The organism is Rahnella sp. RcJ3 (genome assembly GCF_009498575.1).
Taxonomy (GTDB): Bacteria; Pseudomonadota; Gammaproteobacteria; order Enterobacterales; family Enterobacteriaceae; genus Rahnella; species Rahnella aceris.
Genome location: NZ_QSNX01000001.1, coordinates 172,763 through 288,105, shown reverse-complemented (window position 1 = coordinate 288,105; position 115,343 = coordinate 172,763). Strand labels below are relative to the sequence as shown.

General features: G+C 52.5%; 103 protein-coding genes, 7 tRNA genes, 1 pseudogene and 1 riboswitch (2 of these 112 running past the window's edge). Of the genes and pseudogenes, 69 read left to right on the top strand and 42 right to left on the bottom strand.

The window, feature by feature from the left end:
* From nagB to DXU84_RS01295, 11 genes are all read left to right on the top strand, one after another.
* Positions 1-562 carry the 3' portion of a glucosamine-6-phosphate deaminase gene (gene nagB, locus DXU84_RS01345; protein WP_013576474.1) on the top strand. Its footprint begins 239 nt before the window's first position, so 562 of the gene's 801 nt are visible here — the last part of the coding sequence; the start codon falls outside the window, past its left edge; its stop codon occupies positions 560-562.
* Positions 563-711: 149 nt separating this feature from the next.
* A complete protein-coding gene (gene nagA / locus DXU84_RS01340) occupies positions 712-1,851 on the top strand; it encodes an N-acetylglucosamine-6-phosphate deacetylase (protein WP_013576475.1) in 1,140 nt (379 codons plus the stop codon).
* Positions 1,852-1,871: 20 nt separating this feature from the next.
* Positions 1,872-3,095 carry an N-acetylglucosamine repressor gene (locus DXU84_RS01335; RefSeq protein WP_013576476.1) on the top strand — a complete coding sequence of 408 codons (1,224 nt, stop codon included), beginning with the start codon at positions 1,872-1,874 and terminating at the stop codon, positions 3,093-3,095.
* Between the two features lie 57 nt (positions 3,096-3,152).
* Positions 3,153-3,905 (top strand): HAD-IIA family hydrolase, encoded by a 753-nt coding sequence (locus DXU84_RS01330; RefSeq protein ID WP_015690266.1) that lies wholly within the window; start codon positions 3,153-3,155, stop codon positions 3,903-3,905.
* Between the two features lie 360 nt (positions 3,906-4,265).
* The gene (gene asnB / locus DXU84_RS01325; protein WP_013576478.1) at positions 4,266-5,930 is read left to right on the top strand and encodes an asparagine synthase B; all 1,665 of its coding nucleotides are present in this window, start codon (positions 4,266-4,268) and stop codon (positions 5,928-5,930) included.
* A gap of 228 nt (positions 5,931-6,158) precedes the next feature.
* Positions 6,159-6,235 (top strand) — tRNA-Met (locus tag DXU84_RS01320).
* A 7-nt stretch (positions 6,236-6,242) separates the two neighbouring features.
* A tRNA-Leu gene (locus tag DXU84_RS01315) sits at positions 6,243-6,327 on the top strand.
* Positions 6,328-6,350: 23 nt separating this feature from the next.
* Positions 6,351-6,425 (top strand) — tRNA-Gln (locus DXU84_RS01310).
* Between the two features lie 70 nt (positions 6,426-6,495).
* Positions 6,496-6,570 (top strand) — tRNA-Gln (locus tag DXU84_RS01305).
* Between the two features lie 92 nt (positions 6,571-6,662).
* A tRNA-Met gene (locus tag DXU84_RS01300) sits at positions 6,663-6,739 on the top strand.
* A gap of 44 nt (positions 6,740-6,783) precedes the next feature.
* A tRNA-Gln gene (locus tag DXU84_RS01295) sits at positions 6,784-6,858 on the top strand.
* A gap of 107 nt (positions 6,859-6,965) precedes the next feature.
* On the opposite strand, the gene ubiF is transcribed toward DXU84_RS01295, so the two are convergent.
* Positions 6,966-8,150, bottom strand: coding sequence for a 3-demethoxyubiquinol 3-hydroxylase (ubiF, locus tag DXU84_RS01290; protein ID WP_153374617.1), 1,185 nt, complete (start codon positions 8,148-8,150; stop codon positions 6,966-6,968).
* A gap of 187 nt (positions 8,151-8,337) precedes the next feature.
* Here ubiF and miaB point away from each other — a divergent pair, with 187 nt between their 5' ends.
* The 9 genes from miaB to DXU84_RS01245 all read left to right on the top strand — a co-directional run bounded on the left by miaB (position 8,338) and on the right by DXU84_RS01245 (position 17,735).
* Positions 8,338-9,762: a tRNA (N6-isopentenyl adenosine(37)-C2)-methylthiotransferase MiaB gene (gene miaB, locus DXU84_RS01285; protein WP_013576480.1), complete on the top strand. Its 1,425-nt coding sequence runs from the start codon at positions 8,338-8,340 to the stop codon at positions 9,760-9,762.
* Between the two features lie 245 nt (positions 9,763-10,007).
* Positions 10,008-11,084: a PhoH family protein gene (locus tag DXU84_RS01280; protein WP_112151683.1), complete on the top strand. Its 1,077-nt coding sequence runs from the start codon at positions 10,008-10,010 to the stop codon at positions 11,082-11,084.
* Entirely contained in the window at positions 11,081-11,554 is a 474-nt protein-coding gene (gene ybeY, locus DXU84_RS01275) for an rRNA maturation RNase YbeY (protein WP_013576482.1), read from the top strand. Before DXU84_RS01280 ends, ybeY begins: the two co-directional genes overlap by 4 nt.
* A gap of 99 nt (positions 11,555-11,653) precedes the next feature.
* Complete coding sequence (gene corC, locus DXU84_RS01270) at positions 11,654-12,532, top strand: CNNM family magnesium/cobalt transport protein CorC (protein ID WP_013576483.1); 879 nt, start codon at positions 11,654-11,656, stop codon at positions 12,530-12,532.
* Positions 12,533-12,539: 7 nt separating this feature from the next.
* Entirely contained in the window at positions 12,540-14,069 is a 1,530-nt protein-coding gene (gene lnt, locus DXU84_RS01265; protein WP_112151684.1) for an apolipoprotein N-acyltransferase, read from the top strand.
* A 437-nt stretch (positions 14,070-14,506) separates the two neighbouring features.
* Complete coding sequence (locus tag DXU84_RS01260; RefSeq protein WP_013576485.1) at positions 14,507-15,403, top strand: amino acid ABC transporter substrate-binding protein; 897 nt, start codon at positions 14,507-14,509, stop codon at positions 15,401-15,403.
* Positions 15,404-15,592: 189 nt separating this feature from the next.
* Complete coding sequence (locus DXU84_RS01255; protein WP_013576486.1) at positions 15,593-16,333, top strand: amino acid ABC transporter permease; 741 nt, start codon at positions 15,593-15,595, stop codon at positions 16,331-16,333.
* 2 nt (positions 16,334-16,335) lie between these two features.
* Positions 16,336-17,013, top strand: coding sequence for a glutamate/aspartate ABC transporter permease GltK (gene gltK, locus DXU84_RS01250; RefSeq protein WP_013576487.1), 678 nt, complete (start codon positions 16,336-16,338; stop codon positions 17,011-17,013).
* Positions 17,010-17,735 (top strand): amino acid ABC transporter ATP-binding protein, encoded by a 726-nt coding sequence (locus tag DXU84_RS01245; protein WP_013576488.1) that lies wholly within the window; start codon positions 17,010-17,012, stop codon positions 17,733-17,735. The genes gltK and DXU84_RS01245 overlap by 4 nt, the downstream gene beginning before the upstream one ends.
* Before the next feature lie 59 nt (positions 17,736-17,794).
* On the opposite strand, the gene DXU84_RS01240 is transcribed toward DXU84_RS01245, so the two are convergent.
* On the bottom strand, positions 17,795-18,295 hold the full coding sequence (locus DXU84_RS01240; protein ID WP_013576489.1) for a zinc ribbon-containing protein: 501 nt from the start codon (positions 18,293-18,295) through the stop codon (positions 17,795-17,797).
* Positions 18,296-18,562: 267 nt separating this feature from the next.
* Here DXU84_RS01240 and leuS point away from each other — a divergent pair, with 267 nt between their 5' ends.
* The 13 genes from leuS to lipA all read left to right on the top strand — a co-directional run bounded on the left by leuS (position 18,563) and on the right by lipA (position 32,589).
* Positions 18,563-21,145: a leucine--tRNA ligase gene (gene leuS, locus DXU84_RS01235; RefSeq protein ID WP_153374615.1), complete on the top strand. Its 2,583-nt coding sequence runs from the start codon at positions 18,563-18,565 to the stop codon at positions 21,143-21,145.
* A 14-nt stretch (positions 21,146-21,159) separates the two neighbouring features.
* Positions 21,160-21,792 carry an LPS assembly lipoprotein LptE gene (gene lptE / locus DXU84_RS01230; protein WP_200227049.1) on the top strand — a complete coding sequence of 211 codons (633 nt, stop codon included), beginning with the start codon at positions 21,160-21,162 and terminating at the stop codon, positions 21,790-21,792.
* A complete protein-coding gene (gene holA, locus DXU84_RS01225; RefSeq protein WP_013576492.1) occupies positions 21,789-22,829 on the top strand; it encodes a DNA polymerase III subunit delta in 1,041 nt (346 codons plus the stop codon). Before lptE ends, holA begins: the two co-directional genes overlap by 4 nt.
* A gap of 14 nt (positions 22,830-22,843) precedes the next feature.
* The gene (nadD, locus tag DXU84_RS01220; protein ID WP_013576493.1) at positions 22,844-23,521 is read left to right on the top strand and encodes a nicotinate-nucleotide adenylyltransferase; all 678 of its coding nucleotides are present in this window, start codon (positions 22,844-22,846) and stop codon (positions 23,519-23,521) included.
* A gap of 206 nt (positions 23,522-23,727) precedes the next feature.
* A complete protein-coding gene (rsfS, locus tag DXU84_RS01215) occupies positions 23,728-24,045 on the top strand; it encodes a ribosome silencing factor (RefSeq protein WP_153374613.1) in 318 nt (105 codons plus the stop codon).
* Positions 24,046-24,048: 3 nt separating this feature from the next.
* The gene (gene rlmH, locus DXU84_RS01210) at positions 24,049-24,519 is read left to right on the top strand and encodes a 23S rRNA (pseudouridine(1915)-N(3))-methyltransferase RlmH (protein WP_013576495.1); all 471 of its coding nucleotides are present in this window, start codon (positions 24,049-24,051) and stop codon (positions 24,517-24,519) included.
* Positions 24,520-24,557: 38 nt separating this feature from the next.
* Positions 24,558-26,462 carry a peptidoglycan DD-transpeptidase MrdA gene (gene mrdA, locus DXU84_RS01205; RefSeq protein ID WP_013576496.1) on the top strand — a complete coding sequence of 635 codons (1,905 nt, stop codon included), beginning with the start codon at positions 24,558-24,560 and terminating at the stop codon, positions 26,460-26,462.
* A gap of 6 nt (positions 26,463-26,468) precedes the next feature.
* Positions 26,469-27,581 (top strand): peptidoglycan glycosyltransferase MrdB, encoded by a 1,113-nt coding sequence (mrdB, locus tag DXU84_RS01200; protein ID WP_013576497.1) that lies wholly within the window; start codon positions 26,469-26,471, stop codon positions 27,579-27,581.
* Positions 27,582-27,590: 9 nt separating this feature from the next.
* On the top strand, positions 27,591-28,742 hold the full coding sequence (gene rlpA / locus DXU84_RS01195; protein ID WP_013576498.1) for an endolytic peptidoglycan transglycosylase RlpA: 1,152 nt from the start codon (positions 27,591-27,593) through the stop codon (positions 28,740-28,742).
* Between the two features lie 156 nt (positions 28,743-28,898).
* A complete protein-coding gene (gene dacA / locus DXU84_RS01190; protein WP_013576499.1) occupies positions 28,899-30,107 on the top strand; it encodes a D-alanyl-D-alanine carboxypeptidase DacA in 1,209 nt (402 codons plus the stop codon).
* Positions 30,108-30,232: 125 nt separating this feature from the next.
* Positions 30,233-30,496, top strand: coding sequence for a DUF493 family protein YbeD (gene ybeD / locus DXU84_RS01185; RefSeq protein ID WP_013576500.1), 264 nt, complete (start codon positions 30,233-30,235; stop codon positions 30,494-30,496).
* 57 nt (positions 30,497-30,553) lie between these two features.
* Positions 30,554-31,252: a lipoyl(octanoyl) transferase LipB gene (lipB, locus tag DXU84_RS01180; RefSeq protein ID WP_037037026.1), complete on the top strand. Its 699-nt coding sequence runs from the start codon at positions 30,554-30,556 to the stop codon at positions 31,250-31,252.
* Positions 31,253-31,623: 371 nt separating this feature from the next.
* Positions 31,624-32,589: a lipoyl synthase gene (gene lipA / locus DXU84_RS01175; RefSeq protein ID WP_119261859.1), complete on the top strand. Its 966-nt coding sequence runs from the start codon at positions 31,624-31,626 to the stop codon at positions 32,587-32,589.
* A gap of 97 nt (positions 32,590-32,686) precedes the next feature.
* Here lipA and tatE read toward each other — a convergent pair whose 3' ends face one another.
* The 6 genes from tatE to DXU84_RS01145 form a co-directional block, all read right to left on the bottom strand.
* The gene (gene tatE / locus DXU84_RS01170) at positions 32,687-32,893 is read right to left on the bottom strand and encodes a twin-arginine translocase subunit TatE (protein WP_013576504.1); all 207 of its coding nucleotides are present in this window, start codon (positions 32,891-32,893) and stop codon (positions 32,687-32,689) included.
* Between the two features lie 215 nt (positions 32,894-33,108).
* Entirely contained in the window at positions 33,109-33,906 is a 798-nt protein-coding gene (locus tag DXU84_RS01165) for an amino acid ABC transporter ATP-binding protein (protein ID WP_013576505.1), read from the bottom strand.
* Positions 33,903-34,886 carry an amino acid ABC transporter permease gene (locus DXU84_RS01160; RefSeq protein ID WP_013576506.1) on the bottom strand — a complete coding sequence of 328 codons (984 nt, stop codon included), beginning with the start codon at positions 34,884-34,886 and terminating at the stop codon, positions 33,903-33,905. Before DXU84_RS01160 ends, DXU84_RS01165 begins: the two co-directional genes overlap by 4 nt.
* A complete protein-coding gene (locus DXU84_RS01155) occupies positions 34,883-35,791 on the bottom strand; it encodes an ABC transporter substrate-binding protein (RefSeq protein WP_013576507.1) in 909 nt (302 codons plus the stop codon). The genes DXU84_RS01160 and DXU84_RS01155 overlap by 4 nt, the downstream gene beginning before the upstream one ends.
* A 199-nt stretch (positions 35,792-35,990) precedes the next feature.
* On the bottom strand, positions 35,991-36,785 hold the full coding sequence (locus DXU84_RS01150; RefSeq protein ID WP_013576508.1) for a deaminated glutathione amidase: 795 nt from the start codon (positions 36,783-36,785) through the stop codon (positions 35,991-35,993).
* A 46-nt stretch (positions 36,786-36,831) separates the two neighbouring features.
* Positions 36,832-37,788, bottom strand: coding sequence for a nitrate ABC transporter substrate-binding protein (locus DXU84_RS01145; RefSeq protein ID WP_041673235.1), 957 nt, complete (start codon positions 37,786-37,788; stop codon positions 36,832-36,834).
* A 210-nt stretch (positions 37,789-37,998) separates the two neighbouring features.
* Between DXU84_RS01145 and DXU84_RS01140 the strand changes: the two genes are divergently transcribed.
* Positions 37,999-39,345: an aminotransferase class I/II-fold pyridoxal phosphate-dependent enzyme gene (locus DXU84_RS01140; protein WP_013576510.1), complete on the top strand. Its 1,347-nt coding sequence runs from the start codon at positions 37,999-38,001 to the stop codon at positions 39,343-39,345.
* 4 nt (positions 39,346-39,349) lie between these two features.
* Here DXU84_RS01140 and DXU84_RS01135 read toward each other — a convergent pair whose 3' ends face one another.
* Positions 39,350-39,772, bottom strand: a complete 423-nt coding sequence (locus DXU84_RS01135) for a GNAT family N-acetyltransferase (protein WP_037037019.1) — start codon at positions 39,770-39,772, stop codon at positions 39,350-39,352.
* 83 nt (positions 39,773-39,855) lie between these two features.
* A riboswitch (Fluoride riboswitch) is annotated at positions 39,856-39,918 on the top strand.
* 66 nt (positions 39,919-39,984) lie between these two features.
* Here DXU84_RS01135 and crcB point away from each other — a divergent pair.
* The 3 genes from crcB to DXU84_RS01120 all read left to right on the top strand — a co-directional run bounded on the left by crcB (position 39,985) and on the right by DXU84_RS01120 (position 42,681).
* Positions 39,985-40,368: a fluoride efflux transporter CrcB gene (crcB, locus tag DXU84_RS01130; RefSeq protein WP_037037017.1), complete on the top strand. Its 384-nt coding sequence runs from the start codon at positions 39,985-39,987 to the stop codon at positions 40,366-40,368.
* Between the two features lie 459 nt (positions 40,369-40,827).
* Positions 40,828-41,484, top strand: coding sequence for a TetR family transcriptional regulator (locus DXU84_RS01125; protein WP_013576513.1), 657 nt, complete (start codon positions 40,828-40,830; stop codon positions 41,482-41,484).
* Positions 41,485-41,493: 9 nt separating this feature from the next.
* Positions 41,494-42,681, top strand: coding sequence for a multidrug effflux MFS transporter (locus tag DXU84_RS01120; RefSeq protein WP_153374609.1), 1,188 nt, complete (start codon positions 41,494-41,496; stop codon positions 42,679-42,681).
* A 65-nt stretch (positions 42,682-42,746) separates the two neighbouring features.
* Here the strand turns inward: DXU84_RS01120 and cspE are convergent, their stop codons facing one another.
* The 5 genes from cspE to DXU84_RS01095 all read right to left on the bottom strand — a co-directional run bounded on the left by cspE (position 42,747) and on the right by DXU84_RS01095 (position 48,600).
* Positions 42,747-42,956: a transcription antiterminator/RNA stability regulator CspE gene (gene cspE / locus DXU84_RS01115; protein ID WP_009636912.1), complete on the bottom strand. Its 210-nt coding sequence runs from the start codon at positions 42,954-42,956 to the stop codon at positions 42,747-42,749.
* Positions 42,957-43,133: 177 nt separating this feature from the next.
* Positions 43,134-43,877 (bottom strand): DUF2076 domain-containing protein, encoded by a 744-nt coding sequence (locus DXU84_RS01110; protein WP_013576515.1) that lies wholly within the window; start codon positions 43,875-43,877, stop codon positions 43,134-43,136.
* A gap of 196 nt (positions 43,878-44,073) precedes the next feature.
* A complete protein-coding gene (locus DXU84_RS01105; RefSeq protein WP_037037011.1) occupies positions 44,074-45,204 on the bottom strand; it encodes an ABC transporter substrate-binding protein in 1,131 nt (376 codons plus the stop codon).
* A 191-nt stretch (positions 45,205-45,395) separates the two neighbouring features.
* A complete protein-coding gene (locus tag DXU84_RS01100; RefSeq protein WP_153374607.1) occupies positions 45,396-47,495 on the bottom strand; it encodes a prolyl oligopeptidase family protein in 2,100 nt (699 codons plus the stop codon).
* A 91-nt stretch (positions 47,496-47,586) separates the two neighbouring features.
* Positions 47,587-48,600: a Ppx/GppA phosphatase family protein gene (locus DXU84_RS01095; protein ID WP_153374605.1), complete on the bottom strand. Its 1,014-nt coding sequence runs from the start codon at positions 48,598-48,600 to the stop codon at positions 47,587-47,589.
* A 311-nt stretch (positions 48,601-48,911) separates the two neighbouring features.
* On the opposite strand from DXU84_RS01095, the gene DXU84_RS01090 reads away from it, so the two are divergent.
* On the top strand, positions 48,912-49,157 hold the full coding sequence (locus DXU84_RS01090) for a hypothetical protein (RefSeq protein WP_013576519.1): 246 nt from the start codon (positions 48,912-48,914) through the stop codon (positions 49,155-49,157).
* Positions 49,158-49,196: 39 nt separating this feature from the next.
* On the opposite strand, the gene DXU84_RS01085 is transcribed toward DXU84_RS01090, so the two are convergent.
* The 6 genes from DXU84_RS01085 to DXU84_RS01060 all read right to left on the bottom strand — a co-directional run bounded on the left by DXU84_RS01085 (position 49,197) and on the right by DXU84_RS01060 (position 54,278).
* Positions 49,197-49,718, bottom strand: a complete 522-nt coding sequence (locus DXU84_RS01085; protein WP_013576520.1) for a cupin domain-containing protein — start codon at positions 49,716-49,718, stop codon at positions 49,197-49,199.
* A gap of 33 nt (positions 49,719-49,751) precedes the next feature.
* Positions 49,752-50,105 carry a hypothetical protein gene (locus tag DXU84_RS01080; RefSeq protein WP_013576521.1) on the bottom strand — a complete coding sequence of 118 codons (354 nt, stop codon included), beginning with the start codon at positions 50,103-50,105 and terminating at the stop codon, positions 49,752-49,754.
* Positions 50,106-50,133: 28 nt separating this feature from the next.
* A complete protein-coding gene (locus DXU84_RS01075) occupies positions 50,134-51,138 on the bottom strand; it encodes a diguanylate cyclase (protein ID WP_223509239.1) in 1,005 nt (334 codons plus the stop codon).
* A 346-nt stretch (positions 51,139-51,484) separates the two neighbouring features.
* Complete coding sequence (locus DXU84_RS01070; RefSeq protein WP_015690278.1) at positions 51,485-51,880, bottom strand: cupin domain-containing protein; 396 nt, start codon at positions 51,878-51,880, stop codon at positions 51,485-51,487.
* 352 nt (positions 51,881-52,232) lie between these two features.
* Complete coding sequence (locus DXU84_RS01065; protein WP_037037002.1) at positions 52,233-52,787, bottom strand: sugar O-acetyltransferase; 555 nt, start codon at positions 52,785-52,787, stop codon at positions 52,233-52,235.
* Positions 52,788-52,835: 48 nt separating this feature from the next.
* A complete protein-coding gene (locus DXU84_RS01060) occupies positions 52,836-54,278 on the bottom strand; it encodes a sugar porter family MFS transporter (protein WP_255425171.1) in 1,443 nt (480 codons plus the stop codon).
* Between the two features lie 496 nt (positions 54,279-54,774).
* Between DXU84_RS01060 and DXU84_RS01055 the strand changes: the two genes are divergently transcribed.
* On the top strand, positions 54,775-55,104 hold the full coding sequence (locus DXU84_RS01055) for a hypothetical protein (protein ID WP_112198617.1): 330 nt from the start codon (positions 54,775-54,777) through the stop codon (positions 55,102-55,104).
* 172 nt (positions 55,105-55,276) lie between these two features.
* Positions 55,277-55,990: a DUF2461 domain-containing protein gene (locus tag DXU84_RS01050; RefSeq protein WP_013576527.1), complete on the top strand. Its 714-nt coding sequence runs from the start codon at positions 55,277-55,279 to the stop codon at positions 55,988-55,990.
* Between the two features lie 717 nt (positions 55,991-56,707).
* Here the strand turns inward: DXU84_RS01050 and DXU84_RS01040 are convergent.
* Entirely contained in the window at positions 56,708-57,487 is a 780-nt protein-coding gene (locus DXU84_RS01040) for a 2OG-Fe(II) oxygenase (protein ID WP_015690279.1), read from the bottom strand.
* 343 nt (positions 57,488-57,830) lie between these two features.
* Between DXU84_RS01040 and DXU84_RS01035 the strand changes: the two genes are divergently transcribed.
* The 3 genes from DXU84_RS01035 (at position 57,831) to DXU84_RS01025 (ending at position 65,234) form a co-directional block, all read left to right on the top strand.
* A complete protein-coding gene (locus tag DXU84_RS01035) occupies positions 57,831-62,387 on the top strand; it encodes a filamentous hemagglutinin N-terminal domain-containing protein (RefSeq protein WP_153374603.1) in 4,557 nt (1,518 codons plus the stop codon).
* 3 nt (positions 62,388-62,390) lie between these two features.
* Positions 62,391-64,049 carry a ShlB/FhaC/HecB family hemolysin secretion/activation protein gene (locus DXU84_RS01030; RefSeq protein WP_112151691.1) on the top strand — a complete coding sequence of 553 codons (1,659 nt, stop codon included), beginning with the start codon at positions 62,391-62,393 and terminating at the stop codon, positions 64,047-64,049.
* A 537-nt stretch (positions 64,050-64,586) separates the two neighbouring features.
* Positions 64,587-65,234 carry a phosphatase PAP2 family protein gene (locus DXU84_RS01025; protein ID WP_037036989.1) on the top strand — a complete coding sequence of 216 codons (648 nt, stop codon included), beginning with the start codon at positions 64,587-64,589 and terminating at the stop codon, positions 65,232-65,234.
* A gap of 137 nt (positions 65,235-65,371) precedes the next feature.
* On the opposite strand, the gene DXU84_RS01020 is transcribed toward DXU84_RS01025, so the two are convergent.
* Together DXU84_RS01020 and DXU84_RS01015 are read right to left on the bottom strand one after the other, a co-directional pair.
* Positions 65,372-65,448 (bottom strand) — tRNA-Arg (locus tag DXU84_RS01020).
* 146 nt (positions 65,449-65,594) lie between these two features.
* Complete coding sequence (locus DXU84_RS01015; protein ID WP_112151693.1) at positions 65,595-66,506, bottom strand: L-lactate dehydrogenase; 912 nt, start codon at positions 66,504-66,506, stop codon at positions 65,595-65,597.
* 185 nt (positions 66,507-66,691) lie between these two features.
* Here DXU84_RS01015 and folD point away from each other — a divergent pair, with 185 nt between their 5' ends.
* On the top strand, positions 66,692-67,564 hold the full coding sequence (folD, locus tag DXU84_RS01010; protein ID WP_013576534.1) for a bifunctional methylenetetrahydrofolate dehydrogenase/methenyltetrahydrofolate cyclohydrolase FolD: 873 nt from the start codon (positions 66,692-66,694) through the stop codon (positions 67,562-67,564).
* Positions 67,565-67,596: 32 nt separating this feature from the next.
* On the top strand, positions 67,597-67,815 hold the full coding sequence (gene ybcJ / locus DXU84_RS01005) for a ribosome-associated protein YbcJ (RefSeq protein WP_013576535.1): 219 nt from the start codon (positions 67,597-67,599) through the stop codon (positions 67,813-67,815).
* A gap of 99 nt (positions 67,816-67,914) precedes the next feature.
* Here the strand turns inward: ybcJ and DXU84_RS01000 are convergent, their stop codons facing one another.
* Positions 67,915-68,982, bottom strand: coding sequence for a DUF1176 domain-containing protein (locus DXU84_RS01000; protein WP_037036947.1), 1,068 nt, complete (start codon positions 68,980-68,982; stop codon positions 67,915-67,917).
* 255 nt (positions 68,983-69,237) lie between these two features.
* Between DXU84_RS01000 and DXU84_RS00995 the strand changes: the two genes are divergently transcribed.
* A complete protein-coding gene (locus tag DXU84_RS00995) occupies positions 69,238-70,413 on the top strand; it encodes a hypothetical protein (RefSeq protein WP_153374601.1) in 1,176 nt (391 codons plus the stop codon).
* A 56-nt stretch (positions 70,414-70,469) separates the two neighbouring features.
* Here DXU84_RS00995 and nudK read toward each other — a convergent pair whose 3' ends face one another.
* Positions 70,470-71,060: a GDP-mannose pyrophosphatase NudK gene (gene nudK / locus DXU84_RS00990; RefSeq protein WP_013576538.1), complete on the bottom strand. Its 591-nt coding sequence runs from the start codon at positions 71,058-71,060 to the stop codon at positions 70,470-70,472.
* Between the two features lie 70 nt (positions 71,061-71,130).
* Positions 71,131-71,415: a helix-turn-helix domain-containing protein gene (locus DXU84_RS00985; protein ID WP_370461711.1), complete on the bottom strand. Its 285-nt coding sequence runs from the start codon at positions 71,413-71,415 to the stop codon at positions 71,131-71,133.
* A 349-nt stretch (positions 71,416-71,764) separates the two neighbouring features.
* On the opposite strand from DXU84_RS00985, the gene acrD reads away from it, so the two are divergent.
* The 7 genes from acrD (at position 71,765) to DXU84_RS00950 (ending at position 80,260) form a co-directional block, all read left to right on the top strand.
* Positions 71,765-74,887 carry a multidrug efflux RND transporter permease AcrD gene (gene acrD, locus DXU84_RS00980; RefSeq protein ID WP_153374599.1) on the top strand — a complete coding sequence of 1,041 codons (3,123 nt, stop codon included), beginning with the start codon at positions 71,765-71,767 and terminating at the stop codon, positions 74,885-74,887.
* A gap of 481 nt (positions 74,888-75,368) precedes the next feature.
* Positions 75,369-75,752: an ArsC family reductase gene (locus tag DXU84_RS00975; protein WP_015690283.1), complete on the top strand. Its 384-nt coding sequence runs from the start codon at positions 75,369-75,371 to the stop codon at positions 75,750-75,752.
* Between the two features lies 1 nt (position 75,753).
* Positions 75,754-76,881, top strand: a complete 1,128-nt coding sequence (gene dapE, locus DXU84_RS00970; RefSeq protein ID WP_013576542.1) for a succinyl-diaminopimelate desuccinylase — start codon at positions 75,754-75,756, stop codon at positions 76,879-76,881.
* Entirely contained in the window at positions 76,878-77,552 is a 675-nt protein-coding gene (locus DXU84_RS00965; RefSeq protein ID WP_015690284.1) for a M15 family metallopeptidase, read from the top strand. Before dapE ends, DXU84_RS00965 begins: the two co-directional genes overlap by 4 nt.
* Positions 77,553-77,562: 10 nt before the next feature.
* Positions 77,563-77,748 carry a YpfN family protein gene (locus DXU84_RS00960; protein WP_013576544.1) on the top strand — a complete coding sequence of 62 codons (186 nt, stop codon included), beginning with the start codon at positions 77,563-77,565 and terminating at the stop codon, positions 77,746-77,748.
* Positions 77,749-77,876: 128 nt separating this feature from the next.
* Complete coding sequence (locus DXU84_RS00955; RefSeq protein WP_153374597.1) at positions 77,877-79,157, top strand: RimK family alpha-L-glutamate ligase; 1,281 nt, start codon at positions 77,877-77,879, stop codon at positions 79,155-79,157.
* Between the two features lie 2 nt (positions 79,158-79,159).
* Positions 79,160-80,260, top strand: a complete 1,101-nt coding sequence (locus DXU84_RS00950; RefSeq protein ID WP_153374596.1) for a phosphoserine transaminase — start codon at positions 79,160-79,162, stop codon at positions 80,258-80,260.
* Positions 80,261-80,339: 79 nt separating this feature from the next.
* On the opposite strand, the gene ypfH is transcribed toward DXU84_RS00950, so the two are convergent.
* The 7 genes from ypfH to dapA all read right to left on the bottom strand — a co-directional run bounded on the left by ypfH (position 80,340) and on the right by dapA (position 87,483).
* Positions 80,340-80,990 carry an esterase gene (gene ypfH, locus DXU84_RS00945; RefSeq protein WP_153374594.1) on the bottom strand — a complete coding sequence of 217 codons (651 nt, stop codon included), beginning with the start codon at positions 80,988-80,990 and terminating at the stop codon, positions 80,340-80,342.
* A 108-nt stretch (positions 80,991-81,098) separates the two neighbouring features.
* On the bottom strand, positions 81,099-83,075 hold the full coding sequence (locus tag DXU84_RS00940) for a tRNA(Met) cytidine acetyltransferase TmcA (protein WP_153374591.1): 1,977 nt from the start codon (positions 83,073-83,075) through the stop codon (positions 81,099-81,101).
* Between the two features lies 1 nt (position 83,076).
* Positions 83,077-83,529, bottom strand: a complete 453-nt coding sequence (locus DXU84_RS00935; RefSeq protein WP_013576549.1) for a DUF441 domain-containing protein — start codon at positions 83,527-83,529, stop codon at positions 83,077-83,079.
* Positions 83,530-83,643: 114 nt separating this feature from the next.
* Complete coding sequence (locus DXU84_RS00930) at positions 83,644-84,516, bottom strand: neutral zinc metallopeptidase (RefSeq protein ID WP_126125072.1); 873 nt, start codon at positions 84,514-84,516, stop codon at positions 83,644-83,646.
* 219 nt (positions 84,517-84,735) lie between these two features.
* Complete coding sequence (gene purC, locus DXU84_RS00925) at positions 84,736-85,449, bottom strand: phosphoribosylaminoimidazolesuccinocarboxamide synthase (protein WP_013576551.1); 714 nt, start codon at positions 85,447-85,449, stop codon at positions 84,736-84,738.
* Positions 85,450-85,505: 56 nt separating this feature from the next.
* The gene (gene bamC / locus DXU84_RS00920; RefSeq protein ID WP_013576552.1) at positions 85,506-86,585 is read right to left on the bottom strand and encodes an outer membrane protein assembly factor BamC; all 1,080 of its coding nucleotides are present in this window, start codon (positions 86,583-86,585) and stop codon (positions 85,506-85,508) included.
* 16 nt (positions 86,586-86,601) lie between these two features.
* The gene (dapA, locus tag DXU84_RS00915; RefSeq protein ID WP_013576553.1) at positions 86,602-87,483 is read right to left on the bottom strand and encodes a 4-hydroxy-tetrahydrodipicolinate synthase; all 882 of its coding nucleotides are present in this window, start codon (positions 87,481-87,483) and stop codon (positions 86,602-86,604) included.
* A 145-nt stretch (positions 87,484-87,628) separates the two neighbouring features.
* Here dapA and DXU84_RS00910 point away from each other — a divergent pair, with 145 nt between their 5' ends.
* Both DXU84_RS00910 and bcp read left to right on the top strand, forming a co-directional pair.
* Positions 87,629-88,195, top strand: coding sequence for a glycine cleavage system transcriptional repressor (locus DXU84_RS00910; RefSeq protein ID WP_013576554.1), 567 nt, complete (start codon positions 87,629-87,631; stop codon positions 88,193-88,195).
* Positions 88,196-88,220: 25 nt separating this feature from the next.
* The gene (bcp, locus tag DXU84_RS00905) at positions 88,221-88,688 is read left to right on the top strand and encodes a thioredoxin-dependent thiol peroxidase (protein ID WP_013576555.1); all 468 of its coding nucleotides are present in this window, start codon (positions 88,221-88,223) and stop codon (positions 88,686-88,688) included.
* A gap of 74 nt (positions 88,689-88,762) precedes the next feature.
* Here the strand turns inward: bcp and DXU84_RS00900 are convergent, their stop codons facing one another.
* Entirely contained in the window at positions 88,763-89,827 is a 1,065-nt protein-coding gene (locus tag DXU84_RS00900; RefSeq protein ID WP_013576556.1) for an AI-2E family transporter, read from the bottom strand.
* A 416-nt stretch (positions 89,828-90,243) separates the two neighbouring features.
* Here DXU84_RS00900 and DXU84_RS00895 point away from each other — a divergent pair.
* Both DXU84_RS00895 and arsC read left to right on the top strand, forming a co-directional pair.
* A pseudogene (locus DXU84_RS00895) lies at positions 90,244-91,620 on the top strand (M48 family metalloprotease); the annotation flags it as partial.
* A 27-nt stretch (positions 91,621-91,647) separates the two neighbouring features.
* Positions 91,648-92,004, top strand: a complete 357-nt coding sequence (arsC, locus tag DXU84_RS00890) for an arsenate reductase (glutaredoxin) (RefSeq protein WP_112151698.1) — start codon at positions 91,648-91,650, stop codon at positions 92,002-92,004.
* Positions 92,005-92,057: 53 nt separating this feature from the next.
* On the opposite strand, the gene hda is transcribed toward arsC, so the two are convergent.
* The 3 genes from hda to upp form a co-directional block, all read right to left on the bottom strand.
* A complete protein-coding gene (gene hda, locus DXU84_RS00885; RefSeq protein WP_013576559.1) occupies positions 92,058-92,765 on the bottom strand; it encodes a DnaA inactivator Hda in 708 nt (235 codons plus the stop codon).
* A 176-nt stretch (positions 92,766-92,941) separates the two neighbouring features.
* Complete coding sequence (uraA, locus tag DXU84_RS00880) at positions 92,942-94,234, bottom strand: uracil permease (RefSeq protein ID WP_013576560.1); 1,293 nt, start codon at positions 94,232-94,234, stop codon at positions 92,942-92,944.
* 79 nt (positions 94,235-94,313) lie between these two features.
* The gene (upp, locus tag DXU84_RS00875; protein WP_013576561.1) at positions 94,314-94,940 is read right to left on the bottom strand and encodes a uracil phosphoribosyltransferase; all 627 of its coding nucleotides are present in this window, start codon (positions 94,938-94,940) and stop codon (positions 94,314-94,316) included.
* Between the two features lie 232 nt (positions 94,941-95,172).
* On the opposite strand from upp, the gene purM reads away from it, so the two are divergent.
* The 5 genes from purM (at position 95,173) to ppx (ending at position 101,627) form a co-directional block, all read left to right on the top strand.
* Positions 95,173-96,210, top strand: a complete 1,038-nt coding sequence (gene purM / locus DXU84_RS00870; protein ID WP_015690292.1) for a phosphoribosylformylglycinamidine cyclo-ligase — start codon at positions 95,173-95,175, stop codon at positions 96,208-96,210.
* A 36-nt stretch (positions 96,211-96,246) separates the two neighbouring features.
* On the top strand, positions 96,247-96,885 hold the full coding sequence (gene purN, locus DXU84_RS00865; RefSeq protein ID WP_013576563.1) for a phosphoribosylglycinamide formyltransferase: 639 nt from the start codon (positions 96,247-96,249) through the stop codon (positions 96,883-96,885).
* A 220-nt stretch (positions 96,886-97,105) separates the two neighbouring features.
* A complete protein-coding gene (gene speG, locus DXU84_RS00860) occupies positions 97,106-97,681 on the top strand; it encodes a spermidine N1-acetyltransferase (protein WP_013576564.1) in 576 nt (191 codons plus the stop codon).
* A gap of 309 nt (positions 97,682-97,990) precedes the next feature.
* Positions 97,991-100,060 (top strand): polyphosphate kinase 1, encoded by a 2,070-nt coding sequence (gene ppk1 / locus DXU84_RS00855; RefSeq protein WP_013576566.1) that lies wholly within the window; start codon positions 97,991-97,993, stop codon positions 100,058-100,060.
* A gap of 22 nt (positions 100,061-100,082) precedes the next feature.
* Positions 100,083-101,627, top strand: a complete 1,545-nt coding sequence (gene ppx, locus DXU84_RS00850; protein ID WP_013576567.1) for an exopolyphosphatase — start codon at positions 100,083-100,085, stop codon at positions 101,625-101,627.
* A gap of 75 nt (positions 101,628-101,702) precedes the next feature.
* Here the strand turns inward: ppx and DXU84_RS00845 are convergent, their stop codons facing one another.
* On the bottom strand, positions 101,703-103,934 hold the full coding sequence (locus DXU84_RS00845) for an EAL domain-containing protein (protein ID WP_223509225.1): 2,232 nt from the start codon (positions 103,932-103,934) through the stop codon (positions 101,703-101,705).
* A 513-nt stretch (positions 103,935-104,447) separates the two neighbouring features.
* Between DXU84_RS00845 and DXU84_RS00840 the strand changes: the two genes are divergently transcribed.
* The 3 genes from DXU84_RS00840 to DXU84_RS00830 all read left to right on the top strand — a co-directional run bounded on the left by DXU84_RS00840 (position 104,448) and on the right by DXU84_RS00830 (position 108,602).
* Positions 104,448-104,666, top strand: a complete 219-nt coding sequence (locus tag DXU84_RS00840) for a YfgG family protein (protein ID WP_013576570.1) — start codon at positions 104,448-104,450, stop codon at positions 104,664-104,666.
* Positions 104,667-104,675: 9 nt separating this feature from the next.
* A complete protein-coding gene (gene mgtE / locus DXU84_RS00835) occupies positions 104,676-106,115 on the top strand; it encodes a magnesium transporter (RefSeq protein WP_015690293.1) in 1,440 nt (479 codons plus the stop codon).
* Between the two features lie 204 nt (positions 106,116-106,319).
* Complete coding sequence (locus tag DXU84_RS00830) at positions 106,320-108,602, top strand: diguanylate cyclase domain-containing protein (RefSeq protein WP_370461705.1); 2,283 nt, start codon at positions 106,320-106,322, stop codon at positions 108,600-108,602.
* Positions 108,603-108,609: 7 nt separating this feature from the next.
* Here the strand turns inward: DXU84_RS00830 and alkA are convergent, their stop codons facing one another.
* Positions 108,610-109,482: a DNA-3-methyladenine glycosylase 2 gene (alkA, locus tag DXU84_RS00825; protein WP_370461704.1), complete on the bottom strand. Its 873-nt coding sequence runs from the start codon at positions 109,480-109,482 to the stop codon at positions 108,610-108,612.
* 68 nt (positions 109,483-109,550) lie between these two features.
* The gene (gene cysS / locus DXU84_RS00820) at positions 109,551-110,942 is read right to left on the bottom strand and encodes a cysteine--tRNA ligase (protein WP_013576574.1); all 1,392 of its coding nucleotides are present in this window, start codon (positions 110,940-110,942) and stop codon (positions 109,551-109,553) included.
* Between the two features lie 227 nt (positions 110,943-111,169).
* Here cysS and ppiB point away from each other — a divergent pair, with 227 nt between their 5' ends.
* Together ppiB and lpxH are read left to right on the top strand one after the other, a co-directional pair.
* Positions 111,170-111,664 (top strand): peptidylprolyl isomerase B, encoded by a 495-nt coding sequence (gene ppiB / locus DXU84_RS00815; RefSeq protein WP_013576575.1) that lies wholly within the window; start codon positions 111,170-111,172, stop codon positions 111,662-111,664.
* An 11-nt stretch (positions 111,665-111,675) separates the two neighbouring features.
* Positions 111,676-112,398, top strand: coding sequence for a UDP-2,3-diacylglucosamine diphosphatase (gene lpxH / locus DXU84_RS00810; RefSeq protein ID WP_013576576.1), 723 nt, complete (start codon positions 111,676-111,678; stop codon positions 112,396-112,398).
* A 111-nt stretch (positions 112,399-112,509) separates the two neighbouring features.
* Here lpxH and DXU84_RS00805 read toward each other — a convergent pair whose 3' ends face one another.
* Positions 112,510-113,142, bottom strand: a complete 633-nt coding sequence (locus DXU84_RS00805; protein ID WP_119261875.1) for a tRNA-(ms[2]io[6]A)-hydroxylase — start codon at positions 113,140-113,142, stop codon at positions 112,510-112,512.
* Between the two features lie 180 nt (positions 113,143-113,322).
* Between DXU84_RS00805 and purE the strand changes: the two genes are divergently transcribed.
* Both purE and purK read left to right on the top strand, forming a co-directional pair.
* Positions 113,323-113,832: a 5-(carboxyamino)imidazole ribonucleotide mutase gene (gene purE / locus DXU84_RS00800; RefSeq protein ID WP_013576579.1), complete on the top strand. Its 510-nt coding sequence runs from the start codon at positions 113,323-113,325 to the stop codon at positions 113,830-113,832.
* Entirely contained in the window at positions 113,829-114,893 is a 1,065-nt protein-coding gene (purK, locus tag DXU84_RS00795) for a 5-(carboxyamino)imidazole ribonucleotide synthase (protein WP_153374587.1), read from the top strand. The genes purE and purK overlap by 4 nt, the downstream gene beginning before the upstream one ends.
* 145 nt (positions 114,894-115,038) lie before the next feature.
* Here the strand turns inward: purK and ybbP are convergent, their stop codons facing one another.
* Positions 115,039-115,343 carry the end of a putative ABC transporter permease subunit YbbP gene (gene ybbP / locus DXU84_RS00790; protein WP_015690298.1) on the bottom strand. The gene runs 2,128 nt beyond the window's last position, so the window shows 305 of its 2,433 coding nt (coding positions 2,129-2,433); its start codon lies beyond the right edge, outside the window — the gene reads right to left on this strand; the stop codon is at positions 115,039-115,041.

Here is a 115,343-nt window from a genome sequence, read left to right as displayed (position 1 = left end):
ACACCCTGAGAGCTACCATACGTTTATGTACAAAAACTTCTTTGACCACGTTGATATTCCACGCGAAAACATCAATCTGCTGAATGGTAATGCACCAGACGTCAACGAAGAATGCCGCCAGTACGAAGCGAAAATTAAGTCTTACGGCAAAATTCACCTGTTTATGGGCGGCGTGGGTAATGACGGTCATATCGCATTCAACGAACCAGCCTCTTCTCTGGCTTCCCGTACGCGTATCAAAACCCTGACCCATGAAACCCGTATCGCGAACTCACGTTTCTTCGACAACGATGTCTCTCAGGTGCCAAAATACGCCCTGACCGTTGGCGTGGGCACGTTGCTGGACGCAGAAGAAGTGATGATTCTGGTGACCGGCCATGCGAAAGCGCAGGCGCTGGAAGCGGCAGTTGAAGGTAATATCAACCATATGTGGACCATCAGTTGCCTGCAATTGCACGCGAAAGCCGTTATGGTATGTGACGAACCGTCCACCATGGAACTGAAAGTCAAAACTGTTAAATATTTCCGCGAGTTAGAAGCGGAAAATATGAAAAATCTCTGATCCAAAATTATGCCCAAAGCCAGTCGGGTTGCGGCAAGGCGGCAACGAGCGAATCTCCGGGAGCTTACTGAAGTAAGTGACCGGAGTGAGTGAGGCCGCCAACGCAGCAGCAGCGTGACTGGAGAAGGGCAAACGTACTAGGGGGCATGATGTACGCTTTAGTGAACGGCCGGGTCTATACCGGTCATGACGTTCTGGATAACCACGCGGTGGTCATTGCCGATGGCAAAATTGAACGTGTCTGCCCGGTAAGTGAATTGCCGGCGAATGTGGAAACCCGCAGTCTGGATGGCGCCATTCTTGCCCCCGGATTTATCGATCTGCAACTTAATGGTTGTGGCGGCGTGCAATTCAACGATTCACTGGAAGCGATTTCAGTAGAAACGTTAGAAATCATGCAGAAAGCCAATGAAAAATCCGGCTGTACCAGTTTCTTACCGACGCTGATTACCTGTAGCGACGACTACATGAAACACGGTATCAGCGTGATGCGCACCTATCTGGAAAAGTATCCGAACCAGGCACTGGGTCTGCACCTTGAAGGACCCTACCTCAGCCCGCTGAAAAAAGGCACGCACAACCCGGCCTTTATCCGCCTGCCAGACAGCGCGATGATTGATTTTCTGTGTGCAAACGCGGACGTGATCACCCAACTGACGCTCGCACCCGAACAGGTTGATGCAAAATATATCCGCCAGATGCGTGATGCAGGAATAGTGATTTCCGCAGGCCATTCAAATTCCACCTATGCTGAAGCCCGTGCCGGTTTTGCCGCAGGTATCAGCTTTGCTACGCACCTTTATAATGCAATGCCAGCCATCACGGGCCGTCAGCCTGGTCTTATTGGTGCAATCTTCGATACGCCAGAAGTCTATACCGGCGTGATTGCTGATGGTCTTCACGTTGACTGGGCGAATATTCGCAATGCGAAAAAGCTCAAAGGCGAGAAGCTGGTGCTGGTCACTGACGCAACGGCTCCGGCTGGCGCGAATATTGATGAGTTCATTTTTGCCGGTAAAACAATATACTACCGTGACGGACTCTGTGTGGACGAAAACGGAACACTGAGCGGCTCTGCGCTGACGATGATCGAAGCGGTACAAAATAGCGTCGAACATGTTGGCATCGCACTGGACGAAACGCTGCGTATGGCAACGCTTTATCCGGCACGCGCCATTGGTGTTGAAGACCAACTGGGCAGCATCGAAGCAGGTAAAGTCGCCAACCTCACCGCGTTCACTCATGATTTTAAAATCACAAAAACTATCGTTAATGGTGACGAAGTTTAATTGAGCGGATAACAGCATTGATGACAACTGGCGGACAGCAGGCACAAATCGGCAACGTTGATCTGGTTAAGCAGTTAAACGGCGCGGCGGTTTACCGCCTGATTGACCAACAAGGTCCCATCTCGCGCATTCAGATTGCTGACATGAGTCAGTTAGCGCCCGCCAGTGTGACCAAAATTACCCGACAATTGCTTGAGCGCGGGCTGATTAAAGAAGTTGATCAGCAGGCTTCCACCGGAGGGCGCCGCGCTATTTCTATCATCACCGAAACCCGCCCTTTCCATACCATCGCAGTACGTCTTGGTCGCCATGATGCGACGATTACGCTTTATGATCTCAGCGCAAAATCGCTGGCCGAACAACATTACGCCCTGCCCGAACGCACCCAGGAAACCCTGGAGAACGCGCTGTTCGAGGCTATCCAGCAATTCATTGAACTGAATCAGCGCAAAATCCGCGAACTGATTGCCATTTCCGTCATCCTTCCGGGGCTGGTCGATCCGAATAAAGGCATCGTGCGCTATATGCCGCATATCAGCGTGGGCGCGTGGAAATTAGTCGATGCGCTGGAAGCCCGGTTTAAAGTCACCAGTTTTGTCGGCCACGATATCCGCAGTCTGGCGCTTGCCGAACACTACTTCGGTGCAACCCGCGACTGTCAGGACTCCATTTTGGTTCGTTTACACCGCGGTACCGGTGCCGGAATCATCGTTAACGGCCAGATTTTTCTCGGCAGTAACGGCAACGTCGGTGAAATCGGCCATATTCAGATCGACCCGCTGGGCGAACGCTGCCATTGCGGTAATTTCGGCTGTCTGGAAACCGTTGCGGCTAACGCTGCCATCGAAAATCGGGTGCGCCATTTACTGACGCAAGGCTACGCCAGCAAGCTGAGTCTGAATGACTGTTCAATTTCGGCGATCTGCAAAGCGGCCAACCGCCACGATCCGCTGGCAACCGAAGTCATCGAACACGTTGGCCGCCAGCTGGGTAAAGGTGTGTCGATCGCGATAAATCTGTTCAACCCGCAAAAAGTCGTGATTGCCGGCGAAATCACCGAAGCCGATAAGGTTCTGCTTCCGGCAATTCAGAACTGCATTAATGCGCAGGTTCTGAAAGATTTCCGCCGTAATTTACCGGTAGTGACCTCTGCCCTGAATCATCAGTCAGCGATTGGTGCGTTTGCCCTGGTTAAACGGGCGATGCTGAATGGCGTTCTGTTACAGCGTCTGATGGAAAATTAAGACGTGCTATAGTATCTGGCTGCCAGGAATGGGACTGAAAATGTGGGTTTGGAAATTATGACGATAAAGAACGTAATTTGTGACATTGATGGCGTGCTGTTGCACGACAATACCGCAGTACCTGGCGCCGATCGTTTTCTGGCGCGGATTCAGGAACAGGGAATGCCTCTGGTTATTCTCACTAACTACCCTTCCCAGACAGCACAGGATCTGGCAAACCGCTTCGGCGCTGCCGGTCTCGACGTGCCTGAAAGTGCATTTTTCACCTCTGCGATGGCCACAGCCGATTTCCTCAAACGTCAGGAAGGCAAAAAAGCCTATGTCGTCGGCGAAGGTGCGCTGATTCATGAACTCTATAAAGCCGGTTTTACCATTACCGATATCAATCCTGATTTCGTGATTGTCGGAGAAACCCGTTCTTATAACTGGGACATGATCCATAAAGCCGCCTATTTCGTGGCAAACGGCGCGCGCTTTATCGCGACAAATCCTGATAACCACGGACACGGTTTTGTTCCTGCCTGCGGCGCATTGTGTGCACCGATCGAAAAAATTACCGGACGCCAGCCATTTTATGTCGGCAAACCGAGTCCGTGGATTATCCGTTCGGCGTTAAATAAAATGCAGGCGCATTCCGAAGATACCGTCATTGTGGGGGATAATCTGCGTACTGACATTCTGGCGGGCTTCCAGGCAGGTCTGGAAACCGTTCTGGTGCTGACTGGCGTTTCCACGCTCAACGATATTGAGGGAATGCCTTTCCGTCCGACCTGGATTTACCCTTCAGTTGCCGATATCGACGTGATTTAAGCGTTTCCGGCCACTGCCTGAAAACGAGTCTGGATCTTTATTCAGGCTCTTTTTTTTGTCTTGCCGTCTGATTTTTATCCACTTTTCTCTTTTTTTGAATCCTCCTCAATTTTTGGCGATTAAATTAATAATCCGCTAATAGAATCGCTATAAAACTGGTGATTCATCAAAGATCACCCACCATCAACCAACTATTTATCAGAAGAGCGTTAAACCACTTGCACAACATAGGGGTTTTGACGCATTTTCATAGTCAGCAACGCAACAACGCCGGGCTAAAACTGAAAGAACGGCAACGTTGATCCTCATTCGTAATCATAAAAATAACAGCCAGAGAAAGGTCGTTAGGGAGAAAGTCATATGTGTTCAATTTTCGGTGTGCTCGATATCAAAACTGACGCTGTCGAGCTGCGCAAAAAAGCGCTGGAACTGTCGCGCCTGATGCGTCACCGCGGACCCGACTGGTCCGGTGTGTTTGCCAGCGATAAAGCCATTCTGTCGCATGAGCGTCTGTCCATTGTCGACGTGAACAACGGCGCACAACCTTTGTACAACGCAGCACACACCCACGTTCTGGCTGTGAACGGCGAAATTTACAACCATCAGGCTTTGCGCGCAGAACTGGGCGACAAGTATGAATTCCAGACCGCATCTGACTGTGAAGTCATTCTGGCGCTGTATCAGGAAAAAGGCCCTGCCTTCCTCGATGAACTGCAAGGTATGTTCGCCTTTATTCTGTATGACACAGAAAAAGACGCGTACCTGATTGGCCGCGACCATCTGGGCATTATCCCGCTGTACATGGGCTACGACGAACACGGCAACATGTACGTCGCTTCAGAAATGAAAGCGCTGGTGCCGGTTTGTCGCACCATCAAAGAATTCCCGGCAGGCAGCTATCTGTGGAGCCAGGACGGTGAAATTCGCGAATACTACCAGCGTGACTGGTTTGACTTCGAAAACGTCAAAGACAATGTGACCGACGCTGCAGCGCTGAAAGATGCGCTGGAAGAAGCGGTAAAAAGTCACCTGATGTCTGACGTGCCTTACGGCGTGCTGCTGTCCGGTGGTCTGGATTCCTCCGTGATTTCCGCCATCACCAAGAAATTTGCCGGCCGCCGTATTGAAGATAAAGATCAGAGCGAAGCCTGGTGGCCGCAACTGCACTCCTTTGCCGTCGGTCTGCAAGGTTCACCGGACCTGCGCGCTGCTCAGGAAGTCGCCAACCATTTAGGCACCGTGCACCACGAAATTCACTTCACCGTGCAGGAAGGTCTGGATGCTATCCGCGATGTTATCTATCACATTGAAACGTATGACGTCACGACTATCCGTGCATCAACGCCAATGTATCTGATGTCGCGTAAAATCAAAGCGATGGGCATCAAAATGGTGTTGTCTGGCGAAGGCGCAGACGAAGTGTTGGGCGGCTACCTGTATTTCCATAAAGCGCCAAACGCCAAAGAATTTCATGAAGAAACCGTGCGTAAATTGCTGGCCCTGCATATGTATGACTGTGCGCGTGCCAACAAAGCCATGTCAGCCTGGGGTGTGGAAGCCCGCGTCCCGTTCCTGGACAAAAAATTCCTCGACGTCGCGATGCGTATCAACCCGAAAGACAAGATGTGCGGCAACGGCAAGATGGAGAAACATATCCTGCGTGAATGTTTCGAGTCTTATTTGCCACACAGCGTGGCCTGGCGCCAGAAAGAACAGTTCTCTGATGGCGTAGGTTACAGCTGGATCGATACCTTAAAAGAAGTGGCCTCTCAGCAGATCACCGATCAACAGCTTGAAACTGCACATTTCCGTTTCCCGTACAACACGCCGACCTCGAAAGAAGGCTACCTGTACCGTACGATTTTTGAAGAGTTATTCCCGGTGCCAAGCGCGGCTGAATGTGTGCCTGGCGGGCCGTCAGTGGCCTGTTCTTCAGCGAAAGCTATTGAATGGGACGAAGCGTTCAAAAACATGGACGATCCTTCTGGCCGTGCCGTTGGCGTGCATCAGTCCGCTTATAAATAACCGATTTACCGGTAAATATCCTTGTAGCAAACGGGCCTCTTCAGGCCCGTTTTTTAATGGGTAAAGTCAGTAAAAATAATGTCTTTTGTCCAATTAATCACCAGAGTGGTTATAAGCCAGACAAATGGACGCCGTCAGGCCTTTTTCTCCAAAAAAGGTGTTGACGCAAAACGGTCATATACGCATAATGCGCCCCGCAACGCCGATGAAGGTAGCGCGAAAAAAGATGGCTACGTAGCTCAGTTGGTTAGAGCACATCACTCATAATGATGGGGTCACAGGTTCGAATCCCGTCGTAGCCACCATCTTTTTGCGGGAGTGGCGAAATTGGTAGACGCACTAGATTTAGGTTCTAGCGCCGCAAGGTGTGCGAGTTCAAGTCTCGCCTCCCGCACCATTTCCAGACATCGGCAGCACAGTTGGGGTATCGCCAAGCGGTAAGGCACTGGTTTTTGATACCAGCATTCCCAGGTTCGAATCCTGGTACCCCAGCCATTTTCTTACCTTTCACATTGTTGTACTGATGTGGTTGTGAGGAAAATCCAATTTGAAGAAGTTGTACTGTTGGGGTATCGCCAAGCGGTAAGGCACTGGTTTTTGATACCAGCATACCCTGGTTCGAATCCAGGTACCCCAGCCATACTTCTTTCTGTATAATTGGTAAGCACTTGAAATTTATTATTAAGTTAGTTAAATTAGTGCTTGAAGTTTTGAAGTAAGTCAGTAGAATTTGGCTACGTAGCTCAGCTGGTTAGAGCACATCACTCATAATGATGGGGTCACAGGTTCAAATCCCGTCGTAGCCACCATTTTATTTGCAGTACACTACTCAAAAGGTAGTGAGAAACAAAATTGGGGTGTCGCCAAGCGGTAAGGCTCTGGTTTCTGATACCAGCATACCCAGGTTCGAATCCTGGCACCCCAGCCACATTAGAAAGGCCTGCTTTTTAGCAGGCCTTTTGCTTTTCTGTATTTTAAATATTTATCTAAAAATAGAGGTCTGGTGGAGATGTTTTCCCACCAGCCTTGACGTCATTAAATCCCCAATGCGTATTTAAGTGCTTTGGTTTTCAGTGCACCCGTACGTTGTGCGGTCATCAGCGCCAGATTACGCAACGCTTTCACCGGTGCCAGATCGTTACTGAAGGCGGTATAGAATAAATCCATCCCACTTTGCATCAGCAGATTATCCAGACGACGCTGACGCTGATAGCGCAGTAAGACTTTCTCGCTGCTCCACGCTTCATCATGGTCACGCGCCTTTTCCAGCACCGATAACAACGCTTCCACATCACGGTATCCCAGATTGACGCCCTGCCCTGCCAGAGGATTGATGGTGTGCGCTGCGTCACCCACCAGCGCCAGCCCCGGTAAGACATAACGCTGAGCGTGACGGCGAACCAGTGGGAATGCACCTGCGGATATTGCTTTCACTGTGCCCAGCCGTGCCGGGAAAGCCTGCATCACTTCTGTCGTAAGTTGCTGCATATTCAGCGTTTTCAGATAACGGATACGCTGCGGACTGTCATACCAGACCAGCGAGGCCTGATTATCAAACAGCGGCAGGAACGCCCGCGGGCCGGAAGGGAAAAATTGCTGCCATGTCACGTCCTGATTCGGCGTTGCGGTTTCGACATGAATCAGCATACAGTGCTGGCGGTATTCCCAGCCATCCACACCAATCCCCGCTAACTGCCGCACCAGGGAATTCGCACCATCGGCAGCGACCACAAGTGGCGTGCGCAGTAATTCACCCGTAGTCAGTTGCAAAGACCAGGTTTTATCATCGTGCTGCAAAAGGTGACGCAATTTTGCCGGGCACAAACGGGTCAGACTGGTGAGGGCATCAAACTGTTGCCACAGCGCCAGCTGAAGTACCCGGTTTTCGACCATGAAGCCCAGTTCCGGCAATCCGAGAGACTGCGCATCAAATTTCACTTCAGAACCGTCAACTTCCCAGGTTTCCAGGCGGCGGTATGGGACTGAGCGCATTTTCTCAACCGCACCCCACGCACCCAGTTTCTGTAAAAAGCGCACAGACGCACAACCAATCGCGGAGATACGCAAATCAGCCGGCGCTGACGGATCAAACCCGGCAGGTTCTTCATTCTCTATCAGAGCAACCTGCAATCCCTGCTGCGCCAGCCCCAGGGCTGTGGCAGCGCCCACCATGCCGCCACCCACAATGACTGCATCAAATGTCTTCTCAGAATTATTCATTTTATTCCGGCTTTCTGTTCAGTTCATTATGCGAAGTGTACCGGATTTTTGTGTTGGCATCAGGGCCTAAGCTGCTTTCCTGCACTGGTCAGCACTGGAGTGAGGGTTTACAATAGCGCCCCTGAACTATGCTATGCACTGCGGCACTGCCGATCTAACGTTTCCCGTATTGAGTACTGACACGCTGATGACTAAAAAACTGCACATAAAAACCTGGGGCTGCCAGATGAATGAATATGATTCATCCAAAATGGCTGACCTTCTCGACAGCACCCATGGTTACCAGCTGACGGATAACGCTGAAGAAGCAGACATTCTGCTGCTGAATACCTGCTCAATAAGGGAAAAAGCGCAGGAGAAAGTGTTCAGCCTGCTCGGACACTGGAAATTACTGAAAAAGAAAAACCCGAATATTATCATTGGGGTGGGTGGCTGCGTCGCATCACAGGAAGGCGAAATGCTGCGTAAACGTGCGCCTTGTGTCGACATCGTCTTCGGTCCGCAAACCTTGCATCGTTTACCGGAAATGGTGAACCACGTACGTGGCACCAAAAGCCCGGTCGTGGATATCAGCTTTCCTGAAATCGAAAAATTTGACCGCCTGCCGGAACCGCGCGCAGACGGCCCGACCGCTTTCGTTTCCATCATGGAAGGCTGCAACAAATATTGCAGCTTCTGTGTAGTGCCTTATACGCGCGGTGAAGAAGTCAGCCGCCCGTGCGATGACGTATTGTTTGAAGTGGCACAACTGGCCGCGCAAGGCGTGCGTGAAGTTAACCTGCTGGGCCAGAACGTTAATGCGTATCGTGGCGATGCGTTTGAGGGTGGCGTGTGCACCTTCGCTGAGCTGCTGCGTCTGGTGGCAGCGATTGACGGTATCGACCGTATCCGTTTCACCACCAGTCATCCGGTGGAATTTACTGATGATATTATAGAAGTCTATAAAGATACGCCTGAAGTGGTGAGCTTCCTGCATCTGCCGATCCAAAGTGGTTCCGATCGCATTCTGACGATGATGAAGCGTCCTCATACAGTGCTGGAATATAAATCGACTATCCGCAAGTTACGCGCCGCGCGTCCTGATATTCATTTCAGTTCAGATTTTATCATCGGTTTCCCTGGCGAAACGAACGAAGATTTTGAACGCACGATGGATTTGATTGCGCAGGTGAATTACGACGTCAGCTTCAGCTTCATCTATTCTCCGCGTCCGGGCACACCGGCGGCAGATATGGTTGATGATGTGAGCATGGATGAGAAGAAACAGCGTCTGGCGCTGTTACAGGACAGAATCACACAGCAAGTCATGCGCTTTAGCCGCGCCACGCTGGGTACTGTTCAGCGTATTCTGGTGGAAGGCACGTCCCGCAAGGACATTATGGAGCTGACCGGCCGTACCGAATGCAACCGCGTGGTCAACTTCGAAGGCACACCGGACATGATTGGTAAGTTCGTTGATGTCGAAATTGTCGACGTGTATGCCAACTCACTGCGCGGTGTGGTTGTCCGTACGGAAGAACAGATGGCGCTTCGCCTGCATGAATCACCACAATCAGTTATCGAACGCACCCGCAAAGAAAATGAATTGGGCGTTGGACTATATCAACCCTGAACCACCAGAATAATGCACAGCCTGAAATCAACAGGGCGCTCCGGCGTCCTGTTTCTTTTGAGATTTTCGGTAATAACCTCATCATAAGGGTTTAATTTTCCAGCAAAGGCCGCATATCCGGATGACGGTGCCTGCAACTGCTGCCACGGCGCAGCATATTTTGCCAAGGGCATGTATTATTAAGTCAGGTATGGTTGGCGGCTGAAAGCAGTGACTCAGCCGGGTGAAATGACAACTGGTCCGAAGTGACCCAGAGGATTCGTTTGAACGTTGTAACACAAGAGATTTTACTGGAGCCCGAAGACAACCAGCGTTTGCTGAGCCTGTGCGGGCCGTTTGATGACAATATCAAACAACTGGAGCGCCGGTTGGGCGTTGAAATCAACCGTCGTGATAACGCGTTTAAATTGGTCGGAAAGAGCCTGCCGGTTGCGGCAGCCGCCGACATCCTGCGTGATTTATACGTTGACACTGCGCCGCTGCGCGGTGAGATCCAGGATATCGATCCTGAAAAAATTCATCTGGCGATCAAAGAAAGCCGGGTGCTGGAACAAACAGCAGAAAGTGTGCCCGACTTCGGCAAAGCGGTCATCATCAAAACCAAGCGTGGCATGGTGAAGCCGCGCACGCCCAATCAGGCGCAGTATATCGCCAACATTCTCGACCACGACATCACCTTCGGGATCGGTCCTGCAGGTACCGGTAAAACATATCTGGCCGTGGCTGCTGCGGTGGATGCGCTGGAGCGTCAGGAGGTGCGCCGCATTCTTCTGACCCGCCCTGCCGTTGAAGCCGGTGAAAAACTGGGCTTCCTGCCGGGGGATCTCAGTCAGAAAGTTGACCCATATCTGCGCCCGCTGTATGACGCATTGTTCGAAATGCTCGGTTTTGAGAAAGTTGAAAAACTGATTGAGCGCAACGTTATTGAAGTCGCCCCGCTGGCTTACATGCGTGGACGTACATTGAACGACGCTTTTATTATCCTTGATGAAAGCCAGAACACGTCTATCGAACAAATGAAGATGTTCCTGACCCGTATTGGCTTTAACTCCAAAGCGGTGATCACCGGTGACGTGACGCAAATCGACTTGCCGCGTCATCAGAAATCAGGGCTTCGTCATGCGATTGAAGTGCTGTCGTCAGTCGAAGAACTCAGCTTTAACTTCTTCCACAGTGAAGACGTGGTACGTCACCCGGTCGTTGCGCGCATTGTTGTTGCGTACGAAGCCTGGGAAGAAGAAGATCAAAAACGCCGCGATGCGATTGCCGCAGAGCGTAAACATGAACATCAGAACAGCTCAACACAACAGGCCAGTCAATGAACACGGTAATCCTCGATTTACAAATTGCCTGCGAAGATGCAGCAGGTTTACCGTCAGAAAATGATTTTCAGACCTGGCTTGAAGCGGTTCTTCCTCAGTTTCAGGAAGAATCAGAAGTCACAATCCGTCTGGTCGATATCCCTGAAAGTCATGAACTTAATATGACTTATCGTGGGATGGATAAACCGACCAACGTGTTATCCTTTCCGTTCGAAGCACCTCCTGGTATGGAGATGCCGCTTCTTGGCGACCTGATTATTTGTCGCCAGGTTGTGGAGAAAGAAGCAAAAGAGCAGGACAAAGAACTTCTGGCTCACTGGGCGCATATGGTCATTCACGGCAGTTTGCATTTGCTGGGCTATGACCATATCGTTGACGAAGAAGCCGAAGAAATGGAATCGATTGAAACTGAAATCATGCAGGGTCTGGGGTATCCGGATCCGTATATTTCAGAGAAAGAAGATAACTAAGCTTCACAGTAAACTCGCGTAATGCCTGCCTGATAACGTGTTCATCCGCAGGCGTTTCGCATAATTTTCACTAACTACGAGTAAAAAAAACCAAACGCCATGAGCGATGACCATTCACAAAATAGTGACAGCCCCAGTCCCAAGAAGGGCTTCTTTTCCCTTATCCTTAGCCAGCTTTTTCACGGTGAACCAAAAAACCGTGGCGATTTGGTTGAGCTGATCCGTGATTCAGAACAAAACGATCTGATCGACCCCGATACCCGTGACATGCTGGAAGGCGTGATGGATATCGCCGAGCAGCGCGTCCGGGACATCATGATCCCACGTTCACAAATGATCACGCTAAAACGCAACCAGCCGCTGGAAGAGTGCCTCGATGTCATTATTGAATCTGCACACTCACGCTTCCCGGTGATCAGCGAAGATAAGGATCACATTGAAGGCATCCTGATGGCCAAAGACCTGCTGCCGTTTATGCGCACAGAGTCTGAGCCATTCAGCATAGATAAAGTGCTGAGAACCGCGGTCGTTGTCCCTGAAAGCAAACGCGTAGACCGCATGCTGAAGGAATTCCGCTCACAGCGTTACCACATGGCGATTGTCGTTGATGAATTCGGCGGCGTTTCAGGTCTGGTAACCATCGAAGATATTCTCGAACTGATCGTCGGCGAAATCGATGATGAGTACGATGAAGCAGAAGATCTGGATATCCGCCAGCTCAGCCGCCATACCTACACCGTCCGCGCACTGGCACCGATCGAAGATTTTAATGAAGTGTTCCGGACCCATTACAGTGACGACGAAGTCGATACGATTGGTGGTCTGGTCATGCAGTCATTCGGCCATTTACCGGCGCGTGGTGAAAGCATTGAAATTGACGGTTACCTGTTCAAGGTTGCGATGGCTGACAGCCGTCGTATCATTCAGGTTCATGTAAAAATACCGGACGACGCGCCGCAACCGATACTGGAAGAATAATTACTTCATGGCAATTGCCTCTTTATATCAACGCCAGCGGGTTCGCGCCCTGCTGGCGCTCTTTTTCGGTGCCTGTGGCACGCTGTCATTTTCCCCTTATGACTTCTGGCCTGCGGCGATCATTTCGCTGTGCGGTCTGCTGGCATTAACGCTCGATCGTCGTCCGGCTCAGGCCGCGCTCATCGGTTTTTTCTGGGGAATGGGTCTTTTTGGCAGCGGCGTAAACTGGGTGTATGTCAGCATCGCCACGTTTGGCGGCATGCCGGAAGCGATCAACCTTTTCCTGGTGGTCTTGCTGGCAGCGTATTTATCGCTGTACACGATGTTGTTTGCCGGCTTGTTCAGCAAACTGTGGCCGAAAACCACCTGGTGGAAACTGGCACTTGGCGCGCCCGCCTTGTGGCAAGTTACTGAATTCCTGCGCGGCTGGGTGCTGACCGGTTTCCCGTGGTTACAGTTCGGCTACAGCCAGATCGACGGTCCGCTGAAAGGCCTCGCGCCGATTACCGGCGTCGACGGCATCACGATTTTACTCACCTCGCTGAGCGGACTGATTGTGTACGCGGTACATCAGCGTCGCGTCACACCGGGAATTATCGCTGTTGCCATGCTGTTACTGCCGTGGCCGCTGCGTTATATCCACTGGTATCAGGAACAGCCAGATAAAACGGTCGATGTGGCGCTGGTTCAGGGCAATATTCCACAGTCCATGAAATGGGATCCGAAAGCGCTGGAAAGTGCGCTGCAGACCTATCTCGATCTCAGCCGCCCGTACGTGGGTAAATCCAGCATGATCATCTGGCCGGAATCAGCAATTTCAGACATTGAATCCGATCAGCAGGGCTTCCTGAGCATGGTGGATAATATCTACCGCTCACACGGCACCCAGTTAATCACCGGCATTATCGATGCCCGTCGCAATGAAGAAGGCATGAAAGTGTATAACAGCGCCATCGTGCTCGGCGGTGAAAAGCCCTATCACTATCCTGACGGAAACCGCTTCAACAAACATCATCTGGTGCCTTTTGGAGAGTTCGTACCGCTGGAAGCCATTCTTCGCCCGCTGGCACCTTTCTTCGATTTGCCGATGTCCGGGCTGACCAGTGGTGATTACGTGCAGAAACCGTTGTTTGTCAGTGGCCTGAATCTGACCACGGCGATTTGTTACGAAGTCGTCTTCGGCGAACAGGTGCGCGACAATCTGCAACCGGATACTAATTTCCTGCTGACAATTTCAAACGATGCCTGGTTTGGTCATTCGATTGGCCCATGGCAACACTTCCAGATGGCACGTATGCGTTCGCTGGAACTGGGTCGCCCGTTGCTGCGCAGTACCAATAATGGCATTACCGCCGTCGTTGATGCTCAGGGCGATGTGACCCACGAAATTCCGCAGTTTACCCGTCAGGTGCTGAACGTGAAGGTCACACCGACAACGGGTATGACACCTTATGCCCGGGCTGGCTGGTGGCCGGTGTGGTTTGCTACGGCAGTCATGGCGGCAGTTGCGCTGTGGTTGGGTCGCCGTAAATCCTGAGTACAAGCGTTTTGTTTCTAAAACAGGCACCTCCGGGTGTCTGTTCTTTTTTGTAGCACCCCTTTTTAATCTCAATACCCCTCCCCTTTTACCTGCTGCCGATTGTTTCGACTGCGGCATTAAGCGCTGCCGATTTGCCCGCTTATGAAGTTAAATCAGGCCATTTGGCACGACTCTTGCTACATCTGATTGAAAGATATCTGATTAGTTACTTTTTATGACAGGATGCATCATTTTGGTACAAACAGGCTGCTCCTCATGCACTTTCCGGGTGCATAGCCGTTTGATTGCTTTGATTTGGTGCGTGTCTCGTCTCAAAAAAGAAACAATGTGGTTTCATAATATTCACATTCAGCTATTTTCTAGCTTCATATGACGAGGCATTAGTACTTTCTGATCCCTGAGTTTGGATCCCTAATGACAGCAAGGAGTTGGACATGCAATTGCGCAAATTGGCGTTATCAGTACTGTTGGCAAGCGTTACCGTGAGCAGCTTTGCTCACGCAGAAGAACTGACCGGCACCCTGAAAAAAATTAAAGACAATGGCGTTATCGTGGTGGGTCACCGTGAATCCTCAGTGCCATTCTCTTACTACAACAACGAACAAAAAGTTGTGGGTTATTCACAGGACTATTCTGACGCTATCGTTGACGCAGTGAAGAAAAAACTGAACCTGCCTGACCTGCAGGTCAAAATGATGCCAATCACTTCGCAGAACCGTATCCCGCTGCTGCAAAACGGCACCTACGATTTCGAATGTGGTTCAACCACCAACAACCTGGAACGTCAGCAACAAGCGGCCTTCTCTGACACCATCTTTGTGATCGGTACACGTCTGCTGGTGAAAAAAGGTTCGGAGATTAAAGATTTCACTGACCTTAAAGGCAAAACTGTTGTTGTAACCTCCGGTACGACTTCCGAAGTTCTGCTGAACAAGCTGAACGAAGAGAAAAAACTGGATCTGCGCATCATCAGTGCCAAAGACCACGGTGACTCCTTCCGTACGCTGGAAACTGGCCGCGCAGTGGCCTTCATGATGGATGACGCCTTGCTGGCCGGTGAACGTGCGAAAGCCAAGAAACCAGACAACTGGGAAATTGTCGGCACGCCGCAATCCAAAGAAGCTTATGGCTGCATGATGCGTAAAGACGATGCTGAGTTTAAAAAACTGGTTGATGACACCATCGTGCAGGCACAAACCTCCGGTGAAGCAGGCAAATGGTTTGAAACCTGGTTCAAAAAACCAATTCCTCCGAAAAACCTGAATATGAACTTTGAGCTGTCCGATGACATGAAAGCTCTGTTCAAAGCGCCAAACGATAAGGCGCTGTAAGTCATACCAAATGGACGGGTATAACCAAGAGAAGAGTGAAAAGTGACTAAAATACAAGGTTGGACCACCAACCTGTGATGATACAGATGCGGGGTGGTCGTTCCCCACCCCGCATTCTTTCCCATTCACTTTAGGCGGATTGCGTCATCACTCAGATGGGTAAGCCTTTACCCGCTTTACGGAGTTTTTATGTCAATAGATTGGAACTGGGGCATTTTTCTGCAACAAGCCCCCTTCGGTAACACAACTTATCTGGGCTGGATTTGGAATGGATTTCAGGTCACTGTCGCACTGTCAATTTGCGCATGGATAATCGCCTTCCTCATCGGTTCTCTGTTCGGTATTTTGCGTACCGTCCCCAACCGCATCCTTTCGGGTATTGGTACCTGTTACGTCGAATTATTCCGTAACGTGCCATTAATCGTGCAATTCTTCATTTGGTATCTGGTGGTCCCTGAACTGCTGCCTGAAAATATCGGCATGTGGTTTAAATCCGAACTGGCGCCTGACGTACAGTTCTTCACTTCCTCGGTAATTTGCCTCGGGTTGTTCACCGCCGCCCGTGTATGCGAACAGGTGCGTGCAGCCATCCAGTCCCTGCCAAGCGGACAACGCAATGCCGGACTGGCGATGGGCCTTACGCTGCCGCAAACTTACCGCTATGTGCTGTTGCCCAATGCTTACCGCGTGATCGTGCCGCCAATGACCTCTGAGATGGTTAATCTGGTGAAAAACTCCGCCATTGCCTCGACCATTGGTCTGGTTGATATGGCCGCACAAGCCGGTAAGCTGCTGGATTACTCCGCGCATGCGTATGAATCATTCACTGCAATCACCGTTGCTTATGTCCTTATCAATGCCGTCATCATGCTGCTGATGCATTTCGTAGAACGTAAAGTCCGCCTGCCGGGCAACATGGGAGGGAAATAAGCATGCATGAATTCGACTGGAGTTCTATTGGTCCCGGCCTGCCCTATCTGTGGCAAGGCATGGTCATTACGCTGAAGATAACGTCGCTGGCGATTGTAGTCGGTATTTTGTGGGGCACCCTGCTGGCGGTCATGCGCCTGTCAACGTTCAAGCCGATCAGCTGGTTTGCCTCGGCTTACGTCAACCTTTTCCGCGCGGTTCCGCTGGTCATGGTGCTGTTGTGGTTCTATCTGATTGTGCCGGGCTTTCTGCAAAAAGTGCTCGGACTGTCACCTAAAACCGATATCCGCCTGATTTCTGCGATGGTCGCGTTTGCGTTATTTGAAGCGGCGTATTACTCGGAGATTATCCGCGCAGGGATTATCAGCATCGCACGCGGTCAGTCTTCTGCAGCGCTGGCGCTGGGTATGACACAGTGGCAGTCGATGAAGCTGGTTATCCTGCCGCAGGCTTTCCGCGCGATGGTGCCGTTACTGCTGACGCAGGCTATCGTTTTGTTCCAGGATACTTCGCTGGTGTATGTTCTGGGCCTCGCAGACTTCTTCCGCAGCGCATCTAATATTGGTGACCGTGACGGTACGCTGGTTGAGATGGTGCTGTTTGCAGGACTTATTTACTTTGTTATCAGCCTTTGTGCTTCCTTGCTGGTGCGTTATTTGAAGAAAAGGACCGTTTCATGATTTCACTGAAGAATGTTTCTAAATGGTACGGGCACTTTCAGGTGCTTACCGATTGCAGCACCGAAGTTAAAAAAGGTGAAGTTGTGGTGGTTTGCGGGCCTTCAGGCTCAGGGAAATCGACGCTGATCAAAACCGTTAACGGACTCGAACCAGTTCAGAAAGGTGAGATCCTGGTCAACGGGACGCCGGTCAATGACAAGAAGACCAATCTGGCGCAACTGCGTGCAAAAGTGGGCATGGTTTTCCAGCATTTCGAACTGTTCCCGCACCTTTCCATCATCGATAACCTGACACTGGCGCAAGTCAAAGTTTTAAAACGTGATAAAGCGGCAGCGAAAGACAAAGGCCTGAAATTACTGGATCGTGTCGGTTTGTCCGCGCACGCCAATAAATTCCCCGGCCAGCTTTCCGGTGGTCAGCAACAGCGTGTGGCGATTGCCCGTGCATTGTGTATGGATCCGATCGCGATGTTGTTTGACGAACCGACGTCCGCTCTTGATCCGGAAATGATCAACGAAGTGCTCGACGTTATGGTTGAGCTGGCAAACGAAGGTATGACAATGATGGTGGTGACACACGAAATGGGCTTCGCCCGTAAAGTGGCCAACCGCGTGATTTTCATGGATGAAGGCAAGATTGTAGAAGATCGCAATAAAGACGATTTCTTCAATAATCCGGAATCCGATCGCGCCCGGGATTTCCTGGCGAAGATCCTGCACTGACCGGCACTGAAAAAAAGAAAGCACACCTGCCCCATCTCTCCGGGGCAGGTGTCTGACGCTTAAGGTTCAAACGGACGACGCGTAAACTCAGTGTTACCACATTTCGGGCATTTACTCAGAATTTCCGGCGTATACACCGCTAAGTGAAAATGACAGTTTTCACACACCAGATTGCCCAGACCGACGACTTCTCCGCTGTGATAAATCCCGTGATGGCTGACATCTTTAAAAACCTCTTTCCATTCCAGCTGGGTTTTATCGGTCATATCGGCCAGCTCTTTCCACAAGCTTTCTTTAATGACCCGCATGAACACACTGTCCGTGCCGTCATCTTCTTCTGCCACGGCTTGCTGGTTTTCTTCATAGTTGCGGGCAAATTCGTGCAAATCGCGGCGTACCGCCGACGTTAACTGTTCAATCTGGATTTCCGTCAGCTTGCCCTCTTCCTGCAGTCTGACGCGGGCATCCTGTACCAGCGCGCTGATATCACGTTCACCGTGTTTTAACCGCTCGGTCAGTGATGTCACCAACTGACGGTAAGATTGCGTAATATTGCTCATATTTCCTCTCCTTGAACTGTCATAACCATTTTCACGGCGGGAACGCACTGCCTTTATTTTAGTCGTAAATCCCTGATCCGTTGCGCAGATTATCTCGCGCTGACTCGCAGATTATGAATATTGCGCCAGAAGCGGACAGAAATTCCCTTTAGCCTTCGCTGGGTGTTGTTGCTCCAACCGCTTATCAGCTATGCTATGCGGATCTTTTGATTAAAACTTTTTGAGCTACAGGCGTAGCTGTTTTCACTCACAGGACCACCGGCCGCCATGCAAGAGCAATACCGTCCAGAAGACATCGAGTCACACGTTCAGCTTCACTGGCAAGAGAAGCAAACCTTCAAAGTTACCGAACAGCCTGGCAAGGAGAAATATTATTGCCTCTCCATGTTGCCTTATCCATCAGGCCGTCTCCACATGGGACACGTGCGCAACTACACCATCGGTGACGTGATTTCCCGTTACCAGCGCATGCTCGGTAAAAACGTTCTGCAGCCGATTGGCTGGGATGCGTTTGGCCTGCCAGCGGAAGGAGCAGCGGTTAAAAACAACACCGCACCTGCGCCGTGGACTTACGAAAACATCGAATACATGAAGAACCAGCTTAAATTGCTGGGCTTCGGCTATGACTGGGATCGTGAAATCGCGACCTGTAAGCCTGATTATTATCGCTGGGAACAATGGTTCTTCACCAAGCTGTACGAAAAAGGTCTGGTTTATAAGAAGACCTCCGCAGTGAACTGGTGTCCGCATGACCTGACCGTTCTGGCGAATGAACAGGTTATCGACGGCTGCTGCTGGCGTTGCGATACCAAAGTAGAACGTAAAGAAATTCCTCAGTGGTTTATCAAAATCACCGATTACGCCGATCAGCTGCTTAACGATCTGGACACGCTGGAAAGCTGGCCAGAGCAGGTGAAAACCATGCAGCGCAACTGGATCGGGCGTTCAGAAGGCGTGGAAATCACCTTTGATGTGGCTGACAGCGATGAAAAAGTCACGGTGTACACCACCCGTCCTGATACGTTTATGGGCGCGACCTACGTCGCTGTGGCTGCCGGTCATCCTCTGGCACAGTTGGGCGCACAGAATAATCCTGCGCTGAACGATTTCATCGACGAATGCCGTAACACCAAAGTTGCCGAAGCAGAAATGGCGACGATGGAAAAGAAAGGCATGGCAACCGGTCTGTTTGCCATTCACCCGCTGTCCGGTGAAAAGCTGCCAGTCTGGGTCGCTAACTTCGTTCTGATGGAATACGGCACCGGTGCGGTAATGGCCGTTCCAGCTCACGACCAGCGTGACTGGGAATTCGCCACCAAATATAACCTGCAGATCAAACCGGTTATCTTCAACGTTGATGGCAGCCATCCTGATGTCTGCGCTGAAGCCATGACTGAGAAAGGTACACTGTTCAATTCTGGCGAATTTGATGGTCTGAACCACGAAGACGGTTTCAATGCCATTGCCGATAAACTGGTTGCTCAGGGTGTCGGTCAGCGCAAAGTGAACTATCGCCTGCGCGACTGGGGGGTTTCCCGTCAACGTTACTGGGGCGCACCAATTCCGATGATCACGCTGGAAGACGGCACCGTTATTCCTGCGCCTGAAGATCAACTGCCGGTTATTCTGCCCGAAGACGTCGTAATGGATGGCATCACCAGCCCGATTAAAGCGGATCCTGAGTGGGCGAAAACTACCGTCAACGGTATGCCGGGTCTGCGTGAAACCGACACCTTTGACACCTTCATGGAATCTTCCTGGTATTACGCGCGTTACACCTGCCCGCAATATGACGAAGGTATGCTGGATCCTGCGGCCGCCAACTACTGGTTGCCAGTCGATCAGTATGTCGGTGGTATTGAACACGCCATCATGCACCTGATGTATTTCCGCTTCTTCCACAAACTGATGCGTGATGCAGGTTTGGTGGAGTCTGACGAACCGGCCAAGCGCCTGTTGTGTCAGGGTATGGTTCTGGCTGACGCGTTCTACTACACCGGTAACAGCGGCGAACGTATCTGGGTTTCCCCGGCGGATGCCATTGTTGAACGTGATGAAAAAGGTCGCATCACCAAAGCCACTGACCCGCAAGGCCACGAACTGGTTTACGCGGGCATGAGCAAGATGTCCAAGTCTAAAAACAACGGCATCGACCCGCAGGTGATGGTCGATAAATACGGTGCAGATACCGTGCGTCTGTTTATGATGTTCGCTTCTCCGGCAGAAATGACGCTGGAATGGCAAGAGTCCGGCGTTGAAGGGGCAAACCGCTTCCTGAAACGTGTCTGGAAACTGGCCTTCGAGCACACAGAAAAAGGTCCTGTTGCCGCTCTGGATGTGGCTTCTCTCAATGAAGCACAGAAAGATCTGCGTCGTGACTTGCATAAAACCATCGCCAAAGTGACCGATGATATCGGTCGTCGTCAGACCTTCAACACCGCTATCGCGGCAATCATGGAACTGATGAACAAGCTGGGTCGTGCACCTCAGGATAGCGAACAGGACCGTGCGCTGCTGCAGGAATCCTTGCTGGCGGTTGTCCGTATGCTTTATCCATTCACTCCGCACGTCTGCTTCAGCCTCTGGCAGTCGCTGCAAGGAGAAGGCGACGTGGATACCGCGCCATGGCCACAAGCTGATGAGCAGGCAATGGTTGAAGATTCCAAGCTGGTCGTTGTACAGGTGAACGGTAAAGTGCGTGCTAAAATCACCGTAGCCGCTGATGCTACCGAGCAACAAGTGCGCGATCGTGCGGCAGAAGAACATTTGGTCGCAAAATATCTGGATGGGGTTACGGTTCGCAAAGTAATCTACGTCCCGGGCAAACTGCTTAACCTGGTTGTAGGTTGAGTCAAGGAGGATCTGTGCGACATCCCATAATGACATTGCTGCTCACCGCAGCAGTGCTGGTTACAGCAGGTTGTGGATTCCATTTACGTGGGAAAACCAATGTTCCTGACGAACTGAAAACAATCGTTTTGGACAGTGGGGATCCATATGGTCCGTTGACTCGTAATATCAGGGCTCAGCTGCGTCTAAGTAATGTGACCATTGTTGATGATCCGACCAAAGAACAGCGTAAGGATATCCCGTCGCTGCGCATTGGGGCTGAGTCAGTGGGTCAGACTACCGCATCAATCTTCCAGGACGGTAAGACTGCGGAATATCAGATGGAAATGAACATTAATGCGACGGTTCTGATGCCTGGCAAGGATTTGTATCCTATCCATGTAAAAGTGTTCCGTTCCTTCTTTGACAACCCGTTAACGGCGCTGGCCAAAGATAACGAACAGGACATCATTATCGAGGAAATGCGCCAGCAGGCTGCGCAGCAACTGATCCGTAAGTTGCTGACCGTCCATGCTTCAGAATTGCAGAAAGCAGAGGATGTCGGCGGGCGTCAGGTAGAAGTCATTTCTACCGGTTCATCAGCCACGACGTCGTCTGATGCCTCTGCGGCATCTTCCACGGCACCGGCCACCCCTTCCGCACAATGATCCGAGTTTATCCGGAACAACTTGCCGCGCAGCTCCGTGAGGGGCTGCGCGCTTGTTATGTGTTATGTGGAAACGACCCTTTGCTTTTGCAGGAAAGCCAGGACAGCATACGTCACGCTGCCCAGCAGGCTGACTTCCAGGAGCACTACACCTACATTCTTGACGCCCATACCGAATGGGAGTCCATCTTCAGCATCTGTCAGGCCCTGAGCCTGTTTGCCAGCCGGCAGACCCTGATGCTTATTCTGCCCGAAAATGGCCCGACGGCGCCGATGGCAGAACAATTACTCAAACTGACCACCCTGCTCCACGACGATATTCTGCTGCTGTTGCGCGGTACAAAACTGACTAAAGCGCAGGAAAACAGCGCCTGGTTTAAAGCGTTAAGTGACAAAGGTGTTTTCGTCAGTTGTCAGACGCCCGAACAGGCACAACTTCCCCGCTGGGTGACCCGTCGCGCCAAAGAACTTTCACTTGAACTCGATGAACCGGCTAATCAGCTTTTGTGCTACTGCTATGAAGGAAATTTGCTGGCGCTGGCGCAGTCGCTGGAGCGTCTTTCCCTGCTCTATCCGGATGGCAAACTCACGCTACCGCGCGTCGAAGAGGCCGTCAACGATGCGGCACATTTCACACCTTATCACTGGCTGGATGCGTTACTGGCCGGGAAAAGTAAGCGAGCCTGGCATATTTTGCGTCAGTTGCAACAGGAAGACAGCGAGCCGGTTATTTTACTGCGAACCGTACAGCGTGAGCTGCTGATGCTGCTCAATCTGAAACGGAAAATGGACACGACGCCGATCAGGACCCTGTTTGATCAGCAAAAAGTCTGGCAAAACCGCCGGGCGCTGGTGACTCAGGCACTGCAACGCCTGTCTCTTGCCCAGCTGTCTCAGGCCGTTCGCTTACTGACCCAGATGGAAATCACACTAAAACAGGATTACGGTCAGTCAGTCTGGGCCGAGCTTGAAAGCCTGTCTATGCTACTCTGTGGGAAATCCTTACCCACCGGATTGACGGAGTTGGGTTCGTATTGAAGCAGGACACCGTTATGCCGCGCCGCGCCGCACATTCTTCTGCAACCGCTGAAAAGCTGCTGGCTTTTTTTGGCGGTACGTTTGACCCGATCCATTATGGTCATCTGAAACCCGTTGCAGCGCTGGCAGCGCAGGCCGGGTTTGATCAGGTGATCCTGCTGCCCAACAACGTTCCTCCCCACCGGCCACAACCCGAAGCCACGCCGCAGCAACGTCTGCATATGGCGAAGCTGGCTGTGGCGGATAACGCGCTGTTTTCAGTCGACCCCCGCGAGCTGGCTGTTGATACGCCCTCCTACACGATTGAGACACTTGCAACGTTACGTAAAGAACATGGCGACAAATGCCCGCTGGCGTTTATCATTGGCCAGGATTCGTTACTGACGCTGCATAAGTGGCACCGCTGGGAATCGTTACTGGATTTCTGTCATATCGTGGTGATGGCGCGTCCGGGTTATCAGGAACAACTTGATACACCGGAACTGCAGAAATGGTATGACGCCCATCGGGTGAATGATGCCAATGCGCTTAAGCAAAAACCGGCCGGATTCATTTATCAGGCCAATACCCCATTGCTGGATATTTCAGCGACTGAAATCCGTGAACGCCGTCATGCGGGTCTTGATTGCTCAGATTTACTGCCTTCCGCCGTTGAGCGTTATATAGAATCACAGGGCTTGTACCGCGAGTAGCTAACGCGTGCTATACTGCGCCGCTTAATTTCGGCTCTCGATAACGCTGCGTAATCAACCAATACAATGTATTGATTGTTAAACGTTTTAAGCTGTTTTCCAGACAACCGCTATGTTTATCCTTCATGAGATTGATCATTGCTTCGGTGCCACACCGGCGGACATCTCGTGAGGTCAATTGTTTCAAACATCCCCAGGGGGAACCTTTGCAAGGTAAAGCGCTCCAAGATTTTGTTGTCGATAAAGTCGATGACCTGAAAGCACAAGACATCATCGCCATTGATGTTAAAGGTAAATCCAGTATTACTGACTGCATGATTATCTGTACCGGCACGTCAAGCCGCCATGTCATGTCCATCGCCGGGCATCTGGTTGAAGAAATTAAAGCCGTTGGCCTTGATGCCATGGGTGTGAAAGGCATTAATGAAGCTGACTGGGTGGTTGTCGATCTGGGCGAAGTGATCGTGCACGTTATGCAGGAAGAAAGCCGTCAGTTGTATGAGCTTGATAAACTCTGGGGCTGATGCGTGAAGCTGCAACTTGTCGCCGTCGGCACAAAAATGCCTGACTGGGTGCAAACCGGTTTTAACGATTATCTGCACCGTTTCCCTAAAGATATGCCGTTTGAACTGACAGAGGTTCCGGCCGGGAAACGTGGGAAGAACGCAGACATCAAGCGCATTCTTGAAAAAGAAGGCGAGCAGATGCTGGCCGCTGTCGGTAAAGGGAATCGCATCGTGACGCTGGATATTCCAGGGACACCATGGGAAACCCCGCAACTGGCACAACAACTGGAACGCTGGAAGCAGGACGGACGCAATGTCAGCCTGTTGATCGGCGGTCCGGAAGGGCTGGCACCGGCCTGTAAAGCCGCAGCGGAACAGAGCTGGTCGCTCTCTCCGTTGACGCTTCCTCACCCGCTGGTGCGGGTTCTGGTGGCGGAAAGTCTTTATCGCGCCTGGAGTATTACCACTAATCATCCATATCACCGCGAATAACGGGTGGTGAATGTCAGCAACATGAATTAAGTAGTGGGATGAAAATAGATCGTAACCCTTTTCGCGACTATACGGCTGAATCAGCCCTCTTTGTGCGCCGTGCACTGGTGGCGTTTATCGGCATTCTGCTACTTAGCGGCGTTTTAGCTTTTAATCTTTATAATCTGCAAATTGTCCGTTTTCAGGATTACCAAACCCGTTCTAACGATAACCGTATCAAGCTGGTGCCGATCGCGCCCAGCCGCGGCATTATCTATGACCGCAACGGTACGCCGCTGGCGCTGAACCGCACGATCTATCAGCTTGAACTGGTGCCGGAAAAAGTGGACGATTTGCAGGCCACGCTTGAAGGCCTCAAACCGATAGTTGACCTCACGCAGGAAGATATCGATAACTTCAAAAAAGAGCGCCAGCGTTCGCGACGCTTTACGTCTATTGCCGTCAAAACGGCCCTGACTGAAGTTCAGGTTGCGCGTTTCTCCGTCAACCAGTTCCACTTCCCCGGCGTTGAAGTCAAAGGCTATCAGCGTCGCTACTATCCGTATGGTTCAGCGCTGACGCACGTTATCGGCTATGTATCGAAAATCAATGACCGTGACGTTGAACGCCTCGATAAAGATGGCATTCTGGCCAACTATGCCGCCACGCACGACATTGGTAAGCTCGGCATTGAGCGCTATTACGAAGATACGCTGCACGGTAAAACCGGCTATGAAGAAGTTGAAGTGAACAACCGTGGCCGCGTTATCCGCCAGCTACACGAAGAACCGCCGCAGGCGGGCAAAGATATTTACCTGACGATCGACTTGCCATTACAGCAATATATTGAAGTCTTGCTGACCGGCAGCCGCGCCGCTGTGGTGGTTACCGATCCCCGCGATGGCGCCATCCGTGCGCTGGTGTCTAACCCGAGTTATGACCCGAACCTGTTTGTGGATGGCATCTCCAGTAAAGATTACAACACGCTGCTTAACGACCCCAATAAGCCGCTGATCAACCGGACAACGCAGGGGGTTTATCCGCCAGCGTCTACTGTGAAACCGTATATTTCAGTTTCTGCGCTGACAACGGGTGTTATCAATAAAAACACCTCCCTGTTTGATCCAGGCTGGTGGCAGTTACCGGGTTCAGACAAGCGTTACCGCGACTGGAAACACTGGGGGCATGGTCGCCTGAATGTGACGAAAGCCCTTGAGGAATCGGCTGATACCTTCTTCTATCAGGTTGCTTATGATATGGGGATTGACCGTCTTTCCGAGTGGATGGGCAAATTTGGTTACGGCCAGTACAGCGGTATCGATTTATCAGAAGAACGTAGCGGGAATATGCCAAACCGCGACTGGAAATTTAAACGCTTCAAAAAACCCTGGTATCAGGGCGACACCATTCCGGTGGGTATCGGTCAGGGCTACTGGACCGCAACTCCAATCCAAATCATGAAAGCCATGACCACGCTGATTAATGACGGCAATGTCAAAACGCCACATTTGTTGCTGAGCACCAAAGTTGACGGCCAGCAGGTGCCGTACAAACAACAGGAAACGACCCAGATTGGCGATATTCATTCCGGCTATTGGGAAATTGCCAAAGACGGTATGTATGGCGTAGCAAACCGTCCGAACGGTACGGCCCGCAAGTACTTTGCTGACGCGCCTTATAAAGCCGCCGCAAAATCCGGGACAGCACAAGTTTACGGTTTGAAAGCCAATGAAATCTATAATGCGCATAAAATCGCTGAGCATCTGCGTGACCACAAGCTGATGACCTCTTTTGCACCCTATGACAAACCGACCGTGGCCGTTGCCGTAGTTCTGGAGAATGGCGGTGCGGGTCCGGCAGTGGGGACAATTTCACGCCAGATACTCGACCACATTTTACTGGGCGACAACACGACACAATTACCGGCTGACGCGCCAGCGCCACCGGGAACCGAAGGTGATTAACCGTCAATGACTGAGAACCAACAAAAAAGATCATTGTGGTCGAAAATGCATATCGACCTGACGATGTTGCTGATCGTGCTCGCGCTGCTGACCTACAGTGCGTTCGTGATGTGGAGCGCCAGTGGTCAGGACATGGGCATGATGGAACGTAAAATCGGCCAGATCCTGATGGGTCTGGTGATTATGCTGGTCATGGCACAAATCCCGCCGCGCGTTTACGAAAGCTGGGCACCTTATCTCTACATCTTCTGCGTTTTCCTGCTGGTGCTGGTGGATGCCTTCGGCAGTATCAGTAAAGGTGCACAGCGCTGGCTGGATCTGGGGATCATTAAATTCCAGCCGTCAGAACTGGCGAAAATCGCCGTGCCTCTGATGGTCGCGCGCTTTATCAACCGCGACGTTTGCCCGCCTTCACTCAAAAATACCGCGATTGCCCTGGCATTAATCTTCATCCCTACCCTGCTGGTCGCGGCACAGCCCGATCTGGGCACCTCGATCCTGATTGCCGCATCCGGTTTATTCGTGCTGTTCCTTTCGGGCATGAGCTGGAAACTGATTGCTGTCGCCGCCCTGCTGGTTGCCGCATTTATCCCGATCCTGTGGTTCTTCCTGATGCACGACTATCAGCGCGACCGCGTCATGATGTTGCTTGATCCTGAAAGCGATCCGCTGGGTGCGGGCTATCATATTATTCAGTCTAAAATTGCCATCGGCTCTGGCGGTTTTTCCGGCAAAGGCTGGTTGCATGGCACGCAGTCTCAGCTGGAATTCCTGCCCGAGCGACATACCGACTTTATCTTCGCTGTACTCGCCGAAGAATTGGGGTTGATTGGTGTTCTGGTGCTGCTTGGGCTGTACTTATGCCTGATCATGCGCGGTCTGGTGATCGCCGCCCATGCACAGACTACTTTTGGCCGCGTGATGTCCGGCGGACTGATGCTGATTCTGTTCGTTTATGTGTTTGTTAACATCGGCATGGTCAGTGGTATTGTCCCGGTAGTTGGGGTACCTTTGCCTCTGGTCAGCTATGGCGGGTCAGCACTCATCGTGCTAATGGCAGGGTTTGGTATCGTTATGTCGATACATACTCATCGAAAAATGTTGTCGAAAAACTTATAGAGGTGAGCAATGCGTAAGGAGTGGCTTGGAGCTGTCATTATCGGTTTGCTGTTAAGTGGTTGTGCCACTGAAGATACACAGCAACAACAACCGGCACCGCAGCAAGCCTACAATGGCCCTGTGGTAGAAATCGGCGGGGCTGATCCGCGTTACGAACCTTATAATCAGGGCACGATGCAGGATTATACCGTTAACGGTAAAACCTATAAGATCATCAAAGACCCGTCCAACTTTTCGCAGGTAGGGCAAGCGGCCTGGTACAGTCAGGAGAATGGAGGCAACACTACCGCGCTCGGTGAAGAATTCGACCCGACAGCCATGACCGCTGCGCATCCGACATTGCCGATCCCAAGCTATGTCCGCGTCACCAACATGGCGACAGGACGCATGCTGGTCGTGCGTGTTAACGATCGTGGCCCTTATGTGCCGGGCAAAATTATCGATTTGTCTCAGGCTGCGGCAGACCGTCTGAACCTGACCAACAGTACCAAAGTACGCATTGATTTTATCAACGTTGCGCCTGACGGTACGCTTTCCGGCCCGGGGACTATTGGTACGACCGTCGCCAAACAATCTTATGCATTACCGTCTCGTCCAAGTTTAGGCGCCAGCAATATGGGTACGCCTACGCTGACAGCAGAGCCGGCGAATACGTCAGATGTACGCCCGATCAGTAACAGCACCCTGAGTAATCCTAATGCTGCGCCATTAACGAATGACGAAGATAACAACGGCACCGTAGCCTCTGCGCCAGCAGCGACCACGATGTCCGGTAACAGCGGTGGCGGCGGGTTTCTGAGCGCGCCAACACCTCTGCGTCAGGGTGTGTTAGAAGGCAGCGAACCGGTAACAGCACCGGTTGCTGTCGCCAGTGCCGCACCGGTAGCAGCAGCTGCGGCCTCCGCAGCGCCTGCGCATACCACTGCCATTCCTTCCTCGGGATTTATGGTACAGGTTGGCGCACTGAGTAATCCTCAGAACGCGCAACTGTGGCAAAAAAGCCTCAGCCAGCGCTTCTCTGTACCCGGTAAAGTACAGGCCAATGGCAGCACCTATCGCGTGCAGCTTGGTCCGTTCAGCACCCGCCAGCAGGCCGAACAGCTGAAACAGCGACTGGCCAGCGAAGCTCAGCAGCAGTCTTTCGTCACTGCTGGCATGTAATCTCAAAATACGGGGCATCGGCCCCGTTCTTATAAGTCCCCTGTCTTATAAGTAAAAGTCAGTAAGCGCCGGTAATCGAAGATGTCTGACTTATGACTCTTCTGCTATAGTGGCGCACGTTTATCACTTACTCCCACGGATGTTGTTGTCCCGATCATGAAACTTGTAAATACTTCACGTTTAGTCAAAAGCCTCGCATTTGGCACCGTAATCACTCTGAGTGCAGCGTCCGCCTATGCCGACGATGTTAATTTAAAAACAATGATCCCTGGCGTTCCGCAGATTGATGCTGAAGCCTATATCCTGATCGACTACAACTCCGGCAAAGTTCTGGCAGAAATGAATGCCGATGCGCGCCGCGACCCAGCCAGCCTGACTAAAATGATGACCAGTTATGTTATCGGTCAGTCCATCAAAGCCGGCAAAATCTCTCCGACCGACATCGTTACCGTGGGTCCGGACGCCTGGGCAACCGGCAATCCGGTGTTCAAGGGCTCTTCCCTGATGTTCCTCAAACCCGGCGACCGTGTACCGGTTTCTGAGCTCAACCGCGGGATCATTCTGCAATCCGGTAACGACGCCTGTGTGGCAATGGCCGACCATGTGGCCGGAAGTCAGGATGCTTTCGTTGCCATCATGAACAATTACGTGAACTCTCTGGGTCTGAAAAATACCCATTTCGGCACCGTTCATGGTCTTGATGCCGCTGGCCAGTACAGCTCAGCCCGCGATATGGCGCTGATTGGTCAGGCGCTGATCCGTGATGTACCGGAAGAATATGCCACCTACAAAGAGAAAGAATTCACCTTCAACAATATCCGCCAGATGAACCGTAACGGTTTGTTGTGGGATAACAGCCTGAATGTTGACGGCATTAAAACCGGTCATACTGATTCAGCGGGCTATAACCTGGTAGCTTCTGCGACAGAAGGCCAGATGCGTCTGATCTCCGCAGTGATGGGCGGTCATACGTATAAAGGCCGTGAAGTTGAAAGTAAAAAGTTACTGACCTGGGGCTTCCGTTTCTTCGAAACCGTTTCTCCGCTGAAAGCCGGTAAAGAGTTCGCGTCAGAACCTGTCTGGTTCGGTGATACCGACCGCGTCGCACTGGGCGTTGAGAAAGATGCTTACCTGACGATCCCACGTGGTCGTATGAAAGATCTGAAAGCCAGCTACGTGCTGAACACACCGGAACTGCATGCGCCCTTGCAGAAAAATCAGGTGGTTGGGTCGATCAACTTCCAGCTTGATGGCAAAACCATTGATGAGCGCCCTCTGGTGGTCATGAACGAAGTGAAAGAAGGCGGCTTCTTCGGTCGCATCGTGGATTACATCAAACTGATGTTCCACCACTGGTTTGGCTAAGTTGCCCGCTTGAAAAAGTTTGCAACAATCCCCATATAACCGGTATAGATTATAGCTCCCGCTACGGCGGGAGTTATACTTTCAGAGACAACACTTAATACGCTGTACAACACGCTGGAGTGCACATGAAAACCAAACTGAACGAACTGCTCGAATTCCCTTGTCCCTTTACCTACAAAGTAATGGGCCTGGCACAACCCGAGCTGGTAGACCAGGTTGTGGAAGTCGTGCAACGCCATGCGCCTGGCGATTACAATCCTCAGGTAAAACCGAGCAGTAAAGGGAATTACCACTCCGTTTCGATTACGATCACTGCGACTCACATCGACCAGGTCGAAACCCTGTACGATGAACTGGGCAATATCGAAATTGTCCGCATGGTGCTGTAAGCCCTTTCTGACCGATCCGCGCGGGAGTCACACTGTCGCGCGTTTTCCCCCTCTTCAATGACGATAACTGCCGTGCAATCACAAAATCCGCAAGAACGTATCGTACTGCGCCAGCTTGGTCTTCAGCCCTATGAACCGGTTTCTCTGGCCATGCACCATTTTACTGAGCACCGAAATGCCGACTCGCTTGATGAAATCTGGCTGGTTCAGCATCACCGTGTCTTTACGCAGGGTCAGGCAGGCAAAGCTGAACATGTTCTGATGCCCGGTGATATTCCGGTTATCCAGAGCGATCGCGGCGGTCAGGTGACGTATCACGGTCCCGGTCAGCAGGTAATGTACGTGATGGTGGATTTAAAACGAAAAAAACTCGGTGTCCGTCAACTGGTGACGGCAATTGAGCAAACGGTGGTGGATACGCTGGCACACTTCTCTATCGACGCTTATCCGCGTGCGGACGCGCCGGGCGTGTATGTCGATGGCAAGAAGATTTGTTCGCTTGGTTTGCGCATCCGCAAAGGTTGTTCGTTACACGGCCTGGCATTAAATATTGATATGGATCTGGAGCCTTTCCACCGCATCAACCCCTGTGGTTATGCTGGCCTTGAAATGACGCAGGCTAGCCTCGAAAAACCGGGGCTGACGGTCGATCAGGTGATGCCGGTTCTGGTGAAATCCTTCAACCATCGCCTTGATTATCAGCAGGTTGATTATCTGCCCTGGCAGATAGAACATTACGCCCCTTCTCCGCCGTGATTTTTGGGCAGAGTTGATACGGCTGTATTGATCTTTTCTCGCGTACCTCGTGTTTTTGTCATTTATCGGGAGCGCGAGAAAATATTTACACACCATTAACACCCCATCAGCCCCCTCAGCGAACCGCTAAAATAATCAGTATTTTCAAAATATTACATTCAATTAATGACTCCTTTTTTGATAACCCTTCCTGTTTAAGGTTAAAAAATTGCAGCATTTAGCACTTCCGGTCATGACGAAGGGCTGAACGAAGGGATGCTTCAATGATATAATTTCCGCATTATTTCTACTTTTTTTGATGAATCAGCCAGTTCATTGAATGTCCTGAGAAAACTCGGGTAACGAGTGACAAACCTGGAAGCTGCAAGATTATGAGTAAACCGATTCAGATGGAACGCGGCGTCAAATACCGCGATGCAGATAAGATGGCGTTAATTCCGGTGAAAACCGTGGTCAGTGACCGGCAGGAAATGTTACGTAAGCCGGCATGGATGAAAATCAAACTGCCTGCCGACTCAACAAAAATTCAGGGCATTAAATCAGCACTGCGCAAGAATGGCCTGCATTCCGTTTGTGAAGAGGCGGCCTGCCCTAACCTTTCCGAGTGCTTCAACCACGGTACCGCAACGTTCATGATCCTCGGTGCCATTTGTACCCGTCGCTGCCCGTTCTGCGATGTGGCACATGGTCGTCCAACCGCACCTGATATCAACGAGCCGGAAAAACTGGCACAGACTATTTCTGATATGGGTCTGCGTTATGTCGTGATCACCTCGGTTGACCGGGATGACTTGCGCGACGGCGGGGCTCAGCATTTTGCGGATTGTATTACGGCTATCCGTGCAAAAAACCCGACCATCAAAATCGAAACGCTGGTACCAGATTTCCGTGGACGTATGGATCGTGCGCTGGAAATTCTTAACGCCAGCCCGCCGGACGTGTTTAACCACAATCTGGAAAACGTGCCGCGTGTTTACCGCCAGGTTCGTCCGGGTGCTAACTACGAGTGGTCCCTGACGCTGCTGCAACGTTTTAAAGAAGCGCATCCGGAAATTCCAACCAAATCAGGTCTGATGGTGGGTCTGGGCGAAACAAACGAAGAAATTATCGAAGTGATGCGCGATCTGCGTCGTCATGGCGTAACGATGCTGACACTCGGCCAGTACTTACAGCCAAGCCGTCACCATCTTCCGGTGCAGCGTTATGTGAGCCCTGAAGAGTTTGATCAGATGAAAGAAGCAGCGATGGAAATGGGCTTCACCCATGCAGCCTGCGGTCCGTTCGTGCGTTCTTCTTATCACGCCGACCTGCAAGCCAAGGGGTTAGAAGTTAAGTAATATCTCGTTACTTTTTCGCTTCAGAAAGACAAAAAGGTTGTTCGCAAGAACAACCTTTTTCGTTTGCTAAGAGGCCGGAGACTGACGTTCTGAAAACTCAGTCTTTGTGCTCAACACGTTGAGCTGGCTTTTCTTCTGCGGTTTTTTCAGCAGAAGCGGGAGCCGGATCATCGTTCATGGCTTTCTTAAAGCCACGCAGTGCCGCGCCCAGGTCACCGCCCAGAGAACGCAGTTTGCTGGTACCGAACAACAGAACGATCAGCACGCCGACCACCAACAATTTAGTAATACTTAAACCTTCCATACATACCTTCTTTACACTGAGTGCTGGAAAACAGCAGTGACAATTTGCCGTTATTAACGGCCATTCGCGACGTTAATACAACCCGAAAATGTAACAGAACGGATCCGCAACTGTGCGCATTGTGACCAGAGTGAGTTATTATGAGCGTGAACAGCACGCCCATAAAGGACTTCTGTCTTTATTTACAGCAAACCACCTGCAAACTTGATTTCGGATCAGATAAAGCGGCTCAGGAAAGCCTGTGTCCGCTGATGTTTCGGATTGACCAGAACATCATCCGCTGCCCCCTGCTCAACGACAACGCCGCGATCCATAAACACCACGCGATCTGCAGCCTCTTTTGCAAAACCGATTTCATGCGTCACCACAATCATCGTCAGCCCCTGCTTTGCCAGATCCCGCATGGTAGCCAGCACTTCGCCCACCAGTTCAGGGTCGAGTGCGGACGTTGGCTCATCGAACAACATCAGTTTAGGTTTCACCGCCAGCGCACGGGCGATAGCAACGCGCTGTTGCTGACCACCGGAAAGATGACGCGGGTAGGCATTCGCTTTATCACTCAGGCCGACTTTTTGCAGCAATTCACGCGCATATTTCTCCGCTTCATGACGGCTTTCTTTATGCACACCAACCGGCGCTTCAATGATGTTTTGCAATACGGTCATGTGCGGATAAAGATTGAATTGCTGGAATACCATGCCGATATCCCGGCGTTGCCGCGCAATCGCCCGTTCGGGCAGTTTATGCAGACGGTCTCCGCGCAGTTCATAACCGATTTGCTCGCCACCGACCATAATGGAACCGCGATCAATATCTTCCAGATGATTTATACAGCGCAAGAATGTCGATTTACCTGAACCCGACGGCCCGAGGATCACCACCACTTCGCTGGGTTTCACATCCAGATCAATCCCCTTCAGCACTTCGTTATCACCATAACTTTTATGCACATTACGGGCGACCACCAGTGATGCTTGTCCGGATGACTGTACGTCAGCGGGCAATTGACTCATAAGTCCTCCTTTTGGGCCATGCCCGGTGAATTGATGATCGGCGCGGTTTTTTCTTCCGCATTGCTCTGACGCCGTTTGGCATTTGGCAACGTCCGGCGTGTACCGCGGGAATAATAGCGTTCAATCGCAGACTGTCCGAGATTGAGCAATGACGTGATAAACAGATACCAGATCACCGCTACCATCAGCATAGGCACCACTTCAAAGGTCCGGTTGTAGACAGTTTGCACGGAATACAGCAAATCGCCCATCGCGATAACGCTGACCAGCGACGTCGCTTTAATCATGCTGATCAGCTGGTTACCGGTCGGCGGAATAATCGAACGCATGGCCTGCGGAATGATGATCCGGCGCAGCGCACGGCCACGACTCATGCCAAATGCCTGCGCGGTTTCCGCCTGACCGTTATCGACTGACAGCAAGCCTGCCCGAATGATTTCTGCCATATATGCCGCTTCATTCAGCGCCAGACCGGCAATGGCAGCGGTCAGCGGCGTGATCAGATCATTGGTATTCCAGCTCATGTACTCCGGGCCAAACGGGACGCCGAGTACCACGCGCGGGAACAGCGTCGACATGTTGTACCAGAACAATAACTGTACCAGCAGCGGCGTGCCGCGGAAGAACCAGATATACAGCCCTGCTAATCTTCTCAGCAACAGGCTGTCAGACAAACGGGCAATCGCCAGCATCAGCCCGATGAACACACCGAGCAGCATCGACACCACGGTAAGGCCGAGCGTGACGCCCAGACCTTTGATCACCGACCCTTCCGTGAACCACTGCGCCACCACATGCCATTCGAAGTTCGGGTTGTGCGAAACGGCCCAAACCACATCAGCGGCAATCAGCAACACCACTATCCAGGCAATCCAGCGGCCGTAGTTACGCGGTGCGTGGGAAAACTCAACGTTACGTCGCGGATCCTGCGTATAGTCGTCCTTGACTGCCGGCGTTGAACTATACGATTTATCCGTCATTTAGACTGCGCCTTTGCCAGGTTAATGCCCGGTGCTGAAATCATATTGCCTTCCAGCCCCCATTTTTTCATGATGATGGCGTACGTGCCGTTGTCGAACAGTTTCTGATAACCGGCGAGGATCGCGTCACGAACCGGTGAGTCTTTGGCGACGACCGTCCCCTGGAAGATATCGCCAAAGCCGTTGGATTTGCCGGTGCCGGTCAGTTCAAGCTGACCGTTGGCTTTTTCCACAAAATAGGTCAGCGGTGCCTGAGAAGAGAAGAACGCGTCGGAACGGTTAGAACGAACCGCCAGAATCGACGTAGGCTGATCGGCAAATGACTGTACAGTCACGGCCGGTTTGCCGTCTTTGACACACACATCAGACTGCTTACGGATAACCTGTTCAGCCGATCCCCCCGCCATCACGGCAATGCGTTTACCGCAGGTATCATCAAGGGAATTGATATTTTCCGGGTTACCTTTGCGCACCCCGAAGACGACATATTCTTTGACGAAATCGATGAAATCATTTTTCGCCTGACGATCAGGATAATCGCCGATCGGGCCGATGCCCATCTGGTAGCGTCCTGCGGCCATGCCGCTGAGGATGCCGGATAAGCCGCTCACGGAAGCATGCTCTATTTTTACCCCCATGACTTGTGCCAGCGCATGCGCCAGATCCGCACTCGCGCCATCCAGACCGTTGGCGCTGGTCACGATTTCATACGGAGGGAAAGAGCCGTTATTCACAGAGGTCATCACACCTGACTTCTGAATATCCGCAGGTAATTTTGCGTGGATCGCCGGATCCATCGTCTGAGTCGGGATTGTCACGTTTTCAGCAGCAAAGGCATTTATGGAAGATACGGAAAGTAATGCAGCGGTCAGTACAGCAATCTGACGAAGTTGTTTTGCCATCATTCTCTTGTTTCCTCTGTGTAAAAAGTCGGTCTGTGAGTTTATGAATGTTGTGGTTTTATAGTGATTACCTTCCGTGGCAACTTTCCGGGTTTTTCTTTTTATGGCTGTTTATCTATAGAAAAAACAAACGCATCCCCTGGTGAGGGCGCGGTACTGCATGAGCGCTGAGGCAGCCGTTGAGGACCGGCCGCGCACAGACTCAGTCGTTACGCAGTTGCGGTAAACCAAAACGACGGTTTGCCAGCACCGGTAACACTTTTCTGGCATGCGCCAGACGATCTTTATCCAGCTCGGCAAACACCAGTGCCGGGGCCTCGGCTGCGCGGGCAATAGCCACACCCAACGGATCGACCACCATACTGTTGCCGATATTGCGCTCGCCACATTCACCCACGGCCACCATATAGGTGGTGTTTTCCAGTGCGCGTGCCGTGACCAGCACTTCCCAATGCATTTCTTTCAGCGGACCTTTCACCCACGCGGCAGGCAGCACCAGTACATCGGCACCGTCGAGCACCAAACGCCGCGCCAGCTCCGGGAACCGCACGTCATAACAGGTCATCAGGCCGACGTTAAACCCGGCGACATTCACCAGCGGCGGTATTTCGTCACCCGCCGTGACATTTTTTGATTCCTGAGAGGAGAACGCATCATAAAGATGCAACTTTTGATATTCAGAAATAATCTCGCCATTACGGATTGAAATCAGCACGTTATATGCACGGCCATCCGGTGCAGGCGTATGCACGCTCATCATGGTGGTCATCTGATTGCCACGACTGGCCGCCAGCAACTGACTGACAAACGGGCCATCCAGAGGTTGTGCTGCTTTTAAAACCAAATCCGGATCGGTAATGTCACGCGCCAGAATGCCTTCCGGCAGCACCAGCAAATCCACGCCCGCTTCGACAGATTTCGCCATCAGCGAAAGACAGGTTTCGACGTTGGCTTCCCATTCACGGGAAACCGCAAACTGACCTAATGCAACTTTCATTTTTGACTCCCCCCGTCGCTTACTTGTGAAAGCGATCGGTTAAGTGTTACTGAGCAAAGTTCGGGAACAAATCTCCCGGCGTCAGGCGCCTGGCAGTCAGCCCCTGGGCATGTAATTCCTGCGCAAAATCGTCGATCATCTTTTCATTGGCGGCGTAACCGTTTGCATTCCAGTCCGCAGGTAAATCGACCACAGTGCGACGTAAATCATCCAGCAACCATGGCGTGGTATCGGCATATTTCGCGCGCTTATCCATCCAGACTTCATAAGAGCGATCGATGATTTCGCTCAGCGCCTGCGGTAACCACGGATGCTCTTCGGCCAGCGCAGGTTTGATTGCCAGCAGGTGAATACCGGGGATGTACCCGACGCGGTTGAAATAGGCCAGTTCGGCGGCACGAAAATCCGGCTGGAACTGACGGAAACCGGAATCAGGTTTGAAGAATCCCTCAGGCATAAACGGTGTAAATACCGCATCCAGCCAGCCTTCCTGTAACAACTCCATCATAGGACGTTCTTCCGGCACGGCTTCGATGCGCCCTTCGCGGCCAAAACCGGCCAGACGGTCAACAATCGGGTGCGCTTCGGTCAGGCGGCCGACATACCAGTTCGCATCTTCAATGCCCACACCTTCAAGTGCCAGCAACGTGCGGGTCCAGGTATTGCCGGAATCCTGCCAGCCGGTCAGGCCAATACGTTTACCGGCCAGTTGATAAAGTTCGGTCAGCGGGCTGTCTTCACGGGTGATGATGCAGCGCTGACGGAAGCCGCGCATCAGAAAATGCGGTATCGCCAGTAAATCAGATTCGCCCCGCGCACGCCCTTGTGCATAACGGCTGAAAGACACTTCACCCGCATCGTATTTATCGCTGGTCCCCAGGTTATCAACCAAAGTGCCCACGCGGTCTATCTCGAGATTAAACCCTTCCGGTTTAAGATCGCCTAATGCCAGCGGCGTAAAATAATCCCAGTCACGAACCGCCAGCCTGATGGTAATCGTCACATCTTTCCCCTTAAGTGTCAGCATGGTTGATATGCAGAAAAACAACTGTGCGTTTACAAACCTGCCCGAAAACACACCAAATTCTTTTACTAAGGCCATCATCTTCACGGCAAGATGATTATTTTATCGCCTGTGTTGGCTAAGTTTGATACTAATGGCATAAATTAATATGTACAATAGAATCTTTGTTACTGAACAAAAGGCAAAAAAATGACAGAAAACTCTCTCGAAAAAACGCTGGATGCAGAATGGTTAGCGACGCAATTACAGGATCGTTCCATGCGGGGCATTGCGATTGAAACCGCAGCGATGATCCGATCCGGTGTGATCGAGATTGGTACGCATCTTCCCGCCGTGCGTGAACTCGCGCAGGCGCTGGGCGTCAGTCCGGCCACGGTTTCAGCCGCCTGGGGTCAGTTGCGACGTCAGAAAGTGATCGCCGGGCGGGGGCGAAACGGCGTCTGGGTGTGCGGCGACATGCTGTCTCCACGACCGGCACGCTTCGAGAAAATCGGCAATTTTGGTGAGCATATTATTGCGGATCTGGCGCTGTCATCGCCGGATCCGGCACTGTTGCCTGACTTGCACGAAGCCATGCAGCGCGGTGTTGGCGCAGACAATCTGAACAGTTATCAGCGTGAGGCTATCGCGCCGTCGCTGCTTGAGGCCGCACGCCAGGACTGGCCTTATGACGCCCCCGCTTTTATGGCGGCGGATGGCGGATTTGACGGCATGAACCTGACGCTGCAAACCCTGCTGATGCAGGGTTCGGTGGTGGCAATTGAAGACCCGACTGCCACACGCCTGCTGGATATGCTGGACAATCTCGGTGCGCAGGTCATTCCGGTGAAGTGCGACGAATTCGGCCCCACGCCGGAATCACTCAGTCAGGCACTGCTGAAAAATCCTTCAGCCTTTATTTTTCAGCCACGTACCCATTCGCATTGTGGCCATGCGATTAACGCAGAACGTTATGCTGCGCTGGCCAACATTCTCAGCCAAAGTAACACACTGATTATTGAAGATGACGGGATCGGACAGTTGTCACGTTACGCGCCGCTGAGTATGGGCAGCAAACTGCCGGACCGCACGGTGCATGTCCGTTCTTATTCCAAAGCGTACGGCCCGGATTTGCGGCTGGCGGTGATTTCGGGATCGGTGGATTTAATCAAACAAATCAAATCATTCCGTAACTTTGGTGCCGGCTGGTCGAGCCGTATTTTGCAGGAAGCACTGGCGTGGCTGATTAACGATCCGAAAACGCAGGAGGGGATTACGCAGGCTAAAAAAGTGTATGCGGAGCGACGCAAAGCCATGTCCGATGCGTTGCGCATTCGCGGCGTGAATATCCCCGACCGCGACGGACTGGCAATGTGGATCCCGGTGCCATCGGAACAGTTTGCGCTGGTAACGATGGCCGCGCGTGGTATTGCGGTTCTGCCCGGCGAACGCAGCCGCATCGGGCCGGGGCAATTTATCCGTATCAGCACCAGTCAGATGAAACCGGAGCAGGTTGATCTGATCGCCGACGCTATCGTGCTGGCGCTGGATGTCTGATCATTCAGAGTTTTTTCAGCAGATACTTTGGCGATTCCTCGTACTGCGCCCGCGCATAAAAAGTGTGGGCGCGTACACGGCGGGTATGGCTGTGAACTTCCATCCGGTCACACCCCCGGTCCGCTGCCAGACGTTCGGCCTCATCCAGCAATTTCTGGCCAATACCGCTGCCACGCGCGTGATCGCTGACGCACAAATAACTGATACGGCAAAATTCGCCAGCCAGCGCAATTTGCGGAATGAAATGCAACGAAATAAACCCGACAGCCTGACCTTCTGTTTCGGCCACTAACAGGCGGCTGTCCGGGTTCACGGCCATTTTTGCCACACGTTCTGCTATCGCTTCAGACCTGTTGGGATAATCCAAATCCCCCAGCAATTGCGCCAGAACTGGCGCATCCTGCACGGTACCTTCTCTGATTAACATCGCCTTTTCCTTTTCACAAACTGTTTCCGAAACGCGTCTACACAAGCGCCATCACACAATGTAAACTGAGCGCCTGCATTACTTTGCACTGTGGAGATGACATTCCTCCCAAACCGCCTTTACCGGCTGATGATGTCTGCGCAATCTCGCGAGAGGTTCGTAGCGTCATGCCCGGGCCTTTCTGAATTTCATCTATTTTTTAAGGTATCACTATGTTTAGCACCTTACTTGCAGTCTTTATTGGCGGTGGTATTGGCAGCGTTGTGCGCTGGTATGTCAGTCTCAAAATGAACGGAATGAGTCCGCTACTGCCCGCCGGCACCCTGACCGTGAATCTGGTCGGCGCCTTTATCATTGGTCTGGGCATCGCGATTTTCACCCGCCTGACCCATATCGACCCGGTATGGAAGCTGCTGATCACCACCGGCTTCTGCGGTGGCCTGACAACCTTCTCCACCTTCTCTCTGGAGGTGGTTTACATGCTACAGGATGGTCGCTTTGGCGCCGCCCTGCTGAACATGGCACTGAATCTGGCCGGCTCACTGGCCATGACATTACTGGCGTTTATGCTGGTCAGCTGGTTCAGCGCACACTGATCCTATCCTCCGGCGATGCCTTTTTAATGACAAAAGGCATCGCTGTGATAAATCTGTGACGCGGGTTCACCTCCTCCCGCCGTATCTTAATGTTTCCTTCATCTTATCTGCAGATAATAGCGTCAGTTCACTCTGGTTTATCTTTGAGGTATGACATGTTTTCTGTTCCAAAAACGTCTTCTGAGTTCCTGGTTGTTGCCCTCTGTGTTCTGACAGTTGTGGCTTTTTTACAGGCATACTTTGCTTAACAGCCCCGCCTGACCCGCAGCCCCCCTTTCCCGTAAACGGCGCATTCCTCTGGATTGCGCCGTTTGCCTTTGTGCGTCACGCTTAAATGCGCGGAAACGAAACGCCACTTTTTATTTCATTCATAATACAAATATTTACCTGTTCCTCCTTATTGCCTATACTTGAGAATGATCGTTCGCAACCTACATCAGTCACATTACCGGGTATCTCATGCTTCACCCACAACAATGCACTAAAGATGCGCGCATCAGCGCCCGACGCGACCAGATTATTGCCGCCGCCCGCCTGTGTTTTCGCAAGCATGGTTTCCACGGTGCCGGTATGGCTGAAATCGCTAAAACTTCACAGCTCAGTGTGGGGCAGATATACCGCTACTTCGCCAATAAAGATGCGATCATCGAAGATATCGTGCGGCGAATAGTGATGAAAAAAATCAGGCTGATGACCGGCAACGCGCATAATTTGCAGCAGGTGGCTCATAACCTGGCGCACCGTCGGATTGGCAATTTAAGCGCGCCGTATAAAGAAGATCAGTGCATCGAACAAAAAGAGCAGGCCGAAATTGACCACGCGCTGATGCTGGAAGTCGCCGCAGAAGCGACCCGCAATCCGATCGTGGAAAAAATCTGGCGTGACTCCGAAAAACAGCTTTTTAACGAAGCAAAAACGCTCCTCAGTGCCACCTTCCCGCAATTTTCCGATGCTGAAATGACCGCAAAAGTCGAATCATTAGCGGTCATTTGCGAAGGCACGGCTTTTCGTCGCCTGACGACTGTTCACGCCGACGCTGAGATTCTGGAAGCCTTATACCATCGCTACTTCCGGAGCCTCTTCGAAACGGATTTAACCACCAGCAAACTGGAATAAACTTTTACCATGAGCGCTCACCTGCACGAAAAACGCCTCGGTTACGCCCTTGTTCTCGGCTCGCTTGCCGCACTCGGGCCGTTATGTACGGATTTATATTTACCGGCATTGCCGGAGATGGCTGGCGACCTGAATACGTCCACCGCCAGCGCGCAGTTAAGCCTGACCGCCGGTTTACTCGGCCTCGGTTTCGGCCAGTTACTGTTCGGCCCGCTAAGCGACCGCTATGGCCGTATGCGCCCGCTGTTATGGTCACTGGCGTTATTGCTGGCTGCCTCGGTCTGGTGTGCGGTGGCACAGGACATCAGTCAGCTGATTGTCGCTCGTCTGTTGCAAGGGATCGCCGGTGCCGGTGGCGCGGTATTGTCACGCGCGGTGGCAAGGGATTTGTATAACGGGCACGAACTGACACGGTTTTTTGCGTTGCTGATGCTGGTGAACGGGCTGGCACCGATCATCGCCCCGGTAATGGGCGGCGCAATGTTGCACTGGGTTAACTGGCGGGGAATATTCGGCGTACTGGCGTTTATTGCCATCTTACTGTTCAGCTTCTCCTCGCTAAAATTGCATGAAACCTTAACGCCCGAACGCCGTTCAGGGGGCGGTATTTTCAGCATGCTGGGCTCGGTATTCAGCCTGCTGAAACATCGTCCATTTATGGGGCTGTGCCTGACACAGGGCTTTATTATGGCCGGGATGTTCGCGTATATCGGCGCGTCACCTTTTGTGCTGCAACAGATTTACCATCTCAGCCCGCAGATGTTCAGCCTGTGCTTTGCGATTAACGGCATCGGCCTGGTGATTTCCGCACAGGTGTCTACCCGTCTGAGCCGCCGCTTCGGCGAAATGGCGCTGGTCAAGGCCGGTTTGTGCATCGCCGCAGTGGCCTCGGTGGCGCTGGTGATTGCCGCCAGCCTGAATGCGCCACTCGTGATGTTACTGGTGCCGCTGTTCTTCTCGGTGATGGTGATCGGGATTATCAGCCCGAATGCAGGCTCGCTGGCGATGCAAAGTCAGGGGAAAAATGCAGGCAGCGCGTCTGCCCTGCTGGGCGTGTGTATGTTTGCGCTCGGGGCGGTTGCCGTACCGGTAACGGGTTTCGGCAGCCATCCGGCGTTGTCGATGGGGCTGACCATTCTCGGCTGCTACGCGATTGCCATCCTGATGTTCGTGACGCTGGTGCGTAAACCGGCATAAGGTTCTGGCGAACGGCAGGCAAAAAAAAACCCGCTTCGGCGGGTTTTTCAATAAATCGGCTAAAGTCAGATAGCGATAACGTTAGCAGCCGACGGGCCTTTGGCACCATTGGTGATTTCGAACTCTACGCGTTGGCCTTCAGCAAGGGTTTTGAAACCGTTGCTGGAAATAGCAGAGAAATGAACGAAAACATCTTTGCTGCCATCTTCAGGGGTAATGAAACCAAAACCTTTAGATTCATTGAACCACTTAACGCTACCTTTAATCTTAGACATCAAACTTACCTTTACGTGAATGTTGGACACAAAATGTGTGTCAAACACAGTACAGCAACAGATTTGGCTTTTGTCCAGAATTCTGATGGCAATAAGCGATAAACCTCTCACTCTTCACCTTCTGCTGCTTTTTTCTGCTGCCAAAAAGCCCCTTAATAGCCTTATGACATCAACCGGTTAGAAGAATGAGTCATCATCATTGTTGAAATCATCAGTGTTGAAGTCATCATTTCCAAACCCCAAATCCGAATTGTCATTACGCAGCGACGCATCTTCCCATGACGGCTGATTGCTGTCGAAACCCTGACTGTTATCGAGGAAGCTGCTGTCGGCAGGATTGAGATCCTGCACTGGCGGTTCTTCGATGATATTGACGATTTCCTGCGGCTGGCTGTGATGGAACATGCCGGTCAGCATATCCGCCAGCACCACCCCACCCGCGACGCCCGCCGCCGTGCGCAATGCACTGCCCAGAAAACCCGGCTGCTGGGGTGCAGCTTGTGCCGGTGCCTGCTGTTGCGGCTGTTGGGCATATTGCTGTTGCTGAGGCTGACTTCCCCAGCCTTGTGTACCGGGAATGGGCTGGCTGCCCTGCGACGCCTGGCGTTGCGGTTCAGGCTGAGACGTGCCACCGCCAAACAAGCCAGCCAGAAAACCGGTGCTTTGCGGTTTGGCCGTCTGCGCCTGTTGTTGCAACTGCTGAACCTGCTGTTGCAATTCTTGTACCTGCGCATTCAGTTTGGTCAGCGCCGCTTCCTGAATAATCATTGCCTGCGCCATGTAATACGGGGCAGATGGCTGCTGACGAATATGGGCCTGAATCACACGTTCAGCTTCCGCATCACGCGGTGCCGTGTTGGACTCAGCCTGTTGTAAGCGACTAAAAAGCCCGTCAATTAAACGCTGTTCTTCAGATTGCATAAATTCACCTTGTTGATATGTCGTACTGCGTCAGGAGCGACGCCGGTCGGCGTTATTCAGATACAGTAATACAGTTAGTTTTTTGTATAAATTAACGGAGTGTCAACAAATGTGACGGAGGTAAAGTTAGTGCAGAAAGCGCGCAGAGGAATTGAAAAACCGCCTGCGGGGCCACAGGCGGGGGAATTATCAGCACTTACTTTTTCGGTGTCCAGCCAAGGATGAAATCCTGATCCGGCAGGTTGGTATAGTTACGTACGATGTCGTGGTAAGTCTTCGCCGGGTCCAGATCTTTAAACTGTTGCGGATAAATAAACTTCGCCAGATATTCCATCCCGACAATGTTATACGGATGGTTGTAGAACTGGTGATAAATACCGTAAACGTGGCCCGCATTCACCGCAGGGATTTGCGCCACGCCGGTGCGTGAAAGCAACACTTTGGCTTCTTTATCCACATCCGCTTCATCGGCACCGTAGCCAAACGGCAGAATATGCGTCACAGAGCCACTTTTCGGACGTGCCGAACCGGTCATGATGTAAACGTCCGGCTTCATGCTGATCACCTGTTCCAGAGAAACGGTGCCGGATGCGCCCGGCAGAAGGCTGGAACCGATGTTATTGGCATCTACCGCCTGGATCAGTTTTCCCCATCCCGCATTACCGTGTGTGAAACAGCAGGAGTCGTCGCGACCGGCAATTGGCTCGATAAACACATTCGGCCTGGTTTTAATCGCCTCTGCGGCTTTCTGAATAGCCTGGAAATGCTGGTTATAGAACGTGGTGTAGGCGCGGGCGTTATCCTCCTGATTCATCACTTTGCCGAGCAGATCAATACTTGGCGCGGTGTTTTTTGCCGGATCCAGCTCGTAATCGACAAACAGTACAGGGATGTGCAGCGCGGCGAGTTTATCCAGCACCCCGGCCTGCGCCAGTGAATCTTTCGCCCTCATCTGCGCAATCATCAGATCTGGTTTTTTAGCGATCACCGTTTCCAGATCCACCTGCCCTTTGTCGCTGAATCCCATATCGAGGATTTTCGCCGATTCAGGCCATTTGCTTTTCAGCATCTCCCAGGTGCCGCTGTCAGTTTTCTTCAGCAGGTTATTCCAGGCCACCACATGCTGAAAAGGATTGGCTTTATCCAGCACCGCCAGCGCCAGAAGGTCGCGCCCGTCCTGCAAAATGACCCGTTGCGGCGCTTTATCGATAGTGACTTTCTGACCGGCTATGTCCGTGACCGTCAGCGGATACGTGGTAGCAAAACTGGCAAAGGAGGCCGCCATCAGACCGGCAACAGACAGCACGCGAGCAGTATTCTTTAACATGCGATTACCCGAAAATGAGAATGAATGAAAAATGATTTTGATAATTGTTATCAACACAAGCCGAAATAATAAACAAGGAAAGGTGAAGGGGGCAACGTTTTTAAAGCGGACAGAGGGAGTTAAAACATGTCGAAATATTAACGGGATACCACAGAGGCATCCCGTTTTTCATCAGACTCTCGCGGGCAATATCAACCGCTGGCTTTGTCACGGCCAATAAAGTGCAGCAGAAATTCGCTCACCATCACCCGTTTAAACGCGGACTGTTTTTTGTCAGCCGCGGCGCTGTGGCCGCCGTCAGTATTCTCGTAAAAATAGACCTGCGGGATACCCAGCGCCTGCATTTTCGCTGCCATTTTACGTGCATGGTCAGGCCCGACGCGGTCATCGCTGGTCGCCGTTGAGAACAATACCGGCGGATATTTTTTTGCCGGATCGATATTGTGATACGGCGAAAATTCGCGGATAAACGCCCATTCTTCCGGTTTCTGCGGGTCGCCGTATTCAGCCATCCACGAAGCGCCAGCCGAGATTTGCGTGTACCGGTACATATCCAGCAGCGCCACTTCACACACGATGGCCCCGAATAATTCCGGGTAGCGTGTCAGCATATTGCCGACCAGTAAACCGCCGTTGCTGCCGCCTTGCGCCGCCAGATGGGCCGGTGAGGTGATCTTGCTGGCAATCAGCGCCTTCGCCACGGACGCGAAATCTTCGTAAGCGCGCAGACGTTTTCCTTTCAGCGCCGCTTTATGCCATTCCGGCCCGTATTCACCACCGCCACGGATATTTGCCACCACAAACACGCCGCCGCGATCCAGCCACGACACACCGCTGACCCCGAGATAATACGGCTCAAGGGAGACTTCGAAACCACCGTAGCCATAAAGCAGCGTCGGGTTCCTGCCGTCATACGCCACATCTTTGCGCGAGATGACAAAATACGGCACGCGGGTACCGTCGTCGGACACTGCGAAATGCTGGCTGACCTGATAACGGGTGGCATCAAAATGCGACGGATCTTGTTTCAGCAGTTCGGCTTCCACGTCCGCGCCACTATCCAGATTTCCGAGCGACAAACTGGCCGGTTGCAGGAAACCGCTGACACTCATGAAATATTCATTGGTCTCATCATCCACGCCCCACGCATTGATTTTGCTCAGCTCCGGCACTTTACCGAACGGCTCACGCTGCCAGTCGCCGTCTTTTGGCGTCAGCACTTCAAGCCGGTTGACGACATCACGCGTGATACTGAGGATGATATGATCACGGGTGTAGGAATAGCCGTTGAGCTGGTCACGGGTTGCCGTCACGCCGCTGAGAGAAGAATGCGCACCCGGCATAAACAGGGGTTTCAGCGTGCGATCGCCTGCCATAAAAGCGTCAAAATTCATGGTCAGCAACGAACCGGACGGCCAGCTTTCGCCGTTCACCTGCCATTCACTAGAAGGCTGGATCAGGATCCACTCGCGCCAGCTACTGAATTTGGCATCCGCCGGCAGATCGATTTTGATTAAGTTTTTGTCGTCATCAAGCAGGAACACTTCACGATGATAGAAGTCGGTGACACGCACCACATAATTGCGCTCAAACCCTTTGGTGGCATCGCTATAACCCGCCGCCATCATGTCTGTCTTTTCTGCGCTGAACACCGTGACCGCTTCGCACAGCGGTGTACCACGCTGCCAGATTTTGACGATGCGCGGATAACCGGAACCGGTCATTGAGCCTTCACCAAAATCAGTGGCGACAAACAAATGGTCGCGGTCAATCCAGCTGATGCGGCTTTTCGCGACCGGCAAATAAAAACCGTCCGGCACAAAATCCTGAGTGATTAAATCAAACTCACGCACTTCAGAGGCATCACCGCCGTCTGGCGACAGCACTAACAACGCACGCCCGAAATCCGGTTTTAAATTCCAGAAACCGTGAAACACCCACTCCTTCCCTTCGGCTTTACCCAGCGCATCGATATCCAGTACGGTGTGCCATTGAGGTTCGGCTTTACGGAATTCATCAAGCGTGGTCTTGCGTAAAATGCCTTTCGGGTTCTTCGCGTCCTGCCAGAAGTTGTACCAGTCGTTGCCACATTTCCACACGCCGGGGATTTGATCCGGCGAATTCAGGCCTTCCAGCACTTTCTCCCGCAGCGGCTCAAAATCGTGACCCTGCGTAAACGCTGCCAGCGTGATGGCATTTTGCTCACGCGCCCATTCAAGGGCTTTTTCGTTGCGTAAACCTTCGAGCCAGATGAAATCATCCTGCGGGGGAGTGCCTGAGTCAGTTGTCATGTCATTCTGCTCCTTCAGTCAATACAGCCATTTTGAATGCTTTTAAATCAACGCGTTTACTCTCAAAGATAAAGAGTATCGCTTCAGGAATTTATTGCACCAGGATGCCCTGGATCAGGCTGGCTTTGACAATCGTCACCTGTGAGATATTCAGCGCCTGCATAAAGCCCTCCACCAGCAGTAAATTGCTGACATCGGTCGCGCGGTATTCGCCGGTAAGTTCACTGTCCCCTTTCCACACCTGATTTTTCGACACGCGTTCTACATCAGCCAGACTGTAAGTATTGTTCGCCGGATGGATCTGGTCTTTCAGCGAAAAACCATGAACGCCGCCGATACCAATCACCCGGCGGGTTTGCGCATCCTGTTTGATTTGAGGACTGACGTGGGTCCTCGCGTAGAAATTCACGTAACGCAGCACCGTATTGCGCAGCGATCCAATCGGGTTCGGCGAGGCGGCTTTATCCAGTTCCTGATTTTTAAGCACGCTGATAATGAATTCTTTCAGGGTTACCGATGCCAGTTTGCCCTGATATATATCCGTCACGGGCTGACCGTTTTGTTCGCGGATGGCGGTCATTTGCATTGAGCCGCCGCCGATATCCCAGACCAGCAGATCCTGATTGTTGATGGTGTTGTCATGCAGCGCCGCCTTCGCCGACAGGAAACCCAGCTCCGCCTCCTGTTCCTGAGAAATCACACGAAGCTGGATTTGTGTCTGCTGGTTGAAACGGTCAATAACCTGCTGACCGTTAGCCGCTGAACGAAACACTGCGGTGGCAACGCCGGTAATGCGCTGCGGATGAAAGCTGCGGGCTTTATCGACCATCTGTTTCAGCGCCGTCACGCCCTGTTGTTGCATGGCCTCGCTGATCTGGTTGTTGCCGGATTTGCCCAAATCCTCATTAAAGCCCAGCGGCCTTTGGTCTTCATACAGCACTTTTCCCGGCAGATGTCGGCAAATATCAACCTGCGCCACCTGAATTTTGGTGGTACCGGATCCCATATCAATTGCCCCGCGGGTTTCGATACAGTTTTCTGCCAGTACAGAAAATGTGCTCAACGCGAATAAGGTGCCCAGAAAACCCTTTACCCAATAATTCATCTCATCCTGCCCCTGAAAAATAAAAGAAAAGTAGAAAGCATCCAGAAATACCCGTTTTATGGCGGTGATTTCAAGTCTTTTAGTTTCCTTTTACGTTCTGAATAACCTTCCGAAAAATGCAGGATTGTCCTTAAATAATCCATTCTGCGATCTGCATGGTTTCGGCAATCCTTTTTTGTGAGTCACTTCAAGCAATGAAATAACAGGAACGCCTATAAAGAAATCATTACTTTGTCATGACAAAAAATGACAGGGATTTGAGGTAGAAAAGGGAAACGAAAATCAGGCAGCCACAGAAAAGGAGTGAATGTATGGAATGGAAGATCATCGACATCCTGAATATCCCGCAGACCGGACTGAAATATATCTGTATCCAGGCTTTTAAAAACCTGAAGCTGATTTTGTCCGTAGACAATGATTTTAAGCTGCAAACCGGCGACACCTTAGAGATTACGCCGGAGGGCTATTCACTGAACCGTCATCAGGCACAGAGCCTGAAAATTCACCGAATGATGCCGTATTGTCAGCAACGCTGGCAGTCGCTTTCCATTCAATAAATGGGTTTACACGCACGTCAGCCATAGAAAAGCCGGCATTCAACTGACCGGCTTTTTCTTTTGTTCACGTCGCTGATCCGAAATGCCGTCGTGATCACCAAATTGTTGCTCAGGTACATCCACCCAGCGGTCTTTGCGCGTCGCTTCATATTCCTGATTCAGAGGGTAATAAATCCGGTTTTCCGGCTTATTTGCCTCCCCCACCACCAGCAGCCGCACTTCCTCATCGCTGTTATTAATGAAGGTGTGACAGATACCGGTGCCGTGCGGAAAGGCCACGGCATCGCCCGGTTTCAGCGGATGCAGATGGCCGTTAATCCACGCGTCAGGATACCCTTCCAGCACGTACACAAATTCATCTTCCGCACTTTCCGCATGGGCGTAACAGGTACGACGCCCCGGTAATAAACGTTCGTGATGAATACCAATTTTCGTCAGGCCAAGCGCTCTGCCGAGCGGTGCGCCAATCGACATCAGTTCATCATCGCCGGGATAATTGCCGTCGTCTGGACCTTCCAGCTCGGTCCAGTGTCGGATAAAATCAGGTCTTTCCTTGCTCATAAAATCTCCGGATAACATTGCCAATAGTCAATTTTAGTACAGCGAAGGCGACTTCTGCTGCATCGAGTACGGACTTTGCGTCTGCGCAATATTTTTAGGCAGACAGGCAAATCTTATGTGTACCTTCTCGCCGTCGTTGCTTTCACCCAGCGTCTGGAATTTGCCGCTACAAAAATCGAAGATCTTTTTGTAGGTATCCGCGCGACGCTGCCGCTCAAGGATTGAAAACACGGATGTCGTATAACTTGCTTCGCCCTGCGTAAACGACGGGTCAAAATTGGCCGGGCGATAAGTCGCATCGCCAACCGGTTTATCAATAGATGAACAGCCTGCCAGCAAACCTGCGGCGACGGCCGCAGCGACCCACATTATGGTGATATTTTTCATTACTCATCCCGGAAAACGTTAACGTTATTCAGTGTAGCTGAGCAGAAGTATCTGTCCTGCTCACGCTGCCAATACTGTTTTTGCCATTTTGTTTCACATTCACCAATGCCCGTTCGGCAGCCGCCAGCCACTGGTTATAATCTTCATGATTGCGGGATGTCGCCACGCCGATACTCAGCGAACACTGGAAACCGGAATCCTGCGATAAGCGGATTTCTGAGGTTTTCAGTAATAACCGGTAACCCACGGCATACGCTTCTTCTTCAGAAACCCCCGGCAGGATCACCACAAATTCATCGCCCCCCAGAATAGCCGGGAAATCATTTTGCCCGGTTTCCTGCCGTAAAATCGCTGACACCGAGCGCAACACATAATCCCCCGCTTCGCGCCCGAACAAATCATTTACCATTTTCAGGTCATCAACACCCAGCACCATCAGGCAGGATAAATCATGTTTTGCGCGTTCAAACTCCAGCATCAGGCGCCGGTCGAGTAACCGCCTGTTAGGCAAACCGAGAAAAGGATCCATCAGGGCGGCCTTTTCCAGCTCGTGTTGTTTATCCCGCAGCTTTCTGGAAATGGAATAATTCGCTGCACTGAAAGCAATAATATAAATCGTGGAAAGCGGCAACGTCAGCCACAACGTCCGGTCAGTGACGGTGAAATAAAACGTCATTCCCGACAACAGCCAGCAGACAATAAAACCGGCGCAATAAAACAGCGCAGCGCGGCGCAGCAACTGCCAGCCACCGGCAGAAAAACGGTCAGCGATGAGAATAGCCGTAATAATGGCCGACGGCAGCGGACAAACGCCCATCAGCGCAACCCAGGCTCCCCCCGCGATGGCATCAAATGCCAGATTTCGGAATTCCGCCTGATTAGGGTGATTTGAGCGTTGTGAAATCAGCATAGCGACATGCGGCCAGACAAAGGCATTCAGCGCCAGCAGGCTGATGGCGATCCAGGAAGCATTGCGTTCAAGAAGGACAGAAAACACAGGAAAAAAGCAGAGAAAAGTGCCAAGTATCCGCATTAAGTACATTCGCCGTAAGAAGCGCTCTGAGCGCTCACGGACGAGACTTTCACCTGGAGAATAATATGGCATACGGGAAACGGCTCTTGAGTTGATTTCTATTTATATTAGTCGAGTTACTTATCTCAGAGCTACTGAAAGCGATAATTTTAATGCGCCGAACAACGGGGGTTTTTAGCGTTAAATAAGACAGGTTAATGGTTAACCAGAGAATTTAGGATAAAAATTCGGAAATACAGAAATAACTGTATCGATTTTATGCAGTCACAATATATTGCCACAAAAAAGGCGGCTTTTACGCCGCCCTTTTGAGCAAAGGTTATATAAATTCCACCAGGACAGGTGATTACTTACTGTACTGCGCGTCCGTCACCTTTTCCATCCACTCAACCGGACTGCCGTTCAGGGACTCGGCAATCGCGATGTGCGTCATGGCATTCTCCGGGGTCGCGCCGTGCCAGTGTTTCACCCCTTCCGGGATCCACACGATATCGCCCACATTCATTTCGCGAATTTCGCCGCCCTCCTCCTGCAACCAGCCACGGCCTTGTGTGATGATCAACGTCTGACCCAGCGGATGCGTGTGCCAGGCGGTACGCGCACCCGGTTCAAAGGTCACGATTGCGCCACCGACACGGGCAGAGGCAGTGCCGCTGAACGGCGAGTCGATACGCACCTTGCCGGTGAAGTAATTTTCCGGGCCGTTTTGTGAAGGGACAGAACCACTTTTGGTAATTTTCATTTTATCAGTCATTTCATTCTCCGCCTGGGGGACTGCTGCTGGAAAGTTCGTCATGTCATAAACAATAGCGCCGTTCGTTTATGACGACCAGAGGGCAAAATATGAAAGGAGCTATGAGATAAATTCATAAGTCAGCACGCGCGGCAGGACAGCGATATAAAAATAACAATAAAGATCACGATTTGATCACAATCATCTCTAAAAAACGGACACTTATTTCAGGAAGATAATTAATTGATTTTATTTAAATTTTGTCTCATTCTGTTCGCACTTTAAGAAATATTGTATTTTTTGCATTTGCAGCCCGCCTCAGAGCGGGCTTTTTTATGTCGGAGAGACGGTCAGGTAAACATTACGTCAGTTTCCGCACCACCTTGCAGGGGTTTCCACAGGCAACCACGCCCGCTGGCACCGGTCGCGTGACCACACTTCCGGCGCCAATCGTGCAACCATCGCCAAGGGTCACGCCGGGCAAAATCACGCATCCACCGCCAATCCAGACATCGTTGCCAATAGTGACTGGCCGGGCGCTGCCAATATGTTCACGACGTAAATCAATATCCAGCGGATGCTGTGCGGTATAAATTTGCACATCAGGGCCGATAAAAACGTTATTCCCTATTGTGACCGGCGCGCAATCAAGTAACACAAAATTAAAATTGATGAAAACATTATTGCCGATTCGGGTATTTATGCCGTAATCAATGCGCATGCCTTTTTCAAAATGGACATTGCTGCCCACTTCCCCAAATATTTCCCTGATCAGGGCGTCTTTCTCCGCCGTCTGACGGGCGCTCAGCGCATTAAATCCATCCACTTTATCGCGGGTCTGATAACGAATTTCACGTAATTCGTTATCATTAATATGGTAATCCAGCCCGCTGGTCATTTTGAGTAAGTCGCGCATCAACTGTTCCCTGATATTGTTCACATCCACAATGAATCACCGGCGTGTTTACTGCCCGATATCGCGCAGTTTTTTTCCGGACATAAGGTTTCTTTCTATTTGCTCCAGCGTGACGTTTTTCGTTTCCGGTATCAGGATGAAAGTGATCACCACGAACACCACGTTCAGCGCGGTGTACAGCCAGAATGTCCCTGCTGCACCGATATTGTCCATCAGCGTCAGGAAAGTAGCGCCGATAATCATGTTCGAAATCCAGTTGGTGGTGGTCGAACAGGTGATACCAAAATCACGGCTTTTCAGCGGCTGAATTTCAGAACACAGGATCCATACCACCGGCGCCGCACTCATGGCGTAACCGGCAATACACATCATGGTCATACCGACCGACAGCCAGGAAAGCGCGGCACCGGCCGTGCCCTGATTGAATTGCTGAAGACAATATCCCAGCACCAGCGTGCCGAGCGCAATCACGCTAAAGCCAATTTTCAGTGCCGGTTTGCGTCCCGCTTTATCAACCATGCCGATGGCAATAAACGTCGCGAGCACAAACGTCAGACCGACAATAATCGTGGCGATCATCTGCTGGCGTGTACTGGTAAATCCCGCCAGATTAAAAATCTTCGGCGCGTAATACATGATGATATTCATGCCGGTAAACTGCTGCATCGCCTGCAACAACATGCCTAAGCCGACGGCCCGGCGCACATTACTGTTGGCTTTAAATAATTCCCATCCGCCCTGTTTCAGTTTCAGGCTTTCACGGATTTCATTCAGTTCCTGGCGGGCCTTTTCCGAGGTATCACGCAGCATTCTCAGCACACGCTCGGCCTCAATATGCTGCCCTTTGGCGGCCAGCCAGCGCGGGCTGTTTGGTAAAAAACACACCGCAATCATCAGCACAAACGCCGGAATCGCCAGCACGCCCAGCATTGCGCGCCAGTCACCGCTGCTGCTGAATGCGGTATCAGAAAGGAAAGCCAGCAAAATGCCGATCGTCACCATCAGCTGATACATGGCAATCATCTTGCCGCGAATGGTTTCTGACGCCATTTCAGACAGATACAGCGGTGCGGTGTAGGACGCAATGCCGACAGCAAAACCGAGGATCAGGCGCGACACCATCAGGATTTCAATGCTGGAAGCGAAGGCGGAGCCGAGAGAACCGAGAATAAACAACAGCGCTGCCGCCATCAGGCTGTATTTGCGTCCCAGCCGGAAAGAGAGCCAGCCATTGGCCAGCGCACCGAACGCTGCGCCGAGCATCATGATGCTGACAACCCATTCCTGCTGGCGGCTGCTCAGCACAAAATGCTCAGTAATAAAGGGAAGCGCACCAGAAATCACACCAATATCGAGACCGAATAACAGCCCCGCCATCGCCGCCGCAAAAGACACAAACAGGTTCATCACTTTGGTGTTTTTGAGCGAACTTTCAGTCAGTTTAACCACATCAGATGACGACATTTTTTTCTCCGGAAAGGGGGAATACAGCAACGGACATCAGAAAAAAATCATTCAGCCATTACGATAAGCACAAGTGCCCTGTGGGGTGAGAGCAGGAAAGGCACATATATACACAATCGTGCTGCACCGGACTTTCTGTGATCGGGATCACTGGGGAGAAGATGGCGGCGATATGGTGCAGGGGAATAAAAGTCAGGCAGAACCGATCGTTGCGAGATATCTTCCAAATCTGAATACAACTCCCTGTAAATGCATCCAGCCTGTTTCTTTGCTTCGGCAGCAGGAATAAAGTCTCCCCGCTGCGGCAAAATCCGCAGCCGGAATTAGCGTTCCGATACTTACACGGCGAAATTATGTGATAATTTCGTGCGCTTTGATTCACCCCAAATAATGGTGGCTCAGGCAGGGGCTTCGCAAGAAGCATCGGATTCGTGTAAGCCGGTACGCTAACCCTGTCTGAGCTGCCACCCGAGTTTAGCGTCTCAGGTGGTCGTCTTTAACTTTCTTACACGAGATTTCTATCATGACGAACACCGAAACTGCTTTCTCTGAAAACTCAATTACCGTCTTCCGCTCACTGATCGCCGAGCTGGATTTCAGCCATTTCGAAGATGCTCAGCTTTACGATCTCAGCGCGCTGGCATCGGACTCTGCCGAAGGATTGTGCCACGGCCTGCTGTGCCTGAGCGAAGGGCTGGAGAATGGTGAGATATTACCGCCGGAAGGTATCCCGCAGGTCAGCGCCTATCTCAAGGCGACCGCGCATTTATTACCCGTATTGTTTGAGCTGAGTGAACGGGCGAATGACAGCTTAGGGAAAGCGGGAAAAGTGAGTCCTGCCGCGATTAACTGACAGGTATCAGACATGAAAAGGCCCGCCGCACTGTTCTGGCGGGCTTTAAAGCACCCACTCTCCCCACATCCTTTAATCCGGAAAATTTTTTACTTTTCAGTTTGCACTGAGTCGTGTCTGGCGTCAGGATTTACCCTGATTCCCCATTGGCAGTGATAAAGGCTTATCGATAATGACGACTCAGACACCTAAAACGCCGGTTGCGGCAGGGACAATTTTTAGCGCAGCCGGTCTGCAATTTCTGAATAAACTCGCGCAAAACAACACCCGGGACTGGTTTAAGGCTAATCAGGACGAATACGAGAATACGCTGAGAACGCCCGCGCTGCGCTTTATCGAGCAAATGCAGCCAGAGATTATTGCCATTTCTCCGAGACTGACTGCCGTCGCGAAAAAAGTGGGTGGCAGCCTGATGCGCCCGCAGCGCGACAGCCGGTTCAGCAAAGATAAAACGCCGTATAAAACCAATGTCGGCATTCAGTTTCGTCATTTCCAGGGCAAAGATGTGCACGCACCCGGCCTCTATCTGCACATCGCCGAAGACGGTTGTTTTATTGCGGCAGGGATCTGGCACCCGGAATCAAAAGCGTTAAACGCGATTCGCGCCTGTATTGATGAGAACCCGAATGCCTATCAGAAAGCGCTCAAGACATTGCACGATAACGGGTTTGTGATGGATGGCGACAGTCTGAGTCGTCCGCCAAGAGGCTACGACAAAAACCACCCGCTGTTAGCTGAATTAAAACGCAAAGATTTTATCGCGATTAAAAACATCGCCTTTGAGGATCTGTGCAAGCCAGATGTTATTGATTTTTGCGCAGAGCAGTTCAGACATTGTGCGCCGTTGATGTCCTATCTGTGTTTTGCACTTGAGCTGGACTTCTGAAGCAGATGAGACGACAGGTTTACCCTGCCCGGTGAAGTGCGAAGCATTCTTGACACCTGAAACAGCCAAAATTATATTTTCACTGTCATGACAGCAACCGGCCAGAGGCCTCGTGGTTGAATGCGCTGGCCGGTTTGCTAAATCCCTTTCCCCTGACAGCATGTGTACTGTTGCGCTCAGGGCTGTGATGTTCTGCTCATTTCACCCCGGCTAGCGGACCGGGCTTTGGTGCGTGTAACCCACTACTCTCTAAGACCTTCTATCGCCTGACACAATGCATCATTAGGCTTACCTGTTATTGTCACAGCTGATTGTTGAACACGCTCTAAACGACTGGCAATTCTAGAGCGACTTATCTCTTCCCCATTCTGAGCAAGCATAAAGCAACATTCACCTACCATCCTGCACGCTTCTTCAAAAACGGGATTCAAAATCTCCATAAAACCTCCAAACGGACTAAAAAAACCCCCGTAGAGTAGCTGAAGATTTCAGAAAAAATTTTTCCATTAGAAAAATTAACAATCATCTCTGAATGCGCATCAAAACGGTTTTAGCTGACAACAGATCGTCTGCCAGCCCCAGGCATTATTTTGCACTGACGAAAATCCCCCTGACAGGGTGAGTTCAATCGATAGCGGCAACGTTCAGCCGCGAACACGTTAGCCGATGATAAACGCGGTGCTGATTCGCTTTGCGTTGAATCAGAATCGCAGGCCGTTAAATCCGCCCGTAGAAGGTCATTCTGGCAGACTCAGACAACGAAATATCAGGCTGAGAATTGTAAGCCAAAACCACCAGCATGCGCGTGGTCTCCCCCTCCGTTGGAGTCACACGATGAATCGCATTCCGGCCGCGGAACAGCACCAAATCGCCTGCCTCAATGCCGAGTTTTTTCGGCTCAGTTTGCTTATCCAGTAATTTTTCCACGCCATCAAAATTCATGTCGCCAGCATCAGCGTCGCGTAAGTTCTCAACGTATTCAAATACACCGCCAGCCTGAGGTTTTTGAATCAGCAGGGTGATGGCAAAAGAGGAGTTATCGAAATGCCAGCCCAGCTCCTGGCCTTCGCTGGCGTAATGCAGGTTGATTGAAGAGAGTTTATCAGCGTAAGGATACAGTTGCGCCTCACCCAGCACCGCGCAAAGAAACGCACGAAACACTGGCGCGTTATACAGTGCGCGCAGCGCCGAATCCTGCGGGATCTCTTCATCGGTAATACAGCCCTTTGAGGAAACAATCTGCCGATTTCTTGGATGCGAATCTGGCAGCCCGGCATCAGGTTTCAATAGATAAACATTATGATTATTGCTGGTGTAATAGGCCAGGTGGCGATTTTCATCCCCCTCACGCTTAATCGCTTTCAGCGCAGCAGGATTAAGAAAGTCATGCAAGACCAGGGCGCCCTTTTCATTCAGCGTCTGTTTACACTGAGAAAGAAAATTCGTATCCAATATCGGATTCGCCGCGAAATTTACGATCGTATCGAGTTCTTGCATCATTAATTCTCATGAATTATTCAGGGGGAAAATAGTCGCTTCTACTTTAACCAAGTCATTAATAGCTGGGAAATGAAAAATAGTGATCACATTATCGCCATGAATCCCCATTGGGGTAAGTTTGCAAGGGGTTTAGCCGCCTGATGTCTCTCCCTTTGACGCAACTCGCAAATATCATATTAAACATTTCTATTGATAAAGATTCTCCTCATCCCTGCCGATATTTCTGATACAGGCGGCAACACCGCCTCTCATTCCAATGTGCGCCAGCGATAGCACGCCCCCTGCCGCTAATACAGTTTAGTCAACATGCTTTCCTCCCCCCCTTATGAAAGGCGTACATATGAATTGCATCTTCAGCGTGATCTGGAACCACAGCCGTAATGCTTTTGTGGTCGTCAGTGAGCTGACCACTCGCCGTGGAAAACGCAGTGACGTCCGTGCGATTCAGGTCGATGATCATTCAACCCCAGTCAACGGCGCGATCACGCCGCCACCGTTTGCCATTGCCCTTATCTCATTCATTGTTTCATTCATGCCTGTTATCAGCATGGCCGCAGATTTGCCCACTGGCGGTAATGTCGTTCTCGGCAGCGGCCAGATTGGCGCGGCGGCCGATCATCAACTGACGATCAACCAGTCCGGCCAAAAAATGGCAATTGACTGGCAGAGTTTTAATATTGGCAAAGACAACAAAGTGACCTTTGTTCAGCCCGGCGCTGATTCGGTTGCCCTGAACCGGGTGATCGGTGCTGACGGCTCGAAGATCATGGGCCAACTCAACGCCAATGGCCGGGTGTTCTTAATCAACCCCAATGGCGTGCTGTTTGGTCAGGGCGCCTCCGTCAGTGTCGGTGGGTTGGTGGCTTCGACACTCAATATCTCGAACCAGGATTTTGCTAACGGCAAGTACAGGTTCAGGGGGGATGGCAGCAACGCCAGCGTCATCAACCAGGGCACGATTAACGCTGCCGACGGGGGAGCCGTGGTGTTACTCGGCGGCACCGTCAGCAACCAGGGCGTGATTGTTGCGAAACAGGGTTCCGTCGCATTGGCCGCCGGCAATACGGTGACGCTGGACTTCGCAGGTGATGGCTTGCTTAACGTCCAGGTCGATGAAGCGACCAGGAATGCCTTGGTGGAAAACCGCCAGTTGATTCAGGCCGACGGTGGCCAGGTCATTATGACCGCGGCGGCCAGCAATGCGCTGCTCAGGACGGTGGTCAACAACACCGGTGTGATTGAAGCGCGAGGCTTGCAGAACAAGAACGGTAAGATTTCCCTCGGTGGCAGTGACAGCGGTCTGGTGCGCGTCGCCGGTACCCTGGATGCCTCTTCACCCCACGGCACGGGCGGCGCGATTCAAATCACCGGCCAGAACATTGCGCTCACATCCGCCACTCTGAATGTCTCAGGTGCCAGCGGTGGCGGCAGCATCAAGGTCGGCGGCGACGCTCAAGGCAAAGGCCCCCTGGTTAATGCACAAGGTGTCAGCGTGGATGCGGGCAGCAGCCTCAAGGCTGACGCCGGAACCACGGGAAAAGGCGGCAACATAGTCGTCTGGTCCAACGGAACGACCGTGGCCAAGGGCAATTTCTCAGCCAGGGGCGGCACGCAAAGCGGTGACGGAGGATCCGTAGAAACCTCCGGCCATCACGTTGACTTCACTGGCATCCAGGTGAACACCTCGGCAACCAAAGGCAAAACGGGTAACTGGCGGGTGGATCCTGAAGACCTGAACGTTGATGACGCTTCAGCGGCCACGATCAACGCCGCTCTCCTGAACACCGACGTCACCCTGCAAACCACCGGCACCCTCACATCCACGGCAACAGGCCTCGGTGATATTTCCGTTAATTCAGCCCTGAGCTGGAGTTCACCAAACACCCTGACGCTGGACTCGTTCCACTCTATTGCGATCAATGCCAATGTCTCCGTCACCGGTGCAGGTGGTCTGGTGCTGGTGACGAATAACAACAGCAACGGTACCAGCAGTGGCAGCGGTGATCTCACGTTTGCCAAAGGCGTCTCGGCCAGTTTCACGGCACCGGAAGGCAGCGGGCAGCGTTTGAACATCAACGGTTCGGCTTACACGCTGGTTTACAGCATGGCCGACATCGACGGAATCGACGGGGATCCGGCTTCGTCTGGCGCAATTACAGACCAGACAGCGGCAGGCGGACTGGCAGGGCATTACGCCCTGGCCCGTAATCAGGATGCCAGTGGCGTCATATATACGAACGCACTCGTGGGGAGCAATTATGATTATGATTCGCCCTTCTCCGGCACCTTTGAAGGCCTGGGTCATACCCTATCGAATCTGACCATCACGGCTCCGGACGCAAACAACACGGGGCTGTTTGGCGACAATCAGGGGGCAACGGTTCGGGATCTGGGTGTAGTTAATGGCGCTATCAGCGGCGGATCTTACGTCGGCGGTATCGTCTCTATGAACCAGAGTTCCTCCTCTGTATTAAACAGCTATTTCAGCGGCACGGTGTCAACGTCATCCTCCGGCATAATGGTCGGGGGGATCGCCGGCTTTAATGGAAATAACTCGACGATTGCAAACAGCTATAGCATGGGCACGGTAACGGGCACCCGCTGGACAGGGGGAATAACGGGCTATAACGGCAGTGCCCTGGTGACAAACAGCCACAGCTCCAGCAACGTAAATGGCGGTAATGGTGACTACGTTGGCGGGGTCGTGGGCGCTAACGAAAGCGCCACCATCACTAACAGCTATAGCACCGGCAACGTGTCGGGCAATACACGTGTTGGCGGGGTGGCAGGCAACAGCTACCGGGGGTCGATTTCTGACAGCTACAATACGGGCAACATATCGGGCAACAGTTTTGTTGGCGGTGTTGTTGGCCTTAACGATACTGCCAGCTCCCTCGCCAATAGCTACAATTTCGGCAATGTCCAGGCTGACTATAATGTGGGCGGGGTCGCAGGCTATAACGACAGCGCTATTTTCTCCAGTTATTCCACCGGTCAGGTGCGGGGGGCGACGGGCAGTAACGCTGGCGGTGCTATTGGCTACAATCAAGCCAATAGCACGGTGACAAACGTTTACTGGAATAGCGTCACCAGTGGCAACACTGTCGGGATTGGCGGCGGCGTCACTTCCGGGGTCACCGGTTTAACCCTCGCACAGTTACAGGGCGTATTACCTTCTTATTTCGATAATACCGTTTGGGGCACAGCCAGCGGTCTTTACCCCTATTTGAAATCCCAATATCCGAACGGCACACCGCAAGCCATTTCCGGCTTCGCTCAAAACAGCGATGCGGCTGGCCTGGTCTCCACCGTGATTAACGGCCTGGTGGTCGGTACCTCCTCCATCGGCGCCGGGGGTTACTACTACAGTCTGCTCGCGCCCGGCACCCTGGCGAACACTGATGTGTTCACCTACGCGCAAAGCGGCGGCAATCTGGCTAATACCTTCACGCAGGGTGTGACGGGGACGACCAGTAACATCAATCTGACGGCTGACACGCTGGTACTGACGGGCAATGAAAACTCTCTGTCCTCGCTGCTGACAGATTTGAACACGGCCAGCGGCAGCGCAGACAGCGCCCACAAGCTGTTTACCCTCGATGCCAGTGGTCTGAACGCCACCGGTAATGTGCAATTCACCCGGGCCGGGAGTTTCATTTTTGACCAATCCCTGAGCGCGGTCGGCAACAGCAACGTGAGCGTCGCAGGGGATTTGACCATCGCATTGGGCGAGCATGTCAGCGGGTCTGATGTGGTGTTATCCGCCACGGGTGCCTTTATTAACAACGCGGGCAGTCATGCCGTTACCGCCTCAACTGTCGGCGGACACCACTGGGTGATTTATTCCAATACCCCCGCCACCGGTACTTTTGCCGGACTGAACAGCAACAATACTGCTATCTGGAATGCCAGCATTAATACCCTTCCGGCGAGCTCCGTAACCGGTAACCGGTACGTGTTCCGCTATCAACCGACGGTCACCTACACCCCGGCAAATGTCAGCAAGACCTATGGTGATACGGCAGATGTCAGCTCTGCGTATACAACCTCTGGAGTAAGTGCCGGGGTTACAGGAGCATTTGCAGCCGATACCCTGGCTAACGTGGTAGCGGGCACTTTAGCGATATCTTCAACGGGAACAGCGGCTACTGCGGGTGCAGGCAGTTACGCCATCCTGGCAAGCCAGGGGACTTTAAGCGGTTTGCAGGGTTACCTGGTCGCACTTGCAAGCCACGGAAACTTAACTGTCAATGCCAGAAACATCACCGTAGCGGCCAGCAGTGGCAGTTCAACGTACGGCGCGACCCCTGTTCAGCCAGCCCTGAGCGCCATCGGCCTGGTCAACGGCCAGGATGTGTCGGTACTGAGCGGTTTGAGCAGCACAGGCATTAGCGGCACCACCAACGTCGGCACCCATGTGGTGCGCGTGGAGGGCGTACTGACCAATGGCAATTACCGCGTGACTCAAACATCCGATGGCCAATGGATCGTCGCTCCCCGCGCCCTGGCCGTTATTGCTAACAACCTTGGCAAAATCGTCAACACCAGCGACCCGGCACTGACCTGGTTCACCAATGGAAATCTGGTTAACGGTGACCACCTCAACGGCAATCTGACGCGCAGTGCTGGCGAAACAGCCGGTCAGTACAGGATTGAACAAGGCTCGCTAAACAACAGCAATTACGCCATCGCTTTCACTGACGGTACGTTCAACATCGGTGTAACGCCGCTAAACCAATTGCTCAGTTTGCTCAGTGCCCCCGAAAACGTAGCGGCGGTGACCACCCAACCTCTGCGTAAATTACCGACCCCCACCACGTCTCTGGCGGTGCAGTTGCCGTCCGACGGCCTCTATAGCGTAATTGAGCAAGGCTTGCGCCTTCCGGAAGGACTTTGATTTATGCGTATCCGTCTTACTCCCATTGCCCTGGCTCTCCTGACGTTAACTGCCAGTACGGCCCGGGCTGAAATTGTGCCGGACGCGGGTCAGTCAATCCGTGAGATCCAAACTAAACCGCCGGTTTTACCGCCGCGCCAGACGCTGGAACTGAACCTTCCCGACACGCCGGACACTCATCCGACTGCCCGCGGGCCAACGATGCAGGTTGCGCAATTCAGGTTGACAGGCAATCAGGCGATCAGCAGCGCCGATCTGCTGCCATTGCTGGCTGATCTGCAAAATCGCACGGTCAGCTTTGGTGAGTTGCAGGCTGCGGCCGGGCGTATCACCCTGTTTTATCGACAGAAAAATTACCCGCTGGCACGGGCTTATTTGCCGGCTCAGGACGTGGAGAATGGCGTCGTCACCATTGCCGTCCTCGAAGGTCATTTTGGCGAAGTGAAGCTTAATAACGCTTCGCGCATCAGCGACGGCACGTTGGCTGCGCCGCTCCGCGCGCTGAAAAACGGTGAAGCGGTGCGCGCCGGCCCTCTGGAACGCAGTCTGCTGTTGCTTCAGGAAATCCCCGGCGTTGAAGTCCGGTCCACGCTGAAACCCGGCACCGCCGTGGGTGCCAGCGACCTGGTGGTCGATGCCCGCTCGGCGCCGATGGTTTCGGGTCAGGTGGATCTGGACAACTATGGCAACCGCTTCACCGGTGAATACCGTCTGGGCAGTACGCTGAACCTCGCCAGCCCGTCAGGCATGGGTGATCAGGCCAGCATGCGGATCATGGGTTCTGATGAAGATCAGCATTACTTCCGGGCAGCGTATCAGTTGCCGATCGGTCCGTGGGCGACGCAAGCCGGTGTCGCTTACTCGTACATGAATTATCAGTTAGCCAGGAACTTTGACAATCTTGATGCTTCGGGTAACGCGAAGATTGCCAGCGTGTTTGTGCAGCAGCCACTGATTCGCCTCCGGGATTTCAGCCTGACTGCGCAACTGCAATTCGATGACAAACGCTTAAGAGATGACATCGATCTTTACGACTATAAAAGTCACAAACAGTCGCATGTCGTGACTGCCAGTCTCAACGGCAACTCCCGCGACAATTTTTTGGGTGGCGGTTCGAATGCATTCTCGCTGGCCTGGAGCCAGGGCAACCTGACGCTGGATAACCCGCAAGACAAAGTGCTGGATGATCTCACAGCCAGGACTCGCGGCACCTTTCAGAAGATCAATCCTGGCATCGTGCGCCTGCAGCGCCTGACGGATCGGATCAGTCTTTATGGTCAGTTCCAGGGCCAATGGACTGACGGCAACCTTGATTCCTCTGAAAAAATCAGCCTCGGCGGCGCGTATGGCGTACGGGCTTATCCGGAAGGCGAAGCACAGGGTGACCAGGGGTATGTGACCAGCGCCGAACTGCGATACGCACTGACCGAGATGGTGCAGTTGTTCACCTTCGTCGATCATGGCGAAGTACGGCTGAACAAAGACACCTGGGCTGACGGCGAAAATCACCGCAGCCTTTCTGCTACGGGTGTGGGCTCGACATTGTCTGCCGGCAACTGGCATCTGATGGCGGTCGCGGCATGGAAACTGGGTAATGCCGATGCACAAAGCGACACGGATCGCACGCCCCGGGTGTGGGCACAGGCTAGTCGTACGTTTTGAGGGGATGTTTACGATGCCAACACATGTACCAACAGATAGTACTTGATGTCGGTTGATATAGGTAAAATCAGCTTGAACCATGAAGCACTAAAACCTGATAACTCACTGAATTTAATGCATAAAAATAGACGTCAGTTGACGTCTATTGACCTGAACCCTACAGGGCCCGAGCCTGTGACCTGCGGCTTAGAATCTCTAAGAACCGTGCAATAAATCATTAACTTACCGCATATAGCCCCCGCTCACACGTCCCAACATGCAAAAAGATGACAAGCGTTGTTTCGATCGCTTTCAAACGTTCAGACAAAGTAGCGATAAATTCTGCCTGGTCTTCATTACGTTTCTTTAATGCTTTTATCGCAGCGCCAGAATATGCGGCTGATACTCCAAGGGTGAGTTCACCCTACAGAAATAAATCGGGTTGCAGTCTGAAAATGAAATGAGAGAAGCTAATCCCTTTTGGTAAAAAAACCCTGCTGATACACTTACCGATTGATTCTTTTTAAAAATTTACTATTTATCGTCGAGGGCTACGTTTTGCTTTGGAATATCCTGACCTACTTTGGCGACAGCATGCTCATTTTGCCAACCGGAATAACCCTCGCTTTATTTATGTTATGGAAGGCTGACAACCCAGTCACAGCATTGATCTGGCTGATTATACTGGGTATTTCTGGCCTCGCGGTGAGCATCTCAAAGCTGTTGTTTCTCGCCTGGGGCATTGGCAGCAGTACATTTAATTTTACAGGCTTCAGCGGGCATACCACGATGTCAGCCACTTTATGGCCGGTCATGTTCTGGCTGATAGGCCAACGTTTTCAACCTGACGGACGCAGGCTGATGATTACTGCTGGGTATTTCATTGCCATTATGGTGGGTATCAGCCGGCTCGCACTGCATGCTCATTCCGTCAGCGAAGTGATCTCAGGATTTATTCTCGGCAGTCTTTGCAGCGTAATCTTTTTATATACACAACACGACCGCAACATGCGCTATTTCACATTCACTCCATTAGCTATTCTGCTTATTCTCCCTCTGTCACTGATGAGCTTTGGCAAGAAAGCACCCACACAGCAGCTTCTCGAACATATCGCTACGCAAATCACAGGCAAACAACCCTGGACGCGGGAAGAATATCGGCTTATGGCTGAGAAACCGGAAATCTCAAAAAGCGCGTGGAACTAAAGCAGAGATACTTACAATACCACTTGATTTGGGTATAACTGAGTTGACTTCGATAGAACCCGGGACAGAAAAATTCAGTAATTTCAGGGAATATAAAGGAGAAAAAGCGAATTCAGCAGAGGTGTGTTGACTTGAAATGGTACGCCCTACAGGGCTCGAACCTGTGACCTACGGCTTAGAAGGCCGTTGCTCTATCCAACTGAGCTAAGGGCGCATTGCTTGTCCCTTTCAGGAGCGTTGCGGGTTCGGATTATACGGGCAGACCGGGATGAGTCAATGGCTTTCGAACTCACTGCTTAATGCCTGAACAATTTGCCGATATTCCCGGACTGTCTTGCAACGTTATGTGATCAGTATCGGCTATTTTTCGGATTTCAGCGCGGCAGCAATCACGCGGGCAGACGCGTGATAAGCGACACCTTCGTAAGCCGTCAGTTCCGGCCGCAATGTTTGTACGATACCTTTTTTACCAATCACCGCTGGCTGGCCGATATAGACGCCCAGTTGTTCATCGAGGGCAGACACCGGCCAGACACTGCGGGCGTCGGACAAAATGGCATCCACCAGCCGCGCTGTTGCAGTAGCGATGCCGAAACTGGTCCAGCCCTTGCCTTGCAGGATTTCCCAGCCACCGCCGCGCACAGCGTCGTTCATTGTTGCCCAGTCGACGTCACGGTCGCCTGCCAGTTCTGCCACCGGACAGCCGCCAAGTGTCACGGTGCTCCAGGCCACAAACTGCGATTCGCCGTGTTCGCCCATCACATAGCCAGTGACGCTTTTCGGATCGAAACCGAAGAACTCGCCGACCACGCGTTTCATGCGCGCGGTATCGAGCGAGGTGCCGGTGCCGAACACCTGTGCGTCAGGGAATCCACTGGTCTGCTGAATAATCTGAGTAATGACATCGCACGGATTGGTGATATTGACGATCACGCCGCCAAAGCCGCTGGCAATCACGCGCGGGATCACTTCACGCACGGCGGCACGGGTCTCAGCAAGTTCTTCCAGACGATCTTCACGCAGCAAGGTTTTCGGGCCGACGGCGATGACCAGCACATCGGCATCATGCAGTTCGCTGTAGTCGTTGGCGATAACCTGCACGCGTGAGGTCGTCAGCGACGCCATATCCCGCAACTCCAGCGCCTGACTGGCCGCTTTAGGTTCGTTTTCATCCAGCAAGACAATCACGTCACACAGCCCCAGCGTGACCAGAGAGAATGCAACGTCAGCGCCCACATGACCGGCACCGATGATCCCCACTTTGCGTGTCATTTGTTTCTTTCCTTATGATTTAAAAAGAGTCATACCTAAAATAGACACTTTTTTCGCCACTGTCGCAGGTTAAATTCTCATCCGCAGATAACAAGTTATTCGCATTCAACGCCTGACAGCGCCCGCGGCTTCTGACAAAATAGGCGCATCCCCCTGCATTTATTAATTAATGGATTTATTCCCTGATGGCAGCAAAGATTATTGACGGTAAAACGATTGCGCAGCAAGTCAGAAGCGAAGTTGCAGCGCGTGTTCAACAACGACTGGCTGAAGGAAAGCGTGCGCCCGGTCTGGCCGTGGTGCTGGTCGGTGAAAATCCGGCGTCACAGATTTATGTCGCCAGCAAACGCCGTTCTTGTGAAGAAGTCGGGTTCATCTCCCGCTCTTACGACCTGCCAGCCACCACCACGGAAGGTGAGTTGCTGGACCTGATCGAAAAACTGAATAACGACAGCGAAATCGACGGCATCCTGGTTCAGCTTCCGCTGCCAGCCGGTATCGATAACATCAAAGTGCTGGAACGTATTCATCCGGATAAAGACGTCGATGGCTTCCATCCTTATAACGTCGGCCGTCTGTGCCAGCGCGCGCCGACGCTGCGCCCTTGTACGCCGCGTGGCATTGTGACGCTGTTAGAACGTTACGGTATTGAAACCTTCGGCCTGAACGCCGTGGTGATTGGCGCATCCAACATTGTGGGCCGTCCGATGAGCATGGAATTACTGCTGGCCGGTTGCACCACCACCGTCACCCACCGTTTCACCAAAAATCTGCGCCATCATGTTGAGAATGCCGATCTGGTGGTTGTCGCTGTGGGTAAACCGGGCTTTATTCCCGGCGAATGGATTAAACCGGGCGCGATTGTCATTGATGTCGGTATTAACCGTCTGGAAAGTGGTAAAGTTGTCGGCGATGTGGAATATGATGCCGCCGCCGAGCGAGCTTCCTTTATCACACCGGTGCCGGGCGGTGTTGGCCCGATGACGGTCGCGACGCTGATTCAGAATACCTTGCAGGCGTGCGAGGAATATCATGACGTCAGCGCCAGTAAGTCTTAAACCCTTTGCACTACACAAAAAGTCAGGAATACATGGAAACTTTCTTTCTCGAAAAACACCCGCACGTTGAACTGTGCGATCTGCTCAAATTTATGGGCTGGTGTGACAGCGGCGGTACGGCGAAAGCAGTGATTGCCGAAGGCCAGGTTAAGGTCAACGGTAAAGTCGAAACCCGTAAGCGCTGCAAAATCGTTGCTGATATGAACGTCGAGTTCGCCAGCAACAAAGTCGTGGTGAAAGCGTCCGAATAATCTTTCCGGTAGCGTTGCACGACAAAAGAAAATGCCCTGCAAGCGAAAGCTCACAGGGCATTTTTTTATTTATCGGCAGAGTGACAGGCCGAAGGCAAATTACTGCTGCGTCACCCACAACACCGGCCATTCGCCACCGCTGCTGTAACCGTCACAACTGGGTTCAGAGGCAAATGCCGCCAGCCGGAACTGTTTACCATCAAACACCCAGCGTGAAGACACGCCACAATCACCGATGCCGCGCCCTTTATCGTAAGTCGAGAGCATACCGGTTTTCGGGTCGAAATCAGCGTTGATCAGTTCCGGCGAATCATCATCTTCGCCCAGTTTGAACGGCATATTCAGCGCCAGATTGTCCATTTTATAAGGCGCCTGACGCGAAACCAGGAAGCCCAGCGCATACAGGTTATACGCGCCCATGTCGCAGTTGACAGTCATCAGGGCTTTATCGTTGCTCAGCGCGAAAATATGCACTTCCCGTTCGGAAGGGTCGAGGCTGCAATCATTATTCTCAATGGTGGCGGCGGCGTTCTGCGTGATGGCCGAAATCTCAGTTTCGGATAATGCATGCGGTTCACTGAAACGCGGCAGAACCGGCGTGGCAGGAATGGGCGGCACGGTATTCGCCGGTTTCGCACCACGATTAATCCAGGCCGTTTTGGTGCCAACGCGCCCCTGCTGCGCATCAATGGCCAGCAACGCGGCTTTGATCCCTTTCAGTGAAACTTCCGGTTTAACGGGCTGAGCCGGGTCAGCTTTCACTGCCAGCTGAATACTGCTGCCTTCGCGGATCGCGGCAATAAAATCATTCACCACCAGACGGTTAGTGGTGGAAAGATGTTTTTTACTGACATCCCATTCACGGTGATTAAAACTCAGTGTCTTACCGTTCATCTGCAAGCGGCTGGCAACCGGCGCATCCGTCGTCTGCTCATCACTGTTACGCTGGTAATCAATGCTGACGGAGGATTTCCCTTCCGGCCCGGCTTCACGGGTGATTTTCATTACCAGTTCCTGCCCGTCCTGCGAATTACGCGCGACGCAGTGATTCAGGTTGTCACAGCTGACCTGCCAGTCGTTATAAATAGCCTGCAACGGCTCAGCCTGGGCGCTAAAAGCCAGCATGGTGGCCAGCAGGCATAAAGGGGCGGTTATCCATCTGCACATTATAAGTTTCAGCTCTGTTCGAAATTATCTTTCTGATAATAGCGTAACCCTCGCCAGGAGACTGCCTTCAATGCAGCATTTTTTACCCGAAATTATAAAGAGATACTCCACCCGCAGGGTTTGCGGCAGACAATAATTTTTCATGACATACGAGAAGCCGCAATGGTGACGCAGGGAAACTTTCAGTACACTGGCTGAGCCAAAAACAAACAATAATGGCGAAAAGGATGAAGATCATTTCTCTGGGAGATACGGATGAAGTTATTGATTTTGATGATAACGCTGTTATCACTGCCGGCGCTGGCTGAAGAGCCTCCGGTGGTGTACGCCGGCACACTGGGTAAAACCAGCATTGTCGTCGAACTCGATTTAAATAAACCTGACGAAGTGACCGGACGGTATTTCTACCAAAAATACCGTCTGGATCTGCCGCTCAACGGAGCGCTGGATGGTCAGGAACTGAAATTACAGGAAGGTCTGGATGATTTCGACGATACACCGCGCCCTGAACTGACGCTGACCAAAGATGAAAACGGTGACTGGCAAGGCAACTGGACCAACCCGCAGGGCAAAACACTGCCGGTTAAGTTGCAACCCGCGCAGTTACCGGCAGCCGCCACGGACGACGGCTATCTCAGTTCGCTGATCCACACCGATCCGTACGAGTATTTGCGTTTATCCGCGCTGCAACTGAAAGCGGGCAAAAACGAAAACTTCATGGGCTATCAGCTGCAATGGTGGACGGAACCGCAATCAAAAATCAGTTTCTTTGAGATTGTCTCCGGTTATCCGGAAGCCAGTTTACCAGCCATTAACCAGAAGCTGCGCGCCCGTCTATGGCAGGAAGTCAGCGGCTGGCATGCCTGTATGCTCGGGGCAAGCCGTTTTGGTCAGGGAGAATATCAGCAAACGGTGACGCCGAAGTTCATGAGTCCCGATGTGGTCAGCATCAGCGTATTTACCTCTTATGACTGCGGCGGTGCGCATCCTGATTTCGGCGAAGCGCCGATCAACCTGAACGCCAAAACCGCAGAAACGCTGACGCTGGAAGATGTGATTTGGGTGGGCGATGGCGCACCGTTCCACTATCTGAATGCTGAAGATCGCGCCCTTACGGGTAAAAACGATGTGGATTTCGATACCTTCGCGCAGTACCGCGATAAGAAATGGGCGCCGTGGCTGGTGAAACAACTGACCGCGGCTTATCCGCAACAGATGAAAAAGCCGACGGAAGAAAGCGAAGACGATTGTGATTATTCAGACCCGTCGATCTGGCAATTCCCGGCCTGGTATTTCACGCAAAAAGGGCTGTATTTTGATCCGACGTTTGCCCGTGTCATGCGTTCATGCGAAGGCCCGGAATGGTCCGTTCTGCCATGGTCTGCCATGAAAGGCCACGCGGGCAGCACCGCAATAAACCTGGAACACTGAAATAACAAAGGCACCCGCGGGTGCCTTTGCCTCAGATGCATTTTCGCCGGTCATCTTTACGCCAGCCAGCCCTGAATCTGCGCATATTGCAGCAACATAATGGTTTTACCATCTCTGATGCGGCCATCTTTGATCATCGCCAGCGCCTCGGTAAACGGCACCTCCAGCACATCAATGTCCTCGTCTTCCACGCCGCCACCGGCGTTCTGACGCTGCGACTCATCGTATTCTGCCGCGAAAAAATGCACGATTTCGGTCACGCTGCCCGGCGACATATAGGCTTCAAACAGTTTATCTACCTTGCCCACTGCAAAACCGGTTTCTTCAATGGCTTCTTTACGGATGCAATCTTCCGGCGAATCGTTGTCGAGCAAACCGGCGCAGGTTTCCAGCAACATACCGGTCGGGTTGCCATTGACGTAGGTCGGCATACGGAACTGTCTGATCAGCAGAACGGTTTTTTTAGGACGGTTATAAAGCAGAATAGTCGCGCCATTTCCCCGGTCATACACTTCACGGGATTGCGGCTGGCGTTCGCCATTACGTTTGATTAAATCGTAGGTGTATTTGCGAAGAACATACCAGTTATCAGAGAGTAACTGGTTTTGAACGTTTTCGATCCGGGATGACTTGTCATCAGATGACATAAAGCGTGCCTCCGCTCAGAGGGTGAGAGAAGCCAGACATCATAGCGGCATTACACCGCGCACGCCAGATTCAGCCGTGCTCAATTGCATTAAGCAGTTGTTCCCGATGGCGTTCAACCCACTTCGCATCCAGCGGCCCCCAGCCGGAAAGCTGATAATAACCGTCATTATTGCGCACACCCTGCTGCACAAATTCCAGTTCGACACCCATACCCGGTAGCGCTTTCAGTACGTCCTGCAAGGTGCGGCGCGGCCAGCCGGTGATTTCCATCAGTTTTGGTACGTTCGGTTTTTGTTCAGAGTCCAGCAACCAGCAAAGGTAGAGACGACGGGCGAAAACCGAATTTAACATCAAACTCATCTGAACGGCTCCAGTGTGGACATACGAATGCGTGTCATAAAAAAGCAGGCTGTCAAAGCGTAGACGGTATCAGCGAATCTGTCTGCGGCATAACCCTGTGTACAGGGAGGTTTTTTTTACATTATCTCCTTTATTTCTCCACGTTTTATGCGACATGAGAAGGTAAAGTGCATTGACGTAGAACTCCACTCTAACACTTGCTCAGTCCCGTCGGGACGGTTCCGCCTCTGAGACTGCCTATGAGAAAATAGCGCTCAGGGGATTTTTTTGTCAGATTACTGACGTTCTGTTTGTTTGCTGATGTTAGTTACTCACGCCAGAGTGACAACGAGGTTCCTGAAGCATGGCTAACTTTTTTATCGATCGCCCAATCTTTGCCTGGGTTTTAGCGATCATCATTTCCTTGTCCGGCGCACTCGCTATCTATTTTCTGCCGGTTGAACAGTATCCCGATCTGGCTCCGCCAAACGTCAGGATTTCTGCAACCTATCCCGGCGCATCAGCACAAACATTAGAAAATACCGTTACCCAGATTATCGAACAGAACATGACCGGCCTCGATAATCTGATGTACATGTCATCGCAAAGCAGTAATGACGGTAAGTCGCAGATAACCCTGAGCTTTACCGCCGGTACCGATCCCAACGAAGCGCTGCAACAGGTGCAAAACCAGTTGCAGCAGGCGCTGAAACGCCTGCCGCAGGACGTGCAGACGCAGGGTGTGACGGTGTCAAAAACCGGTGATACCAACCTGATGATGGTGGCGTTTGTCTCCACCGACGGCAGCATGGATAAGCAGGATATCGCCGACTATGTGGCGTCCAACATTCAGGATCCGCTGAGCCGCGTGCCCGGCGTCGGCAGCATTGATGCTTACGGTTCACAGTACGCGATGCGCATCTGGCTGGATCCGGACAAGCTCAATAATTACCAGCTGACCACCGCCGATGTGGTCACCGCCATCAAAGCGCAAAACAGTCAGGTCGCTGTCGGTCAGCTCGGCGGCGCACCTTCGGTGGATTTTCAGGCCCTGAATGCCACCATTAATGCCCAGGCACAGTTACAGACGCCGGAACAGTTCCGCCAGATCACCCTGAAAGTGAATCAGGACGGTTCGCAGGTCAAACTTGGGGATGTTTCCACCATCGGTCTCGGCGCGGAAAACTACGCCCTGCTCAGCCGTTATAACGGACAGGCTGCGTCAGGGATGGGCGTTAAACTGGCGTCCGGTGCCAACGAACTGCAAACCGACAAAGCCGTCCGTGCGCGCCTTGATGAGCTTTCTCACTATTATCCGCACGGTCTGAAAGCCGAAATCGCTTACGAGACCACGCCGTTTGTTAAAGCGGCGATCACCGACGTGGTGAAAACGCTGTTTGAAGCGATCGTGCTGGTGTTCCTGGTGATGTATCTGTTCCTGCAAAACTTCCGCGCTACGCTGATCCCGACAATTGCCGTGCCGGTGGTCTTGCTGGGGACGTTCGCCGTGCTGCATCAGTTCGGTTACAGCATCAATACTCTGACGATGTTCGCGATGGTGCTCGCCATCGGCCTGCTGGTGGATGATGCCATCGTGGTGGTGGAAAACGTCGAGCGCGTGATGAGTGAAGAAGGCCTCAGCCCCAGAGAGGCCACGCGAAAATCGATGGGACAAATTCAGAGTGCGCTGGTCGGTATCACCATGGTGCTGTCGGCGGTGTTCGTGCCGATGGCATTCTTCGGCGGCACTACCGGCGCGATTTACCGTCAGTTCTCCATCACCATTGTCTCGGCGATGGTGCTGTCAGTGTTCGTCGCGCTGACGCTGACACCAGCGCTGTGCTCGACCATTCTCAAACCTGTCGCGCAGGGACATCATCACGGTAAACGCGGTTTCTTCGGCTGGTTTAACCGCATGTTTGACCGCAACGCGCGTCGCTACGAAAATGGCGTGGCGAGGGTTCTGCGTAACAGCCTGCGTTATATGCTGGGATATGCCGCACTGGTCGCCTTGCTGGCCGTTATGTTTATCAAACTGCCCACCTCCTTCCTGCCGATGGAAGACCGTGGCGTGTTCACTGTTCAGGTTCAGTTGCCGCCGGGTTCAACGCTGCAGCAGACACAAAAAGTGGTGGAAAAGGTCGAAAAGTATTTCCTGACTGAAGATAAGAAAGACGTGCTTTCGGTGTTCTCAACCATCGGTGCTGGCCCCGGCGGTAACGGGCAAAACGTTGCGCGTATGTTCGTGCGCCTGACGCCATGGGATGAACGCACCGGCACCGACGATTCTTCCTTTGCACTGATTGAGCGGGCGACCAAAGCGTTTAACAAGATAACCGAAGCCCGCGTGATCGCCAGCAGCCCGCCTGCAATCAACGGTCTGGGCAGCGCCACCGGCTTTGATATGGAATTACAGGACCACGCCGGGCTTGGTCATGATGCGCTGATGGCGGCGCGCGATCAGTTGCTGGCCATGACATCCAAAGACAGCAACCTGACCCGCGTGCGTCACAACGGTCTGGATGACAGCCCGCAGTTGCAGATCGATATCGATCAGGTGAAAGCGCAGGCGCTGGGCGTGGCTATCTCTGATATCAACAGCACGCTGAGTACCGCGTGGGGCTCAACCTACGTCAATGACTTCGTTGACCGTGGCCGTGTGAAGAAAGTCTACGTGCAGGCCGCTGCACAATACCGCATGCTGCCGGACGATATTGACCGCTGGTATGTGCGAAACTCCGCCGGAACCATGGTGCCCTTCTCCGCTTTCGCCACGTCGAAATGGCTGACAGGTTCGCCGCGTCTTGAGCGTTACAACGGCTATTCCGCGCTGGAAATTGTCGGTGAACCGGCAACGGGCATCAGCAGCGGTACTGCGATGGATGACATGGAAAAACTGGTCGCGAAGTTGCCGGTGGGTATTGGTCTGGAATGGACCGGTCTGTCGTATCAGGAAAGACTGTCAGGTTCTCAGGCACCGGCGCTGTATGCGATTTCCCTGCTGGTGGTGTTCCTGTGTCTGGCGGCGTTGTACGAGAGCTGGTCCATTCCGTTCTCCGTCATGCTGGTGGTGCCGCTCGGCGTGCTCGGCGCGGTAATTGCCACCTGGCTGCGCGGGCTGGAAAACGATGTGTATTTCCAGGTCGGTATGCTGACCATCATCGGTTTGTCAGCGAAGAACGCCATTCTGATTGTCGAATTTGCCAATGACCTGAATGTTCGCGGGAAGGAACTGCTGGAGGCCACGCTCGAAGCCGCCAGAATGCGTCTGCGTCCGATTCTGATGACCTCGCTGGCATTTGTTTTCGGCGTTCTGCCGATGGCGACCAGCATGGGGGCCGGTTCAGGCAGCCAGCACGCCGTCGGTACCGGTGTGATCGGCGGGATGATTTCCGCCACGGTGCTGGCGATTTTCTTCGTACCGCTGTTCTTTGTATTGATCCGCCGTCGTTTCCCGGGCAAACACACTGCACCAGGTAATTGCTGATATCGTGGAAACGGCCCCCGCCGAACACCGGTAAAAACGCCGGATCGCAGGCAACAAAAAAGGCGTTAATTCACATTAACGCCTTTTTTATTCATGATTTACTGGCTGTGAGAATCGTCGCTAAATGCAACGTAATGGTCTTCCTGAACAAACGTTTTTATAATGACGTGCTGCACTGAGAATAAATCTTTTCTTTGCTTTGTCGGTAACGATGTGGGCAATTACGCTTTCAACATACGGTCGATAAAGTCTTTCCAGTGACCTAATTCTTGCTCTAACATTTTACTCCCCTTGATTGGACGCTGGCAGTATACGTTTATTTTTTGACCATGCAAAAACTCCGTGACTAATTTTTAAGCGCGATCACAATCCCGCCCCGTCTGGATCCTGCCGGCGTTTTGCCTCATTATGTGTCCTTCTCTGACGCCACTTATCAGCGCAGCTAAAAAGCGCTTATTTTACTGACAGGTTACGTTTTTCTATGGCAACAACTTCAGCTCAAAACTCATTTATTCTCTACGGCATAAAAAATTGCGACACCGTTAAGAAAGCCCGCCGCTGGCTGGAAGAAAACGGTGTTGAATGCCAGTTTCATGATTATCGGGTCGAAGGGCTGGATGCCGCGTTGCTGCAGGATTTGTTAGATAAACAAGGCTGGGAAGCGATGCTCAATACCCGTGGCACTACCTGGCGCAAGCTCGATGAGGCCACGCGCGCAGCCTGTGATAACGAAGCCAGCGCCAAAGCGCTGATGCTCGAACATCCGGCTGTCATCAAACGTCCGTTTTTACTGGCGCCAGACGGCCAGTCTCTGCTGGGATTCAAACCAGAAAGCTATCAGCAATTCCTTGCACAGGTGAAGTAACATGAGTTGTCCGGTTCTCGATTTAGCGCAACAGTTAATCCGCCGCCCTTCCCTCAGCCCGGACGATGCGGGTTGCCAGGAGATTATGATTGCCCGCCTTGAGGCCATTGGTTTTCACATTGAGCCGATGCATTTTGGCGATACCCTGAATTTCTGGGCGACACGTGGTGAAGGCAAAACCCTGGCCTTTGCCGGGCATACCGATGTGGTCCCTACCGGCGATCATAAGCTGTGGGTTACCGGCCCGTTTGAGCCAACGCTGCGCGACGGCATGCTGTATGGTCGCGGCGCGGCAGACATGAAAGGCTCACTGGCGGCGATGGTAGTAGCAGCAGAGCGGTTTGTCGCCGCCAATCCCCATCATCAGGGTCGTCTGGCTTTTCTCATCACTTCTGATGAAGAAGCCAGCGCCGTCAACGGCACCGTCAAAGTGGTCAACGCGCTGATGGCACGCAATGAGCGCCTTGATTACTGTCTGGTCGGCGAGCCTTCCAGCACCACGCGCGTCGGCGATATTGTGAAAAATGGCCGTCGCGGCTCCATGACCGCCAACCTGCATGTGCATGGCGTTCAGGGGCATGTGGCGTATCCGCATCTGGCGGATAATCCGGTACACCGCGCCATGCCCGCGCTGAATGAGCTGGTCGCCACCGTGTGGGATAATGGTAACGAATTCTTCCCGCCAACCAGCATGCAAATTGCCAATATCAACGCGGGCACCGGCAGCAACAACGTCATTCCGGGCGAACTGTATGTGCAGTTCAACTTCCGTTTCAGCACCGAGCTGACTGATGCCATCATCAAACAGCGCGTCGCCGAATTACTGGATCGCCATAACCTGCAATACACCCTGAACTGGGTGGTTTCCGGCCAGCCATTCCTGACATCACGCGGTGAGCTGGTGGATGCCGTAGTCAATGCGGTGCGCCATTACAGTGAAATCACGCCGGAACTGCAAACTACCGGTGGTACCTCTGACGGGCGTTTTATCGCGCTGATGGGGGCGCAGGTGGTTGAACTCGGGCCGGTCAACGCGACTATCCACAAAATCAATGAATGCGTACATGCCGCCGATCTGCAGGTGCTCAGCCGCATGTATCAGCGCATCATGGAACAATTAGTCGCATGATCACTCACGAGATGCTGACCGGACGCTCCGCTGCGCATCTGGTGATTATCGACGACGGGCCGCATCGTTTGCAGAAGGAAGCGGCGCAGGCATTCGAAAAAATGCGTCTGGCAGCCCGTGAAGCCGGTTTTGACTTGCAACCGGCCAGCACCTTTCGTGATTTCGATCGGCAACTGGCTATCTGGAATGGCAAATTTCGCGGCGAGCGACCAGTATTAGATAAGAACAGCCAGCCGGTGGATGTCAGCGCGCTGACGACAGCAGAACGTTGCGAGCTGATTTTGCGCTGGTCTGCGCTGCCGGGTGCAAGCCGTCACCACTGGGGCAGTGACCTGGATGTGTACGATCCTTCATTGTTACCGGCGGGTAAGACGCTGCAACTGGAGCCGTGGGAATATGAAGAAGGCGGGTATTTTTATCCGCTGAACCAATGGATGTCAGCGCATATGACAGAATATGGTTTTTACCGGCCGTATGCGGAAGATCGCGGCGGTGTGGCTGTCGAACCCTGGCATCTGAGTTACCGCCCGCTGGCGGCAGAATGTGAAAAACAGCTTACGCCGCAGGTGTTGATCAGTTCCTGGACCGGAAAAGACGTCGCTGCTGCAGACTGGTTAGCCGGGCAAATGGACACTCTTTTCCCGCGATTTATCGCCCTCTCACCCTTTTAAGGAGTACACCATGGAGTGGATTAAAGATTACTGGTGGATCGTTCTGATCATTCTGGTCGGCATGTTTATCAGCGGCATCAAAGAGCTGAACCGCGTTGATGTGAAAAAGTTCCTGAAAGATAAACCTGAGATCCCGCCGCATCGCGACAACAATGCCGAGTGGGATAAAGATGACGACTGGCCAAAGAAAAAGTAATCCACCCCGGTAGCATCTCACTTTTAATCAATATTAGTCGGCGGATAATCTAGCGATTCTCCGCCGATTGACTTTACCTCCTGCCGTTATCATTCAACATGAAACTGATGCACGGAGAGAACAAGTCTTTGCAAACATTACCTATTACCCGGGCGGATCAGGCAGTGCCTGAACGCTTTGACGCGTCGAAATTTCTGGGTCTGGCTCCGTTTCTACGTATGAGCATCGCGGGCGAGGAATGGTCTGACATCGCGCAGATACTGATCACCCGTGCGCAACAGACCCCGGATGACGCCGTATTGTGGATGAACCTTTCCACTGTCATGCTGTGCCTGCAACGCACTGAACTGGGTTTGACGATTCAGAATCAGGCACTGGCGATGCAGCAGGTCTATACCCTTTGCCCCGCGCTACAACCGGCGAAGTTACGCTTACTGATACTCATGGTGCCCGGCACGCTTTCCGCGAATGTGCCGCTGGATTGCCTGCTGGAAAACAGCGACATCGAGCTGATTTATTACTACATCACGCCCGAAGCCCCTTTTGAAGCCCCGATCCCTGAACATGATTTACTGATGGTCGGCATCAGCGCCACTACCGAAAATCTGTTCCTGTTGCAGCAACTGGAAGATGTCACGGAACATTGGCCTGTGCCGGTGATCAATGCGCCACAGCATATCCCGAGTTCTGAACGCCAAACCGCCAGCCGCCTGTTGCAAAACCAACCGGGTTTAGCCATTGCCCAGGCGCATGCGATGACGTTTGCGGCGTTATCTGCCGTCGCTGCCGGAGAAACCACGCTGCACGCTGCGCTGCCTGACAGCAGTTATCCGGTGATCCTGCGCCCTGCAGGTTCGCACGGTGGTCACGGTCTGGAAAAAATCACCGGTCAGGAAGAACTGGCTGATTATCTGACCCGCGTGCAGGTTGAAGATTATTTCCTGTCGCAGTTTATTGATTACAGCAATGAAGACGGTCAGTTCCGTAAGTACCGCATTTCGTTGATCAACGGCGTGCCGTATGCCTGTCATATGGCGATTTCATCCCACTGGATGGTGCATTACGTTAACGCTTTTATGTACGAAGATATTCAAAAGCGTGAAGAAGAAGCCGCATTCCTGAACAACTTCCACGAATTTGCCACCCGCCACCAGCAGGCGCTGAAAGCGATTTATGACACCACGCAGCTCGACTATCTCGGCATCGATTGCAGCGAAACACCGGACGGCGAATTGCTGGTGTTTGAAATTGATCCGGCGATGGTGGTACACGCAATGGATCTGGAAGTGATGTTCCCGCACAAAAAAATCCACATGAATAAAGTTAAAACAGCATGCCGCGAGTTGCTGTTATCCCGTGCCTTTGCGCACACCGACACCTCTGCTGATGCGTTTAAAGGACAAGAATAAACATGATTTCACGTAACGCCCTGAACTTCTCCGGTGGCCCTGGCGCATTGCCGGAAACCGTTCTCACTCAGGTTGAAGCCGCGATAAAAGAAGTGCCGGAAGTCGGCCTGTCGATCCTCGGTATCAGCCACCGTTCAGACTGGTTTGCCGCCATTGTGCAGGAAACCGAAAACAACATCCGCACCCTGCTCGGCTTGTCGAAAGATTTCCATATCCTGTTCCTGCAGGGTGGCGCAACGCAGCAGTTTTCGATGGTGCCGATGACGCTGTTGCGCGGTCAGAAGCATGCGGCAGAATATCTGGATACCGGTTACTGGAGCAGTAAAGTCGTGACCGAAGCGCGTCGCGAAGGGCCGGTAAAAGTGTTGTGGAGCGGCGAATCGTGCGGATTCAACCGTCTGCCCTCTGACGAAGAACTGGCATTCTCGCCTGATGCGCCCTATCTGCATTATGTCTCGAACGAAACAGTGGAAGGGTTACAGTTTCAGCGCGTTTTGGGCCGCGACGACGTACCCCGCGTCTGCGATATGTCTTCCGATTTCCTGTCCAAACCGTGCGATGCCAATAAGTTTTCAGTCATCTACGCTCATGCGCAGAAAAACATCGGCCCGGCGGGCGTCACCATCGTGCTGGTGCACGATACCGTGGTGAAAGCGTCATCTGACGAATTGCCATCATTCCTGAATTACCGCCGCCAGGTGGAATCTCATTCCAACCTCAATACGCCGCCGGTATTTGCGATTTATGTGGTGCTGCTGGTCACCCGCTGGCTGCTTAACGACGTCGGCGGTCTGGAAAATATGGAACAAACCAACCGCCATAAAGCAGAACTGCTGTATGCAATGCTCGACAACAGCGACGGTTTCTACAATGGCTGGAGCAGCAAAGCCGACCGTTCACACATGAACGTTGCGTTTAAGTTGCCGGATGCGGATCTGGAGAAGAAATTCCTGGCCGAAAGCCAGAAAGCTGGCTTCTCAGGTCTGGCAGGGCACCGTGCGATTGGCGGCATCCGTGCCTCTATCTACAACGCCCTGTCACTGCCAGCGGCAGAAAAGCTGACGAACTTCATGGATGATTTTATGCGTAAAAACCGCAAATAATCGCCTCAGTCAGACATTAAAAAAACGCCCCCGGTTGTGATGCAGCCGGGGGCGTTTTTCAATAAAAGTGGCAATGAAATCAGTGCTGATGCGACTTCGGTTCGTAATTTTGCAAATGCGCTATCGCCGTATTAATCATGTGCGAATCCAGCCCGTGTCCCATACCCGGCTGAAGATTGAGCGTACATTCACAACCCAACGATTTCAGACGTTCTACCGCACTTTTCGACTGGAACGGATTAATCACCGGATCCTGTTCGCCATGAATGAAATGCACCACCGTACCGGCGGCAATCGGTTTTTGCGGAAGCGTTGAAAAACGCCCGCTGAACGCGATAATGCGCGACGCCAGATGCTCTTCCACTTTCGTCGACTCCAGCGCCATGATGGTGCCCTGCGAGAAGCCGACTAATGTGGTGTGTTCCGGGGTAACGCCGGTTTTTTGCTGCCAGTCACGGACAATCTGCACAAAAGCTGGCATTGCGGCATCCACTCGCGGCTGACGGTTTTGTTCGGTCACGCCCTGCACGGAAAACCACTGGAAGCCCCGGCCAAAATCACAAATATCCGGGCTGCCGACGCTTATCACCTGCGCCTGCGGGAATGAAACAGCGAAAAACTTACCGATTTCGCCCATAGAAATCGGGTTATCACCCACGCCATGAAATAATAAAATCAGCTGGTTAGCGATTTCTTCCGGCTGCTGGACGATAATTTGTTCTGAGCTCATTGCTCTCTCCCGTTGTCATTTAATGAGTTCACTATACGCCGCCCGCCGGTCAGTGAAATCGGGTTTTATTGAACGAGTCTTTCCATTTTTTGCAATGAAACCGCTGATTTATTCAGCCATTCCCGCGGCTTTCAGCGCCTGTCGTGTCTCCTCACGCCAGCGCGAAACCAGCGCTTTACGGCCGGAAAGCTTCAGCGACATGACGACTTGCGCGACACTTTGCCCCTGTTGCAGATGCGCACGCAACGCCGTCAGTGGCAAAGTGCTGTGCAACAGCACGCGACTGAGCGCCGGTAAACTGCTTTCCAGCGGACGATGGGCGAACGCAAATCCGTTCAGTTCGCGCCAGTCGGCATCATCGGGTTGCGTATCCGCAGTGGTATCGAGCGGCAGGGTTAAATCCATCTGAGGCGCCAGCCAGCGCCAGTCACGTTCAAGCTGATGCACGGCTCTGTCCGCCAGTGCCTGCCCCGCCGCGCTCAGCGGTAATATCGCCATCGCGGCATAACAGCCGCTACTGGCTTCTTTCTGCATACTGACGCGCACCAGCCGGAATCCGGCCTGTTGCCATAATGACGCCAGATCTGACGTGTAGCCAAAACTCACCGACAGGAAATCCAGCCCCGCCTGCTGTTTTTGCGCTGCTAACAAATCACGGGCAATACCCCGACGGCGAAACGCGGGATGTACCGCAATCCGGCTGACACGCCGTGAACGCATAACGGCAGCCTCGGGGAAACCCGCGTGCGCGGCGAGAGACTGCGCCACCAGATTACCGCGCGGACGTCGCCTGCCCGCCCAGACTTCCTGCGCCAGTTCAGCACTCAGCCCGCCTTCATCCACCAGCCATAATGCGCCGGTCAGGGTGTTTTTCTGTCGTGACGCACTGAATGTCATGCCCGGCGCATCCAGCAAACGCCGCAGATCCAGCGGCGACGTGCGGTAGTGCGCGCTGGTCAGCAGGCCGTAGAATTCCTCTAACAGCGCCGGTTCACTCAGCCAGTCGTCGGCATCAATGGAGAAAATTTCTGATGTGCCGCCCGTCTGTTCTGCTACAGGCAAATGCTCGTCAAACAACAATAACTGACTGATAAACGGCTCAAGCGTGTCGGATGATGACCAGCGGATCGGGGAATTCAGACGCAGGTCATGCCACCGCGGCAGGGACGCACAGAATTTAAGTAAGAACCCGCGTCCGGTGCCTTCGTATCCCTGAACCGTAGTGGTCAGTAACACACGCGGAAAAGCCGCGATAATTTCCGAAAGCATCGGCGTCGGAATTGCTGCCGCTTCGTCGATAATCAGCCAGTCAATGTCCGTTACCGCGCCTTCGCGGCATAATGAAAGCAACGCATCCGGCGCGATAAAGCGGGCAGACTCTGTTTGATGATTGAGAATCTGGCTGGCTGAGGCTTTCGCCGGTGCGGTTACCCAACAGGTGCCCGGCCACTGTCTGGCAAGCATTCCCGCCAGCGTCGATTTGCCACGGCCACGGGCAGCCGTCAGCACCCATACGCCGGACTGAGCCTGCATCAGTTGTTGTAAAATCTGCGATTGTTCAGCGGTGGGCTGACCGTCGGGTGGCAGCCAGTCGGGTGCTGCTGGCAGCGGGGGGATATCAAAAGGCTGATCCTGCTGGCAAACCGTAATGTTGCGATCTTGTTCGAGTAAAGACCGGAAACGGCGGATGAAACGCGGCGTCGGGATCGCCTGCGGTTGTTCGCTCCAGCGCAGGCTGTCCGCGTCCGGCGTGTCAGGCCAGGCGTTCCATTCCGGTATTAGCAGAATCAGCCAGCTTCCGGCTTTCAATGTGCCGGAAAATACCGCCAGCGCCTCGGTATTGAGGCCATAACGCGCATCAAACACACCGTGAAAAATGTCCTGTCCGAGCAGCGTCTGCGCCGCTGAAGGCGGGCAGGATGTGACGCCATCAGGCGGTGAATCACTCAGCCACAGCCAGTCACCGGCAATTTGGGCAGAGAACAGGACAGCCTGTTGTTCACACCACTGCGTCCCGCCACTGAACACCAGCAAACGCCGGACACCCAGCCGCTGCATCTGCTGCTGTAGCAACGTCGCAGACATGTCAGGTTTTCCCGACAATCATCGATAACAGACCGGCAGCAATCAGCGGCCCGACCGGTACGCCTTTAAACAACGCCACGCCCAGCACGGTGCCGACTAACAGGCCAGCCACCAGATGCGGCTGCGTGCCCATCAGCGTCAGGCCACGTCCGCCAAGCCACGACACCAGCACACCCACCAGAATGGCGACAATAGATTTCCAATGGAGGAAAGAATGCACCATGGTGCTGGCGCTGATTTTTCCGCTGGCAATCGGCGCCATCACGCCAATGGTCAGAATAATAATGCCGATAGTCAGGCCGTATTTTTCTATCCACGGAAAAAAACTGTTCAGTGGCGTAATACGCACCGTGAGGAGGAAGAACATTGCGATGGTGACGGCGCTGTTGTGGCTGATAATGCCCAGACCAGCGAAAACAAGTAAGATCAATAGGGTTGGATCGAGAAAAGCCATGGCATTCCCAGCGGTTCAACATGAAAATGAAAGAGAGGCCCGGGGAGCCTCTCTGGATCGGTCATTGATTATTGAACAGTTTTTAGCAGCAGACCAGCGCTTCCTGCCACTTAATCAGCGGCTGGCAAAGGTATTACACTGGTCCGGATTACCGGTATCGAAGCCGCGTTTGAACCAGGTATAACGCTGCTGGGAAGTACCGTGAGTGAAGCTGTCCGGCACCACGCGCCCCTGACTTTGCTGTTGCAACCGGTCATCGCCGATGGCCTGCGCGGCATCCAGCGCTTCTTTCAGATCGCCCTCTTCGAGAACATTTTGCTGCTGCATCGCGTGTCCCCAGACACCGGCGTAACAGTCAGCCTGTAATTCCATTTTCACCGACAACTGATTTATCACAGTCTGCGACGCGCCCTGCTGCATCTCGCGAACCTTGCGTTCGGTGCCCAGCAAATTCTGCACATGGTGGCCGACTTCGTGCGCCACCACATAGCCCTGCGCAAAATCACCGCCCGCGCCGAGTTTGTTCTGCAATTCCTGATAGAACGACAGATCGATATACACCGTGCTGTCCGCCGGACAATAGAACGGCCCCATCACTGACTGGCCGGTGCCACAACCGGTGCGGGTCGCGCCGCGATACATCACCAGTTTGGGTTCACGATAAGTCATGCCCTGCCGCTGGAAAATCTCTTTCCAGGTGTCTTCCGTCGAAGCGAGGATCACCGAGGTGAATTTTGCCTGCTCGTCATCTTTCGGGCTGATGGATTGTGACTGTGTTTGCTGCATGCCGCCGGACTGACCGCCGTCAATCAGCGGAGTGAGGTCGATACCGTAATACCCGGCCACCAGCACCACGATGATGATCACGATACCGCTTTTGCCACGGATCGGCAGGCGCATTCCTCCGCCGCCTAAACCGCCGCCGTTAGAGCCCTGTCCGCGTCTGTCTTCTACATTGTCGCTTTCGCGACGCCCTTGCCAACGCATAGATACCTCCAACCTGTTTTTTTAAGACTAGCCAGCACACGCAGTTAATACCATCTGCGAAAGGACGTAAGTTTAGTGGCGGAGGAATTAAATGAAAGGAATCAGTGTTAAAACAAGAAAATTAAATGCAGGAAAGAGAACGGGTGACGGAGGCCATCACCCGTTTAGTGCATACCGCGTAAACGATTGCGTAGTCTGGCTAAAAAAATAACGTGCAGCTTAGTCCAGTTTCACACCGATACGGTGAGCGACTTCTTCGTAAGCTTCGATCAGGCCACCCAGGCTCTGGCGGTAACGGTCTTTGTCCATTTTGTTCAGGGTTTCTTTATCCCACAGGCGGCTGCCGTCAGGAGAGAACTCATCACCGAGCACCACTTCCCCGTTGAACAGACCGAATTCCAGTTTGAAGTCGACCAGGATCAGACCGGCATCATCAAACAGTTTGCTCAGCACGTCGTTGGCTTTGTAGCTCAGCTCTTTCATGCGCGCGAGGTTTTCTTCGTTCACCCAGCCAAACGTCTTGCAATACGATTCGTTGATCATCGGGTCGTGCATGGCGTCATTTTTGAGGAACAAATCGAACAACGGTGGGTTCAGTTCCAGACCTTCTTCAATGCCCAGACGTTTTACCAGCGAACCAGCAGCACGGTTACGGATCACGCATTCAACCGGGACCATATCCAGTTTTTTCACCAGCACTTCGGTGTCAGACAGCAGGCGTTCCATTTGAGTAGGAATACCGGCTTCTTCCAGCTTAGCCATGATGAAATGGTTAAATTTATTGTTAACCATGCCTTTACGGTCGAACTGCTCAATACGCTGACCATCCAGTGCTGACGTATCGTTACGGAACTCCAGTACCAGAAGGTCCGGGTTTTCGGTGGTGTAGACGGTTTTCGCCTTGCCGCGATACAACTCAGCTAACTTTTGCATCTTTACTTACTCCAGTGGAAAAAACAGATGTAAAAAGGGGCCGGAGCCCCTTGGTATTATTTTGCGTTACTCTGGCTAAACGCGGCCTGCATGACCGCCACCATCGCATCGTTCTGCGACTGGCTGAGAGCATGTCCTTTTGGATCAAGGAACTGCAAACTACTACGGTTGTCGAGGTCGCCAACCTGAAGTTTGTAATCACCGGAAGTCAGCCCCGGATCTTTCGCACCCAGTGTCTGCCACGCATCGTCATTCAGCGGTTTGTAGGTCACAGACAATGTGCCTTGCGGACGGCTGCTGTCGGTCACTTTCATGCCGACTTTTGTCAGGGCATTTGGCAGGCGATCCCACACAACACCGTAGCTCTCACGAACAATCAGCACCGGCAGGCCGGTATCATCTGCACCGCTCTGAACATCAATCTCACCAACACGACGGTTGTCGAGGCGTGCCTGAGTATCCTGCTGCACTTTATCCAGGTTCGCCGTGATGGCGTTCATCATCTGGCTGTTGTAACGCTGGATTTCAGCAGAAGAGGTCACAGGTTTATCCTGTTGTTTCAGCTCAAGCGTTTTCACCGTCAGCGCTAACTGGTAACTCTGCTGTTTCACGCTGATCTGATAACGCCCCTGATACTGGAAGTCTTCATCCGCACGATTCCAGTCAACGAAATCGGTGGTCAGTGTCTGGTTAGCATCATCACGGTTGGCAATTTTGAAATTATTTTGCTCAACCGCTTTCACGACGTTATTCCACAGATCACGGTTCTGCGCGGTATTTTCCAGCAACACGGTGCTGCTGTTGCCAGAGAATTGCGTCTGGGAACCGCTCAGCAGCGCCAGTGGCTGGGATGGTGGACGGATGTCGAGCTGTTTGCCCACGGCGCCCTGCATTGATCCTGCCTGAACTTCATACGTTCCGTTCTGCACGGGAAGAATCATCCCGACCGGCGCTTTCAGCTCATGCAGACCTGACGCATCCAGGTAGGCTTCATCGCCACTTACCTGGCGTTTGTAACGTTGATCGCTTGAACAGGCGGCCAGCAGCATGATCAGGGAAACCCCGACCACTTTTGCTACGGCCGTTTTCTGCAATCGGGTCATCTGGAAACTGTTCTTGTCAAATAAAGAGGCCATCAAATCTTCCTAAGAGTTACAGCAAACCGGCGCTTTTTAATGCTTCTTCCACGACCGGACGGGCAGCATCTGTTAACGGCGTCATAGGCAGACGCATCGTATCGGTTGCCATCAAACCCAGTGCCTTACAGGCCCATTTCACCGGGATTGGGTTTGCTTCTACAAACAAATTCTGATGCAAAGGCATCAGGCGCTGATTCAGGCGACGCGCTTCGGCAAAGTTGCCAAGCGCTGCCAGCTCACAAAGTTGGGCCATTTCACGGGCAGCTACGTTAGCCGTGACGGAAATAACGCCCTTACCACCGAGTTGCATAAAGTCCAGACCGCTGGCGTCATCGCCGCTCAGCAAAATGAAATCTTCATCATCAACCAGCACTTGGATCTGACTAACCCGACTTAAGTTCCCTGTTGCTTCTTTAACAGCAACAATATTCTTCAATTTTGCTAAACGCGCGATAGTCTGCGGCAACATATCGCAGCCGGTACGTGAAGGCACGTTGTAGAGAATTTGCGGCAAAGAGGTATTTTCAGCGATGGCTTTGAAGTGCTGATACAGACCTTCCTGCGTCGGACGGTTGTAATAAGGGGTGACTGTCAGGCAACCAACAACGCCACTTTTTTCAAAACGTTGCGTAAGAGAAATCGCTTCAGCAGTCGCGTTTGCGCCCGTGCCTGCGATAACAGGGATGCGTCCATCAGCCAGTTCCAGCGTCTGTAAGACCACGTCACCGTGCTCTTCATGGCTCAACGTGGCCGACTCGCCGGTCGTGCCAACGGAAACGATCGCCGCAGTACCACTGGACACATGATAATCAATCAGTTTTTTCAGACTCGCGCGATCGACAGCACCTTTGGTGTCCATCGGCGTAACCAGTGCAACAATACTTCCCGTAAACATTGACCTTCCCCTCCACAAACAGGTCACTCATGGTACTTTTGACACCACTGCAAAAGCAAGCAATCAACGAGCGGTAACCGCTTGTCCGGCGGTTTTTTTTATGTTTACCTTGGGAATACTCCCAAGCACGACAGGAAGACCTATTTTGCCGCAGCCACAACAACATTATCTCGTGATCACCGCCTTAGGCGCTGATCGTCCGGGTATCGTCAACACCATTACCCGTCAGGTCAGCAGCTGCGGCTGTAATATTGAAGACAGCCGTCTGGCGATGCTCGGTGATGAGTTTACGTTTATCATGCTGCTTTCCGGAAGCTGGAACGCGATTACACTGATCGAATCCACCCTGCCGCAAAAAGGCGCAGAGCTGGAATTATTGATCGTGATGAAGCGAACCAGTGCACATGAACGCCAGCCAATGCCTGCTACGGTCTGGGTGAAAGTGGAGGTGAAAGACTCTCCGCATCTGATCGAACGTTTTACCGATTTATTCGATACGCATCAGATGAATATCGCCGAACTTGCCTCAAAAACGCGCCCGGCAGATGCCGCCACGCCGGCGCAGTTATCGATTCAAATAACGGCGCACAGCGCAGCCAATACCGATGCGGCAATTATTGAGCAGGCGTTTCATCAGCTATGTACAGAACTGAAAGCGCAAGGCAGTATTAACGTGGTTAGTTATTCTGAGAATGAAGATAAACTGCAGTAATCGCTAAGAGATATGGAGAAAGACAATGAGCCCACTGAAAGCCGGTGACCCTGCGCCGCAATTTAGTTTGCCCGACCAAGACGGTGAACAAATTAATCTGGCCGACTTCCAGGGACAGAAAGTCCTGGTCTATTTCTATCCTAAAGCCATGACGCCGGGTTGTACCGTACAAGCCTGCGGACTGCGCGATAACATGGATCAGTTAAAAAATGCCGGAGTGGAAGTGCTGGGGATCAGCACCGATAAACCGGAAAAACTGTCGCGTTTTGCTGAGAAAGAGTTGCTGAACTTCACCTTGTTGTCCGATGAAGATCATCAGGTCTGTGAGCAGTTTGGCGTCTGGGGTGAAAAATCCTTTATGGGGAAAACCTACGACGGCATCCATCGCATCAGCTTCCTGCTCGACGGCAATGGCAAAGTCGAGAAAGTGTTCGACGATTTCAAAACCACCAATCACCATGACATCGTCATGGCCTACCTCAACGGTAAATAGCCGACACGGTCAGATTGTGGAGACAAAAAAAGCGCAGACGCGCTTTTTTTATTGGGTGCGGTAAGCAGAAAAAATCAGACCGTTTCGTTGAGTGATTCATCCGGCCAGACGTGAACCACGGCTTTGACCAGCGTCGCCAGCGGTATGGCAAAGAACACCCCCCAGAATCCCCACAGACCGCCAAACACCACGACAGAAAGAATAATCACCAGCGGATGCAGGTTCACGGCCTCGGAGAACAGCAGCGGCACGATCACATTACCGTCCAGCCCCTGCACCACCAGATAGGCGACGAAAAGCGTCCAGAAATCCGCGCCCAGCCCCCACTGGAACATCGCGACAATCACCACCGGAATGGTCACCAGCATCGCGCCGATATACGGGATCAGAACGGATACGCCGACCAGCACCGCCAGCAGCAGCGAATAATGCAAATCCATCACCCAGAACACCAGATACGTGGCCACTCCGACGATAATCATTTCGAGCACTTTGCCGCGAATATAGTTGGTGACCTGCTGATTCATCTCCACCCAAACCTGTCCGGCCAGCCCGCGATCGCGGGGCAGAACGCGACGCACGGCACTCAGCATCTGCTCTTTATCTTTGAGCAGAAAGAACACCATCATCGGCACCAGAATCAGATAAATTGCCAGCGTCAGTAAACCGACCAGCGAGGCCAGTGAATATTTCACTACTGACTCACCCAGCCCGGATAATTTGCTGCGCATGTTTTCCGCCATCATATCGATGATGCCCGCATCCACCAGCGCCGGATAACGCTTCGGCAATGTTGCGGCGAAATCATAAAAGCGGTTCAGCATGCTCGGTAAATCGGTCATCAGGTTCACCCCCTGCTGCCAGGTCACCGGGGCAATGACAAACATACCGAGCAGCAAAATACCGGCAAAAATAATCAGCACCACGCTGACCGACAGCGTGCGGGAAAGCCCGACATGTTGCAGACGCACCGTCGGCCATTCCAGCAAATAGGCGAGTACGATCGCCACCAGAAGCGGCGCAAGGATACCATTGAGAAAATAGAGGATGCAGAATCCTGCGACCAGAATCGCCAGCAGCGCGATAGCCTGCGGGTCGGTAAAGCGACGGCGATACCACTGTAATAACATATCCAACATTAAGAAAACGCTCCTGTAATTTCGGGTCTGGCATCTACGCGCTGTTCGTTCCCTGCGCGCTCAGACACAAGTAACTATTTAAAAAATTCGTTGTCACACGACTGTAGCTTCGGAGTGTTTTAAACTCTCACGCGGATAGCTACTATAGAGACCAGCGCAGAGAAAAGCGCAAGAAAATAATGGTCTGACTGACTGTCCGCAGAAGAAAGGCTCGCAAAGCTCATCGGTATCGCGGTTAACTTATTGGGAAGCAAATGTTTATGGTCATGCGGTTGAAAAAAAGGGTGATTGCCCTGTGTCTGGGCAGCCTGCTGGCGGGTTCCATACCGCCCGCCGGTGCGGATGACAGTTCATTCTGGTCAACCCCCGTGAGCCCCGTAAAAAGCCCTAACTCGCCGTTAGCCCCGCCGGTGAGCGACCAATTACCGGACATCGGCACGACTGCAGGCGGTACACTCAGTATTAATCAGGAATTACAGATGGGCGATTTTTATGTCCGTCAGATGCGCGCCAGCACGCCGCTGATTAACGATCCGCTGCTCAATCAGTACATCAACGAACTGGGGCAACGGCTGGTGGCGCATGCCTATTCCGTCCGCACGCCATTCCATTTTTTCATCGTCAATAACGATGAGCTGAACGCCTTTGCCTTCTTTGGCGGCAATGTGGTGCTTCACTCATCACTGTTCCGTTATACCGATAACGAAAGCCAGCTGGCGTCGGTCATGGCGCACGAAATTTCCCACGTGACCCAGCGCCATCTGGCGCGTGCGATGGAAGACCAGCAACGTAACGCGCCGCTCACCTGGGTGGGGGCGCTGGGGTCAATTCTACTGGCGATGGCCAGTCCGCAAATGGGCATGGCGGCGCTGACCGGTACACTAGCAGGCACGCAGCAAGGCATGATCAGCTTCACGCAGGGCAATGAGCAGGAAGCCGACCGTATCGGCATTCAGGTCTTACAGCGTTCGGGGTTTGATCCGCAGGCGATGCCCGCCTTCCTGCAAAAACTGGCAGATCAGGCGAGCTACTCAACCCGTCCGCCGGAAATGTTGCTGACGCACCCGTTGCCCGACAGCCGTCTGGCCGATATCCGTAACCGCGCCAACCAGATGCCGCACCCGATTGTGCAATCTTCACAAGATTATACCCTGGCGAAAGTACGCATATTGGGGATGTACGGTTCAGAGAGCTTCCCGCTGAGTGACGACTATCTGCTGAAACTGAGCAATGGCAATATCCGCGAGCAACTGGCGGCAAAATACGGCCATGCACTGCAATTTTATAAAGCCAAAAAATACGATCAGGCGCGGACGATCCTTGAACCGCTGCTGGCTCAGAATCCGGGCAACGAATGGTTACTCGATTTAGCCACCGATAATGATATCGACAGCAAACGTGCGCCGCAGGCGATAGCGCGTCTGGAGCAGGCCGGTGCGGCCAGCAGTGCCAACGCCGTGCTGCAACTCAATCTGGCCAATGCTTATCTCGAAGGCGCGAAACCGGCCAATGCCATGAAAATCCTCAACCGCTATACTTTCAATTATCCGGGTGATCCGAATGGTTGGGATTTGTTGTCTCAGGCCGCTGCCGCCCAGGGTTTACGTGCGCAGGAACTGGCTGCCCGTGCGGAAAGCGTGGCATTAGTCGGACGTCTGGATCAGGCGATTGAAATGCTGAGCAATGCCAGCGCATTACAAAAATTAGGCAGTCTGGAACAGGCCCGTTATGACGCACGAATCGACCAGCTTCGTCAGTTGCAGCAGCGATTCCGTCAGTATCAGAAAGGCTGATTTCAGTGCCAAAATGGAGGGAATTTTATGCAACACGACGTCGCAATCTATCATAACCCGGCATGTTCGAAGAGCCGTGAAACCCTGAAGTTGCTGGAAGCAGAAGGCATTGAACCGCAAGTGATTTTGTATCTGGAAACGCAGCCGTCAGTGGATAAGCTGAAAGAATTGATCGACCTGCTGGGTTTCAGCTCTGCACGTGAACTGATGCGTAAGGGTGAGCAGATTTATAAAGACATGAATCTGAAGGATACCAGTCTGAGCGAGGACGCGCTGTTACAGGCGATGGCCGATCATCCGCGGCTGATTGAACGTCCGATTGTGGTGGCCAACGGCAAAGCGCGTTTAGGGCGTCCGCCGGAACAGGTCAAAGAGATTCTATAACCCCGCGCTTTCAGTTCGGGTTCAGTGCTAACGAACCCGGACATCCCTTCCTGTCACAACCCGAGAATTTCTTTCACGAACGGGATCGTCAGTTTCCGCTGCGCCGTAATCGAAGCGCGATCGAGCTGATCCAGGGTCATAAACAACGTACGCATTTCCCGATCCAGACGTTTGAGCAGGAAACGGCCCACGTCTTCCGGCAGTTCAAACCCGCGCAGTTTAGCGCGTAGCTGCAATGCCTGAAGTTTTTCTTCATCGGAAAGCGGCTGAAGTTTGTAGATTTGCCCCCAGTCGAGACGGGAAGCCAGATCCGGCAGGCTGAGATTGAGCTGACGCGGAGGTCGATCGCCGGTAATAAACAGGCGCGTACGGCCGGTTTCAAGAATGCGGTTATAGAGATGGAAAACAGCCGCTTCCCATTCATCATCACCGGCAATGCCTTCGATATTATCGATGCACACCAGCGCCAGGTGCTCCATACCGTCCAGCACTTCAGGCACGAAATACGCGCGTTTGTCTAATGGCACATAACCGACGGCTTCACCGCGCTGTGATAATTCGGCGCAGGCTGCATGCAGCAAGTGGCTGCGGCCGCCGCCCTCGCGTGACCAGAAATAAATATAAGTGCCGTGTTCCTGATGCAATGCGCTCTGAATGGCAGAAAGCAGAGAGGGGTTTTCCCCCGGATAAAAACTGGCAAAGGTTTCATCATCGGGAAGATAAAGTGGCAAAGAAAGCTGTGCCGGCGTATTCAGAAGCACCTCAACCAAAGCGGTATAATGACCGCAGATGTTGTCACGTCAATAAAAGGAACTGCCGAATTCTAGCAAGGATCCGTTGTGAAATGAACTGTGCCGGGTGCAACCGCTTGCGATCCGAGCACCTGACCGGCTGGCAATACACCCGCCGGTCAGGGATTCACTTAAAAACGTGCAGATCAGACCGGCGGATTTTCCCGCTCATCTTCAACATCAATGATCTGTTCTTCGCCACGGAAAATCTCGATAACTTTGAACAGCAGACTCAGGAAAATGCCCACGATCGTTGCCAGCGCCATGCCTTTCAGCTCCGCTGCACCAATGTGGATTTTCGCGCCGCTGACACCGATGATCAGGATCACTGCGGTCAGGATCAGGTTTTGTGCTTTATTGTAATCCACTTTCGATTCAATCAGCACGCGGATACCGGATGCACCAATCACACCATAAAGCAGCAATGAAACGCCGCCCATCACCGGTACCGGCACAGCCTGGATGGCTGCCGCCAGTTTGCCGATACAGGAAAGCAGAATAGCCAGAATGGCCGCGCCGCCAATAACCCAGGTGCTGTATACCTTGGTGATGGCCATGACGCCGATGTTTTCACCGTACGTGGTATTTGGCGTTGAGCCGAAGAAACCGGACAACACGGTCGACAAACCGTTTGCCAGCATCGAACGGTGCAGGCCCGGATCACGCAGTAAATCTTTCTTCACAATGTTTGCCGTCACAACCAGATGCCCGACGTGTTCGGCAATAACCACCAGCGCCGCAGGCAGGATCGTGAGGATGGCGACCCATTCAAAACGTGGCGTATAGAAGGTTGGCAGCGCGAACCAGTGCGCATTCTCGATCGTTGAGACATCCACCACCCCCATAAAGAACGACAGTGCATAACCCACCAGCACGCCGATCAGGATCGGGATAATCGCCAGGAAACCACGGAACAGCACGGACCCCAGAATGGTCACAGACAGTGTCACCAGCGAAATGGTAATGGTGGTGGAATCCACCGCCGCGCCCTCGGCAGGTAACAGACCCGCCATATTCGCCGCCACGCCCGCCAGTTCCAGTCCGATGACGGCAACGATTGCGCCCATCGCCGCAGGCGGGAATATCACGTTAATCCAGCCAATTCCGGCTTTCTTAACAATCAGCGCCACCAGGCAGAACAACAGCCCGCAGGCAATAAAACCACCGAGCGCCACCTCATACCCCATCGGTAACAGCAACAGCACCGGGGAAATAAACGCGAAGCTCGAGCCAAGGTAAGCCGGTATTTTCCCTTTACAGACAAATAAATACAGCAAAGTCCCTATGCCATTGAACAGCAGCACCGTTGCCGGGTTGATCTTAAACAGAATGGGCACCAGGACGGTGGCACCAAACATGGCAAACAGATGCTGGAAACTCAGGGGAATCGTCTGCAGCAATGGCGGACGTTCGCTTACCCCGATGACACGACGGGTCATGAATGTGATCCTCTCAATGGTGTGATGTTGTATATGACGAGCAAAAAAAAGCCGACTGATTAGTCGGCTAAACGCTTATTTATTTCGTACCAAATATCTTGTCGCCCGCATCGCCGAGCCCCGGGATGATGTAGCCTTTATCGTTGAGTCCCTGATCCACCGAGGCGGTGTACAACTCAACGTCCGGGTGTGCGGCTTCGAGAGCGGCGATCCCTTCAGGCGCGGCAACCAGCACCAGCACTTTAATGCTCTGGCAGCCGGCTTTTTTCAGCAGGTCGATGGTGGCAATCATAGACCCCCCCGTCGCCAGCATCGGATCAACCACCAGTGCCAGACGTTCTTCAATGTTAGAAACCAGTTTCTGAAAATACGGCACAGGCTTGAGGGTTTCTTCATCACGGTACACGCCGACCACACTGATACGCGCACTCGGAACGTGTTCCAGTACGCCTTCCATCATGCCCAGACCGGCACGCAGGATAGGCACTACGGTAATTTTCTTGCCTTTAATCTGATCGATTTCAACCGGGCCATTCCAGCCTTCGATCGTCACTTTTTCAGTTTCTAAATCAGCAGTCGCTTCATACGTCAGCAGACTTCCCACCTCAGAAGCCAGTTCGCGAAAACGTTTCGTGCTGATGTCGTTTTCACGCATCAGGCCCAGCTTGTGTTTCACCAGCGGGTGTTTCACCTCGACGATCTTCATTATTTATTCTCCTAAGGTGGTTGAGCTGCAAAAAAAAATCGCGAGATTATAACGCCATTTTTTTTGAACGCCATACCAAATAGCCTGATCTGGATCATCAGTAACCCGGTTAGAGTATAGACAGCCTAAAACTCATCATTGAATAAGGCGCTCGCAAACGTTTGCTTCCACTGTTAGAATTGCCCCGCTTTATTCTTCAACCACCAACCCAAACCGCCGTGGGGACTTCGCAGTGACCGACAAAACCTCTCTCAGCTATAAAGACGCAGGCGTAGATATCGATGCCGGTAACGCATTGGTAGACCGCATTAAAGGTGTAGTAAAACAGACTCGCCGCCCTGAAGTGATGGGTGGACTGGGCGGTTTTGGTGCCCTCTGCGCGCTGCCGCAAAAATATCGTGAACCCGTACTGGTTTCGGGTACCGACGGCGTTGGCACCAAGCTGCGTCTGGCGATGGATTTGAAACGCCATGATACTATCGGTATCGATCTGGTCGCGATGTGCGTCAACGATTTAATCGTTCAGGGCGCTGAACCGCTGTTCTTCCTCGACTATTACGCCACCGGCAAACTGGACGTCGATACTGCCGCCAGCGTAATCACCGGTATCGCAGAAGGCTGTAAACAGTCTGGCTGTGCGTTAGTCGGTGGTGAAACCGCTGAAATGCCGGGCATGTATCACGGCGAAGATTACGACGTGGCAGGCTTCTGCGTGGGTGTGGTGGAAAAATCAGAAATCATCGACGGCAGCAAAGTGGCTGACGGGGATGTGCTGATCGGCCTGGCCGCCAGTGGCCCGCATTCCAACGGTTATTCTCTGGTGCGCAAAATTCTGGAAGTCAGTAAGACTGACCCGGAAACCACCGATCTGGCAGGCAAACCGCTGGCCGATCACCTGCTCGCACCAACCAAAATTTACGTGAAATCGATTCTGAACCTGATCGAAAACGTGGATGTTCACGGCATCGTCCATCTGACCGGTGGCGGCTTCTGGGAAAATATCCCACGTGTATTGCCGGACAACACGCAGGTGATTATCGACGAATCAAGCTGGCAGTGGCCGGATGTCTTCACCTGGCTGCAAACCGCCGGTAATGTCAGCCGTCACGAAATGTACCGCACCTTTAACTGTGGTGTGGGCATGCTGGTGGCACTTCCGGCAGAACTGGCCGATCAGGCGATTGCATTACTGAACGATAATGGCGAAAAAGCGTGGAAAATTGGCTACATTAAAGCCTCTGACTCCGCTGAACGCGTGGTTATTGAATAAAACCAGTAAATCAACTGACTGAAGACGGGTAGCAAAATGAAAAGGATTGTGGTGCTGGTATCGGGCGAGGGGAGCAATCTACAGGCCCTGATTGATGCCTGCCAGCAGGGACGAATCAACGCAACACTCAGTGCGGTCTTCAGCAATAAAGCAGCTGCATACGGGCTTGAAAGAGCCCGTTTAGCCGGTATTCCCGCGCATGCACTGGATGTTAAGGCTTACCGGGACCGGGCGGAATTTGACGTTGCACTGGCGGATGCCATTGACACTTTCCAGCCTGATCTGGTGGTACTTGCCGGTTATATGCGTATTCTGACCGCTGAATTCGTCCAGCGCTTTGCCGGACGCATGATCAACATCCACCCTTCCCTGCTGCCAAAATATCCGGGTCTGCACACCCACCGTCAGGCCATTGAAAATCAGGATGCGGAACACGGTACGTCCGTGCATTTTGTGACTGAAGAACTCGATGGCGGTCCGGTGATTTTACAGGCCAAAGTCCCGGTGTTTGCTGACGATACAGAAGAAGAGCTGATTGCCCGCATACAAACGCAGGAACACAGCATTTATCCGCTGGTCGTCAGCTGGTTCGTTGACGGACGTTTGTCGCTGCAAAAGGGTCAGGCGCTGCTGGATAACAATCCGCTTTCTGAACGCGGATATGCAGAAGATTAATCTACCACTGCATCATGATTTCACTATAAACCGGCCATGCGCCGGTTTTTTATTTTCCGTCATTTGACATTTGTTTACATTTCGTCCGATATAATGCACATCCCGGCGCACGTTTAAACGTCGTTTGTGCGCCGACCTTCATCGGGAACACGGTTGTTTCCGATTTCATATTTACGAAGGTTACCCTCATAAAACGGCTTTTATAGTTGAGGAACACCCCATGTTTAGCCATAACAGCGTCAGATTACGTCCACTGGAAAAGGACGACCTGTCGTTTGTTCATCGTCTTGATAATAACGCCAGCATCATGCGTTACTGGTTTGAAGAACCTTACGAGGCTTTCGTCGAACTGACCGACTTGTATCACAAGCATATTCACGACCAAAGCGAACGCCGCTTTATTATTGAATACGAAAGCGGACCGGTCGGCCTGGTCGAGCTGGTGGAAATTAATCATATTCACCGCCGCGCGGAATTTCAGATCATCATCGATCCGCAGCATCAGGGCAAAGGCTTTGCCGGTGACGCTGTCCGTCTGGCGATGGATTATGCCTTCTCCGTTCTGAACCTCTACAAACTGTATTTAATCGTGGATAAAGAAAATAAAAAGGCGATCCACATTTACAGCAAATTAGGCTTCGAGCTTGAAGGTGAACTGAAACAGGAATTCTTTGTGAACGGCGAATATCGCAGCGCCATCCGCATGTGTATTTTCCAGCCGCAGTTTCTGGCGAAATACAAAACCAAGCCTGTTCAGGTCAAACCGGAATCCCTGATTGGCGCCAGCGCGGTTTAATTCCACCGCGACATAAATCGGTAAAATAATGACCGGTGAAGGATGCAAATGTCCTTCATCGGTAACACTTTTCTCTCTTTTGACTCCCCGTTAAAGACTCTCCTGAAATCATCCCTTGTTATGTTGGACTTTCCTGTCAATCTTTCGCAATATTGATAGTAGACACTAGGCCCCTCTCACAGATGACTTCCTGCTGCGCTGGCCGCTTAAAAGGCGGGCAACACGAAGAATATGTTGAGCTACATTGCGGTGTTTTCAGGCAAATTTGCCTGTATGGGCCAGGTTGCAAGCTAAATGAACGGAGTGAAAATGGGTCAGGAAAAGCTTTATATTGAGAAAGAACTAAGCTGGCTGTCCTTCAATGAGCGCGTGTTGCAGGAAGCGGCTGACAAAAGCAATCCCCTGATCGAACGGATGCGTTTTTTAGGGATCTACTCCAATAACCTGGATGAGTTTTATAAAGTCCGTTTTGCCGATTTAAAACGACGGATCCTCATCAGTGAAGAACAAGGTTTTCTGGGCGCGTCCCGTCATTTGCTGAAAAAAATTCAGGCGAAGGTGCTGCGCATTGATCAGGAATTCGACAGTCTTTACAACGATTTGCTTCTGGAAATGGCGCGTAATCAGATCTTCCTGATTAACGAACGCCAGGTTTCTGAAAACCAGCAAGCCTGGCTGCGTCAGTACTTCAAACATCAGCTGCGCCAGTACATCACACCGATTCTGATTAACCACGATACCAATCTGGTGCAATTCCTCAAAGACGATTACACCTATCTGGCAGTGGAAATTATCCGTGGCGAAGAGATCCATTACGCGCTGCTGGAAATCCCGTCCGATAAAGTGCCGCGTTTCGTTAACCTGCCGCCGGAAGCACCACGCCGTCGTAAGCCGATGATCCTGCTGGATAACATCCTGCGTTATTGTCTGGATGATATTTTCAAAGGCTTCTTCGATTACGATGCACTGAACGCGTACTCCATGAAAATGACCCGTGACGCCGAATATGATCTGGTCACGGAAATGGAATCGAGCCTGCTTGAGCTGATGTCATCAAGCCTGAAACAGCGTCTGACCGCCGAACCGGTACGTTTCGTTTATCAGCGCGATATGCCGGATGAAATGGTCGAACTGCTGCGCGGTAAACTTGGCATCTCCAATTATGATTCGGTGATTGCCGGTGGCCGTTATCACAATTTTAAAGATTTCATCGGCTTCCCGAACGTCGGCAAAGCCAATCTGGTCAACCGTCCGCTGCCACGTCTGCGCCATTTGTGGTTCGATAAATTCCGCAACGGCTTTGCGGCGATCCGCGAGCAAGACGTGCTGCTGTATTATCCGTACCACACGTTTGAGCACGTACTGGAACTGTTGCGTCAGGCATCGTTCGATCCGAACGTGCTGTCGATAAAAATCAATATTTACCGCGTGGCGAAAGATTCCCGCATTATCGAATCGATGATCCACGCCGCGCACAACGGTAAGAAAGTCACTGTTGTCGTCGAACTGCAGGCGCGCTTCGATGAAGAAGCCAATATTCACTGGGCGAAACGTCTGACTGAAGCCGGTGTGCACGTTATTTTCTCTGCGCCGGGCCTGAAAATACACGCAAAACTCTTTCTTATTTCCCGACGCGAAGGCGACGAGATTGTCCGCTATGCTCATATCGGGACCGGTAACTTTAACGAGAAAACGGCGCGCCTTTATACCGACTATTCACTGCTCACCGCCGATGCGAGGATCACCAACGAGGTTCGCCGCGTCTTCAACTTTATTGAAAACCCTTACCGCCCGGTGTCGTTCGAGCATCTGATGGTGTCACCGCAAAACTCGCGTGACATGCTTTACCGTTTGATCGACCGTGAAATTGCCAACGTTCAGGCGGGCGGAACAGGCGGAATTACGCTAAAAATCAATAATCTGGTGGATAAAGGGCTGATCGACCGCCTCTACGTCGCGTCTAACGTCGGGGTGAAAATCCGTCTGCTGATCCGCGGGATGTGTTCTCTGGTGCCGAATTTACCCGGCTTTAGCGAAAACATTCAGGTTACCAGCATCATTGACCGCTATCTGGAACACGATCGCGTGTATGTCTTTGAAAATGGCGGCGATTCCAAAGTCTTCCTGTCTTCAGCCGACTGGATGACGCGTAATATTGATTATCGTATTGAAGTGGCCGTCGCCCTGCTCGATCCGCGTTTGAAACAGCGCGTTCTGGATATCCTTGAGCTGCTGTTTAGTGACACAGTAAAAGCCAGAGTGATTGATAAAGAACTGAGCAACCGGTATGTTCCACGCGGAAATCGCCGCAAAGTCCGTGCGCAACTGGCGATTTATGAATATCTGAAAGAGCTGGAACAACAAAGTCAGCAAGCCTGAACCCCTGGAGCGTTACACAACTATGCCCCTTAAAAGCAGCCCACTGAATGCCAAGCCACAGGAAATTGCGGCGATTGATCTCGGGTCGAACAGTTTCCATATGGTCATTGCACGCGTCGTTAACGGCGCGCTGCAGGTCCTGGGACGCCTGAAACAGCGCGTCCATCTGGCCGATGGTCTCGACAGTAAAAATGTGCTCAGTGAAGAAGCCATTCAACGCGGGCTGGATTGCCTGGCTTTATTCGCCGAACGCCTGCAGGGTTTTCCGGAAAATAACGTCACTATCGTCGGTACACATACGCTGCGTCAGGCAGTGAACGCCGAGGAATTTCTCAAGCGTGCCAAAGAAGTCATCCCCTACCCGATTGAAATTATTTCCGGGCAGGAAGAAGCACGACTTATTTTTATGGGTGTTGAACATACGCAGCCTGAAAAAGGCCGCAAGCTGGTGGTCGATATCGGTGGCGGTTCAACAGAACTGGTCATCGGAGAGGACTTCGAGCCGTTGCTGGCCGAAAGCCGCCGTATGGGCTGTGTCAGTTTTGCGCAGATGTTCTTCCCCAATGGCGAAATCAGCCGCAGTAACTTCAAACGTGCCCAGCTCGCTGCTGCGCAAAAGCTGGAAACCCTGGCGTGGCAGTACCGCCTGCAGGGCTGGCAGTATGCTTTGGGTGCCTCCGGCAGTATTAAAGCGGCGCACGAAGTGCTGGTCGCGATGGGCGAAAAAGACGGCTTAATTACCCCTGAACGGCTGGAAATGCTGTCCGAAGCGGTACTGAACTTTAAACATTTCAGTGCCCTGGATTTACCAGGCTTATCGGAAGACAGGCAATCGGTGTTCGTGCCGGGGCTTGCCATTCTGCGCGGTGTGTTCGATGCGCTGGCGATCAAAGAGCTGCGTCTTTCTGACGGCGCACTGCGTGAAGGTGTGCTGTATGAAATGGAAGGCCGTTTCCGTCATCAGGATATCCGTACCCGTACCGCCAAAAGTCTGGCTGAGCATTACAACATTGACCGTGAACAGGCGCGCCGTGTGCTGGATACCACTGAGCAATTGTATGCCCAGTGGCTGGCGCAAAATACCAAACTGGTGCAGCCACAGCTGGAATCACTGTTGAAATTCAGCGCCATGTTGCATGAAGTCGGTCTGAGCATTAACCACACCGGCATGCACCGCCATTCCTCGTATATCCTGCAAAATACCAACTTGCCGGGTTTCAATCAGGAACAGCAAACGCTGCTGGCCACACTGGTCCGTTTCCACCGAAAAGCCATCAAGCTGGAAGAACTGCCGCGCCTGAATCTGTTCAAGAAGAAACACTACATTCCGCTGATCCAGCTTCTGCGTTTAGGGGCGTTGCTCAACAATCAGCGTCAGTCAACGACAACGCCTGAATCCCTGCGGTTATCTACCGATGATAATCACTGGACGCTGCGTTTCCCGGCCGGATATCTGGCTCAGAACAACCTGGTTCAGCTGGATTTCGAAAGAGAACAGAGTTACTGGGATGACGTGACAGGCTGGAAACTGATGCTTGAGGAAGAAGACGGTATTGTGAAAAACTAACCGTTTCGCTGCAATAAAAGAGCCCTCTGGCATCTGAAGCGCAGAGGGCTTTTTCTTTCCGGACATCGCTCAATGTCAGACGTTCGGGAATTCCAGTAGTTTGTTTAACGGTTGCGGTTTACCCACCAGATAACCCTGCATGTAATCCACACCCAGCTCGTGCAACGCGATTTTCTGTTCTTCAGTTTCCACATACTCCGCCACAATCGACAGATGCTTCATGCGCGCCACCTGACAGATTGACTGCACAATGTAGGCGTCCAGCGAATCAGTGAGCATATTGCGCACGAAGCTGCCGTCAATTTTCAGGATATCGGCCTGAATAGCCTTCAGACGACCGTAACTGGCGTAGCCCGTACCGAAGTCATCAATCGCAATGCGGCAACCGTAGGAACGCAATTCCCGCATCGCCAGGTCGGCATATTTCATGTTCTGCAGCAGATGGGATTCGGTTACTTCCAGCACGATCTGGAACGGTTCTACCTCATATTCCAGCATCAGCGTTTTAAAATCGCGGCTAAAGGTCGGGCGGCACAGCGTCGAGGGCGTGAAATTCACCGCAAAGCGCAGACTCGGCAAACGAACACGGTTCTGATTAATAAACATCAGTGTATGTTTCAGCACCCACATATCCAGCTGATACGACAAACCGAACTCATGCACCACCGGCAGGAATTTATCCGGTGTGATCAGCGTTCCTTCTGCGCTGTCAGACAGACGCAGCAGGATTTCATGATAACTGTCGCCACGTACCCCGAAGATGGGTTGCGCCATCAGCACAAAGCGATCGTCATCCAGTGCCCGCTGAATTTTATGCAGCATGTCGACTTTTTCTCTGATCTCCAGTTGTACCTGACTGTGGTCGTTTTTATTGGATTCCGGCTGCCCGGTGGTCAGGGAAACTTCAGCAATACCGCTCAGTTCGCCCAGCAAAATCGGCAGATGTTCCACTGGCGAATACACGGTACAGTACGATAAGCCTATATTGGGATGCAGCGGCAAGCCGTTCCAGATCAGGCGGAAATCTTCCAGATAGTCATGCAAATTCTGCAATTTTTTATCCGAATCTTCGCAGTTAAGCCGCAAGACCAGATCATAACCCGGTAAATGATAAACCCGCTCACCCGGTTGCAGATAAGGCTTCAGCCCGTGGGCCAGTTGTTGTTTAAACTGGATACGCAACTGCATGCCGTAGTTACGGCTCAGCACGTCCATATCGGAAACACGGATAAAACACAGCATGGAGCGCGGATAGCTCGCCAGATCGCGGTTGAAGGCACGCAGGTTTGGCAGACCAAACACCGGATCCTGCAATGCGGCGGCGCTGGATTTTTTCATCAGCAGACGCTGACGTGAGGCGATGGCCGCCATCAGCAACAACGTCATCGTATAGACCAACATCAGGGCGGACACGAACACCAGATTATGAACAAAGCCGTGTTCGGAGATAAACCCCTGATAAAATTCAAATAACACAGTCAGGGTGACGGTCCAGACGATACTGATAAAGTAATAACCGTAGCGCCAGGCTCCAAACAGCAATACCGGAAACAGTAGCGTCAGCGTGTAATCGCTGAGTAAAATCTTCATGAACGGTTCACTCAGCCCCGGCAGGCACAACAACGTGACCATGACCCCCAGAACCGCAAACCACAGCATAATCTCAGCAAACTTCACGCCTGGTGCCATTTCCTGACGCAACCTCGTGCAGACCACACGTAAATAATGCGGCTTGCGGATAATGCGTATCACCAGATAAATCACATGCGAGTTAAGCAGAATACCAAGGACCATCCCCTGTAAATTGACCAGGGTCCTGAGCGTGAAAAAGTCCCGCGTCGCCATGCCGAGATAATCGGGCAGCAATCCGCTTTCAATCACAATTTGCAGCACGATGACTAAGAATAATGTCAGGAAAATCAGCAACCAGCCTACCCGGGCTTTCGCCAGATTCATCAGACCGAGCGGTGCGGACCAGCGACTTCCCGCCTGCCAGCGATAGCCCAGCCAGGCCAGAGACAGCGCGGCGAAATAAATCACCGTCATCAGCATCCCCATCTCGAAGCCAATCCGCAGGTAATAGCGCAGGAAAAGCGTCAGGACGATGCCCGGCAATGCGGCCCAGTCAAATACCATCAGCAACGCGACGCAGGTCGCCATCGGCATATAAATGAGATAAGTACGGCCATCCGGCAGGGAAATCATCGGAGAAAGCCACGAGGTCACCGGGATCAGCACCAGAGCAAAAATCGCAGGAAGGCCCCACCATTTATGGCGCATGTCTTGCCAGGAAAATTTTTTACGCATCAAGTCCATCTAAGTTTTGCGCATGAACTTCATGCTGCAGTGAAGGGTTCAGGGTGTAATAGACATCAGACAGACAGTCCGATGACGATGGCCACAGGTTCCGTCCTCAATTATCGTTGTAAAAACGTCATCTCACAGAAAAAACGCAGAAGAAAAAAGAATACAGCGGAGGCCGGGATATAAATTTTAAAATATGGCTGGATTCTAATGTGACTTATCTTAAATCCCTTGATGCATATCAATAAACACAATCTTTGTGATTTGACAAAAATTCATCTCAGACAAATTCATCGCGTGATGCATGAAATAAAATTTTTTTGGCAATTTCATGCGATCCTTCTTAAGGAGAACGAAAAGTCTTAGGTTTGATGGATTTATACCCCTTTAAACCGCGCGTTTGCCCTTAATCCGATTATCTGGCTGCCTGTTTAGATGTGTTATATATTGTAAACGTTATCATTTGCACACCTTCATTCCTTCACCGGAGCAACGATTTACTTAAGCGATTAAATTATGTCTCGAAAAACCAACATCAGAATGACGAAAATCGTTTTAGCGATAAGCTTCATTATTTTGTTCGGGCGTCTGGTCTACTCCGCTATCGGTGCGTATTCACATCATCAGAATCAAAAACAAACCCGGACCGATACGCAAACTGTGGAGTTACAGGAACAGACTCCGGCAAAAACCTGTACCGGCACGCTGAAAACCTGTCGTTACTCAAAGGACTAAGGATCACAAATGTCTGGTGGAAAACCAAAGAATTACGGCCAGAAACTGGCTGAAAGCCGCAGCAGGATCCTCGATCTCCTTCTGAACACCGATGACCTCGCCGACAGTATTCTGGGCGAGGAACCTGATGTTGATGACGTCACCCGCGCACAACTGATGGACAACACCGCCGAGCTGACCTCGCGGGTACAAAGTCTTCACGCGGCGGACGTTGCGGACGTACTGGAAGCACTGCCGATCCGTGAGCGTCTGGCGCTATGGCGGCTGGTCGAACCCGCTGCACGCGGTAAAGCGCTGGTGGAAGTCTCAGAAACCGTCTGGGACAGTCTGATCGAAGAAATGAGCGATAAGGATTTGCTCAAAACCATGTCACTGCTGGATGTGGACGATCAGGTTTATCTGGCGGAGTATCTGCCCCGCGACCTGATTGGCCGCGTACTGACCTCACTGGATCCCCGCCAGCGAGAGAAAGTTCGCGAAGTGATGAAATTCAGCAAAGAATGCGTTGGCCGTATCATGGATTTCGAGTTGCTGACCGTTCGCCCGGATGTCTCACTGGGCACCGTTCAGCGCTTTCTCCGCTCACGTAAGTCAATTCCGCAGGCAACCGATAAAGTCTTTATTACTGACCGGAAAAATACGCTGCTTGGCGAATTGCCGCTGACCACGATTTTATTGAACGCGCCGCATACGCTGGTTTCCGACGTGATGATCACCGATCTCACCAGTTTTGAACCGGAGGACAAAGCCGAAGACGCCGCCAGCGCGTTCGAACGTTATGACCTGATCACCGCTGCCGTCGTGGATAAAAAAGGTAAACTGATGGGCCGCCTGACGGTGGAAGAAATCGTCGATTTCGTCAATAACGACACCGACAGCAACTTACGCCGCATGGGTGGCTTAAGCCCTGAAGAAGATGTTTTCTCGCCGGTAACCAAAGCCGTGCGTAACCGCTGGGCGTGGCTGGCCATCAACCTGTGTACGGCGTTTGTGGCTTCCCGTGTGATCGGCCTGTTTGAACACACGATTTCGCAGCTCGTTGCGCTGGCCGCGCTGATGCCTATTGTCGCCGGTATCGGCGGAAATACCGGCAATCAGACCATCACCATGATTGTCCGCGGGCTGGCGCTGCACCATGTTCAGCTCGGCAATCTGAAATTCCTGATGTTCAGGGAGCTGGGCGTGGCACTGATCAACGGCCTCGTCTGGGGCGGATTAATGGGGATTGTCACCTGGCTGCTCTATGGCAACTGGGAGATGGGCGCGGTGATGACACTGGCGATGGTGCTAAATTTACTGCTGGCCGCGCTGATGGGTGTCGTCATCCCCCTCACCATGGTACGCCTGGGCCGCGACCCTGCGGTCGGATCCAGTGTGATGATTACCGCGCTGACAGACACTGGCGGATTCTTCATTTTCCTCGGCCTTGCCACCATTTTCCTGCTTTAACGAAATGAATTCCGGCTTTCTGGCCGGAAAATTCGTTATCTATTACAGCGTAATGTAGAATTTATATTAATCATTAGCGCTGATTTTCCGGTACTCATTAACCCCTGCCGCAGTTCGCCCTGCGGTAGTGCATTGATAACATTAATCAATAAGTATCACTGCGACTGCCTGCAACGCTCCGTCAGCCAGAAAAAGGTTTTCACCGTGGAAAATAGCAAGCCGCCCTCAACTGGGGCTAATCGGGCAAACTGGACATCCTGCTTACTTTTAGGCATCTCAACCTGCCTGCTGGCCTTTGCCTGTTTGAGTATCATTCAGAAGTCGTCCAGCCTCGCCGGATTGTGGCTACCGACAGCATTGCTGATCCCTGTTTTATTCCACCATCGCTATCGCGACTGGATCCCGCTGCTGTGCGCCGCCGCACTGGGCATCGCGGCATCACATACGATCCTCGGTACGCCCTTCTTTCGCTATCTGCCTTATCTGCTCAACAACCTTATTGAGGCTTCTCTGTGTGCGGATTTATTGCGCAGAATATTGCCGGCGCAGGATCCGCTTTCGGGGCTGAGTTCCTGGATGAAATTCCTTTTCGTCGCGGTGATCTTCTGCCCGCTGGTCAGCGCGTTAATCATGCTGTTGTTTATTCTGCATGTTCATTCTCCGGCAGAATTACAAAGTCGCTTTACCACCTGGTTTATGTCAGAAGCCGTGGCGATCCTCGCGCTCACGCCGCTGGGGCTTATCTACCATCGCGGCTACCTGGTTAAACTGATCACCTCGCCGCGTCTTTTCGGACTGCTTCTGACGTTGATCCTGACGCTGGCGGCCGGTTTTCTGGCCCTGAAATGGCTGCCTTACACTTTCGCCTTTATCACCATTCCGCTGTTATCGGCCGCCATCCGTTTACCCCGTATGGAATCGTTCATCATTTTCCTCTCGATGACACTGATGATTGCGTTACTGCATACCAGCGGCATTATTTCCGTTCAGCCGCACCTGGCGGATCAGCTCCCTCAGGGATTGATTTTCCTGCCGCTGCTATTGATTCTGATGCCTGCGAATGCCATGGCGATGGCAATGCATGCGTTGCGTACTGAAAAATCTCACATCACGCAAAGTGAAAATCGCTTCCGAAACGCCATGGAATATTCCGCAATTGGCATGACGCTGGTATCACCGGAAGGCAAGCTGCTGCAGGTGAACAAAGCCCTGTGTCATCTGCTGGGTTATGAGGCGGAATATCTGACCACCCTGACGTTCCAGGAAATTACCTATCATGAAGATCTGGGCAAAGACCTGGCGCTGTTGCAGCAATTGCTGAACGATGACATCCAGAGTTACACCCTGGAGAAACGTTATCTGCGCCGCAGCGGAGAAGTTATCTGGGCATTCCTCGCCGTATCTCTGGTGCGTGATGAACACCATAATCCGATGTATTTCATTTCTCAGATTGAAGATATCAACGAGCTTAAACACACCGAAATGACTAACAAGCGCCTTTCGGAAGCGCTGCATGAAGAAAAAGAGCTGCTGCATATCACGCTGAATTCGATCAATGAAGCGGTGATCTCCACCGACCGGAATATGAATATCACTTTCATGAATCCGGTCGCAGAGAAAATGACTGGCTGGACAGAACAGCAGGCGCAGGGGCAACCGGTAGGCCGCATCGTGCGCATCAGCAAAGGAGCGGGAGGGCCGCTTATCGACGATCTTTTGCAGTTTGATATCAATGAAAATCTGCACTCTTCCGTTGAGCGTTCGCTGGTTCTGCACGGCCATCACACGGCTTTGTTTGATGTTCAGCTGGCAGTGTCACCGCTGCGCACCCTGAAAGACGAACCGATTGGCATTGTGCTGGTGCTACAGGACGTCAGTAAATCCCGCGAACTGATGCGAAAACTCAGTTACAGCGCCTCTCACGATTTACTCACCGGGTTGTCGAATCGTGGCAGTTTCGAATCGAGCCTGAAAAAAGCGCTGAATCTGACTGCAACACAACGTCAGCCTCACGGTCTGGCGTTTATCGATCTGGATCATTTTAAAGCGATTAACGACACCGCAGGACATGCTGCAGGGGATGAACTGCTGCGCCAGATCAGCGCACTGATGCAGGAGAACATCCGCAACAGCGACCGGCTGGCAAGGCTGGGCGGCGATGAATTTGCGCTGATCTTATTTGATTGTCCTCAGGAAGAAGGGCTGGGAACGCTGCAGCATCTGGTGGACAAAATCAACGATTTCAAATTTATCTGGGAAGGAAATGCCTACCGGATCGGAGCCAGCGCAGGAATGACGCAAATAAACGATGCGGGCATCACCGGCAGCGAATACATGGCACAGGCGGATATGGCCTGCTACATCGCCAAACACAACGGACGCGGGCGGGTTTATAAATATGAACCGGCGCAAAAAACGGCCACTGCGCATACCAGCGGTGCCATCCCCCCTGAAGACCATCAGTCTGGCACAGAAGTGTCACGTTAATCCCCGCCTACGGCGTATCCGGCTGCCACTCATTATTGAACCACAAATGCAGCGTGGCGTAGGTGCGCCAAGGTTTCCAGACTTCGGCATAGCGGGCTATCTTCGCGGGCGTCATGCCCGGAAAACGCTGTTTAATCAGATAGTCACCGCCGAGAAAAATATCAGGCGCAGACCAGGCGCGCATTGCCACATAACTGGCAGTCCAGTTGCCAATCCCCGGCATCGCCTGCAGCTGTTTTATTCCGTCCTGCACATCGGTGATGTCATCCAGCGGCAAGCGCCCCTCATCCACTGCCTGCGCAATATTAATCAGACACGCTGCACGTTTGGCCTGCACACCAATACCCCGTAAATCGTCTACCGTTAACTGCCCGATGGCCGCTGCAGACGGAAACAAATGCGTCAGCGCGGCAAACGGCGTACGCACCGGTTCGCCCCATTTTTCAGTCAGCCGCGTCGCCAGTGTCGCCGCCATTTTCACGCTCACCAGTTGCCCGAGGATCGCGCGCACCATCAGTTCAAAACGGTTGACGCAGCCCGGCAGGCGTAATCCCGGCGCATTGTCAGCCAATCCCCCCAGACCCTCGGCGATAAGCGTGGGTTGCGCGTCCAGATCCAGCAACCGCCGCACCCGGGCAGCTATGTTCTCCGTGACCGGCGAAAGCGACGTCGACACTTCCAGCTCAACGCCATTTCGCTCAGGCAACGGACGCAACCGCAACCAGCCGGTCAGCCGTTCGCCGTGGTGCATCACCGCCAGCGTACGCTGGTAATATTCGCCATCCTGCTGTTCAACACCCTGCAATGCACGCGCGCCGAGAAATGCCGTCATCCATTGCCAGTCATACGGAGGCTGATAGGTCAGAAACAGGGTTGTCACAGCATGATCCTTATAAAAATGGCCCCCGGTTGGGAGCCATAATTCAGTATTAAGAACAAAAGAATAGACTATTTTCTACGCCAGGTGGTCCCTGCTGCGCCGTCTTCTAAAACGATACCCATTTCATTGAGACGATCACGCGCTTTATCCGCCATGCCCCAGTCTTTGCTGGCGCGGGCATCGTTACGCTGTTTAATCAACGCTTCGATTTCAGCCACTTCGTCATCGTTATCCGCCTGAGCACCGGATTTCAGGAACTGCTCCGGATCCTGCTCCAGCAGGCCAAGTACACCTGCCAGTTGCCGCAGTTCCGCTGCCAGACCGTTGGCCGCAGACAGGTCTTCCGTTTTCAGGCGGTTGATGTCACGTGCCATATCGAACAACACGGAATAAGCTTCCGGTGTGTTGAAATCATCGTCCATAGCCGCACGGAAGCGCGTAACGAAAGCCTCACCACCGGCTGGCGTTGCAGCGGCATCAGTGCCGCGCAGTGCGGTGTACAGACGCTCCATCGAGGTACGCGCCAGTTTCAGGTTCTCTTCGCTGTAGTTTAGCTGGCTGCGATAGTGACCCGACATCAGGAAGTAACGCACGCTTTCAGCGTCATAATATTTCAGCACATCGCGCACGGTGAAGAAGTTATCCAGTGATTTGGACATCTTTTCGCGGTCGATCATCACCATGCCGGAGTGCATCCAGGTATTCACATACGGGCCGTCATGGGCACAGCTTGACTGCGCAATTTCGTTCTCGTGGTGCGGGAACATCAGGTCAGAACCGCCACCGTGAATATCGAAATGCGCACCGAGCTGTTTGCAGTTCATCGCAGAACATTCGATATGCCAGCCCGGGCGACCTTCGCCCCACGGAGATGTCCAGCTCGGTTCGCCCGGCTTGGACATTTTCCACAGTACGAAATCCATCGGATTGCGTTTCACGTTGGCTTCGACTTCGACGCGCGCACCCGCCTGTAACTGATCCAGATCCTGACGGGACAACAGTCCGTAATCCGGATCACTTTCCACCCAGAACATCACATCACCGTTCGACGCGACATAGGCGTGGTCACGGTCAATCAGCTTCTGCACGATATCGATAATTTCGTGAATGTGCTGCGTGGCGCGCGGTTCGGAGTCCGGCGGCAGAATGTTCAGTGAAGCAAAATCAGCATGCATCTCGGCGATCATACGGTCGGTCAGCGCCATAAACGTTTCGCCATTTTCAGCGGCACGTTTAATGATTTTATCGTCGATATCGGTGATATTGCGCACGTATTTCAGGTCATAACCGAGGTAACGCAGGTAACGCGACACCACGTCGAAAGACACAAAGGTGCGACCGTGGCCGATATGACACAGGTCGTAAACAGTGATCCCACACACGTACATCCCGACTTTACCGGCATGAATTGGCTTGAATTCCTCTTTTTGGCGACTCAGGGTATTAAAAATCTTCAGCATCAGGCTATTCCGTGTGTTGGGCGTAGAAAATGACGTTGGCGCGTTTAAGCGACACTAACGCGTATAATATAACGAAAATGATTTCACCGAAACGGCATAAGGCCGCCGGACGGGCTTTAGTCGTCACAAAGCCGCTGCTGACGGCAACTTTTGAGTTATGGTATAAGAAAAGGCTATAGTAGCCGCTCTTACTAAGAGCACACATCAACATTAGCAGGATGATAATTATGGTCACTTTCCACACCAACCACGGCGACATCGTCATTAAAACTTTCGCTGACAAAGCGCCAGCCACGGTTGAAAACTTCCTGAACTATTGCCGTAAAGGCTTCTACGACAACACAATTTTCCACCGTGTGATTAACGGTTTCATGATCCAGGGCGGCGGTTTTGAGCCAGGCATGAACCAGAAAAACACCGATGCGCCTATCAATAACGAAGCAGACAACGGCCTGAAAAACACCAAAGGCACGCTGGCGATGGCGCGTACCAACGATCCGCATTCCGCCACGGCACAGTTCTTCATCAACGTAACTGACAACGACTTCCTGAACCACAGCGGCAAAAACGCACAAGGTTGGGGCTACTGCGTATTCGCAGAAGTGGTTGAAGGTCAGGACGTGGTTGACGCGATCAAAGCCGTCAAAACCGGCCGCAGCGGTATGCACCAGGACGTTCCAAAAGAAGATGTTGTGATCAAAAGCGTGACAGTCAGCGAATAATCAACGTCGGGATGACCACGTTTTTTATCGCAGATATCCATCTTTGCGCACAGGAACCGGCAATCACTGCCGGTTTTCTGCGTTTTCTACGTGAAGATGCGCCGCAGGCCGACGCCCTGTACATTCTCGGTGACCTGTTCGAAGCCTGGATTGGCGACGACGATCCGCAGCCGCTTCACGCTGAAATCTCGGCGGCACTGAATCAGTTACACCAGCAAGGTGTGCCCTGCTTCTTCATTCACGGCAACCGCGATTTTCTGCTCGGCAGACGTTTCGCCCGCGAGAGCCTGATGACGTTGCTGCCGGAGAAAAAAGTGCTGGAACTGTACGGACGCCGCGTCCTGATCCTGCACGGCGATACACTGTGCACCGACGATGTCGCGTATCAGAACTTCCGCAAAAAAGTCCACAATCCGCTGATCCAGAAACTTTTCCTGATGCTGCCGCTGAAATGGCGACTGGCGATTGCCGCCAGAATGCGCGCCAACAGCAAGGCGTCAAACCAGGGCAAATCACTGGAAATTATGGATGTGAACCCGCAGGCGGTGGTCAGCGAAATGCAGATGGCAGGCGTGGAGTGGATGATTCACGGTCACACCCATCGTCCGGCAATTCATGATGTGCCACTGGGGAATAAAACCGGCCACCGCGTGGTACTCGGCGCATGGCACGAAGAAGGCTCGATGGTGAAAGTCACCGCCGATAACGTCGAGCTGATCAGCTTTCCGTTTTAAGTCACCTCAAAGTTACCCAAAATAATTTGAGTTGCTGGAAGGCGACAAGCTCATGAATCCCTGGGAGCTTAGCTGACTAAGTGACCGGGGTGAATGAGTGCAGTCAACGCATCAGCAGCCCGAAGTATGAAGGGTAACGGGTACGCCTGAATGGAAGCGGAATTGTTCGTCCGGCGTGAGGATCAGTTCCGCTTCAATTCTGCCAAACTCCTCTACCCGCTCACTGATATCCGTTCCGGCATATTGCTCCGCCAGCGCCAGATAATCGGCAAAATGCCGTGATTCTGAACGCAGCAATGAGTTGTAAAAACGCGACAAGGTTTCGTCGAGATGCGGCGCAATTTTGGCAAAACGCTCACAGGATCGCGCTTCTATGTACGCCCCGATAATCAGCCGGTCGACCAGAATATTCAGATCATCGTGATGACGGGTATGTTTGATCATACCGCTGGCGTAGCGCGAGGGGGAAAGCTGGGTATAAGTAATATTGCGCTTTTGCATGATTTCCACCACTTGTTCGAAGTGATGAAGCTCTTCACGCGCCAGACGCGCCGCACAAAACAGCAGCTCGGTGCGATCCAGATATTTGGTCATCAGGCTCATCGCCGTGGCCGCCGCCTTCTTTTCACAGTTAGCGTGGTCGATCAGCATCACCGTCTGATTTTCCAGCGCCACATCCACCCACAGAGCGGGTGTTTCACAGTGAAGAAAATCATAAATCGGTGCCAGTAAAGCCTGCGTCATAAATCAGTTTCCAATGAAGTTTATCATTAATATATTGGTTTGGATTATACAAATCTGCCGTCAACTTCTCATCAAAAATGCGCCGTTTTCCGGCGACGCAACCGTTTTCCTCCCTCACGGAGCGTGCTATCATTTGCGCCCTCGCAGTTTCTATTTCCGAATCACAGGAGCTTTACAGACATGTCATCCAACGTTACCCCGGCAAAAATCGCCATCGTTATGGGGTCTAAAAGTGACTGGGCGACCATGCAGTTCGCCGCCGACGTCCTCACAACGCTGAATATTCCTTTCCATGTCGATATCGTCTCCGCTCACCGTACGCCGGACAAATTGTTTACTTTCGCTGAGCAGGCTTCCGCTAACGGTTTTGATGTGATCATCGCGGGTGCCGGTGGCGCAGCGCATTTACCGGGCATGCTGGCGGCGAAAACGCTGGTGCCGGTGCTGGGCGTGCCGGTACAAAGTGCTGCACTCAGTGGCATCGACAGTCTCTATTCCATCGTGCAAATGCCGCGTGGTATTCCGGTCGGTACGCTGGCGATCGGTAAAGCCGGTGCCGCAAACGCCGCATTGCTGGCGGCACAGATTCTGGCGCTGCACGATGCCGAGATTGCTAAAAACCTGGCCGCGTGGCGCACCGCACAAACTGACGAAGTGCTGAATAATCCCGACCCGCGGGAGGAAGCATGAAACCGGTTTGCGTACTCGGAAACGGCCAGTTAGGCCGAATGCTGCGTCAGGCCGGTGAACCGCTGGGCATCGCCGTCTATCCTGTCGGCCTTGATGCTGAACCGGAAGCCGTGCCGTATCAGCAAAGCGTGATCACCGCTGAAATCGAACGCTGGCCGGAAACGGCGCTGACGCGCGAACTGGCGACGCACAATGCGTTCGTTAACCGCGACATTTTCCCGCGTCTGGCCGATCGCCTGACGCAAAAACAGTTGCTCGACCAGCTCGGTCTGGCGACTGCGCCGTGGCAATTGCTGGCCGATGCCGCCGAATGGCCGCAGGTATTCTCCCGGCTTGGCCAACTGGCGATTGTGAAACGTCGCGTCGGCGGGTACGACGGCCGGGGTCAGTGGCGTCTGCGTTCTGGTGAAGAAAATACGCTGCCGCAGGATTGCTATGGCGAATGCATCGTTGAGCAGGGTATCAACTTCTCCGGTGAAGTTTCGCTGGTGGGCGCGCGCGGTCACGATGGTAAAACCGTGTTTTATCCGCTGACCCATAACCTGCATCAGGACGGCATTCTGCGCACCAGTGTTGCGCTGCCGCAGCCGGATGCCGCCCTGCAACAGCAGGCAGAAAACATGCTGTCAGCGATCATGAACGAACTGAATTATGTCGGCGTGATGGCAATGGAGTGTTTCGTGGTCAGCGAAGGTTTGCTGATCAATGAGCTGGCACCGCGTGTGCATAACAGCGGGCACTGGACACAGAACGGCGCCTCTTACAGTCAGTTTGAAATGCATCTGCGCGCCATCCTTGGTCTGCCGCTGCCGAAACCGGTGGTGAGCACACCGTCAGTGATGGTGAATCTGATTGGCACGGATGTGTCAGAAAAATGGCTGAGCCTGCCGCTGGTCAATCTGCACTGGTACGAGAAAGACGTGCGTCCGGGTCGTAAAGTCGGACACCTGAATCTCAACGACGCCAGCGCCAGCCTGCTGAAAGACAATCTCAACGCACTGGTCCCGATGCTGCCGGAAGAATACGCCAGCGGGATTGAATGGGCAGTTGAAAAGCTTTGATTTGATCGGCTCCCTCCCCTGCGAAGGGGAGGGTTGGGGTGGGGTATTAAGGTCAAAATCTCATAGTTAAAGTGTGCTTTGACAAACAGTTAGCCATTAAAACCCCCTCCCTGCCTCCCCCTTCGCAGGGGGAGGAGTTTAGAAACTACGAGTCGTATTGCCGGAACAACGCCCGCCCCCGCAGCAACCGCACACCCAGCCAACCGCCGCAAACCGACAGCAGCACCGCGCTGACCACCGGTACCGCAATCCACATCAGATAATTCGGTTCCCATGGGAAATCGAAAACCTGGCGTTGCAGTAGCCACAATGCAGCTTCCGCGCCGATGGCGGCGGCGATCCCCGCCACCAGCCCGAGCACGGCAAATTCACACCACAATGTCCGGTGCAGCATTTTTTTGCTGGCACCCAGCGTGCGGTAAACAATCAGCTCCTGACGGCGCTGACGCA

Excerpts from the sequence above, each read along its gene's own strand:
- DXU84_RS00845 (WP_223509225.1), bottom strand. The coding sequence starts at position 103,934 with ATGCGTAAAAAATTTTCCTGGCAAGACATGCGCCATAAATGGTGGGGC.
- crcB (WP_037037017.1), top strand. The coding sequence starts at position 39,985 with ATGTTTAGCACCTTACTTGCAGTCTTTATTGGCGGTGGTATTGGCAGC.
- DXU84_RS00940 (WP_153374591.1), bottom strand. The coding sequence starts at position 83,075 with ATGTCTGCGACGTTGCTACAGCAGCAGATGCAGCGGCTGGGTGTCCGG.
- nadD (WP_013576493.1), top strand. The coding sequence starts at position 22,844 with ATGCCGCGCCGCGCCGCACATTCTTCTGCAACCGCTGAAAAGCTGCTG.
- ppiB (WP_013576575.1), top strand. The coding sequence starts at position 111,170 with ATGGTCACTTTCCACACCAACCACGGCGACATCGTCATTAAAACTTTC.
- DXU84_RS01140 (WP_013576510.1), top strand. The coding sequence starts at position 37,999 with ATGACAGAAAACTCTCTCGAAAAAACGCTGGATGCAGAATGGTTAGCG.
- arsC (WP_112151698.1), top strand. The coding sequence starts at position 91,648 with ATGCAACACGACGTCGCAATCTATCATAACCCGGCATGTTCGAAGAGC.
- DXU84_RS01065 (WP_037037002.1), bottom strand. The coding sequence starts at position 52,787 with ATGCGCGACTTACTCAAAATGACCAGCGGGCTGGATTACCATATTAAT.
- ybcJ (WP_013576535.1), top strand. The coding sequence starts at position 67,597 with ATGGAAACTTTCTTTCTCGAAAAACACCCGCACGTTGAACTGTGCGAT.
- gltK (WP_013576487.1), top strand. The coding sequence starts at position 16,336 with ATGCATGAATTCGACTGGAGTTCTATTGGTCCCGGCCTGCCCTATCTG.
- bcp (WP_013576555.1), top strand. The coding sequence starts at position 88,221 with ATGAGCCCACTGAAAGCCGGTGACCCTGCGCCGCAATTTAGTTTGCCC.
- purE (WP_013576579.1), top strand. The coding sequence starts at position 113,323 with ATGTCATCCAACGTTACCCCGGCAAAAATCGCCATCGTTATGGGGTCT.
- nudK (WP_013576538.1), bottom strand. The coding sequence starts at position 71,060 with ATGTCATCTGATGACAAGTCATCCCGGATCGAAAACGTTCAAAACCAG.
- lpxH (WP_013576576.1), top strand. The coding sequence starts at position 111,676 with ATGACCACGTTTTTTATCGCAGATATCCATCTTTGCGCACAGGAACCG.
- ppx (WP_013576567.1), top strand. The coding sequence starts at position 100,083 with ATGCCCCTTAAAAGCAGCCCACTGAATGCCAAGCCACAGGAAATTGCG.
- DXU84_RS01015 (WP_112151693.1), bottom strand. The coding sequence starts at position 66,506 with ATGACACGCAAAGTGGGGATCATCGGTGCCGGTCATGTGGGCGCTGAC.
- DXU84_RS01000 (WP_037036947.1), bottom strand. The coding sequence starts at position 68,982 with ATGTGCAGATGGATAACCGCCCCTTTATGCCTGCTGGCCACCATGCTG.
- lnt (WP_112151684.1), top strand. The coding sequence starts at position 12,540 with ATGGCAATTGCCTCTTTATATCAACGCCAGCGGGTTCGCGCCCTGCTG.
- DXU84_RS01155 (WP_013576507.1), bottom strand. The coding sequence starts at position 35,791 with ATGATGGCAAAACAACTTCGTCAGATTGCTGTACTGACCGCTGCATTA.
- DXU84_RS01095 (WP_153374605.1), bottom strand. The coding sequence starts at position 48,600 with ATGAATTATTGGGTAAAGGGTTTTCTGGGCACCTTATTCGCGTTGAGC.
- DXU84_RS01135 (WP_037037019.1), bottom strand. The coding sequence starts at position 39,772 with ATGTTAATCAGAGAAGGTACCGTGCAGGATGCGCCAGTTCTGGCGCAA.
- DXU84_RS00930 (WP_126125072.1), bottom strand. The coding sequence starts at position 84,516 with ATGCGTTGGCAAGGGCGTCGCGAAAGCGACAATGTAGAAGACAGACGC.
- DXU84_RS01085 (WP_013576520.1), bottom strand. The coding sequence starts at position 49,718 with ATGAGCAAGGAAAGACCTGATTTTATCCGACACTGGACCGAGCTGGAA.
- DXU84_RS01150 (WP_013576508.1), bottom strand. The coding sequence starts at position 36,785 with ATGAAAGTTGCATTAGGTCAGTTTGCGGTTTCCCGTGAATGGGAAGCC.
- DXU84_RS01075 (WP_223509239.1), bottom strand. The coding sequence starts at position 51,138 with ATGCGGATACTTGGCACTTTTCTCTGCTTTTTTCCTGTGTTTTCTGTC.
- DXU84_RS00960 (WP_013576544.1), top strand. The coding sequence starts at position 77,563 with ATGGAGTGGATTAAAGATTACTGGTGGATCGTTCTGATCATTCTGGTC.
- DXU84_RS01240 (WP_013576489.1), bottom strand. The coding sequence starts at position 18,295 with ATGAGCAATATTACGCAATCTTACCGTCAGTTGGTGACATCACTGACC.
- DXU84_RS01050 (WP_013576527.1), top strand. The coding sequence starts at position 55,277 with ATGACGACTCAGACACCTAAAACGCCGGTTGCGGCAGGGACAATTTTT.
- DXU84_RS01245 (WP_013576488.1), top strand. The coding sequence starts at position 17,010 with ATGATTTCACTGAAGAATGTTTCTAAATGGTACGGGCACTTTCAGGTG.
- DXU84_RS01330 (WP_015690266.1), top strand. The coding sequence starts at position 3,153 with ATGACGATAAAGAACGTAATTTGTGACATTGATGGCGTGCTGTTGCAC.
- DXU84_RS00805 (WP_119261875.1), bottom strand. The coding sequence starts at position 113,142 with ATGACGCAGGCTTTACTGGCACCGATTTATGATTTTCTTCACTGTGAA.
- ybeY (WP_013576482.1), top strand. The coding sequence starts at position 11,081 with ATGAACACGGTAATCCTCGATTTACAAATTGCCTGCGAAGATGCAGCA.
- DXU84_RS01160 (WP_013576506.1), bottom strand. The coding sequence starts at position 34,886 with ATGACGGATAAATCGTATAGTTCAACGCCGGCAGTCAAGGACGACTAT.
- DXU84_RS00950 (WP_153374596.1), top strand. The coding sequence starts at position 79,160 with ATGATTTCACGTAACGCCCTGAACTTCTCCGGTGGCCCTGGCGCATTG.
- DXU84_RS01335 (WP_013576476.1), top strand. The coding sequence starts at position 1,872 with ATGACAACTGGCGGACAGCAGGCACAAATCGGCAACGTTGATCTGGTT.
- tatE (WP_013576504.1), bottom strand. The coding sequence starts at position 32,893 with ATGGAAGGTTTAAGTATTACTAAATTGTTGGTGGTCGGCGTGCTGATC.
- DXU84_RS00900 (WP_013576556.1), bottom strand. The coding sequence starts at position 89,827 with ATGTTGGATATGTTATTACAGTGGTATCGCCGTCGCTTTACCGACCCG.
- DXU84_RS01070 (WP_015690278.1), bottom strand. The coding sequence starts at position 51,880 with ATGAAAATTACCAAAAGTGGTTCTGTCCCTTCACAAAACGGCCCGGAA.
- DXU84_RS00965 (WP_015690284.1), top strand. The coding sequence starts at position 76,878 with ATGATCACTCACGAGATGCTGACCGGACGCTCCGCTGCGCATCTGGTG.
- DXU84_RS00935 (WP_013576549.1), bottom strand. The coding sequence starts at position 83,529 with ATGGCTTTTCTCGATCCAACCCTATTGATCTTACTTGTTTTCGCTGGT.
- dacA (WP_013576499.1), top strand. The coding sequence starts at position 28,899 with ATGAAACTTGTAAATACTTCACGTTTAGTCAAAAGCCTCGCATTTGGC.
- mgtE (WP_015690293.1), top strand. The coding sequence starts at position 104,676 with ATGTCTGGTGGAAAACCAAAGAATTACGGCCAGAAACTGGCTGAAAGC.
- DXU84_RS01090 (WP_013576519.1), top strand. The coding sequence starts at position 48,912 with ATGGAATGGAAGATCATCGACATCCTGAATATCCCGCAGACCGGACTG.
- DXU84_RS01100 (WP_153374607.1), bottom strand. The coding sequence starts at position 47,495 with ATGACAACTGACTCAGGCACTCCCCCGCAGGATGATTTCATCTGGCTC.
- DXU84_RS00995 (WP_153374601.1), top strand. The coding sequence starts at position 69,238 with ATGAAGTTATTGATTTTGATGATAACGCTGTTATCACTGCCGGCGCTG.
- cysS (WP_013576574.1), bottom strand. The coding sequence starts at position 110,942 with ATGCTGAAGATTTTTAATACCCTGAGTCGCCAAAAAGAGGAATTCAAG.
- ypfH (WP_153374594.1), bottom strand. The coding sequence starts at position 80,990 with ATGAGCTCAGAACAAATTATCGTCCAGCAGCCGGAAGAAATCGCTAAC.
- ppk1 (WP_013576566.1), top strand. The coding sequence starts at position 97,991 with ATGGGTCAGGAAAAGCTTTATATTGAGAAAGAACTAAGCTGGCTGTCC.
- leuS (WP_153374615.1), top strand. The coding sequence starts at position 18,563 with ATGCAAGAGCAATACCGTCCAGAAGACATCGAGTCACACGTTCAGCTT.
- DXU84_RS01255 (WP_013576486.1), top strand. The coding sequence starts at position 15,593 with ATGTCAATAGATTGGAACTGGGGCATTTTTCTGCAACAAGCCCCCTTC.
- DXU84_RS01125 (WP_013576513.1), top strand. The coding sequence starts at position 40,828 with ATGCTTCACCCACAACAATGCACTAAAGATGCGCGCATCAGCGCCCGA.
- DXU84_RS01040 (WP_015690279.1), bottom strand. The coding sequence starts at position 57,487 with ATGCAAGAACTCGATACGATCGTAAATTTCGCGGCGAATCCGATATTG.
- lipA (WP_119261859.1), top strand. The coding sequence starts at position 31,624 with ATGAGTAAACCGATTCAGATGGAACGCGGCGTCAAATACCGCGATGCA.
- acrD (WP_153374599.1), top strand. The coding sequence starts at position 71,765 with ATGGCTAACTTTTTTATCGATCGCCCAATCTTTGCCTGGGTTTTAGCG.
- lipB (WP_037037026.1), top strand. The coding sequence starts at position 30,554 with ATGACGATAACTGCCGTGCAATCACAAAATCCGCAAGAACGTATCGTA.
- DXU84_RS01105 (WP_037037011.1), bottom strand. The coding sequence starts at position 45,204 with ATGTTAAAGAATACTGCTCGCGTGCTGTCTGTTGCCGGTCTGATGGCG.
- DXU84_RS01080 (WP_013576521.1), bottom strand. The coding sequence starts at position 50,105 with ATGAAAAATATCACCATAATGTGGGTCGCTGCGGCCGTCGCCGCAGGT.
- miaB (WP_013576480.1), top strand. The coding sequence starts at position 8,338 with ATGACTAAAAAACTGCACATAAAAACCTGGGGCTGCCAGATGAATGAA.
- ybeD (WP_013576500.1), top strand. The coding sequence starts at position 30,233 with ATGAAAACCAAACTGAACGAACTGCTCGAATTCCCTTGTCCCTTTACC.
- dapA (WP_013576553.1), bottom strand. The coding sequence starts at position 87,483 with ATGTTTACGGGAAGTATTGTTGCACTGGTTACGCCGATGGACACCAAA.
- rlpA (WP_013576498.1), top strand. The coding sequence starts at position 27,591 with ATGCGTAAGGAGTGGCTTGGAGCTGTCATTATCGGTTTGCTGTTAAGT.
- ubiF (WP_153374617.1), bottom strand. The coding sequence starts at position 8,150 with ATGAATAATTCTGAGAAGACATTTGATGCAGTCATTGTGGGTGGCGGC.
- DXU84_RS01055 (WP_112198617.1), top strand. The coding sequence starts at position 54,775 with ATGACGAACACCGAAACTGCTTTCTCTGAAAACTCAATTACCGTCTTC.
- uraA (WP_013576560.1), bottom strand. The coding sequence starts at position 94,234 with ATGACCCGTCGTGTCATCGGGGTAAGCGAACGTCCGCCATTGCTGCAG.
- purK (WP_153374587.1), top strand. The coding sequence starts at position 113,829 with ATGAAACCGGTTTGCGTACTCGGAAACGGCCAGTTAGGCCGAATGCTG.
- holA (WP_013576492.1), top strand. The coding sequence starts at position 21,789 with ATGATCCGAGTTTATCCGGAACAACTTGCCGCGCAGCTCCGTGAGGGG.
- DXU84_RS01120 (WP_153374609.1), top strand. The coding sequence starts at position 41,494 with ATGAGCGCTCACCTGCACGAAAAACGCCTCGGTTACGCCCTTGTTCTC.
- DXU84_RS01035 (WP_153374603.1), top strand. The coding sequence starts at position 57,831 with ATGAATTGCATCTTCAGCGTGATCTGGAACCACAGCCGTAATGCTTTT.
- DXU84_RS00975 (WP_015690283.1), top strand. The coding sequence starts at position 75,369 with ATGGCAACAACTTCAGCTCAAAACTCATTTATTCTCTACGGCATAAAA.
- DXU84_RS01110 (WP_013576515.1), bottom strand. The coding sequence starts at position 43,877 with ATGCAATCTGAAGAACAGCGTTTAATTGACGGGCTTTTTAGTCGCTTA.
- mrdA (WP_013576496.1), top strand. The coding sequence starts at position 24,558 with ATGAAAATAGATCGTAACCCTTTTCGCGACTATACGGCTGAATCAGCC.
- purC (WP_013576551.1), bottom strand. The coding sequence starts at position 85,449 with ATGCAAAAGTTAGCTGAGTTGTATCGCGGCAAGGCGAAAACCGTCTAC.
- upp (WP_013576561.1), bottom strand. The coding sequence starts at position 94,940 with ATGAAGATCGTCGAGGTGAAACACCCGCTGGTGAAACACAAGCTGGGC.
- speG (WP_013576564.1), top strand. The coding sequence starts at position 97,106 with ATGTTTAGCCATAACAGCGTCAGATTACGTCCACTGGAAAAGGACGAC.
- dapE (WP_013576542.1), top strand. The coding sequence starts at position 75,754 with ATGAGTTGTCCGGTTCTCGATTTAGCGCAACAGTTAATCCGCCGCCCT.
- DXU84_RS01260 (WP_013576485.1), top strand. The coding sequence starts at position 14,507 with ATGCAATTGCGCAAATTGGCGTTATCAGTACTGTTGGCAAGCGTTACC.
- purN (WP_013576563.1), top strand. The coding sequence starts at position 96,247 with ATGAAAAGGATTGTGGTGCTGGTATCGGGCGAGGGGAGCAATCTACAG.
- nagA (WP_013576475.1), top strand. The coding sequence starts at position 712 with ATGTACGCTTTAGTGAACGGCCGGGTCTATACCGGTCATGACGTTCTG.
- asnB (WP_013576478.1), top strand. The coding sequence starts at position 4,266 with ATGTGTTCAATTTTCGGTGTGCTCGATATCAAAACTGACGCTGTCGAG.
- bamC (WP_013576552.1), bottom strand. The coding sequence starts at position 86,585 with ATGGCCTCTTTATTTGACAAGAACAGTTTCCAGATGACCCGATTGCAG.
- DXU84_RS01165 (WP_013576505.1), bottom strand. The coding sequence starts at position 33,906 with ATGAGTCAATTGCCCGCTGACGTACAGTCATCCGGACAAGCATCACTG.
- mrdB (WP_013576497.1), top strand. The coding sequence starts at position 26,469 with ATGACTGAGAACCAACAAAAAAGATCATTGTGGTCGAAAATGCATATC.
- DXU84_RS00840 (WP_013576570.1), top strand. The coding sequence starts at position 104,448 with ATGTCTCGAAAAACCAACATCAGAATGACGAAAATCGTTTTAGCGATA.
- folD (WP_013576534.1), top strand. The coding sequence starts at position 66,692 with ATGGCAGCAAAGATTATTGACGGTAAAACGATTGCGCAGCAAGTCAGA.
- DXU84_RS01030 (WP_112151691.1), top strand. The coding sequence starts at position 62,391 with ATGCGTATCCGTCTTACTCCCATTGCCCTGGCTCTCCTGACGTTAACT.
- cspE (WP_009636912.1), bottom strand. The coding sequence starts at position 42,956 with ATGTCTAAGATTAAAGGTAGCGTTAAGTGGTTCAATGAATCTAAAGGT.
- corC (WP_013576483.1), top strand. The coding sequence starts at position 11,654 with ATGAGCGATGACCATTCACAAAATAGTGACAGCCCCAGTCCCAAGAAG.